The sequence below is a fragment of the Mesorhizobium sp. SEMIA396 genome (assembly GCF_024518615.1).
GTDB lineage: Bacteria > Pseudomonadota > Alphaproteobacteria > Rhizobiales > Rhizobiaceae > Mesorhizobium.
In genome coordinates, this window is the sequence record NZ_JANIFC010000005.1 from 281,607 (window position 1) to 395,205 (window position 113,599).

Consider the following 113,599-nt stretch of genomic DNA (forward strand, 5'->3'; position numbering starts at 1 on the left):
CTCGGCTAGCTGTTGTCGGGTTAAGCAGATGGCGCCGATGCCGGCTAGCCGACGTGCCTCGGCCTCGTCGCGCAGTTCCGGCGGACCAAGCATCGTGCCGGCCAGATAGAGTGACGGCATGCGGCTTAGGCCACAGTTGATGCCGAGTTCGGCAATGCGTCCGGCGAGATTGGAAACGGCGAGCCGCGAGCGTCGCCAGGCCTGCTGGGCCGAAGCTCTGCCGACCATCTTCGAGAGCGTGGAGAGTGGCTGGTCTATTTCGAATGCCACCAGTGCGGTGGTTGCGGCCGTCGAGCCCTTCAGCGGGCCGCGCCGGTCGATGCAGATCACCCGATGGCCATCGGCCGTCAGCGCCTCGGCCATCATGGCGCCGCTGATCCCCATGCCGACGACCAGCACATCCGTGTTGACGTCCCGGATCAGGCCGTCCGTCGGCACCGCAGGCGCGCGATAGGCCGACCAGACGGGCTGGCCAGTTCTGAGGTCGAGTTTGCGGGGCATCGCATTCTCCGGAGGCGCGCCTTAACGCCCCGGAGCTTGTGTTGTTCCGGGTTAGACCCAGCCGGACAGTTCGCGCCGCACCATCGCCTCGATCACCGCCATCCCTTCCGCGCTATCGTTGAGGCAAGGTATATGGGCGAAATTCTTGCCGCCGGCATGGTGGAAGGTTTCAGCCGCCTCGCGGCCGATCTCGTCCAGCGTCTCGATGCAGTCGACGGAAAAGCCGGGATTGACGATGGCGATCGACTTGACGCCGTCCCGCGCGAGTTTTTCCACCGTCTTGTCAGTATAGGGCTGCAGCCATTCCTGCGCGCCGAACCGCGACTGGAAGGTAATGATCAGTTTCCCGTCGTCCCAGCCGAGCCGTTCGCGCAACAGCCGCGTCGTCTTCTGGCAATGGCAATGATAGGGGTCGCCCTTCTCGAAATACGGTTTTGGAATGCCGTGATAGGAGGTGATGACCACCTCCGGCTCGAAGTCCAGTGTCGCCAGATGCCGTTCGATCGAGCGCGCTAGCGCCTCGATATAGACCGGCTCGTCATAGTAGGGCGGCACGCTGCGGACCGCCGGTGCGCGGCGCATCTTCATCAGCGCGCGAAACAGCTGATCATTAGCGGTTGCCGTGGTCGTCGCCGAATATTGCGGATAGAGCGGGAAGGTAAGGATGCGGTCGCAGCCCTGGTCGACCAGACTCTGGGCAATGCTGGCGGTTGAAGGGTTGCCATAGCGCATTGCCCAGTCGACGACGACATCAGGCAGGTCGCTCAGCGCTTCGGCCAGCTTTTCGGCCTGGGCGCGGGTATAGGTGCGCAGCGGCGACTCGTTCTTTTCCCGGTTCCAGATCCGGGCGTAGTTGGCGCCCGATTTCTTGGGCCGCGTGGTGAGCACAAGGCCATAGAGGATCGGATACCAGATCGCCTTGTTGAGCTCGATGACGCGCGGGTCGGACAGGAATTCACGGAGATAGCGCCACATCGGCTTGAAATCGGTGCCGTCGGGCGTACCCAGATTGACCAGCATGACGCCGATCTTGCCCGCCTTGACCGGCGGATGCCCAGCGGGCAACGGGCCGGGCGCCTTTGCGGCCTTGGGTTCGGCAGGGGTGGGAAGCGACATAAGGGTTCTCCGGAAGACGCGAACCTAACCATCTTGCGCGCGCATTCAATGCAGCGTCTGGCCGCACCTTAAAGCGGATTGTCTGAATGGATTCAGACGACCCGCTTTAAGCCTTTGTTTTTATGCGCGTCGTTCTCCCAAAACCGACGTCACTTTGGGGGCGACATGAATTAGCCGAAAACAGGACGCCCGTCCGGTTTTCGGACGGGCGGTGTCATTCAGGCATATAGCGGGGCTATTGCGGCGGGATGGTCAGCGTTGCGCCAACAGGAAGCCGGCGCGGCTCATAACCCTTGTTGGCGCCCGAAATGACCTTCCATTTGGCACCGTCGCCATAGGTCTTCTTGGCCAGATCCCAATAAGTGTCGCCGGCAACGATGACATGGCTGGCTTCGGCCGGCACGGCCTCCGCTGGCTTTGCCGGCTCGACGGCGGGAGCCGGTGCCGCCGGGGCGGGGGCTGCTTCAGCCGGTTTTGCCGCCTCTGCCGGTGGCGCCGGCGGGGGTGGCGCTCCCTCTGTCGATATGGCCGGGGGCGTGTTGGCGATGTCGCCCGAGTTGGCCGGCAATTCGGGCATTGCCTGTGCCGCATCGGCAGGCTTGGCGGCTTCAGCCGGTGCGGGCGCCGGCGTGGCCGGCGCTGCTTCGGCTGGCTTGGCCGGATCGGTTGCCGGGGCCGCAGGCGCCGCGGCGACGGTCGCGGCTATTTCGGTGATGCGGCCGTCGAGCTTCGGCGTGTAGGGCCGGTGGGCGCCGAGGTAGTCGGCAACCACCTGTTCGAGGCCGGGGCCGTAATCATAGGCGTTCTTGGCCTTGTCGGCGAAGACCTTGTAGCCGTCGCCGCCCTGGCGGACATAGTTGTTGGTTGCGACCAGATAGTCCTTGTCAGGCTTGATCGGCGTCCAGGCGCCGCCCTCCATGACCTCCACCGATTTGACGCGGCCGGCATTGGGCGCGACGGATTTGTCGAAGGAATACTTCAGGCCGGCGACCTGCGGGAAGCGCCCGGCGCCGTCCTCGACCTGGCTGAGGCCGCCCTCGAGGCCGGCCACCAGATCCTTGCCCGAAATCTGGAACGTCGCCAGCGTGTTCTGGAACGGCAGCACGGTCAGCACCTCGCCCATGGTGACGGTGCCCTTGTCGATCGAGGCGCGCAGGCCGCCGCCATTGGAGATGACGATCTCGACGCCCTGTCCCTTGACGCGGTCGAGGATGGCGTCGGAGACGAGATTGCCCATCGCGCATTCGCGGGTGCGGCAGCTCTCGCGACTGCCGTCGATGACGTCGGTGGTTTCCGCCACTTCCTTGTTCTTCAACGCCTCGATCGGCGCCCCAAGCTCCTTGATGCGGGCGAGCACGGCCGGGTCGGGGGTGATCGACTTGTCGAGATAGATCGGGTCGCCGCTGGCCGATTTGACGACGCCATTGTCGTCGAACACCACCTTGAACTCGCCGAGATATTTCGAGTAGGACGCCGCCTGCACCACCGGCACCTTGTAGCCGTCCGGATTGTCGACCATCGTCGGGTAGGGGCCTTCCGCCTTCGGATCGGTGTTCGACAGCAGCGAATGGCTGTGACCGCCGACGACGACATCGATGCCCGGGATCTTGGCAATGACGTCGCGCTCGCGCCTGTAGCCGATATGGGTCACGGCGATGATCTTGTTGACGCCTTCGCCCTTGAGCTTCTCGACTTCGGCGGTGATCGACTTGACGTCATCCTCTATTGCGACGTTGGGTCCGGGGGAAGCGAGGTCCGGCGTGTCGTTGGTGATCGCGCCGATGATGCCGATCTTCTGGCCGCCGACCTCGACGACAACAGATGGCTTGACTCGGTCGCCGAGCTTGGATTGCGCGTTGGCCTTCACATTGGCGCCGAGCACCGGGAACTTGATCATGTCGAGGAACGGCGCCAGGGCCGCCTCGCCGTCGTCGAATTCATGGTTGCCAAGGGCCATGGCATCGAACTTCATGTCGTTGAGGAATTCGCCTTCGACCTTGCCCTTGTAGGTCGTGTAGAACAGCGAGCCCTGGAAATTGTCGCCTGCGCTGAGCAGCAGCACGTTCTGGCCTTGCAGCTTCTTGCGCTCCTGGGCGATCGCGGTGATCAGCCGGCCCGCGCCACCGATGCACTCGCCCTTGGTTTCCTCGTCCGCCGAGCAGGTCGATTCATATTTGTTGTTGCCTTCGATGCGGCTGTGCCAGTCGTTGATATGCAGGATGTTCAGCGTGTAGTCGGCAAAGGACGCGCCGGCCGACAGACCGAGTGCTGAGGCTGACAGGGCTGCAATGGCGGCAAGTTTCTTCATCTTCGTCTCCCGGAAAGCCGATCAGAGGCCACTAGCGCTCTTGCTTGACTGGAACATAACAGCCGGCGCTTCGGCCATGTTCCCATCGCGTTCCGGATGACGCAAGCGGAATCCGGGACCCCTTTGCCGGCATAAAAAAGGACGGCGGCCAACCGGCCGCCGTCCTTGGAAACGAATGGTCGCGGGCTCAGACGCGCCTTGTCAGCACGAAATTCTGACCGCTGGAACTCGTGCAGTTGAGCTGGCTTGTCGACACCATCAGGCAGTTGAAGCTGACCGCGGTCTGGCGGATCAGCGAGGTGCCGTTGATCTGCACCGATGTGGCGCCGGTCATCGTGTAGCTGCCGTCGGCAAGCTTCTGGCCGGTGTCGGTGGCCACGGTCGTGAAGGTACCGCCGGCGAAGGTCGACAGGCCGGTGCCCTTGGCGTCGATCCAGGAGCCCTCGACGCCTTTCGGCGCCGCTGCCATCGGCGGTTCATCAGGGCCGCTGGTCGCACAGGCGGCGAGCATCGTCGCAATGGCACCCGCCACGCTCATCGAAAGAATTTTGCGCGCAATGATCATATGAAAATCCTCTCCTCTCGCATCGGCCCGAAAACCGGAATCGATTTTCGACAAGCACGAGGCGTGCATCCAAGTTTCCAGAGCGACATGCGTCCAGATGAATGCGTGTCGTTGTGGTCCGCATCCCTTCAATCGCCCGATTTCCGGGCGATTGCAAGGCGGTGAGGCAGGTAGGCGGTGCTGCTATCGCACAAGGATGTTGCGGAACTGCCACGGGTCGTTCCGGTCGAGGTCTTCCGGGAACAGGCCGGGGCGGTTATCGAGCGGCGTCCAGTCGGTGTAATAGCCCTTGACCGGTCCGAGATACTGGGACTGCACTTCCAGGCACCGCCTGTAGTCCATCTCGTCGGCTTCGACGATGCCGGCCTCGGGGTTTTCGAGCGCCCAGACCATGCCCGAGAGCACCGCCGAGGTGACCTGCATGCCGGTGGCGTTCTGGTAGGGCGCCAGCTTGCGCGCCTCGGCGAGCGACAGCTGCGAGCCGTACCAGTAGGCATTCTTGTCGTGGCCGTAGAGCAGCACGCCGAGTTCGTCGACGCCGTCGATCAACTCGTTCTCGTCGAGCACATGATGCACCGGCTGAGGCTTGCCGGCGGCGCCGAACATCTCGTCGAGCGACAGCATAGCGTCGTTGCAGGGATGGTAGGCATAGTGGCAGGTCGGGCGGTATTGCACCTTGCCCTTCTTGGAACGCACGGTGAAGAAATCGGCGATCGAGATCGCCTCATTATGCGTCACCAGCAGGCCGTATTGCGCGCCGGGCGTCGGGCACCACGAGCGCACGCGCGTGTTGGCGCCCGGCTGCTCCAGATAGATGGCTGCCTTCGAGCCGTGCTTGTGCTTCTTGGCGTTCTTCGGCATCCATGTCTCGTGTGTGCCCCAGCCAAGTTCCGCGGGCTGCAGGCCCTCGGAGATGAAGCCTTCGACCGACCAGGTGTTCCAGAACACATCCATCGGTTTCGGCTTCTTGGCGCGCTGGGTGTCGCGTTCGGCGATGTGGATGCCCTTGACGCCGGCCTTCTTCATCAGCTTGGCCCAGCCCTCGCGGTCGTCCTGCGCGGGCTCCGAGAACTCCAGGCCAAGATCGGTGGCGAGATTGACCAACGCCTGCTTGACGAACCACGAGACCATGCCTGGATTGGCGCCGCAGGTGGAGACCGCCGTGGCGCCGCCGGGCTTGTCGTGCTTTTCCTTGAGCAGCGACTCGCGCAGCGCGTAATTGGTGCGGCTGGCGTTGTCCGCCTTGGCGTCGAAATAGAAGCCGAGCCATGGTTCGACGACGGTGTCGATGTAGAGAACACCGAGCTTGCGGCAGAGCCGCATCAGATCCACCGAGCCGGTATCGACCGACAGGTTGATGCAAAAGCCCTGGCCGCCGCCATTGGTCAGAAGCGGGGTCAAGAGCTTCTTGTAGTTCTTCTCGGTCACCGCTTCCTGGACGAAGGCGATGCCGCGCTCGTCGAGCAGCTTGCGGTCGGTGTCGCGCGGGTCGATGACCGTCATGCGCGACTTGTCGAACTGGAAATGGCGTTCAATCAGCGGCAGCGTTCCCCGGCCGATCGAGCCGAAGCCGATCATCACGACAGGGCCGCTGATCTCACCGTAAACGGGCCAGTTTTCATTCGCCATTTTATCGAGCACTCCTTCAAAACCCAGGAAACTGGGAAAACATGCGCAAGCCGGGGATTTTTGCCCGGCGGCCATGCGCTACATCACAGATCATTGTCACAAACCAGCGAAAAGCGCCAACCAGCGGCTAGCTGCGTTGGCTACGTGGTTAAGGCTGAAACCGTGGATGAATGGCTCTACCCGAACCAAAGTTAGCTCATTTGCCAAGCGCAAGCGACGTGCCCCGTCCGTTCAACGGATTTTTGCCCTCGGCGCAGCTGTGGACGCCCGAACCACCAACTCCACGGGCAGAACGACTTGGCGGGGCGGTTGGTTGTCAAGAACCATGCGGGCGGCGAGCCTGCCTTTTCCGATCACGTCTTGCGCGACAGTCGTCAGCGGAGGTGTGGTGCGCGCGGATTCAGCAGTGCCATCGAAGCCAATGACCGACACGTGGCCCGGCACCTCTATGCCGCGACAAACCGCCTCGTCGAGTATTGTGATCGCCTGCCAATCCGACATGGTCAGGATCGCGGTTGCTTCAGGCACATTGTCGAACACCACCGCTCCAGCAGATGGATCGCCGGGCGTCGTCTCGATAATCGGGACATCGTCGATCGACAAGTTCGCCTCCGCCAAGCCCTGTTTGAAACCGTCAAGCCTTTCGTCATCGAGTGAGAAGCCGGCAAGAAGCGGGCGCTTTGCCTGTCCGGGCATGTGCACAATGGGAGGGCCTGAAGTTCTCCGTATGGACAGGATGGCAAAATGTCGGTGTCCCAGCCCGGTCAGATGCCGGACGGCAGCGACCGCGCCCCTCCTGCCGTCGATCTTTATCGAATTGATGTCGGGACCTGCGTCGCTTTCGAGAATGACGAAGGGCAGGCGTCGCCGTTGTGCCGATGTTATGAGGCCGATATCCGCGCTGTGACCAAGGATGAAGCCGTCGACCAGGGCCTCGCGGATATTGGCGATGCGGGTATTATCGGTGCCGTTTACAAGGCTGAGCGTCGTTCCGGCCTCGTCGCAGGCGAGCGAAACGCCCAGCACCAACTCGCGGAGATAGGGACTTCTGAGCACGTCGGCGATGGCGTAGGCGCCAGGCGGCATGAACCCGATGGCATTGAACTTGCCATCCCGCAGCAATCGTCCCTTTGGATCGGGGCCGCCAAACCCGAGCGCTCGCGCGGCCGCTTCGACACGTTGGCGCAACTCAGGCCTGACCAGTTCCGGCCGGTTGAAGACGTTGGAAACAGTGCCCCGGGAGACACCGGCAGCCTTGCCCACGTCGGCTAGCGTTGGCATTGCGATTCACCCCGTTTCCCTTCAGTTAGACCATTTTTTGGAGCGCTCCAAGAATTTTGTTGACTCGAAAGTGGAAAGGGCGGATCGTATCACTTGGAGCGCTCCAAGTAGGCGTATCTGGCATTTTCGCGACTGAAACATCGAAGATCGTCAAATGGCTTGGTCCCAACGGCCACGCCCAGGGAGGGTGTTATGGCAGAAACCAATGTTTTTCCCGCCTCGCTTGTCGGTAAGACTTTCGACTGCGTTTTCGGCCCGTTCGTACCCCGGCTGACGTTTTTCTCGCCGGAGGAATTACATGTGCAGGCGTCGATCGGAGCCACCAAAATTGACGAGGTGGTCAAGATCGACATGACCAGCGTACGCCCGAACCTCGTGCTCATGAGCTGGACGGAGCAGAGCGGCAACTTCATCGTGCAGTTGCAGGATCATGAGAAAGGGATCGTCCACAACTATGCGCGGCTGGCCGACGGGCAGCTCTTCTGTGCCCAAGGCGCCATTCAAGCCGTTTCGCCTGCGTGACGCTCCCGCGTCGGGGCCGGCAAAGTGCGGCATCGACCGGCATACTGCTGTTTCCTAGTTGAAGTACTTCGGATTACGATCTGCTGAATTGCCGTCATCGATTTCCCTATTGAAGGAGGAAAGTGCGATGGAACTCGCTTACGACAGTCATCTGCTTGCCCGAATTCTGCTGAGCGTCGCGACCGTGGGCTACGGTGTGGTGACGATCAAAGCCGACCTCAACGCCACCCACGCCACCAATCCGCTGTGGACTCCGCACGCCCGGTTTCACGTCGTTTGGCAGGTGCTGAGCTACACCGGAGTCGCGCTGATTGCGCTGGGGCTTATCTGGATTGGAGGCCCACTCCAAGCCGAGCGGCTCTATCTCGCCGGGGGATTGGGCGTCGCCATGTATGGAGCGTTCTTCGTGGCCATGCTCTCACGACCGATCTATGGCGGCGTGCTCTACGACGAGAACGGCTACCTGCCATTCCGACCGCCGTTCGGACCGGCGGGTTGGCGGTGGGATGTCAACGTCACCGTCTTTACCGCGATGTCCGCGATCCTGCTGCTGGGCTTGGCCGCGATTTAGGACAGCGCCAGCACCCCGAGCCGGTCGACCAGCCGATCGCGGTCTGATGTCAGGCCCTTATAGTCGAGTTGGGCGAGATCGAGCGCTTCGAGCTGGGCGGCGAAAGACGCCGCGAGCTTCGCCCGATCCGGGTGCCTGGCCAGCACGGCGAGCGGGTCGAGATGGATGCGGATGGTGAACAGGATATCGCGTGAAACAGGCAGTTTGCGCAGGGTCTGCCGCTCGACGCGGATGAACGCATGAGCGTCGATATCGCCATCGGGAAAGCGCGACGGCCGGTTGGTGGCGCGGTCGATGCGCTGCAGGTCGGAGAGCGGATGATAGAGCGCGTTGTCGGACTGGATCGACCAGTTGTAGCGCTCGACCGCCTGCCCCTGGAGGCCATCGAACATCCGGTTGATGAGTTCCGCCGGACGCGTGCCCGGGCCGAAACCCGGCACCGGCGCGTGGATGTCCTGCAGCGGCTTGCCGAATTTTTCCAGGAGCGACCAGGACGAGGGAAAGCAGAGCGAGCCGGCGACTAGCCGCCAGCCGCTGTCACCGCGGCGCATCAGGATCAGGTCTTCCTGGACGAGCTGTGAGGCTTTAGCCAGCGGCGCCTCGGCGAGGGAAGCAGGCAGACGGCCCGCCGCGCCCGCCACCTCGACGCCTGATCCGCCGAGCCGATGGGTTTCGGGGAACCTCTCCAGGAGATGCGCAGCGAGCAAGTCGAGCACTTCCTGCTGGGCATCGCGCGTGCCGTCCTCCTCGACGAAAACGCGCTCTGGGATTTCGGCATAGAGCCGGTGCTTTTCGGCGAGATACGGCAGCAGATGGCCGTCGATCTCGATCCAGTCCGCCGGATCGAGCGGCTTCAGCCCGATACTGAACAGTTTCGACGAGCCGTCATAGGGCGTGTGGGTGGGGAGCGTATGCTCTGGGGGCGTGTGAGTGGGCACAGTCGTCCTGTTTCAGGTCAGTCTTGCGGGGATCAGTCCGCGCAGCGAATTGCCGACGAACAGGGACTTGGCGGATTTCAGATCGTCCAAGCTGTAGATCGCTTCGCGGGCGCGGCCTTCATCCAGAAGCTGCGCGCGCAATACACCAGGCAGCAGGCCGCAGTCGAGCCGGGGCGTGGCCAGCACGCCGTCGCCGAGATCGGCAAAGACATTGGTGATCGTGCCTTCACAGATCTCGCCGCGCTCGTTGGCCATAAGCACCTCGTCGGCCTGGGTGATGAGGTGTTCGGCGCGGGCACGCGTGTAGAGCTGCCGCCGGCTGGTCTTGTGGCGCAGCAGCGTGTCGTGCGAATCGAGCCTCGTCCGCGCCAGCCGCAGCATCCAGACCTTGTCGGCGGCGAGCGGTTCATAAGGCTGCGCCGAGGCCGCCACCTCACCATCGTGCGACAGGACGAGCCGCGTGCGCATGGCAACGCCGGAACCGCCGACCGCGCTGCTCAGTGCCTCGCCGACCTTGCCTGGAGCACAGCGGAAGCCGAGCTCCGCCGCCGAGCCATAGAGGCGCGCAAGATGGCGATCGAAGCGCAGGAAGCCCGGGCCGGGTTCCCAGCGCATGGTCTCGATCAACTGAAAGTCGGCGGTGTTCCCGTCGCGAAGCGCGCTTTCAGCAGACACTCCTGATACTCCTCCTGCGCCGTCGAATCGAAGACGACGCCGCCTCCGACATTGTAGACGGCCTCGCCGCCCGAAAAGAGCGAGATGGTGCGGATCGCCACGGAAAAGCGCATCGGGCCGCCGGGCGCGATCCAGCCTATGGCGCCGCAATAGGCATCGCGGGGCGTGCCTTCCAGGTCGCGCAGGATCTCCATGGCACGGATCTTAGGCGCGCCGGTGATCGAACCGCAAGGAAACAGCGCCGCGAAGATCTGGCGGATAGAGAGACCCGGCAGCAGTTTGGCCCTGACGTCGCTTACCATCTGATGCACGGTCGGGTAGGTCTCGATGCGGAACAGCGCCGGCACGTCCAGCGTGCCCACCTCGCTGATCAGCGAGATATCGTTGCGCAGGAGATCGACGATCATCCGGTTTTCGGCCTGGTTCTTCTCGTCATTGCGCAGGAAGATCTTCTGCCGCTCGTCTTCGGCCTTGGTGGCGCCGCGCGGCGCCGTGCCCTTCATCGGATGCGTCTCGATCATGCCCTCGGCGTCGATCTCGAAGAACAGTTCAGGCGAGCGCGACAGCACGATGGGTTCACCGAGCGCGATCAGCGCGCCATATTTCACCGGCTGACGTTCCGTCAATGCATCGAAGGCGGCCAGCGGCTCGCCTGACCATTGCGCATGCACGGGAAAGGTCAGATTGCCCTGGTAGCAATCACCTTGCCGGATGTGCTGGTGCAGCCGCGAAAAGCGTTTTTCATAATCCTCCGGCGACCACGTCGCACGGGCGTCGAAGATCGGGCCGTTGGTCGCCGTGGTGTCGCGCGGCGGCACCGCCTCTTCGACCGGGGCATCGAAAACCCCAAGGCACACGAGTGGGGCCCGGCGTTCATTCGGCAGCAGGGGAACGAGCTTGGGTTCGAGCAGGTAGCCCGCCTCATACGAGAAATAGCCGGCAAGCCATTTGCCTGCATCATGCGCGGCTTGTGCTGCTTCCAGAGCCGGTTCGAAATCCCCTGCTTCGTGCGCCACGATGATATCGGCCGGCCGGTCGAAAACGAGCTGGCGCGCGCTTTTGTCATTGCGAAAAATTGCGGCGGGCAGGGACATGGGACTCGTGCTGCGGTCTATGAAGCCATCAACCGCTCTATATGGGGTGCCGCTCGCGCGCAATCGAGGGAACGGCACGCTGCCTCTCAAAGCCGACCTCAGGGCCAACCCAGGGCCCAAGAGCAAACGGCGGCGCCGATATGGCGCCGCCGTTTGTAGTCTCGGTTCTTGCCGGCGATCAGCTGTTGCTGAGGGTTCCGGCTGTTGGAAACTGCTTGGCGAATTCCTTCTCGTTGCCGGCGGCGAGCAGCTTGGCTTGCTCGATCCAGCGTTCGCGCGCGATGCGGCCGTCGAAATTCATGACGTCCTCGATCCGTTTGACATCGGCGGCGGTCCAGGACGCGATCTGGGCGAAGCTGGTGACGCCTTGCGCCTTGAGCAGCTTCTCGTTGACCGGACCGATACCGATCAGCCGGCGCAGATTGTCGGGCTTTCCGGATGCTGGGCCGGCTGCTGGCTTGGCTGTTGCAGACTTGGTTGTTGCAGGTTTGCTCGTTGCGGATTTGGCTGTTGCAGGTTTGCTCGTTGCGGATTTGGCTGGAGCCGAGGTTTTGGTGGCGGCGGGTTTCGCTGCCGGCTTGGCAGGGACCGCCTTGCCAGGGACCGCTTTCGCAGCGGCCGGTTTGGCCGGCGCTGGCTTTGTGGCGGCGGATTTGGCTGTCGCGGGGGTCGACATCAGGGCCGCCGGCGCCTGGCTTGCCGGCTTTGCCGCGCTGCTTCCGGCGGCAGGTGCGGCCGACGCTTCACGCAGCCGGCGCTCGAGGTCGGCGCGGGTCTTGCCGCATGCATCGAGTTCGCCGGTCAGGCGGTCGCCGTCGGTGCGCAGCCTGTCGCGTTCGCTGCGTGTACGGTCGAGGTCGCCGCGCAAGCTGTCGAGTTCACCGCGCAGGCGCCCCCAAAGGAACCAGCCGACCAACACGCCTATCAGGAACGCCAGGACCACGTAGAAAAAAGTGCCCATTGTCTCTCTCCAGTCAGATCCGTCTGCCGTGGGTCATGACCTTCGGCGAAGGACTACTCTTGGTGGTTCCGCGGTAAGCAGAACAGCCGGCTTCGGTTCGAGCTGCGGCGATCGGCTTTGCTTGCCCATGGCCAACGGCCGTTGTCGCGTTCGCCTGAGCGACACGGCCGGCTGAGATTTCTCCTCGCCGATCCGCATGCGCTCCGGCTGAGCTTGGAGCGAAGGCTATCATAGAGCTTGTGGAAAGCTATCGGAAAACTTCGGTGGAGAGTACTTCAAGAACAGATATTTAGGGTGATAGTAGATCTGTCCCAACATGCATTCCGGCTAAACTGTTAGAGCGATGCCTGAGGGACGCGTTTCAAGCGTCGAGCGCTTCCAGCTCGTCGATCAGGCCGCTGATGACGCCAAGTCCGATCTGCCAGAAGGCGGGATCGGTGGCGTCGAGCCCGAAGGGCGCCAGAAGCTCGGAATGATGTTTGGTGCCGCCGGCGCGCAGCATTTCGAAATACTTGTCCTGAAAGCCGCGCTCGGCGTTCTGGTAGACCGCGTAGAGCGAGTTCACCAGGCAGTCGCCGAAAGCATAGGCATAGACATAGAAGGGTGAATGGATGAAGTGCGGGATGTAGGTCCAGAACACCTCGTAGCCTTCGCGCAGCTTGATAGCGGGACCCAGACTTTCGGCCTGCACTTCGAGCCAGAACTGACCGAGCCTGTCGGAGGTCAGTTCGCCGTTCTTGCGTTCGGCATGCACCTTGCGCTCGAATTCATAGAAGGCAATCTGGCGCACGACCGTGTTGATCATGTCCTCGACCTTCTGGGCGAGCATGGCCTTGCGCTCGCGCCGGTCGGTGGTCTGGTCGAGCAGCGAGCGGAAGGTCAGCATCTCGCCGAAGACCGATGCCGTCTCGGCCAGCGTCAGCGGCGTCGAGGCCATCAGTGCGCCCTGGCCGCCGGCCAGCACCTGATGCACCCCATGGCCAAGCTCGTGCGCCAGCGTCATCACATCGCGCGGCTTGCCCATGTAGTTGAGCAGGACATAGGGATGCGCCGACGGCACGGTCGGATGCGCGAAGGCGCCAGGCGACTTGCCGGGCCGGGCCGGCGCGTCGATCCAGTTGCGGTCGAAGAAGGTTCGCGCGATCTCGGCCATGTCGGGCGAAAAGCGCTGATAGGCGGACAGCACGGTGTTCCTGGCCTCCTCCCAGCCGATGATCGCCTGGGGCGTATCCGGCAACGGCGCGTTGCGGTCCCAGTGGTTCATCACCTCCATGCCGAGCCAGCGTGCCTTCATCGCGTAATAGCGGTGCGACAGGCGCGGATAGGCATCGCGAACGGCGGAAGCCAGGGCGTCCACCACGCTGCGCTCGACGCGGTTGGCGAGATGGCGTGAATCGGCGATGTCCTCGAAGCCGCGCCAGCGGTCGGATATCTCCTTGTCCTTGGCCAGCGTGTTGGTGATCAGCGTGAAGGTGCGCAAATTTTTGCGGAAGGTCGTGGCCAGCGCCTCGGACGCCCGGCGGCGCACCTCGCCGTCGGCGTCCTGCAAACGGTTCAGCGCCGGCTCCAGCGTCAGTTCCTCGCCGTCGATGTCGAAGCGAAGGTCGGTCATCGTCTCGTCGAACAGGCGGTTCCAGGCGCCGCGCCCGGTGATCGACTTTTCGTGGAAGAGTTGCTCGACGCGGTCCTCAAGCTGGTAGGGCTTGTCCTTGCGCAGATCGAGCACCCACGGCCGGTAGTGACCGAAGGCGGGATCGCCGGCGAGCGCGCCTTCGATCGACGCATCGTCGATCAGGTTGAGTTCGAGCGCGAAGAACAGAAGGTGCGCGCTGGCGTCGGTCATCTTCTCCTGGACGTCACCATAGAGCTTGGCGCGCTGGGGATCAGCGGTGTTTCCGGCATAAACCAGACCCGCATAGGAGACGATGCGGCCGATCAGTTCCTCCAGCGCTTCGTAGGCGACGAGCGCCTCGCCCAGCCTGCCGGCGCTGCCGCGCTCGGCCTCGGCGGCCAGCGTGCCCTTCCAGCGGCTTTCGAAGCTGACCGCGTCAGTGGCGGCCTTGGCGATGTCGCGCTTCAGTTCTGGCGCGTCCATGCCGGCATAGAGGTCGGCAAGGTTCCATTCCGGCAGGTCGCCCAGCTCGGCCGCGCCCTGACCGGACGCCGGCGCCGCCAGCCGCCGTGCGGAACCCATGTGCCCAGAATCCTTATGCATTGCCGACACCTTCCGTGGCCAAGGTTCAAGGAGAAACGAGAAGCCGGTCAAATCCTAAGGAATTCATTCACCGGGTTTTTTGAAACCTTATTTAGAACCCTGTGCCAAGATGGTCCACAGGGCAGGATTCCTCGGGCGGGCATAGTCGTATTAGTCATGACAGGTTCCATACTCATAGTCGATGACGATCCGGTGCAACGCCGGCTGCTCGAAGCGGCGGTGACGCGGTTCGGCTACAGCGCAATCGTCGTCGACGGCGGCGCGGCCGCCTTCGATATCCTCGATGGACCCGGCGCCCGCGAGGTGTCGGTGGTCATCCTCGATCTGGTCATGCCCGGTCTCGATGGTATCGGCGTGCTGAAGGCGATGCGCGAGCGCGACATCAACGTGCCGGCCATCGTGCAGACCGCGCAGGGCGGCATCGAGACCGTGGTTTCGGCGATGCGTCATGGCGCCTTCGATTTCGTCGTCAAGCCGGCGTCTCCCGACAGGCTGCAGGCGTCGATCGGCAATGCGCTCAAGGTCGAGGCCGTCGAGGGCGAGGTCAAGCGCACGTCGCGCCGGCGCGGCGGCCTCCTGACCTTCAAGGACATGATTACGCACAGCCCGGCCATGGACAGGGTGATCCGTCTTGGCCAGAAAGCGGCGGCATCCAACATCCCGATCCTGATCGAGGGCGAGTCCGGCGTCGGCAAGGAACTGGTGGCGCGCGCCATCCAGGGCAGTGGCGACCGCCGCTCGAAACCCTTCGTCACCGTCAATTGCGGCGCCATCCCCGACAATCTGGTCGAATCGATCCTGTTCGGCCATGAGAAGGGCTCGTTCACCGGCGCCACCGACAAGCACACGGGCAAGTTCGTCGAAGCGCATTCGGGCACACTGTTCCTCGACGAGATCGGCGACCTGCCGCTCGACGTGCAAGTCAAGCTGTTACGCGCGGTCCAGGACGGCGAGGTCGATCCGGTGGGTGGGCGCTCGACCGTCAGGGTCGACATCAGGCTGATTTCGGCGACGCACCGCAACCTCCTGCAGCAGGTCAAGGACGGCAAGTTCCGCGAGGATCTGTTCTATCGGCTGAACGTCTACCCGATCTTCGTGCCGCCGCTGCGCGACCGCCGCGACGACATCCCCTATCTGGTCACCCATTTCATGGAGAAGGTGGCGCCGGCCGACCCGCACCGTCGCCTGCAGGGTATTTCGGCGGCAGCGCTCGCCGTGCTGCAGGCCTATGACTGGCCTGGAAACATCCGGCAGCTCGAAAATGCCGTCTTCCGGGCCTCGGTGCTTTGCGAAGGCGATGTGCTTTCCGCCGAGGACTTCCCGCAGATACGGGCGCAAGTGGAAGGCACCGTCAACCTGGATATGGACGGCGATGCGCCGGCGCCCTCCCAGTCTTTGCAGGAGCGCGATGACGAAGCCTTGCCCGGCGAGGGCGGCCCAGCAATCGCGTTCGATCCGCCGGCAAGGCTGCAGCCTCGCTTCGGCACGTTGCGGGCGCTCGACGAGCGCGGCAATGTGCGGGCACTGGCCGATGTCGAACTCGAGATGATCAAGCTTGCCATCGATCACTACAACGGACAGATGAGCGAAGTCGCCCGCCGACTCGGGATCGGTCGCTCGACGCTCTATCGCAAGCTCAAGGAACACGGCATCGATCCGGAGACGGGCCGCGTAGACCGGCTCGCCTCCTAAGGGCGATGCCGGGCTGAGCTTCGGAATCCGGCTTGCCACAAGGCCGACGCCAGCTTGCAATGCCACAGCAGGCCTTGTATCGCCGTTTCGGCGGCATTGTGGCTGTGTCATGGACAGCTCTGTTCACGCATTAAAGCTAACGGTAACAGATCGTGTTCGGGCCGAAGGCGGAAATCTGATCTAAACCAGCGGTTTACCAAGAAACCTTGTGAACAATTTTTGACGGGATATCGCCACGGTGTTACCGCATTTCGGCTTCAATAAGCGATGATTAACCATTAGGATCGATATTCGGGTGTGCTAATGCCACATCCGTTTGGACAAATCCGGGGACAAACGGCAGCCTGCAAGGCCTTTTGATTTGAACAGAATCGAACGACACACAAACAGGCGGCACCATCATTTGAGCATCTGGCCGAAGTGGCTGGCAGTGTTGGTTGTCGCTTTTGGTTTTGTTGCCGCGGCTGCGAGCGGAGCCAGCGCCGAAACACGGTCGCTGAAGCTTTATCATCTCCACACCCACGAGAAGGCCGAGATCGTCTACAAGCGCAACGGCCGCTACGTTCCCGAGGGTCTCAGGAAGATCAACATCATTTTGCGCGACTGGCGTCGCAACGAGCCGACCAAGATGGATCCGCGCCTGCTGGATCTGGTCTGGGAAGCGTATCGGGAAGCCGGCGCCACGGACTACATCCAGGTCATCTGCGGCTATCGCTCGCCGTCGACGAACTCGATGCTGCGCGGCCGCAGCAGGGGCGTCGCCGAGAAGAGCCAGCACATGCTCGGCAAGGCGATGGATTTCTATATTCCCGGCGTGCCGCTTAAGAAGCTGCGCAACATCGGTCTCAAGATGCAGGGCGGCGGCGTCGGCTACTATCCGTCATCCGGTTCGCCGTTCGTCCACATGGATATCGGCAATGTGCGCCATTGGCCCGGTATCAGCCGGCAGGAACTGGTCAGCCTGTTCCCCAATGGCAAGACGCTGCATGTGCCGAGCGACGGCAGGCCGCTGCCCGGCTTTGAGCAGGCGCTCGCCTCCTACAAGGCGCGCAAGGGTTCAGGCTCGCCGGCCATCGAGATGGCCAGCGCCGGCGGCAGCGGCAAGAAGTCAGGTGGCTTCCTGTCGGCATTCTTCGGCGGCGGCGACGACGAGGCCGAAGACAGCGCCGATGTCCAGACCGCTTCGGCGGCCCCCCCGCCCAAGGCGAGAAACCTGAAGCCGGCAGCAGCAGCCAAGACCAGCAACCTCCCGGGCATTGCCATCGTGGCGCCGGAGAATGCGCGGCGCGCCGAGATTCCGCAGGTGGCCGAGCAGCAGGCTCCGGAGCCGGAAGAGGACACGCCGGAGACGATCATCGCCGCATTGCCGGCCCGAAGCGTTCCGCTGCCGGATTTCGCACCGCGGCCAAAAGCCGATCTCGGCGCTCAGCAGCCTGAGAATGTTCCTTTTGCGATGGCGGAGGCGACAGCCACCACCGAGCAGGCCGTGGCGACCGCGCATGCGCCGGCGAGCGTTCCTTTCGGCGTGGCCGATGCAACGGCTTCGGCTAATCCGGCCCAGGTCGCGGTCAACAACATACCGTTGCCGACATGGCGTCCCGACAATTCGCTGCCGGCCGCTTTGGCTGCGGCGCCCAGCAAGGATGTGCTGATGGCGCTGGCCGAGACGGCTGATCAAAGCAAGACGGCGACCGATGCGTTCTCGGTGCTGCCGACGGCGCGGCCCGAGATGGCCAGGCCGGATGCGGTCAAGGCCGTGCTCGACGAGGCCAATGCCCAGGTCGGTGCGGCCGATTACCAGCTTGCTTCCTTGTCCGGATCCGAGCCGCGTTCGGCGTTCAACGATCCAGGCACCAACGCCGCATCGCCGCGCGATGCCGTCGTTGCCCGCCCAGTCGGTTCCGATCCGGCCGCCGCGATCGGCGCCGGCGTCAAGACGACCCGCAAGGAATCGAGAGCCACCGCCCGCGACCTGAAGCCGGGCCCCAAGGCCATGGTGGTTGCAGCCGCACCGCAGGCCGCCCGCTGGGCATTGACCAGCGGCGACCATGTCGCCACCGTTTCAAGCGCGACGACGGCGCCGGGCTACGCCTACAGCATCGTGCACACGGCGCCGAGCGAGGTCTACACGGCCGGCTTCCAGCCGAGCAGCCAGGTGGCCGATGCCAACCGCTTCACCGGCAACGCCGTCAAGTTCATGTCGGTAGCCCGCTTCCAGACCAAATGACGGCAGATCAATCGGCAAAGCCGCGCCGGGCAACCAGCGCGGCTTTTTGCTGTTCAGCGAACCGGGCCAGCCTGCACGGTCACGCTCGGCTGAACTTCTCGTGAAGCCGGAACGGTCGGCCTATTCCCTGGGTTAACATAGGTTCGTTCAAACCCGGGGAGATCCATGAAGAACATCCTATTGGCATCGGTCATCGCATTGGCAACCGCTTCGGCGGCTATCGCCCCTACGCAGGCCGAGACCATTGTCGTCAAAACTCATGACCATATGCACATGAAGAAGCACTGCCGGACCAAGGTGGTCACAAGCTGGAAGCATCACCACAGGGTGGTTGAAAAGGTCCGGGTCTGCAGCTGATCAGCTTCGGAGCCGATTTGGCAAACCCGGTCGACGCGAGTCGGCCGGGTTTCTTCATCCCGTGGCCGAGGCCTTATTTCGCAAGCTTGCTCGCGGCGCGCGCCAGGGCTTCGATCTCGTCCCACTTGCCGGCTTTGACGAGGTCGTCGGGCGCCACCCAGGAGCCGCCGACGCAGACCACGTTGGGCAGGCTGAGATAGTCGGCCGCGTTCTTGGCCGAGATGCCGCCGGTCGGGCAGAATTTCACATCGGCGAGCGGCGAGGCAAAGGCTTTCAGCGAAGCGATGCCGCCCGACTGCTCGGCCGGGAAGAATTTCAGGAAGCGCAAGCCGGCTTCCCGTGCAGCCATGATCTCGCCGGGCGTGATGGCGCCGGGCAGCAACGGAACATCGCTGCCGGCGGCTGCCGACAGAAGCTCGCGGGTGATGCCGGGGCTGACGATGAAGCGCGAGCCCGCGGCAGCCGCCTCTTCGAACTGCCTGGCATCGAGAATGGTGCCGGCGCCGACGATGGCGTCCTCGACTTCCCCAGCGACCCGCCGGATCGCTTCCAGCGCATCGGCGGTCCTCAGCGTGATCTCGATTGCCGGCAGGCCGCCGCGCGCCAGCGCGCGCGCCAGCGGCACGGCATTGGCGATATCAGAGATCTTCAGCACCGGGATGACCGGCTGGCCGTTGAGGAGCGACAAGAGTTTTTCGGTATTGCTGGGCATGTGTCTCTCCGTGGCGTGGACAATTCAACCGATTAGCAGAAGGCCGTTTTCCTGTCCACGAAGCCGGCCGTGTCGCGATGTCACGTGTCGCCCATGCTCGCCAAGCTTAGCGCGGCTGCCAGCTCGGCGGTGCCGGCAGCTTTGTCAGGATAGGAATTTTTTCTTGACTCCCTGATCTCAGCTATGGTACAAATTCGCCTATGGTGCAGATTTGCGCCCGGGACCTCCGAACAGGATGCCTGCTTTGCCTTGAATAGGCTTTCGTGAGCGTCTAGTGGCTTCGGCAATGACATCACTTCCACCCTTCCGCGTCGCAGCGCTCTACCGGTTTGCCCGGCTCGACGCTTTCGAAGAACTGCGCGCGCCGCTCGCCGCCTTCTGCTGCGGGCGCGGCATCAAGGGCACGCTGCTGCTGGCGCATGAAGGCATCAACGGCACCGTCGCCGGCAGCGAGGCGGCAATTGCCGAACTGATCTTGTATCTCGAAGCCATCGAAGGGCTGGCGGGCCTCGAGGTCAAGTACAGCGCAGCCGCGGACATGCCGTTCCACCGCATGAAGGTGCGGCTGAAGCGCGAGATCGTTACCATGGGTGTCGATGACATCGATCCTTCGAAAAGTGCCGGCACCTATGTCGCGCCGGCCGACTGGAACGCGCTGATTTCGCAGCCCGGCACTGTCGTCATCGACACGCGCAATGCCTACGAGGTGTCGATCGGCACATTCAGGGGTGCGATCGACCCGGCCACCGCAAGCTTCCGCGAGTTCCCGGCCTGGGTGGAGGCGCACCGGGGGGAACTCGAAGGCCGCAAGGTGGCGATGTTCTGCACCGGCGGCATTCGCTGCGAAAAGGCAACCGCCTATGTCAAATCGCTCGGCTTCGAGGATGTCTTCCATCTCAAGGGCGGCATTCTCAAGTATCTCGAAGAGGTTCCGGCCGAACAGAGCCTCTGGCAAGGCGAGTGCTTCGTCTTCGACGAGCGCGTTTCGGTGTCGCACGGCCTCGCCGAGGGCGAAGCGGAACTGTGCCGCGCCTGCCGCCACCCGCTGACACCGGGCGACCTGACGTCGCCCAAATTCGCCGCCGGTATTTCCTGCCCGCATTGTTTCGATGCGCGTTCGAACGAGGACCGCCAGCGTTATGCCGAGCGCCAGCGCCAGGTCGAGCTTGCGCAGGCGCGGGGCAGAGAGCCGCATATCGGCTCCTGATCCGGGCATCAAGCTGCTGCAAAGCGGCCGCCTGTCATTGCAATGTCAAGTTTCGGGACCTACGTCTTCGACGTTCGAAACCTGCCCGTTCGGCCGGGCAAATCCTGGAGGCACTGAATGTTCGATCCCAAGAAGCTTCTCGACGATCTGCTCGGCTCGCAAATCCCCGGCACCAGCGGCACCGTCCGCGACAAGGCGGGGCAGGCCGTGCAGATGGCCAAGGACAATCCGCTGGCCGCCGGCGCACTGGCCGCCGTGCTGCTTGGAACTGGTGCCGGTCGTAACGTGACGGGCGCCGCGGTGAAGCTTGGCGGACTGGCCGCCATCGGCGGCCTCGCCTACAAGGCCTACCATAACTACAAGGCCGGCAACGCACCCGCCGAAGCACCGGCGGCCGGCGAACCGGAATTGCTGCCGCCGCCCAAGGACACCGCCTTCCACCCGTCGCAGGCGCCGCAAGGCGAGGACGAATTCACGCTGACCCTGATACGGGCGATGATCTCGGCGGCGAAGGCCGATGGCCATATCGACGATGAAGAGCGCCAGAAGATCGCCGGCAAGCTCAGCCTGGCCGGCATAGACTCCGATGCCGAAAAGTTCCTGATGGCGGAGCTGGCAAGCCCGCTCGACCTCGACACGCTGGTCGCCGGCGCCAAGACCGACGCGCAGAAGCTCGAACTCTACACGGCGTCGCGCCTGACCATCGATCCCGACACCCGCGCCGAGCGTGGCTACCTCGACCTGCTTGCAGGCCGGCTCGGCCTGCCGGACGCGCTGGTCGACCATGTCGAGGCAACGGTTTCGGCGGCCAAGGTGCCGGCCAAGGCAGGGACGTCACCCAATCCGCGCTGGTAGGCCAAAACGGCACAGGAGGCGCTTTCCGGGTTAACCTCTCGTTAACCCAGCAAGCGCATCATTCAACACAGTCGGATCGGCTTTTCCTCCTCCCAAGCCCGGTTCAGATCAGGGGCGGTCGCCAATGGCCGCCCTTTTTGTCGGCCCGATCGGATGGACACGCTTGCCATCGCCGCCGTCATTTGCGATGCCTTCCTTTTTCGAGCCAAACCCCGAAAATCAGTCGAGCAAGCGCAGCGCTGCCGGAGGACAACAGCCATGACCGAGCAAAGAACCGCCATCGTCACCGGGGCCGGCACGGGCATCGGCAAGAGCGTCGCCACGGCGCTGCTCAAGGCGGGCTGGAACACAGTGTTCTGCGGACGCCGCAAATCCGTGCTGGATGCAGCCGTGGCCGAGGCCGGGTCCACCGACGCCAAGGCCCTGGCGGTTGCCTGCGATATCAGCAAGGCAGGCGAGGTCGACGATCTGTTCGAGACCGTGGCGGCGGCCTTCGGCCGTGTCGACCTGCTCTTCAACAATGCCGGCATGGGCTACAAATCGACGCCGATCGACGAGATACCGGTCGAAGTGTGGAACGATATCGTCGGCGTCAACCTCACCGGTTCGTTCCTGTGTGCCCGTGCCGCCTTTGGCGCCATGCGCAAGCAGAAGCCGATGGGTGGCCGCATCATCAACAACGGTTCGGTGTCGGCCTATGCGCCGCGCCCGGGCTCGGTGCCCTACACGGCGACCAAGCATGCCATATCAGGGCTGACCAAGACGCTGGCGCTCGACGGCCGGCCTTATGACATCGCCTGCGGCCAGATCGACATCGGCAATGCGCTGACCGATATGGCGCAGCCGATGACGGTCGGCGTGCCGCAGGCCAACGGCTCCATATCAGCCGAAGCGGTGATGGATGTTCAGCGCGTCGCCGACGCCGTCGTCCACATGGCCAGCCTGCCGCTCGACGCCAACGTGCTGTTCATGACCGTGATGGCGACCAAGATGCCGTTTGTCGGGCGTGGCTAGTCATTCTCCCGGTAGCTCTGTGCCGGGCAGATAGAGCGCGATAGGACGGATCTCGTAGACGGCGGTCGGATTGACGCGACGAAAGTCGCGCGCGATAGCGATGGCATCGTCCCGCGTCGGGCAGTCGACGACATAGAGGCCGAGAAGCTGTTCCTTGGTTTCGGCGAAGGGGCCGTCGACGATCATGCCGTCGCGCAAGGTGCAGGCCGATTGTGTCGCGCCAAGCCGCGCCGACGGGCCAAGGCTGCCGTCGGCATAGAGCCCTTCATGGATCTTGAGCAAGTCAGCCATCAGCGCCGTATCTTCCTGCGGCGTCAGCGCCTTGATTGCGTCTTCCACATGATAGGCAAGGATTGCATAGAACATCCGATGTCACCCCACTTCGATCCTGATCCGAGGACCGTAGCCGTTCTCGACATGCACGCCCAGTCTTGGCCGCGCGCCTCCGGACGGCTCATGACACGGTCATGCCACAGCCGCAAATTGTCCGGAAGAGGACAGCGGGCCGCTTTCAAGCTTACTTCGCCAGGAAGGCCCCGATCCGTTCCAGCGCCCGCAAGATGTTCTCCTCGGAATTGGCGTAGGAGAGCCTGATATAGCCTTCGCCGAGAATGCCGAAATCGGGACCGCCGATCAGCGCCACGCCGGCCTCGTCGAGCAGCGCCGAGGCGAGCTTCTTGGCCTTCCAGCCGGTCTTCGAGACGTTGGGGAAAGCGTAGAACGCGCCCTTGGGCGTGATGCAGGACATGTTGGGCAGCGCGTTCAATCCCTCGACGACGATCTTCCGGCGGCGGTCGAAGGCGCGCATCATATTGGCGACATCGTCCTGCGGGCCGTCGATTGCCGCGATGCCGGCGAACTGGCTCGGCGCGTTGACGCAGGACCAGCAGTTGACAGCCAGCTTGCGCACCTTGTCGTAGAGATGGGCGCCCTTGTCGCCATTCGGCCAGATCGACCAGCCCATGCGCCAGCCGGTCATCGCCCAGGTTTTCGACCAGCCGTTGAGCACGATCAGCCGGTCACGGATCTCGGGAAAGCCGAGCAGCGAGCAATGCGTCTCGCCATCATAGGTCATGACGTCGTAGATCTCGTCGGAGAGGATGGCGACCTGCGGATGCGCCTCCAGCCCCTTGACCAGTTTCTCGATCTCGGCACGCGGCGTGACGCCGCCTGTCGGATTGGCGGGCGAGTTGAGGATCAGCAGCCTGGTCTTCGAGGTGATCAGCGCCAATGTCTCCTCGGCCGAGAAGGCAAAGCCGTTCTCCTCGCGCATCGGCACGGGAATAGGGGCTGCACCGGTGAACTCGATCATCGAGCGATAGATGGGAAAGCCCGGATCGGGATAGAGGATTTCGGCGCCAGGTTCGCCGAACATCAGGATCGCGGCGAACATGGTTGGCTTGCCGCCGGGCAGGATCATCACCGTTTCGGGCGATACTTCGACACCAGTGGTGGTCAGCGTGCGCCGCACCACCGCTTCGCGGGTCGCCAGCAGGCCATTGGCCGGCGTGTAGCCGTGATGGCCGTCGCGCAGCGCCTTGATCGCCGCCTCGACGATGTGCTGCGGCGTCTTGAAGTCCGGCTGGCCGATGCCGAGATTGACGATGTCGCGGCCTTGTTGGGCAAGTGCTGTGGCCCTCGCGAGCACGGCAAAGGCGTTTTCCTCGCCAAGGCGGTCGAAGGCCGAAATCGTGTGGAGCATTTTTCCCGTCCGTGTGGTTCTTGCTGTTGGGTCGCGTTTTTGTGAGCTTCGGCTGGCAAAAGTCAAACGGATTGGAGCTTTCGGTGTCGGAAAATCTCAGGGATTGGCAACCGCGCCCGCGGCCCGAACGCAAGACCATCGACGGAAGCACTGTCCGGCTCGAACCGCTGAGTGCCGCAAAACATGGCGATGGCCTCTATGAAGCGTCCTCCGTGTCCGACATCGACGGCCGCTTCGCCTGGTTGCCCGATTATCCGCCGGAGACCCGCGCCGCCTTCCAGCCATGGCTGGACAAGGTCGAGGCCAGCGAGGATCCGCTGTTCTTCACCGTCATCGACAAGCCCAGCGGCAAGGTCGCCGGACGCCAGACGCTGATGCGCATCGATCCGGCGTACGGCGTCATCGAGATCGGCAACATCTATTGGGGACCGCTCATCTCGCGCAAGCCGGGGGCGACCGAAGCGCAGTTCCTGTTCATGAAATACATCTTCGACGAACTCGGCTACCGCCGCTACGAATGGAAGTGCAACAACCGCAACGAGCCATCGAAGCGGGCCGCCGAACGGTTCGGCTTCAAGTTCGAAGGCATTTTCCGCCAGCATCTGATCGTCAAGGGTGAAAACCGCGACACTGCGTGGTATTCGATCATCGACAAGGAGTGGCCGGCGCTGCGCCGTGCCTACGAGGCATGGCTCGATCCGGCCAATTTCGATGGCGACGGCCAGCAGAAGCGACGGCTCGAGGATTGTCGCGCGGAATTCGGCGCCTAGGAGTTCGCCATTGGCACATACCCACGATCACAGCGGGCACGATCACATTGGGCACGATCATGGGCCCGGCCATGTCCATGGCTCGACCGACAAGAAACGCGTTCTGATCGCAGCCTGCCTGACCGGCGGCTTCATGGTCGCCGAAGCGCTTGGCGGCATCCTCACCGGCTCGCTGGCGCTGCTGGCCGATGCCGGCCACATGCTCGCTGACTCGATCGCGCTCGGCCTTGCCTGGTATGCCTTCCATCTGGCTGGCCGCCCGGCGACTGTTCGCCTCACCTATGGCTTCGGCCGGGTCAAGACGCTGGTGGCCTATACCAACGGCATTGCCATCTTCGTCATCGCGCTGTGGATCGTCTATGAGGCGTGGGGGCGCCTGCAGGCGCCGGCACCGGTGCTTGGCGGGCCGATGCTGGCGGTGGCGATCCTCGGCCTGCTGGTGAACATCGGCTCGTTCTTCGTGCTGCATGGCGGCGACCGCGAGAGCCTGAACATGCGCGGCGCCATCCTGCATGTGCTTGGCGACCTGCTCGGCTCGGCCGCGGCCATCGCGGCGGCGCTGGTCATACTGGCGACCGGCTGGACGCCGATCGACCCGATCCTGTCGGTCCTGGTCTCGCTGCTGATCCTCTACACGGCGTGGTCGCTGATGCGGGAAGCCGCCCATGTCCTGCTCGAGGGCGTGCCGCCAAGCCTCGACCGAGATCTGATCGCCCGGGATATCGAGGCGACGGTCCAGGGCGTGCGCGAAGTGCACCACATGCATGTCTGGTCGCTCGACGGGACCAGTAATATGGCGACGCTGCATGCCTGTCTCGACGAGGGCGTCGATGCGCATCAGGCGGTGAGTGCCGTCAAGAAGCGGCTTGCCAGCGAGCACGGCATCAGCCATGCCACCGTGGAACCGGAATTCGGCCAGTGCGCCGACGATGGCGAGCACGACCATGGGCACGAGCACGAAGCGGCTGCATATCACGACCACCATCACTAGGACCGATCGATTGATGTCGATTGGTCCTGCCTCGGGAGTTGCAAAACCTTGAAAACCAGCTTGATGAACACCCGCTGCCGTGGTGCGGCGTGATGGATCGTGACACCAGGAATGCTCTTATCGCTGCCGTGTGGATCATGCTTCTGTTTGGTATCGGCGCCTACTATCTGCCGACCGTAATGCTGGCACTCGGCAGCCTTTCGACGGTGCTGGCCGGCGCCTTTGGCATCGTCTTCGTGCTGGCGTTCTTCTCGGTGTTCTGGTTGCGGGCTCGCAGCCAGCGCAAAAATCAGGGTAAATAGGCAAGGGATTTTCGATATGCGCATTCTGATCACTGGCGCCGCGGGTATGGTCGGCCGCAAGCTCATCGCCCGGCTGGCCAAGGACGGCACGCTGCGCGGCCGCAAGATCACGGCGCTTGATTTACACGATATCGTGCCGCCACAGGCCCCGAGCCTGGATGGCGTCAGCGTCACGCTGCACACTGGCGATCTCGCCGAAGCAGGGGCCGCTGAGCGCCTGGTCGCATCGCGCCCCGGCGTCGTGTTCCATCTTGCCGGCATCGTGTCGGGCGAGGCGGAAGCGAATTTCGATCTCGGCTACCGCGTCAATCTCGATGGCACGCGGGCCCTGTTCGATGCCATCCGGCTGGCGGGCTTTGCGCCGCGCGTCGTCTTCACCTCGTCGATCGCGGTGTTCGGCGCGCCGTTCCCGGATGTCATTCCCGATGATTTCCATCCGACGCCGCTGACCTCCTACGGCACCCAGAAGCAGATGAGCGAAGCGCTGCTGGCCGACTATACCAGGCGCGGCTTCTTCGACGGTATCGGCATCCGGCTGCCGACGATCTGCGTGCGGCCGGGCAAGCCGAACAAGGCGGCGTCCGGCTTCTTCTCCGGCATCATCCGCGAGCCGTTGAGCGGCCACGAAGCGATCCTGCCGGTGCCGCGCTCGGTCGTGCACACGCATGCCAGCCCGCGCTCGGCGGTGAACTTCCTGATCCATGCGGCAGGGATCGACGGCAGCGCAGTCGGGCCGCGCCGCAACCTGACGATGCCCGGCGTTGCCGTCACCGTCGGCGAGCAGATCGAGGCGCTGGAACGCATCGCCGGGCCGAAGGCGGTAAGCCTGATCCGCGAGGTTCCGGATGAGACGATCTGGGCGATCGTCAAGGGCTGGCCGACGCGCTTCGAGGCAAAGCGGTCACGGGAGCTCGGCTTCAGCGCCGAAAAGAGTTTTGACGAGATCATCCGCGCTCACATCGAGGATGAGCTCGGCGGCAAGATCGCGGGTTAAACTCCGAACCTCGTGGCGCCGGCCTATCCGCCGCTCGCCAAACTCGCCGACAGCAGCAGCAGTCCGAACAGGAACACAAACGCCGCGCCGCCGATCTCGACGATCGAGTGGATGCGGTTGCCCATGCGGCCGTCGCCGGCGAAATACACCGCCCAGTTCTTGGCGGTCACCGCCAGTGTCGCCAGTGCCGATACGGTGATGGCGGTGCCCAGCGACATCGCCAGCACCGACAGCAAACCGCCGAGCCAGAGGCCGTTGAGCAAGGCGAAGCTCAGCACGATCAGGGCGCCGGAGCAGGGGCGGATGCCGACCGCCGCCACCGCCGTCCACGCCGTGCGCCAGTCGAAGCGGTCGCCCGACAGCAGCGCCGGATCGGGTGCGTGCGAATGGCCGCAGGTATCGCAGACTTCGCCGGCCGCGTGATCGTGATGAGCGTGATCGTGTTCGGCATGATCGTGATGATCGTGCGAAGGGCCGTGCACATGGTCATGCGCGTGTGGCGCGTGCGAATGAGCATGCGCCGAATGGCTGGGAGCTGCATGGGAGTGACCGGCATGCGAATGCGCGCCGTGCGAATGGCCCCCATGAGAATGACCCCCATGAGAATGACCGGCGTGAGAATGGCCGGCATGAGCCGCCGACAGGCTGTAGGCCGGGCCCTTGCCGAACAGACGCAGGACGGCGGGGCCGAGTTTGCGCCACAGCAGCCAGGCGCCGAACAGGGTGACGAAGACAAAGCTCATGATCTCCATGAACCAGGCCGCGTCCGTCATCGAGACGGAGGTGCCGCGCAGGACGAAATAGGCGACCCCCATCACCGCGATCGCGGTCAGGCCCTGCAGCAGCGCCGAGACGAAGGACAAGAGGATGCCGCGCCGCAACGCCACTTCATTGGCCACCATGTAGGACGAGATCACGGCCTTGCCGTGGCCGGGGCCGGCGGCATGGAAAATACCGTAGGCGAAGGACAGGCCGACGAGTATCCAGATCTTGCTGCCGTCCTGGCGCATCGCCTTCATCGCCGTTGCCAGCGCGCGGTAGAATTCCTGCTGCCTGAGATTGATCCACATCAGGATATGGGCGAACGGGCCGGTGGTCGGCGCCATGCCGTCATTGACGCCGATGCCGAGCGAACTCTGGGCATGAGCGGCGTCGGCGAAATGCATCATGGCGACAGTGAGGGCCAACAGGCCGAATGCCAAACGCAGGGACGGTTTCGTCACCGGCTTCATCCTTCTGGCTGACAGGTCAGTTCGAGCTTGGTGGCGAAGATCTTGCTCATATCGGTGCCGGTCGGATCGTTGAAAAAGGCATCGGTGAGGGTCTTCTGGTTTTCCTTGATGGCCTCGTCCGGGTCCGGACGGACCACCTTGCTGGTGCAGTTCGAGGGCAGGCCTTCAACCGTGATGTTGGAGTCCTCGGTGAAGTCGATCGCCGTGTAGAATGTCGGATCGTAGACGCCGATATCGATCTTGCCGTGGAGCTTGATCGGCACCTTCGGTTCGGACTCGAACAGGATGATCAGCTGATCGTTGTCGAAATTGGCCATCAGATGCGGCGGCGGCGTCATCGCCACGTCCTTGCCGTCAACGGTGACGAGCTGGAAGTAATTGAACTCGGCCAGCGAGGCATGAACGGTGTCGGCGACTTCCTTCAGCTCCTTGTCATCGAGCTTCAGGTCGGAGTTCTTGTCGAACTCCATCATCACGGTCGAGGAAAACAGATCGTCGAAGCGCCAGAGATGACGGAGAGCCTTCACGCTTTGGTGATCCGGGGAGAGAATCACATCGAGGCGGGCCTCGGCGAAGACATGCGGATGCACGTAAGCCGGTCCAGTGGCGGCAAAAGTAGCCGCCAAGGCCGAAGCCAGCATGATTGCGTGCCGTTTCAGATTCATTCTCGGTCCATAGGCCTCGGAAGAGTTGCCGAGAGTTACCAGAAAGGGGGCGAAATTGGGACCATGAGACTATCGATGCCGGTCAGCCAGCCTCGCGCGTCCTGAACCACTGCACCAGGAAGTCGACGAAGACGCGGACTTTCGCCGGCAGATAGCGGCGGTGCGGGTAGACGGCGAAGATGCCGCCGCCCGACAGGATACGGTCATCCATCACCGCCACCAGCCGGCCGCTCGCGAGGTCGGGCGCGGCGATGAAATCCGGCAGGACGGTAAATCCGAGGCCCGCCACGGCCGCGGCTCTCGCCGTCATCGGGCTGTTGACCTCGACCGGACCGGACACCGAAACGCTCACCGGATCGCCATTGTCGCCCTTGAACGGCCAGTTGTTCAGTCCGCGGCCATTGGTGTCGACGATGCAAGGCATGCGGCTGAGATCCTGCGGCCTTGTCGGCATGCCATGCCTGGCGATCAGTTCGGGGGAGGCGCAGAGCTTTATCGAAAACGGCGCCAGCCGCCTGGCGATCAGCGACGAGTTCTCCAGCCGCGAGATGCGCACCGCAAGATCGAAGCCCTCCTCGACCAGATCGACGAAGCGGTCGTCGAGCTGGATGTCGAGCACGATGTCGGGATGCTGCTTGGCGAAGTCGATCAGCGACTGGCCGATCGGCGCGTCGGCGAAGGTGCGCGGCGCCGACAGCTTGATCCGGCCGCGCACGTCGCCGGAGGATTCACGCACCGCGTCGGCCAGGCTGTCGACCTCGCGCACGATCTCCGAGGCGCGCCGGTAATAGGTATGGCCGGCCTCGGTCATCGAGAACTGGCGCGTGGTGCGGTTGAGCAGCAAAGCGCCGAGTTCGTCCTCCAGCTCGCGCACATATTTCGACAGCAAGGCCTTGGAACGACCGATCTTGCGCGCCGCCGCCGAAAAGCCCTCGGCCTCGACCACGTCGATGAAGGCACGCATGCGCGTCAGTGTGTCCATGGTCAGGCCTTTCGTGCCGCGTCGAGAAGTTTCCGGCCGAGCCGTATCAGGGCAATGTCGCTGCCGGAAGGGCCAAGCAGCGACAGGCCGAACGGGGCGCCGGCGACCGAGCCGACGGGCAGCGTGATCTGTGGAAAACCAGACAGGCCGGCCAGGCACAGAAGTTGGAGCGCCCGTTCGCGATAGGCCTGGAACTGCTCCGGCGTGCTGTCCACGTAAGGCGCCGGACCAGGCACGGTCGGCAGGACAAGGAAGCCGTTCCTGCCGAGCAGGGCGTTCAGTTCGCCGCGAAAGGTCAGACGTCGCACCTTCTCGGCCTGGGCTGTCCTGTCATCGACGGCACGGCCAAAGCCGAAACGCTCCTCGACACCGGGGCCGAGGCCGCGCTCGCCGCTGGTGATCCATTCGCCATGCACCGCCCAGGCCTCCCTGGCCTGCAGCCGGCGAAAGCACCAATAGAGTTCATCGGGAGATGAGGAGAAGCGGATTGCCGGCGTCGCCGGCACGCCGAAGACCGCGCCCGCCAGCCCCTTCATTTCACCATATTCGGCCAGCGCCGGGCGGGCGACCAATCCATCCAGCCAATCCAGCGCCAGCGGCCGGTCCAACACGTGCTGGTGCGGATCGCGGCCGAGCAGCAGCTTGCCGACGGTCTCGTAGGTCTCGATGTCGTCGGCGAACCAGCCGAACGTGTCGAGGCTCGGCGCCAGCTTCATCGTGCCGTCGAGCGGAATGCGGCCATGCGTGGTGCGCAGCCCGATCAGTCCGCAAAAGCTCGCCGGGGCGCGGATCGAGCCGCCGGTGTCTGAGCCGGTGGCGATATCGGCCAGCCTGCCCGCCACCGCCGCCGCCGACCCCGATGAGGAGCCGCCGGTGACGCGGTCGGGTGCCGCCGGGTTCACCGGAAACGAGAAATGCGCATTCTGGCCGAACAACGCGAAGGCAAGCTCGTCGGTCTGCGTCTTGCCGACGAAGCGTGCGCCAGCATCGAGGATCATCTGCACGGCGGGTGCGGTGCGCGAGGCTGCGTGGCTTTCGGCGAATTTTTGCAAATTGCCGCAACCGGTGCGGTAGCCGGCGACGTCGTAGATGTCCTTGACGGCCAGCCGCAGGCCGGCCAGCGGGCCTAGCTGGGCATGTGCCACTGGCATCTGGCGAAGATCGAGAAAGGCGTTGAGAGGGCCGTGCGTGCCTGTCATCGTTCGATATCCGGATACGGTTGCCGCAACATTGTTCGACACCAGAAATTTTACAACCTGCGATACGATTTTTATTGATTGTGAAAGTCTTCGCCCTTATATCGCGCTTGCCCAAAGTCGCACGTGCCTGTGGGTGTCCGCCGATCCTCGAATGGTGAGGGAAATCGGTAAGGTAACTGGAGCCAACCCCTCCAGTCGGTCTAGCGGCCAACCGCCAGCCCGAGGACACCTTGAAGCAACGACGGTGCGGGCCTTTCTGGTGTTCTGCCGGTTGTCCAAAAACCGGGGTTACTGAAGAGGCACACCTTCATTGCCGGCAGTGCGGACGGGTCTCCCATCCAAGCCAAGGCAGACAAAGCGAACCGAGGCCGGGCAAGGCCAAGGTTCACCGCCGCGAGACGGCGCTTCATGGTTCCGGGGTCTCCACCGGCTGGTTCCATGGATATCCGTCCCGCCTTTGTCCACCGCGTGTTCGCGAGGCTGACAGCCCGCGTCCCGCAGCCTTATTGCGCGCCGAAAGGCGCTGATGGAGAGACCCCGATGGCCACCCAGCGCATCCTTGACTTCCTCGCCACCCGACGTCCGACCGGTCCCTGCCTCGTCGTCGACCTCGATGTCGTGCGCGACAATTTCCGCGCCTTCGAGAAGGCGCTGCCCGATTCAAAAATCTACTATGCGGTGAAAGCAAACCCGGCGCCGGAAATCCTGCGCCTGCTTGCTGCGATGGGCTCGTCCTTCGACACCGCTTCCGTTGCCGAAGTCGAGATGGCGATGGACGCCGGTGCGCCGGCGGACCGCATCTCCTTCGGCAACACCATCAAGAAGGAGCGTGACATCGCACGCGCCTACCAGCTCGGCATCCGCCTGTTCGCCGTCGATTGCGTCGAAGAGGTCGAGAAGATCGCTCGCGTCGCTCCAGGCGCGCGCGTGTTCTGCCGCGTGCTGACCGATGGCGAGGGCGCGGAATGGCCGCTGTCGCGCAAGTTCGGCTGCGTGCCAGCGATGGCCGTCGACGTGCTGCGCCATGCCAAGGGGCTCGGCCTCGACGCCTATGGCGTGTCGTTCCATGTCGGCTCGCAGCAGACCGACCTGACCGCCTGGGACCGTGCGCTGGCCGACGCCAAGGTGGTGTTCGCGACGCTCGCCGAAGAAGGCATCGTGTTGAAGATGGTCAATATGGGCGGTGGTTTCCCGACGCGCTATCTGCGTGACGTGCCAGCCGCCCAGGCCTATGGCCAGGCGATCTTCTCGGCGCTGCGCAAGCATTTCGGCAATGCGCTTCCCGAGACCATCATCGAGCCGGGCCGTGGCATGGTCGGCAATGCCGGCGTCATCAAGTCGGAAGTCGTGCTGATCTCGAAGAAAGCGGCCAATGACAATGTGCGCTGGGTGTTCCTCGACATCGGCAAGTTCGGCGGTCTTGCCGAGACGATGGACGAGGCGATCCGCTACCCGATCGTCACGCCGCATGACGGCACGGAGACCGCACCTTGCGTGCTCGCCGGCCCGACCTGCGATTCGGCCGACGTGATGTACGAGAAGACGCCCTATCCGCTGCCTTTGTCGCTGACCATCGGCGACGAGGTGCTGATCGAAGGCACCGGCGCCTACACGACCACCTACTCGGCGGTCGCCTTCAACGGCTTCGAGCCTCTCCGATCCTATGTGATCTGACGGCGCTTCCTCAGCGCATTTTCGGACGGCGAACCGGACACAACTTCGCCTGAAAATGCGCTGAGAGAGCCGATCAGATCATCCCCGGTGGGCGCGTGTCGTCCACCCGGGCTCGCCTGTGGAACAGATCTCCGCTCGCCAGGGATTGCGGAAATGGAAATGTCAGTTGAAATGGAAATGCCAGTTGAAATTGGGGGCCACGCACCGGCCTCTGTGATGGTCGCCGAAACCGCCGCCGATGTTGCGGCGCGCGAGGCGTTGCTCGATCGGGCCATGGGGCCGAAGCGCAGGAAAAAGTCGTCGGAGAAGCTGCGGCGTGGCCGGCGGCCCTCGGAAGGCCTGGCCTTCGTCGCCCGCGATGCTTCGGGCGGCGTGGCCGGCACCGTGCGGCTGTGGGATGTCAGGCTGGGCGAGGGCGGTGCGGCCGTGCTGCTGCTTGGCCCACTTGCCGTCGACCCGTCGCTCAAGAATGCCGGCATCGGCTCGGCGCTGATGCGCCATGCCATCGCCGAAGCGGCGCGTCTCGGCCATGCCGCTATCCTTTTGGTCGGCGATGCGCCCTATTACGCGCGCTTCGGCTTCTCGGCCGAGAAGACCGGTTCACTTGCCATGCCGGGACCCTATGAGCGGCACCGCCTGCTGGCGCTGGAACTGGTGGAAGGCGCGCTTGACGGCGTGCACGGCACGCTGAAGGCGGCCGGCCGCAAGCTGAAGGCGCAGGAACTGATATCGGCGGCCTGACACGAAGCCGGCAGCATTTCATGCAAAAACGCCGCCCGAAAAGGCGGCGTTTTTGCGCTTGGTGGGTGCCGCTTGGGCGGCTGGATGCCTTCAGCCGATCAGCTGGCTGAGCGCCATGGCGACGGTCATGTCGCCTTCGACCTTTATCTTGCCGGTCATGAACGCCATTGTCGGGTTCAGGTCGCCAGCGATCAGCGAATCCAGATCGTCGAGCGAGAGCTTGATGGTGCAGTCGGTGGGTGCATCGGTGTTCGAGACGGTTGCGCCGTCGATGACGATGACGCCGTCGCTGCCGGTGTCGAATTTCACGGAACGATCGAACCCGCTGCTGGCCACGCGCGACTTGATCTTCTCGGCAATCTCCTGAACGCTCACGCTGTTCTCCTTGTCTGGTTGCATCTGTCTCGCAACGGCGCTTCGATCCAGCCGAAGCCCATGCCGCAGTTTCGCGATCACGGTCGCTGCCGCATATAGCTTTGGGTTGACGTTTACGTCAACGCGAATTCGGGCGGTTGGTTCCTGCCGTCGCGGCAGGTGAGCCCCGATGAGGCCGGGACTCCGAGCCGGGGCAACTCAGTGTTCCTTGAACGCCTTGGTCATTTCGCTCGCCGTCTCGCTTTTCTTGCGGCGCAGCCAGTTGTCGCGGATTTCGTCCTTCGACAGGAAATTGACCTGGTCGATCAGAACCTCATGCACCAAGGGCGCGCCGACACGCGCGTTGACGGTATCGCGGATTGCGGCGCGGAAGGCATCGAGATCGATCGTCGCCTTGTTGGTGAAGTCGATCTGCGGATTGGAATAGAGGTAGGAATAGACCTGGTCGGTGATCAGCGCTTCGGCCGGAATGGACAGCTTCTTTATCTGCTCGGGTTCGACGGTGTAGACGAGCTTGGTCAGGAAATAGCCGCCGATCTCAGAATCGCGGATCAGCGGCACCGAAATGATGTCGGTCTTGACGTAGTCGAGACCGCCCAGCATCGGCTTCGGCGTTTCGCCGACACCGCGCTCGCCGGCCGCCTGAAACGAATAGAACACGGCGCCGAGGGTTGCGGCGCAGATCCAGACGGCGATGGCGATGACCTTGATCATCGGCTCTTGTCAGTCCCTTGATCAGTCCCTTGCGAAGGCGACGCGGCACTGCGCCGTTGCTTCGGCAGTATCTCCGAAGTGTCGCTTGTGTTCGGCATCATGCCTTCATCCAGCCGAACTCGCCGGCGGAATAGGTGCCGTCGGTCTCGGCGCGCTGGATGGCGTGCCGCAGCAGGCTGGCGACTTCGTTGACCGCGCTGAGATGCGCCAGGATCGCCGCTTCGTTCTTCGCCAGCTTCTGGCGCAGCCGGGTCAGGCCCTCGCGGTGCTGTTCGAGGAATTCGGCTTCGCTGCCGCCCTTCATGGCGCGCGTCAACTCGTAGAGGTAGCGGCTCTTGCGGGCGTTCGACGCCTTGAGATCATAGTTGGTCGCGTTGCGGATACCGGCCGTCTCTTCCTCGACCACTTCCTCGATGCGACCGATGATGGCGGCGAGGTTGCCGGGCCGCGCGAACGGGATCGGCGCTTCCGACGCGGTCGTGCGTGCTGGCAGATTGGGGGTGGATTCTGAAAAGTCGGCCATGGCGTTTCCCAGTTTAGATCTTGATGTTTGTTTTTATGGTCGTCTCGTCACCGGTCATCGACCCCGCAGCCTTGCGCTGCAATTGGTGGACCAGCGAGGTCGACAGGCTGTTTTGCTGGTCGATCTCGGTCTTTTCCAACCCGCCCGAGACCGGACCGACCGGAACCACGCGCTTGCCTTCGAGATAGTGGTCGGCAAGCATCGACTTGGCGATGCCGATGCCGCCGCGTTCGGCCATCACGTCGGCCACCCGCTCGGCAAGCTGCGATTTCCACATGTCGCCAGCCAGGCCCTTGCCGTAGACGCCCTCGGTGTCCTTTGGCAGCATGTTCTGGATGAAGGTCTGCAGCACCATCGCCTCGAACTTCTTGAATTTGTTGGCCGGGTCGGTTGCAGCGGCGGCCTTGTCGGCGGTGGCGCGCGACAGGATCGAGCCGGCATCGACCGAAGCGGCGGTGTCGAGTGAAAACGTGCCCGCAGCGCCGCCGGCCCGCTTTGCCAGCGCGGCGCGGGCGGTCTCGATATCCGCCGGGTCGGCGGCTCGGGCCACATCCATAACGATGTCGCTGGGTGGAGAAATCGCCAAGAAAGTCCGCCTTTTACCGGTTTTCCTTAGCCAGACCATGCCTCAACAAGCTTGTGGCAGGCTTGCGGGAAGGAGAGGGAGCGGAGTGCGCGGATCGGATCGAAGCTGCCGGCTTCGCGCCATCGGGCAGATTTTTCCATCGTCGCCTTTGGCCGGAAGCTGACGATCAGCTTGGCACCCACGAGCTTGCTTCGATGGTCCGCCGAGGGTGGGATTTCCGCCTCAGCTTCACTCCTTGACCGCCCCCGTCATCGAGGAGACGTAGTGCTCGACAAAGAATGAATAGAGCACCACCACCGGCAGGGAGCCGATCAGCGCGCCTGCCATCAGGGCTCCCCATTCATAGACGTCCGAACGTACGAGCTCGGTAAGCACGCCGACCGGCACGGTCTTGTTTTCGGACGATTGGATGAAGGTCAAGGCGTAGATGAATTCGTTCCATGACAGGGTGAAAGCGAAGATGCCGGCGGAAATCAGGCCGGGCACCGACAGCGGCAGAACTATCTTGGTCAGGATTTGCCAGCGGCTCGCGCCGTCGATCAGCGCGCATTCTTCCAGTTCGAAGGGTATCGAGCGGAAGTAGCCCATCAAGAGCCACGTGCAGAATGGAATGAGGAAGGTCGGATAGGTGAGGATCAGCGCGAACGGCGTATCGTAAAGCCCGAGGTTGAACACCATTACCGACAGGGGAATGAACAGTATCGAGGGCGGCACGAGATAGGCCAGGAAGATTGCCAAGCCGACCTGCCGCGCCCCGGAAAACCTCAAGCGCTCGATCGCATAGGCAGCGAACACCGCCGCCAGCAGCGACAGGAAAGTTGAGGCGGTCGAGATGATGATCGTGTTGAGAAGCCAGCCCGGATAGGATGTGTCGAAGAGCAGATACCGAATATGCTCGAGTGTCGGATTGACGACCCAGAACGGATTGAAATTGGCATAATCCGTCATCTCGAGATTGGGTTTCACCGCCGTGATCGTCATCCAGTAGAACGGGAACAGCAGCACGATGACGAAGATCAGGAGCGGCAGATAAACGGTGACCACGCGCCGGGGCAGGCTCTGGAGATAGCCCATGCCGCCTTCATCCGTGTTCGGACGATTGTTCGTTTCGATCGCGGCCATGTCAGTCTCCACCGCCCTGCTGCCATTTACGACGTTGCAGCCCGAAATAGCTGAAAAGGATCGCCGCTAGCAGGAACGGGATCATCGCCACCGCGATCGCGGCTCCCTCGCCAAGCTGGCCGCCGGAAATGCCGCGCTGGAACGAGAGCGTCGCCATCAGATGGGTGGCATTCACCGGTCCGCCGCGAGTCAGCACATAGATCAACTGGAAATCGGTGAAGGTGAACAGGACCGAAAAGGTCATGGTGATGGCGATGATCGGCGTCAGCAGCGGCAGCGTCACATAGCGGAACAACTGCCAACGGCTGGCGCCGTCGAGCGTCGCGGCCTCGTAAAGCGATTGGGGAATCGTCTGCAGGCCGGCCAGCAGCGTGATGGCCACGAAAGGAATGCCGCGCCAGACATTGGCAGCGATCACCGAGGCGCGCGCGTTCTCCGGATCGCCAAGGAAATTGATGCGGTGATCGATCAGTCCCATTTCCATGAGCGCCCACGACAGGATGGAGAACTGCGAATCGTAGATCCACCAGAAGGCGATGGCCGAGAGCACCGTCGGCACCACCCACGGCAGCAGGACGATCGCGCGGAAGAACGATTTGAAGGGCAGGTTCTGGTTGAGGATGAGCGCCAGCCAGAGGCCGAGCGCGAATTTCAGGATCGAGGCGCTGATCGTGTAGAGCAAGGTGTTGAAGACGGAGAGCCAGAAGACGGCGTCGCTCCACAGGTATTCATAGTTTTCGACGCCGATGAAGATGCCGGGGCGGCCGATGCGGGCATCGGTGAAGCCGAGCCAGACGCCGAGCCCCAGCGGATAGGTCAGGAAGACAAGCAGCAGTGCAGCCGCCGGAAGCATGAAGCCGAAGCCAAGTGCGTTCCGGCTTTCGCTCCAGCGCGACAGAATCCGTGAGAAGATCGAAGGTCGCGGCTGGATAGCAGCTGACGGCACGGCCATGGGTCGGCTCCTGCTGAGGTCTCATTGATCGGCCGGATCGGCCGCGACGCAATCCGAAGCCAGCCGGGCAGCGGCGCTGCCCGGCTGAGCCGGCTCAAACGCGATAATAGCGATTTGCCCGCTTCTCGGCCTCTTCCATTGCCTCTTGCGGCGTGGCCTGGCCGGTCACCGCTTTGGCGAACATGTCGACCAGCACGTAGTCGGCCATGGTTGCCGCCGAGGCATAGCCGAGCGGCCCGGCATAGCCGTTAGGCCGCAGAGTAGCCGAAGCCTTGGCGTAAGCGGCGTTGTTGGGATCGGCAGTCCACACGGGGTTGTTGTCGAATGCCTTCAGTGTCTGGCAGCAATATCCGGCCGAGGAGGTGATCCAGTCCTTCATTTGCGGTTCCTCGAACATGAACTGCAAATACGCCTTGGCCGCGTTGGGGTAGGGCGTGTAATTGAAGATGACAGCCGTGGTCACCTGGAACAATTCGACGGATTTGCCGACAGGACCGATGGGCAGGTTGGTCGTGCGTATGTCCTTGGCGATTTCAGCCAGCTTTGGATCTTTGTCCTTGTTGATCTTGGCCGTGTTGTAGGCGGAAATTCCATTGGCGATCACCCCCAGTTCGCCGGCCAGGAAGGCGCGGTTGTTGTTGACGTCGAGCCAGCTTTCGGTGCCTGGAATGAAGGTCTTGTAAAGCTCCTGCGCATATTCGATCGCCTTGAGGGTCTCGGGGCTGTTGATCGTTACCTTGCCACTCTCGTCGACCATCTGGCCGCCATGGCTCCACAGCAGCCAATGAGCATAGTTGTTGCCGTCGCCGACGCCATGACCATGCGTGAAGCCGGCCGGATGTCCCTTCGCTTGCAAGGCCTTGCAAAGTTCCAGGAAGCCTTTCGTGTCCTTGGGAAACTCCGAAAAGCCGGCCTCTTTCACCCAGCTTTCCCGATAGACGATGGCATTGCCGATCGTGGCCAGGGGCAGGCCGACGAACTTCCCGTCGCGTGTCGCATATTGCTTAGGTCCCTCGTGCCAGCCGCCATATTTCGAGCCGAGATACTCGCCCAGTTCGCTCACGTCGTGCAGCTTGTCGGGATATTGGTGCGGGTCATCGAACCAGACGAACATCAGGTCGGGGCCGGACCCGACATTTGCTGCGACCGCCGCCTTGGGACGAATGTCCTCCCAGCTTTCCTTGTCGACGCGAACCTCGACACCTGTCGCCTCGGTGAAGCGTTTGGTGTTGGCCAGCCATTGGTCTTCATCGCCCTGGACGAAGGGCGACCAGCGCAGCAGTCTAAGCTTGGCGCCATCCTCGGGTTTGTATTTCAGTCCGTCCTGGGCAAGGGCCGGAGAGCTGATGAACCGACTTCCCAAGGCACCCGCCGCCGCGCCGGCGGTGGTGCGGATCACGTCGCGTCTGGTGAACTTCATGCTCGTTTCCTCCTGTTGTTGTCCTTGCCTGTGGTCCTACTGATCGATACGTGTCTGGAATCTCTGTCCGGTTTCTGCGTGAAAGAGATGGATAAGGCTGGGCTCGGCCGTAAGCCGGATGGTTTCGCCCGGCGTAAAGGAATGTCGTTCCCGGAAATTCGCGACGATCTCTTCGCCGCCGGCTGTCCGGCCGATGAGCTGCACTTCGGACCCGGTTGGTTCAACCACCGCGACGGTGACCGGAATGCCCTGGTCGTCGGACAGCCGCAAATGCTCGGGCCTTATTCCCAGCACCACAGGCTCGCCATTGCGGATGGAAAGTGCCGAGGCCAACGGGACCGAAATCCCCCCGGCGCCGCGGAACGAGGGTGAGCCGTCGGTAGCGATCTCGCCCCTCAGCAAATTCATGGCCGGCGAGCCGATAAAGCTGGCGACAAAAAGATTGTTCGGCCGGTCATAGAGTTCCAGCGGCGGCCCTATCTGCTCGACGATGCCGTCATGCATGACCACGATCTTGTCAGCCATGGTCATGGCTTCGATTTGATCGTGAGTGACGTAGACTGTCGTGGTCTTGAGGCGCTGGTGCAGTTCCTTGATCTCGGCGCGCATCTGCACCCTGAGTTTGGCGTCGAGATTGGACAGCGGTTCGTCGAAGAGAAAGACCGCCGGATCACGCACGATCGCGCGGCCCATTGCGACGCGCTGGCGCTGGCCGCCGGAAAGCTGCCGAGGATAGCGCGCCAGCAACGGCACCAGCCCAAGGATTTCGGCCGCGCGGCGCACGCCTGCATCGCTCTCCGGCTTGGAAACTCCTTTGAGCATCAGCGAGAACGCCATGTTCTCGGCGACGGTCATGTGTGGGTAGAGCGCATAGTTCTGGAAGACCATGGCGACGTCGCGCTCCTTGGGCGCAACGTTGTTGACGACACGTTCGCCAATCGCGATCTGGCCGCGTGAAATCTTTTCTAGGCCGGCGATCATTCTGAGGAGGGTTGATTTTCCGCAGCCCGACGGTCCGACCAGAGTGACGAACTCGCCGTCCTCGATGTTCACGCTGACCCCGTGCAGGATCTCGACAGCGCCGAATGATTTATAGACTTCGCCAATTGCGACAGACGCCATCGATCCTCCCAACAAATTCCCGCGACGTCGTCGAAGGAACAACGCTTCCGCTAGCGACAGCCCTGGCTCCTCCCAGGCTCACGCTAGGCTGAAACGGTAGCGCTACCAAACCGGGCTGTAAAGCGTTTACGGGAAAGCCGAACCTTGGAGGGTCCGCTTCGCGCCACACAATGCTCCCAACTACTCCTGCGTCCGCTTCTGCGTGATCAGGTCCAGCCGCTCGCGGTCGGAGCGTTCGCGTTCGTCGCGGTTGCGTACGTCCTTGTAGGCGCGCTCGACCATGTTGGTGCGGGCGGTCGCCGCGGCGATGAGGCTGGCTTCCTGCCTGGCGCTCGCCAGGTTCGCTTCCTGGCGCACCACCGCCTGGGCAATGCGGCGATGGTAGAGATCGGGAAACAGGGCGGAGAGCGAATCGGCCTGGTCGAAATGGCCGACCAGTTCCTTGGCCTCGGCCTCGGCGGCACTGGCCGCCGCAAGGAAGGTGGCGTGGCGGGTTTCGTGCAGCGCCTTCAGCTGTTCCTGAACCTTGACCAGCTTCTTGAGGCGGTCCTTGCGCGTGCTCATTTCTATCTCGCCAATGTCAGATCGACGAAGCCGTCGACGAACAGCGACAGCATGGTGCCGACGGCGAAATAGAAGATGATCATGCCGCCGGCGATGATGAAGGGCTGGGAGATGAAATAGATCGGGATCTGCGGCGTCAGCTTGTTGACGAAGCCGATCGTCAGATTGACGAGAATAGCATAGGCGACGAACGGGCTGCCGAGGCGGATGACCAGGAAGAACGTGTCCGACACCGTGTCGGTGACATCGACGAGGGCGGCCTGCGGGTTGAAGAAGACGTTGACCGGCGCGACCGTGTAGGAGGAAACCAGCGCGCGTATTATCTCGTGGTCGAAATCGAAGACGAACAGCATCAACAGCGCCGAGAACGAGATGATTGCGGCAAGGGCTGCCTGGGGTTCGGGCTCCTCGATCGCCGGTCCGCCGGTGCCGCCATAACCGACCAGCATGGCGATGGCCGAGCCCATGAAGCGCAGGGCTTCCATGTAGAGCCTGGTCATGGCGCCGATCAGGCCGCCGACCAGAAGTTCCGAGATGATCATCGGCACAAGGATCTGCGGGCGCGGGTCGACGAAAGGAAAGATCTTGTCCCACAGAAAGGCGAGCAGGCCGCCGGTGGCGGCGACCGCCACGAACAACCTGACCTGGACCGGGACGCGGGCGCTGGAGAGGCCCGGCATCAGCATGAAACAGGCGCCGATGCGGCAGAAGGCGAGGAACGCCGCGATGACGACGCCTTGCGACAGCACGCTCACGATATGGTTCCGAGCACCTTGATCTCGACGCCCTTGGCGATTTCGACATGGCTGAGCACCGGCAGCGTGGTGAACAGGCGCTCGATGATCATGCGCACATAGGGGCGGGCGTCGGGCGCGGTGACGAGGACGAAACGCTCGCCGGCTTCCAGATATTTCTTGATCGCCTTGGTGGCGTCCTGGCCGAACTCCTCGAGCTGACGCGGGTCGATGTCGAATTCGCGCACCTCGCCCTTGGCGTCGCGCTTGAGGCTCTGGTGGAAGGCGAGATCCCAGCGGTTGCCGAGGCGCAGCACTTTCAGCACGCCGCCCTCGGACAGGTCGCCGCATATCTGCTGGGCCATGCGGATGCGGACATGCTCGACGATCTGCTCGGTGCGGCGCACATGCGGCGCGATCTCGGCGATCGCCTCGATGATCAGGTGCAGATTGCGGATCGAGACGCGCTCGGCGAGCAGCAGCTTCAACACCGCCTGCAGGCCGGGATAGGAGATGTGCGTGGTGCAGATCTCGTCGGCGAGCTTGCGGTATTCCTGGTCCTGGCGTTCGAGCAGCGCCTTCATGTCCTTGTAGGACAGAAGCTGCGGCAGGTTGTTGCGGATGACCTCGGAGAGATGGGTGAGCAGCACCGACATGTTGTCGGCGAAGGTGTAGTTCTCGCGCTTCAAATCCTCGGCGAAGGCTTCGACCACGGAATAGGCGCGCATGCCGAAGGCCGGCTCGCGGATTTCCTCGCCCGGTATCTCGGGTATGTCGCGGTTGCCGAGCAGCACCATGATCTCGCCGACGCGCATCTGGTACTCGGCCACCACGGTGCCGTGCACCTTGATCTGGTAGCTCTTCGGCGGGATGGCGAAATCGTCGGCGACGCGCACTTCCGGCACGACGAAGCCGTACTGGGTGGCGAATTTCTTGCGCATCTTGCCCATGCGGAAAACCAGTTCCTGATGCGACGTCAGCAGCCTTGTCGACAGCTGCTTGCCGATCAAAAGCTCGATCTCGGCGGTGGCGAGCGAAGCCTTGACCGAGTTCTTCTCCTCTTCGACCTTGGTCGCCTTTTCCTGATCCTTGATCGCCTCGGCTTCGGCGACGGCGCGGTTGGCGCGCATCGGGATGACGTAGCCGAGACCGGCCATGCCGGCGGCGAGCGCAAAGAACGGGAACAGCGGCAGGCCGGGCATCAGGCCGAGCAGCACCAGCAGCGATGCCGCGACATAGAGGGCGCGCGGGTGGGCACCGAGCTGGCCGAACACCGCCTGGTTGGTCGAGCCGCGGGTGCCGCCCTTGGAGACGAGCAGGCCGGCGGCGAGCGACACGATCAGTGCCGGGATCTGGGTGACGAGGCCGTCGCCGACCGACAGCTTGATGAACACGTCGGCGGCTTCGCCCATGCCCATACCGTGCCTGATGTAGCCGATGGCGATGCCGCCGACGATGTTGATGGCGGTGATGATGAGGCCGGCGATGGCGTCGCCGCGCACGAACTTCGAGGCGCCGTCCATCGAGCCGAAGAAAGAAGATTCTTCTTCCAGCTCGCGGCGGCGCAGCTGCGCGGTCTTGTCGTCGATCATACCGGCCGACAGGTCGGCGTCGATCGACATCTGCTTGCCTGGGATGGCGTCGAGGGTGAAGCGCGCGCCGACTTCGGCGATACGGGTGGCGCCCTTGGTGATGACGATGAAGTTCACCACGATCAGGATCATGAAGACAATCAGGCCGATGACGAAGTCGCTGGCCATCACCAGCTTGGAGAAGCCGGCGATGACATAGCCGGCGGCATGCGTGCCCTCATTGCCGTGCGACAGGATCATGCGCGTGGTGGCGATGTTGAGCGACAGCCTGAGCATGGTGGCGATGAGCAGCACGGTCGGGAAGGACGAGAAATCGAGCGGCCGCTGGATCCACAGCGCCACCATCAGGATCAGCACCGAAAGCGCGATCGAGAAGGCGAGGCCGACGTCGATGAGAAAGGCCGGAATCGGCAGAAACAGCACGGCCAGGATGATGACGATGCCGATGGCGAAGAAGACGTCGCGGCCGTTCTTGGCCACCGCGCCGGGCTGAATGCTTTCGCTGATCGCCATATCGTCCTCAAACCCCATAGACTGCCGAGCGCGCGACAGCCCTGTAAAGGTAGCCCGCCAAGCTTGCGCGAGGGTGGGAGACTGGCTAGTTCGAACGACCATGCGCAGGTCGCCGTGTCGGCCGGCCTCGCTAGGAAGGGAAACCCATGCTTCTGATCATCGGCACCATCCGCCTGCCGCCAAACAAATTGGAGGAAGCTAAGCCCGCTATGGAACGCATGGTTTCCGGCAGCCGCGCCGAGCCCGGCTGTCTCGAATATTCCTATGCGCAGGATGTTTTCGATGCCGGGCTCATCCGGGTCACGGAAGTCTGGAGTGACAGGGCAGCGCTCGACGCGCATTTCGCCTCGCCGCACATTGCGGACTGGCGTGCGAGCTGGCCGGCGCTAGGCATAGGCGAGCGCAACCTCGTGCTCTATGAAGCCGGCGAGCCCATGCCGACCTGAACGGTCCGTCAGCCGATCGATATCGCGCCAGCTGTCGCCAATATGGTGTCTGCCGGCATAGTGGTTGCCATGCCGTGCCGCCGGGCGTATCAGGCTGGCTTTCCACTGCCTTTCGATATCGGCGAGCCGCCCCGGTGCTTTCCAGAAACCACAGCGAAGTCTACGCCCGCCGGCTGCGCGCGGTGCTGATCAGGTCGTTGCCTCTGCTCGAGGCACGCGGCATCGTGGTGGTCGTTCTCGCCGGTGTCGTAGGCGTGATGGCGGGCATATTGGTCACGGCGATGAGCCAGATCGTGCAGGACCTGCACGGGCTGCTGTTCGGCGTTCAGCCAGGCGGCCGGCTTTCCGGCATGTTCTCGCTCGCCAATCCGATGCAGGCGCTGATACCGGCGATCGGCGGCATGCTGCTGGGGCTGACGGTGGTCTGGCTCAGGATACGGAAATTCCGCACGCCGATCGACCCGATCGAAGCCAATGCGCTCTATGGCGGGCGCATGTCGCTGACCGACACCTTCATCATCGCCGGCCAGACGATGATCTCCAGCGGTTTTGGCGCCTCGGTCGGGCTGGAAGCCGGCTATACGCAGGTTGGCTCCGGGCTGGCATCGCGGCTGGCGGGCATCTTCAGGCTGCGCCGCAACGATGTCCGCATCCTGGTCGGCTGTGGTGCGGCCGGCGCCATCGCCGCCGCCTTCGATGCACCGCTGACCGGCGCCTTCTACGGCTTCGAACTGGTCATCGGCATCTACTCGGTTGCCAATGTCGCGCCAGTCTTGACAGCCGCGATCTGCGCCTCGCTGACGGCAGAGATGTTCGGCGGCGTGCCGTTTCCGCTCGAGCTTTCGGGTCTGCCGGCGCTCACCGCCAGCCAGTATGTGCCGTTCCTGCTGCTCGGCCTGCTCGGCGGTGCCGCCTCGATCGCCATCATGCATCTGGTGACACTGATCGAGCGCGGTTTCGCCAGGCTGTCGATCGATGCGGCGCTGCGCCCCGTCATCGGCGGAGTCATCGTTGGCTTGTTGGGGCTGATCACGCCGCAGGTCCTGTCCAGCGGCCATGGCGCGCTGCATCGCGAATTCTCGATGAATTACGGGCTGGCCGTGGTGGCCAGCGTCTTCGTGCTCAAGCTGGCGGCGTCGGCGGTCTCGCTGGGGTCGGGTTTTCGCGGCGGATTGTTCTTCGCCTCGCTGTTCCTCGGCGCGCTGCTCGGCAAGGCGTTCGCGGATGTGATGATTGTCGTCTCGCCGGCAACCGGCATCGACCCTGCCGTCGCCGCCGTCGTCGGCATGACGTCGCTCGCAGTCGGTGTCGTCGGCGGTCCGCTGACGATGACCTTCCTGGCGCTGGAATCGACCCGCGACCTGACGCTGACCGGCGTTGTGCTGGCCGCCTCGATCATGTCGGCGATCCTGGTGCGCGAGACCTTCGGCTACTCGTTCTCGACATGGCGCTTCCATTTGCGCGGCGAGACCATCCGCAGCGCGCACGATGTCGGCTGGATGCGCAGCCTCACAGTCGGCTCGATGATGCGCAAGGACATCAAGACCATCTATGCCTCGACGACGCTGGCAGCCTTCCGCAAGCAAGTGCCGCTCGGCTCTGCCCAGCGGGTCATCGCCGTCGACGCGGGCGACCACTATGTCGGCGTGCTGATCGTGGCCGAACTGCACAGCGATCCTTCCGATGGCGAGGTGCCGGTGCGCGATCTTGCCAAATACAAGGACGCGGTGCTGGTGCCGAGCATGAACGTGCAGGCCGCCGCGGAAACATTCCAGCGCGCCGGCGCCGAAGAACTCGCAGTCGTCGAGGATTTCACCGACCACATCGTCTTGGGGCTTTTGACCGAAGGCCATCTGATGCGGCGCTATGCCGAGGAACTCGACAAGGCGCGCCGGGACCTATCGGGCGAGGGGTGACGGACGGCCAAGCGGGGGCCTGCGACAGTGGTTGCGGAGCCCTAATGCTCGATCGGTCCCTTGGCCATCACAAGCGCTGTGCCCGCGGTCGTCGGGCGTTCGATCATGCGCCGCACGCGGGGCGGTTCGTCGCCGCTGTGCAGGGCCCGCACGCGTTCGCCGATGACGGCGTCGGCATGGGTGATGCGTCCATTGTGCCTGATATATTCGATCCAGGTCGGCGTGTGATAATGCTCGATCCATACGGTGGGATTCTCGAGATCGCGCGCCAGCGTCCAGTTGCGGGCGCCGTCACGACGGCGGATGCGGCCGCGTTCGGCCATGATGGCGAGGAACTCCGGTTCGTCCTCGTGCCGGATCACATACTCGATCATGATGGCGATGGGACCACTGCGCGGCTTCAGGTCAAGCGCAAGGTGCGGTTCCTTAAAGCGATTGAGCGGGTCGAGGTTGAGCACCTGCTGTTGCGGCAGCGGGAGCAAAAGACCGATGGCGCCGCCGGCCAGCATGGCGACGCTGGCTGCGATCAGCGCGGTTTCGGCGCCGTGCGCATCGGCGACGACACCCCAGATCCAGCTGCCGAGCGCGATGCCGCCGAAAGTCGCGGTCTGGTAGACCGACAGCACCCGGCCGACCACCCAGCGCGGCGTCGCCATCTGCACCGTGACGTTGAAATGCGAAAGCGCGATCACCCAGCAGGCGCCGCCGACAAGCAGGCCGAGCGACGTCTGCCAGGCATGCTGGCTGACGGCGGCATTGAATGCGCAGACAGCGAAGCCGGCAAAAGCACAGCGCACCATCGTCTCGCTGGACAGCAACTGCCGCAGCCTGACGCTGATCAAGGCGCCGCCGACCGCGCCGATGCCGAAGGCGCCGAGCATGATGCCATAGGTCAGCGCATCGCCCTTGACGACATCGCGCGCCACCAGAGGCAGCAACGCAAGCACAGCGCCTGCACTGAAGCCGAACGCAGCACCCCTGACCAGCACCTTGCCGATGTTGGGCGACATGGCGACATAGCGCAGGCCGGCGCCCATGGCAGCCCCCAGCGACTCGCGCGGCAAGGTCGATACCGGCACGTCCGGCTTCCAGCGCGCCAGCACGACGATCAGGCCGATATAGCTCACCGCGTTCGCCGCGAAGGCGGCCGCGGCACCGGCCGCGGCGACGATGATGCCGCCGATCGCCGGACCGACGCTGCGTGTCAGGTTAAAGCCCATCGAATTGAGGGCGACGGCCGCCGGCACCTTGTTGCGGGGGACGATGTCGCCGACGGAGGCTTGCCATGACGGGCTGTTGAGCGCGGTGCCGCTGTCGATCAGGAAGGTGAAGGCGAGCAGCGTCCACGGCGTGATCAGGCCTGAATAGGTGAACAGGGTCAGAAGCACCGACACCACCAGCATGAAGGTCTGGGCGACAAGCATCACCTTGCGCCGGTCGAAACTGTCGGCGATGGCGCCGGCTACGAGTGCAAACAGCATGATCGGCAAGGTGGTCGAAGCCTGGACCAGGGCCACCTGATAGGGCGAGGTGGCGATCGTGGTCATCATCCAGGCGGCGCCGACACCCTGGATCAAGCCACCGAAATTCGAGACGAGACTTGCGCCCCACACGGCGCGGAAAATGCCGTGCCGGAAGGGCGCCAGCGCCGAGACGCTCTCGCTGTCCGGCTTTTCGTCAATCATTTGGGGTTCCTGCCATGTCGTGCCTGCTCGTCAGACAATCCGTTTGCGCAGACCGTTTGCCGAAAGTAGGGCATGGCGCCGCAAAGGGCAAAAAAGCGCATGGTCCAACAATGGGATAGAGGCGGTCCAGGCCTTGTCCGCCGTGGGTCCGGAGGTGCCGCGGGGATCGGCGGCGTCTGTCCTCGCACAATTGCGAACGGCATGCCGCGGCACACCATCCTGGAACAGGCTCAGAAGCCGTTCTGGATGCGCTCGAAGATGACGTTGGTGAAGGCCGATATCTGGCTGCCGATGAAGGGGCCGGTCAACGCCACCACCAGCATGATCGCGACGATCTTCGGCACGAAGGTCAAGGTGATCTCCTGTACCTGCGTCAGCGCCTGGATGAGGGCGATGCCGATGCCGACCGCCATGGCGACCAGCACCACCGGAGCGGACGCGACGAGCACCGTCCACACCGCGTACTGGACGATGTCGAGAGCGTCGGCCTCATTCATGGGACTGGCTCTCTGTCGAAAGCGTCAGCTTGCTGCCTTGACCGAGACTCCCGGACCGACGGCGACTTCGGTGCCGTTCTGCAGCACGGCGATGAGACCGTTGCTGGCGAGGCGCACCGAAGCCACGGTGCCCGTGGTCAGGCCGTCGGCGGAGGTGATCGAGCGCCCGATCAGTGCGTCGGCCTGCGACAGCGCCGAGGACTGCATGATCTGATTGAGCTTGGTGTTGGTCTGCACCGACTGCTCGACCTGAGAGAAGGTGGCGAGCTGGGCGACATATTGCGTCGAATCCATCGGCTTGGTCGGATCCTGGTTCTTCATCTCGGCGATCAGAAGCTTCAGGAAGGACTGGTAGTCGACCGCTGTCTTCGAGGTCGACGCCGTGGCCTGATTGGCGCCTGTCGGAATCGTCGTCGTCATGTCCACGTTCATCAGTATCGTGCTCCCACGGCCAGCGGGCGCTCGGCACCCAAAACATCGTCATTACCACCCAGCGCGCGGCGTTCGAGCGGATAAAGCGCGCGGATCGCCTTCAGCGCCTCGTAGATATGATCCTCGCCGACCATGCGGTCGATCTGTTTCAGCGCGCTGCAGATCTGGGTGTCCTCGAAGCTTGCCAGAAGCAGCGGCAGCGAACGGCGGAACATGTCGCGCGCCGCGGCGGCGCCGGCCGGGTTCATCAGCATGACCTGCAGGATGAAATAAAGCTGCTTGAGCGGCGTCGAGGCATCGTCGGCCTGGATCACGTGGCTTTCGAGCAGGAACTGGACGTCGTTCATCAATTCGACGGTGACCTTGCGGTCGACCCGGATGACGGCGCCGTTGATGTAGATCTTTTCGTTCGGCTTCAGCGATATCTTCAGCGTGTTGGTCATTGAATGCCGTCCCTGATGATCTGGGACACCTCGATCAACCCTTCGAAATTGTTGGTGCGGCCCTGACGGATGTCCTCCGCCTCGCGCAGCAGCCACAGGCCGATGGAAATGAGATTGGCGCGCAGTTCCTTGGGCAGGGCGTTGTCGCTGGAGCCAAGATCCTCGACGAAGGCGGTCCAGACGCGGTTGGTGAAGTGAAGCGCCTCGATCGCTTCCATGGAATCGTGGCCGGCCGCTGCTGCCGCCGCCAGCATGTCGATCGAGCGGGTCAGAAGCTCCCGCTCGCGGTCCTTCGCGTCGGCAACGGAGTTGCTCTGGATGTCGGCGTAGGAGAATTGGTACATCGTTGGGGCTCTACCGTTCCGTTAAGCGTTGTCAGGTCAGGTAATTCAACAGGCTGAGCTGCTGCAGGCGTGCGGTCAACGCGAAAGACGTTTCGATGTGCTGTGTCAGGTCCGCGACCCGTGTCGCGGCTGCCGCCGGATCGACGGCTTCCAGATCGAGAATGTGCCGTTCGAAAAGGTCGACCTGCGTTTTCATCCGATCGTTGGCATCGGAAACCCGCTTCTGGACGATGCCGGTCTCGGATTGAAGCTGGCCAATGCCGCTCAGCGCTTCGCCAACCAATGTGGTGGAGCGGCTGACAACCGTATTCTTCGCCGCCTGGCTGATGTTGCTGGACATCAGGCTGCTGACCATGGCTGCGGCCATGGCGAGTTTCTGAATGCCATCGCTGTTGGCGCTGGTCGAAGTCGGTGTGGTTTCGTTGAGTGCGATGCGGCTGACGATCTGCTGGTCGGTGGCGTTCGACCAGTCGCCCTGCCAACCCGCGCCCGTGAACAGCGGCGCGACATCGTTGGTGATGAAATCGTCCATCTGGGCGGCCGTGATGTTGGCCGCTGCCGGGTCGTCCTGGGTGAAACCGAAATTGGTGAGGAAAGCGGTATCGAATGCAGCCTTGGCGGGAGAGCCGGCAGCCGTGAAATCGTTGATCGGCTTGACGTCGGTGTTGGTGCCGGCAAACAGATATTCACCATTGACGCTGGTGTTGAGGATCGAGGTCAGCTGCTGGATGGTCGCCTTGCCGGAGTCCCGGGTGAGGCTGTTGGACGAGTCGCTTGAGGAAGCGGTGGTCAGGGCGGACAGGAAGGTCTGAGCGGCGCCGGAGAGCTGGCCAAGCGAGGTCTGTGTCGAGGAAAGCCTCGCGCCGACCAGGCCGTTGGAATCGATAATGACGTTGAGCCGGTCGAGATCGCGCGAGAAGGTGACGGACTGGGCGGTGCGCCCTCCGAGAGCCAGCCCGACATCGGCGACCCTGCCGGTCGACGCTTCCTTCGTGGCTTTGACGAGTTCGGCCTGCATGCGCATCTGCTGGGAGCGCATGGCATTGGAGATTGCGGCCGAGGAGACTGAAGTCATGGAATTATCCCACCGCGTTGAGCAAGGCCGTCAGCATGTCGTCGACGGTTTTCATCATCCGGGCCGATGCCTGGTAGGTGTGTTCGAGGTCGAGCAGCAACGACATTTCCTGGTCGACATTGACCCCGGTCGCGTTGGACAGCGCTTCGGCGCTGCGCGATGCCAGTGCTTCCTTGGCATCGGAGGCGGTCGAAGCCTGCTGGCGCACGCCCTCGAACCAGCCGATCGAACTGGCGGCGTAGTCGGATACGCTGGAGGTTGCCGAAACGCCGGCGGCGGGGTCGAAAGTCATCGGCTGGTCGAGCCGGTCGCCATAGGCGACCAGAAGGGTGGAATAGGACGCGCCGCCGCCCGTGTTGGCGACATAGGCCGCACCATTGGCGCCGCCGTCGCGCAGCAGCGTCGGGTTGCCGCCGGTGCTCGGGTCCATCGCTGCATTGACGCTGATGGACGCGGCAAGGCCGGTGACCAGCGTGCCGGCGGCCGGCACGGCCGGCGCTCCCGACCAGGTGAACAGGCCGGCGGCATTGGCCATCGAGGGTGCGGTCTCGGCAAAAGCGGTGATCAGGCCACGCGCGGTCTCGTCGAGCTGGCTCTGCATGGTCGAGGCGACGCCGTCGCGCAATTGCAGCAGGCCGGCAAGCGTGCCGCTGGCGCTGGTGTTGCCGCCGGCTCCCGCCGAGATCGGCACGTTGTCGATGTAAACGGCATTGCCGGCGGCACCCGCGGTATAGCCTGCCGACGCCGCGAAGGTGACCGTGCGCGGTATCGTCTCGAACAAAGTCGTGCCGTCGCCGGTGGTGATGACCATGTCATTGTCGCCTCGCGTGAAGGTCGACACCGGGACATAGTTCGAAATCTTCTTCAAAAGCGCGTCGCGCTGGTCGAGCGCATCGGAAACGTCGGTGCCGGAACGGGTTCCGGACATGACCGCCGTGTTGGCATCCTGGAACTGGCTGAGCAGCGAGTTCAGGTCATCGACGGCGGTGGCGATCTGGCCGTCGGTCTGGGTGCGGAAATCCTGGACTGCCTTGGAGCCCTCGTTGAGCGAGCGCACGACCTGTTTGGCGGCGTCGATGACCGAGGCGCCGAGGTTCTGGTTCGACGGCGAGGTGGCGTAGAGCTGCAGCGCCTGCTGCAGGTTGGCGATCGCGGTCGAGGGCGAGGACGCATTGTCGACGCCATTGACCGCGACGCCCAGCTGATCCATGCCGCTGTAGAGCGCGTTCTGCCCGCTCCAGGCCGATAGCGCGCCGAGATTCTGGCGAAACAAAAGCTCGTTGGCTGCGCGCTGGATATCGACCGAACGCGCGCCCGGCGCCGTGCTGGTGACGACGGCCTGGCGCCGCGAATAGTCCGGATTGGAGGCGTCGGCGACGTTGCGCGAGACAACGCTTGTCTGTCGCGCGGTGTTCATAAGCGCCGACTGGGCGATACTCAATGCGGTAGACAGTGACATGCGGGTCTTTCGCGGGCGACGCCCGTCTTATCTCTTCAGGTTGACAAGGACGTCCATCAGATCGGAACCGGTCTGGAAGACTTTCGAATTGGCGGTGTAGCTGCGCTGCGCCGCGATCATGTTGGTCAGTTCTTCGGCGATGTCGACGTTGGAATTCTCGAGCGCGCCGGAGATGATGGAGCCGAGTTTGCCTTCATTGGCAAAGCCGACACGAACCGCGCCGGACTCGGTGCCCTGCGAATAGACGTTGCCGGGCAGCGCGGTGAGCTGGTCCGGGCTCTGCACGTCGGCCAGCGGAATCTTGTAGAGCGGCTTGGTCGAACCGTCCTTGTACTGTGCGTAGATGGTGCCGTCCTTGCTGATCTGGACCTTGTCGATGGTGCTCGGCGCGTTGCCGTTGACCTGGGCATCGGAAACCGTGAAGCCGGCGCCAAGCTGGGTCAGCGCAGACAGATCGATATTGAGGGTGGCGCCGTTCGGCACGGTAAATGAAACGCCGGTGGGCGTGCCGGTGAGCTTGCCGGTGGTGGTGTCGAAGGTCAGGTTGGCCGAGCCCAGCAAGCCGCCAGCGGTGTAGGGGAACGATGTTCCAGCGGTGGCCTTCGACTGATCGAAGACCGCCACCTGCCAGGTGCCGGCGCCGGTGTTGGTGAAATAGACGTCGAGCAGCTTCTTGTTGCCGAGATTGTCGTAGGCGACCATCGAGGATTTCGACGTGTATTGCGCGGTCGCAGCGTTGGCGGCGGGCAGGTTGGCGGTCGCGACCGGTGTCGCGCCGGCCGGCAGGTTGCCGGCATAGCTGCCCTCGGTGCTCGGCGTTGCGGTCATTCCCTGGTCGGAGATGACAACCGGGACCAACCCCTCGAAGCCATTGACCGTCGCTGCCGGTACGCCGTTGTCGTAGCTGTACGCCATCAGCTGGAAGCCGGCCGAGTTGACAAGTCTGCCTTGACCGTCGGGAACGAAAGCGCCGGCCCGGGTCAGGTAGGGGGTGCCGCTCGGATCCTGGACGACAAAGAAGCCATCGCCGCTGACGGCAAGGTCGGAAACCGAGGTCGTGTACTGAAGCACACCCGGATCGCTGACCGCCTGGCGGATCGTCGTGGTGACGCCGCCGGAATTGTAGGCACCGCCGGTCGACGGCATGACCAGCGTCGAGAATTCGGCGGAGGAGCGCTTGTAGCCGGTGGTGTCGGAATTGGCGATGTTGTCGGCGACCGTCGATAGGCGGTTTGCCTGGGCGTTCATGCCGGAAACGCCGGTCCGCATCATTCCGTAGAGGCTCATCGAAACGTCTCCGCTGTGTCCATGCTGCTGGCTACGAGGCTACGCATGTTTTCTTGCGCGAGGCTGGCGCGGCGCTGCATCAGAAGACGAGCCGGTAGCCGAGGAAACGCTTGGAATCGATCGGGTCGGTGCCCAGCTTCTCGCGCAGCTTCTTGCGCAGTTTGCTGATGTGGCTTTCCACCACGTTCTCCTCGACCTCTTCGTCGAAGATGCCGTAGATGGCGTTGAAAACCTGGGTCTTGGTGACACGGCGCCCGCGATTGCTCGCCAGATATTCGAGGATGCGGCGTTCACGGCGCGGCAGGGGGAGGGGCTGACCGTCGATCTCGGGGTCGCGGCCATCCATGAAGATGCGCATGGCGCCGATCTCGGTGTAGGCGACGTCTTCCTGGGCGCGGCGGCGGATGGCGGTGATGCGGGCCAGGATCTCGCGGATATGGACGGGCTTGCGAATGACGTCGTCGACGCCGCTCTCGAACAACCGGAGCGTGTTCTCCAGCGAATGCTGTTCGCTGAGCGCAATCACCGGGGCGCCGGTGCGGTCGCGGATCTGGCGCGGAGAGATGGAACCCTCGCGGCAGTCGCCGATGAGGAAGGCCCTGACCGAGCGCAGATCGGTGTCTGCGGCAGAGTTCACCCACTCACCGAATTCGCCGGACGCAAAGCCTGCACAGGCGATGCCCTCACGATCGAAAAGTGAATTGTATCCCTCTGTTACGAGCTCGCGCTCGTCAACGATCACAATCATCGGCCCCGCCTTCCGAATCAAATCATTTGCCCCGTGAAGAGAGGCGTATCCGCTGGCGGGAATCCTGAACAACCGTCATTTCTTGTAGCTAGTTTCTTGGGAGTCTGGAATCGTTTCGGTTGCATTAGCGGGCGGCCAGATGTGCTTTCGGCGGCAAGTTCTGACCAAGTCAAACCAACAATTCGGGTTGTACGGTTTGTCTATTAGTAACGGGAAATGCGCTTACGGGTTGCAGAATCCGCGGGCGTTCGCGGTCCATTTTCCAAAGCCGGTGGCGACCATGTTGGCAATGACGCGGCAGACATAGATCTTCTGCGCCGGGTCGTTGTCGGGACCGGCATGATAGCGGGCCACGGCCATAGACCAGGTCTCGTGACGGGCATGAAGGCTGGCCAGGAAGCGCGCCGCATAGTCGACGTTCTGGCGTGGGTCGAGCATGTCCTCGACGCTGCGAAAATGCGATGCGTGGTAGTGGTGATTGATCTGCATGCAGCCCAGATCGATCAGGGTCTTGCCCTCGCGCCGGGCATTGGCGAAGGCGGCAAGGGCCTCGGTCCGGCTCCTCGGAAAGACTGCTTTTCCTTCTATATTCAAGGCATTGGGTTGAAGGCTGCCCTTGTTTCCGGTCTCCGTCAGGCCAACGGCATAGAGGATGCCGGCGGGTACGCCATAACGATCCGCGGCGCGCAGGATCTCCGGCTCGCAGGGGTTGGCCGCGGCTGCGGCGGCGTTTGCCGCGCTAGATAAAGATATCGCTGCCAGCGCGCTCGCGAGCAGGCGAAGTGCCGCGGCCGTAGTCCTGCGCGTCATCGTTGCGTTTCCCTGAGGATTGCTGGCCCGGTTGCTGGCCGCCGGCTCCACCATTGCCGCTGCCCGAATTCCCCGGTTGAAAGGATGCTGGATCGCGGCCTGTCGCCGCCGCCATAGGAGCGGTTGCATCCGCCCGGGTTGTAGCGGGAACTGCTACCGAAGGTTGCAGTATCGTGACCTTGTCAACCTCGAAGCCGAGCCCCCGCAGCGACTTGACGATGGCCTCGCTGTCGGCCGACAGCCGACGATAAGCGTCGTGCGTTTCCGGCTTCAGCTCAATCGAGAGTTGTTCCCCGGAGAGGCGAAGATTGGCCGTCACCATGCCGAGTTCGGCGGGGTGGAGTTCGATCTTCAACACATGTGTCGGAACGGCAACAGAGCTGGCCAGATGGGTGGGCGTGGGTGAGGCTGAAAGCGCCTTTTGCGGCCCGGCGTCGGTGGCTATGGCGTTGATCACATTGAGGGCTGCCTGGCTGATGGGACTCTGCGGCGGTGCGGGGAAGCTCCGTTCCGACACCACGTCGATGCGCGCAGTGGGCAGGGACTGTTTTCCCGCTTCGGGACGCATCGAGGACTGGACATCCTCGATGCTCTTCATCGCATTCGCGGCGTGCTTCGACCGCACGCCGGGCACATCGGCAGCCGGCGCGTCCGGCAGCTTCTGGGCCGCCGCCGCGGCGTCGCGTTTTGTCGCGCTGGAGGCAGCGCTCGGTGACTGACCGTCAAGCGCCGTCAAAGGTCCGTCGACGATCGACGCCTGCTCCGGCTTCGACATGGTTTCGAGTGCTTCGCGTCCGCCCGCGGCTTTTGGCCGGTAGGTCTTTGGCAGTGAAGCCTGCCCATCGAGCGCCGGGTCCGACGGATTCTCGCCGGTGGTCGTATTGCCCCCGGCTGCCTTGGCCGTTGTCGAGAAATGCCACAGGTCATGAAACGCGATCAGCAGCGGCAGGTCGTCCTGAAGCGGCTCGGCGTCCGGCGCCGTCTCTTCAGCGTCGGCCTTCGCGTTTGCTTCCAAATCGTCCTTGCCGGTTTTCACGTTTGCCACTTTGGCCGAGATGGTCCTTGCGGGCTCGGCCGATGCTGGTTCGGCCTTGGCGTCATGCCCGGCAAGGCCGGCCGCGAGCTTGCTCCAGCACTGGTCGCGCGATCCCGCCTCTGTCGACGGCTGCCGTTCCGGGCGGGCAGCACCGGCATCGTCGCGCAGCATCTTGCCGAAGCCGGCGTCATCGTTCCTGCCGTTCGCGGCCGGCTGCTCCGACGTCGCGCGCGTGGAGGCAAATCCTGGCAAGGCCGAGCCGAGGCTGGTGGTCATTTGGGGGCGGCTCCAAGCATCTGGTCGATCAGGTCGAGCTGTCGACGTGTTCTGGTCATGGCGGCGTCGGTCGGATCGGCGGGCTCTGGGCCGGCTGCGGGTGACGGTGCCGACGCCGGCATGACAGTCGCAGGGTCGGGGGATGCCGCTGCTGCCGTGTCCGGCGCATTGGCGGCTGGTCCGCTGGAGGCCGCGGTGACGGCGGGTTGCTCCGAGATGGCGCCTTCGACCGGTGGCAGGCCACTGTCATCGGCGCCTTGCGCCGTGGCGATCTCGGGCACCGGCTGCGCGGCGGCGGCAGGAACTGGGGCAGGCTTTTCCGCCGGAAGGGCGGTGGGCGGCGCGACGACCTCGCCGGCAATGGCCTGCGCGGCGTCGAGCAAAGCGCGGTCGCCCTCCGACAGCCGGCTGCGGTCGATCTTGCCGAGCTTGGCACGAACGTCCTCGATTGTCCCCGAGGTGACGGTGGAAAGGCTGGCATAGAGCAGGGCGCGTGGATCGTCCTGATTGGTGTTGCCGTCGCGGCCCTGTTCCGCCCGCGCCGAAGCGAAGGCCGACAAGTCGTTCAGGCCGTCTATCGCGGCCCGGCGGGCGATGCGCAGATAGATCACCTTCTCGCGCTCGGGATCCATCATCGAGGTGATGTCGCCCAGCTTGTCCTGGCTGATCGACATGTGCAGCGCGATGACGCCGGAGACGAAGGAGTCGGCGAACTGGCTGGCATAGGGCGAATAGAGGTAGCGCTCGACATATTGGGTGGAAGCAAGGGCGAAGCGTGCCGCGTCGCCTTGCGCGACTGCAAGGCCGACCGAACGGCGAAGTGCCGCTTCCTCGACCAGCGTGCCGGGGCTGAGCAATCTTGCCTCGTCGAGCAGACGGAGTGCGGTCGCCGGCTGATCACCGGCAAGCAGTGAGCCTTTGACCAAAGCGAGGAAGGCGCCGAGATCCGGAGGCAGCGCCATGGGATCGATCGGCCTCAAGGCTTCGATAGCCTCGCCGGGCCGGCCGTTGAGGTAATCAATCACGCCTTTGGCGATGGCAAGGCTTTGCGGATCCGTCGTAGCGCGCGACGTGGCCGCTTCGACGGTCACCGGGTTGCCGCCGCTCATGCCGTAGACAAGCAGGGCTCGAAAGTTCTTGGGATCCTTGTAGTCCTCGGCATTCGCCGCCCGCAGGCGCGCATCCGCCATCTCCAGCAGCTTGGCTTGCATCGGCAAGGCGGCATGATCGCCGGCGGCTATGCGGTCCTGGATGAGTTGCAGCGAGCGCACCAGCTGATACGGCTGCAGCGCGTCCTGGGCGAAACCGGCCGACGGGTGTCCGCCGGCCAGCAGCAACAAACCAATCAACCGGCGGGTGACGGCCGCTCGCTTCATCCGCCGGTCGCCATCAGGATCTCGATGCGACGGTTCGCGGCCGCCAATGGATCGGCTGCTATTTTCGGCTGGCGGTCGGCGAAGCCGGCGACCTCGGTGATGCGGCGTTCGTCGACGCCGCCGCGCACGAGCATGTAGTAGGCGGAATGCGCGCGCGCCGTCGACAGCCGCCAATTGTCGTAGCTGTCGCCGCGGAACGGCCGGGCATCGGTGTGGCCGTTGATGCTGATGGTGCCCTTCTGGCTGTTGACGATGCGGCCGATCTTCTCCATCGCCAGCACCAGTTCGCGTCTCGGCAATGCCGAGCCGACCTCGAACATGCCGAAGTCGAGCTGATCGGTGATCGAGATGACGATCCCCTTGTCGGTGGCTTCGACCGAGACGCCGTCGTGCAGCTTGTCGCCGGGCTTGAAGGCATCGGCCAGCTGCCGCTTGACGTCGGCAGCTGCCTTGACGGCAGCCGCGGTTGGCGCCTTTTCGCCGATGTCGGGCTTGGCGGCCTTTTGCGCCTCAGGCTCTGCCTTGGCTGCGTCGGCGACCGTGGTGCCGTCCGGTTTGGTCTCGCCGGCCATTGCCGTGGCAGGGTTCGCGGCCTGCTTGCCGGTCGCGTCCTTGGCCAGCGGCTCAAGCGGTGCGGCCGCGACAGGCGGCACGGCTTTGACTTTGAGCACTTTCGTTTCGGCGGTCTTGTCGCCGGGCTTGGCCGGATCGCCCTCGATCTTCGTGCGCTCGGCGCTGGCTTCGGCGCCGGGCGCCGCTACCTGCTGCGACCAGAAATCCGGCTCGAAGGGATCGCGGTAGGAGGCGCCACCGGAGGCGCCGGTAGCCGGGCCGGCAGCCTGCACGCCGCCGTCGCCTTTCTGGCTGACATTCTGCATGACGCCGGTATCCGCGGCGATTTCCGAAAGCACCGCGTAGGGGTCGGCGAAGAGATGATCGTCGGAGCGTTCCGCCTGCTGCGGCTCCTGCTTGTCCTGCTTGCGGTCCGACGCGCCCGCGCCGGCATTGCCGTTCTGTCCGGCTTTGCTGGTCGCCTCTTGCGGATCGTCTGCCGTCAGCCCCATGGCGCGCGGTCCGTCGCCGAGATCCTCCAGGCCCTTGCGGCTCGAATTGCGGTCGACCAGCTTGACCGGGTTGAAGTAGCTGGCGACGGCTGCCTTGGTCTGCTCGTTGGCGGCGTTGATCAGCCACATGACCAGGAAGAAGCACATCATGGCCGTCATGAAGTCGGCGAAGGCGATCTTCCAGACGCCGCCATGGTGGGCCTCGTCATGGTCGTCATGGCTGCGCCGCACGATGATGATCTCGTGGCGGCCGTGGTCGGCGTCTGCGACGCTCATGCCAGGACCTCCGAGAGGACCGTCGACCATTCGGCCATGCGCGTCTCGAACACCGCCTCGTCGATGGCGACGGTCAGGTCGAAGCCTGGCGCCTCGACAAAATCGAGATTGGCGGCGCGGGGTCCGAGCGACGCCTTCAGTGTTTCGAACATCGAGAGCGGGCCGCGCACGACGATGCGCACCGCTTCGGCATCGCCGACCGCTTCGCGGATGGCGCCGGCCAATGCCTCGATCGAACGTTTCTGCAGATCGTCGCTGACGATGCCGCCGATGATGCGGGCGACCGTGGCGGCGACAAGTCCGGTGACGCGCGCCTCCATGGCATCGATGCGCAACGAGACCGCCTTGCCGACATCGTCGCCGAGGCTTTCGAGAAATATCCTTGCTTCCTCGGCATTGGCCTGGCGTTCGGCTTCGAGCGCGGCGTCATGCGCAGCCGACAGGCGGACCTCCAGCGCTGCCTCCGCCTGGGCAACCGCCTCGGCGATCAGCGTGCCGATATCGGCCTGCGGCGCCGGCGTCTCGGGCTTGTGTTCGGGATCGATTGCTGCCCGCGACTGGCCGGCACGTTGCGCGCGCGTCCCGAAATCAGGCAGAAGGTCGAAGAGGGCTACGGAGGGCATGGTTTACACCGCCACTTCCTGGGCGGCCCATTTGCGCAGGATCTGCGCGGTGCGCTCCTCGTTGAGGTCGACCATCCTGGCAAGCCTGTCCTGCGGCGCCGGCCGGATCTTCTGGCGAAGATCGTCGAGCGGCGTGGGGCCTGGGCGTGTGCCTGGCAAGGTCCCAATCGCGGCACTGTCGGTAGCCGCCATTGCCTCCGGCGTCGGCAGCGAGCGCTGGACGTCGTCGAAGCTGGGACCTGCCAGGGCCGGAGTAGCCTTTGCCGTCAGCGCCGCGGCCATCGGCCTCAGGCCGAAGAAGGCGACCAGGAACACCACGACGATGAAGGCACCGGCATTGATCATCGTGCCGGCATGCTGGCCGATCGAATCGAGCATTCCCGCCTGCGGGATCGCCTCGCCATCCAGGCCGTCGATGAACTCGACCGCCGAGACGTCGATGATGTCGCCGCGCTTTTCGTCAAGGCCGGTAGCGGACGTGACCATCTTCTGGATCTCGGCGACGCGCTTGGCGATCTGCTCCGGCGTGGCGTCCTTGCCGAGGATGGCCGTCAGCCGTTGCTGATTGACGACCACGGCAATCGACATCTTGGTGACGGTGTAGCCGTTTGAGACCGTGGCGATCTTCTTGGAATTGATCTCGTAGTTGGTGATCTCTTCCCTGCGGTCGTTCTGCGAGGAGGATTGCGGACCATCGGTGGCGGTTGCCTGGGTCTCGGGCAGGTTCTGCTCGACGCTGGCCGGAGTGGAAGCCTGCTTCTGGTTGTTGTTCTCGTTGGCCCGCACCGACTGCACCGAGCGTTCGACGCGGGAATTCGGATCGAAGATGGTCTCTTCCGTCTGGCGGGTGTCGGTGTTGACCTCGGCCTTGACGCTTGCGCGGAAATTGTCGGGGCCGAGATAGGCCGTCAGCGCACGGCGGATGTTGTCTCCGATCTGCGCCTCGACGGTCTGCTCGACGCCGAGCGTGCGGGCGGCGCTGGTGTTGGAAGGATCGTCGCCCGCGGCCAGCAGATTGCCGCTGGAATCGAGAACAGTCACCTTGTCTGCCGACAGGCCGGGAACGGCGGCGGCGACGAGATGGCGGATCGACATGGCGCTCTTCTCGGCGTCGATGCCGGCGTAGCGGATGACCACGGAGGCCGAGGGCTGCTGCTCGTCGCGGCGGAAATTGGCCCGTTCGGACATGACGATGTGGACCCGCGCAGCCTTGATGCCCGATATGGACTGGATGGTGCGGGCGATCTCGCCTTCCAGCGCCCGCACGCGGGTGATCTGCTGCATGAAGGAGGTGAGGCCGAGCGAGCCGACATTGTCGAACAATTCGTAGCCGGCATTGGCGCTGGTCGGCAGGCCCTTTTCGGCAAGCAGCATGCGGGCCTGAGCGGTGGTGCCGGCCGGCACCAGAACCGAGGTTCCATCGGCGCCGACATCGAAGCCGATGCCGGCTTCGCCCAGCACCAGGCCGATCTGGTTCACGTCGGCGCGGTCTAGTCCCACATAGAGCGTGTCATAGGCGGGGCGGTTGAGATAGACCGAGGCGATGCCGATGACGCCCATCACCAGAACGGCGATGCCCGCCAGCATGGCGAGGCGCTTCACGCCAAACCCGCGGAGATTCGAGATGATGCTCTGGATCTGTTCCGGCACGGTTCAACGACTCCCAGCATGATTGTCCGCCGGAACTCTAGTCTTCGAAGCTTGTGCGAAAATGAAATCGGGCCGCGCTGGCGGCGCGGCCCGATTATCTGATGGAAAGGACGGCGCCGGTGGCGCCCGTGATCAGCTCTTGAACAGAGACAGGATCGACTGCGAGGCGCTGTTGGCGATCGACAGCGCTTGAACGCCGAGCTGCTGCTGAACCTGCAGTGCCTGGAGCCGGGTCGATTCCTTGTTCATGTCGGCATCGACAAGCTGGCCGACGCCGCGGTCGATGGAGTCCATCAAACTCTGGGTGAAGGTCTTCTGCAGGTCAATGCTGCTCTTGGCGGAACCGAGGATGGTGGCGGAGTCGGTCAGCTGGGCCATGACGTTATCGATCCTGTTCACCATCTGCGTGATGATGTCGTCGGTAATGCCTGGTGCCGTGATATCGAGGTTGTAGGCGGAGATATTGTCGACCTTGGCGACCGCTCCCGCCGCCGTCTGGCCGGCGGTGTTCGCGGCGATGTCCGTTCCTCCGCCCGCGATCACGCCCGCATAGGCGTTGTCGTACAGGGTCTGGGCGGCGCCCGTGGAATAGATGGACGTCTGGCGATCGAGGGTTCCGTAATTCTTGACCTCGGCGGCGAGGCCGTAGTCGAAAAGCTTGGTGCTCTCGACATCGATATCGATCGTCCCGATCGAGATGGCGCCGGATGAGGAACGATTGAATGAGGACACGATCTGGGAGTCGGGCTGGACGCCGTCATTGGCGGCCGCAACCTGCTTTGAGGTCACCGCTAGGAAGTTCGAGCCTGAAAAGGTGGCCGCATCGGCGAACGACTTCATCTGCGCCTGAAGCGCTTTGATCTCGGTCTGCGTCTTTGCCTTGGCTGCGTCCGTCTGGCCGACGGTCGAAAGCAGCTTGGTCTTGATCTGGCCGATCGTTGTCAGCACATTGTTCATGCCGGTGTAGGCGGTGTCGACTTTCGAGGCGCCGAGGCCGAGTGCATCCTGCACCGTCGACAGGGCCTGGTTGTCGGAGCGCATCGTGGTGGCGATCGACCAGTAGGCCGCGTTGTCCGAAGCTTGCGAGACACGGTAGCCCGTCGATATGCGGGCCTGTGTCTGCTCGAGTGACTTGTTGGTGGCGCTGAGGCTTTGAAGCGCGGTTAACGCCGCGGCGTTGGTCATGATACTCGCCAAGAAAGTCGCTCCTTCTCAAAGGCCGGCATGCTCAGACATGCCGGATAGCCTGCTTCAACCGTGGTATCGTGCCAGTAGGGCCGATTCGCCAACCGTTGTAAGCTATTGGTTAACCATAATTAGCGGGACATGGTTAACAGCCTGTTAAACGCGGCCTTTCGAGAGTTAACGACAGAGCGTTGCGCGCGGTCCGAGCAAACGAAATCGGGCCGCGCTTTTGGCGCGGCCCGATTTTAGTGCAAGTTGGCGGATGCGATTAGCCGCGGAAGAGCGACAGGATCGACTGCGACGAACCGTTGGCGATCGACAGCGCCTGGATGCCGAGCTGCTGCTGGACCTGCAGGGCCTGGAGGCGGGTCGATTCCTTGTTCATGTCGGCATCGACGAGCTGGCCGACACCGCGATCGATGGAGTCCATCAGGTTCGAGGTGAAGGTCTTCTGCAGGTCGATACTGCTCTTGGCGGCGCCGAGCGTGGTGGCGGCGTTGGTCATGGCCTTGAGCGCGGCATCGACGACGTTCATCTGCTGCGCGATCTGGCTATCGCTGGCGGCCGTGCCACCCGAGAAGATAGTCAGCGAGGCAACCGAATAGGTGTCGGTAACCGCTGCGGCAGCGCCCAACGTCGGTGCCGAGGCCGTGGCAACAGCAGCGCCCGTGGTGCCGAGGCGGGCCGTGTCGAGAATACCCTTGGCGGTTGGTGCCGCGCCGGCATCGTACAGCTTGATGCTTTCCACATTGACATCGATCGTCGAGATCGAAGCCGCGCCGGTCGCGTCGCGGTTGAAGGCCGAAACAATCTTCACGTCGGCCGCGGTGCCTGTCGCAGTGGACACCGAAAGCATGTTGGTGCCGGAGAAGGTGGCGCCATCGGCGTAGGCCTTCAACTGGTTCTGAAGGGCGGCGATTTCGACCTGGGTCTTTTCTTTGGAGGCGTCCGTCTGGCCGTAGGACGCGACCAGCTTGGTCTTGATCTGGTTGATCGTATCGATCGCGCTACTCATGCCGGTATAGGCTGTGTCGACCTTAGAGGCGCCGAGGCCGAGAGCGTCCGAAACGGTGGACATTGCCTGGTTGTCGGAGCGCATCGTGGTGGCGATCGACCAGTAAGCGGCGTTGTCCGAAGCCTGCGAGACCTTGTAGCCGGTCGAGATGCGGGCCTGGGTGTCGGTGAGGGATTTGCTGGTGGCGTTGAGGCTCTGCAGGGCCGTCAATGCGGCGCTGTTCGTCATGATGCTGGACATGGTACTCGGACCTTGATTTTACAGGTATTTTTTACATACCGGCTCTACCGGTATGACGGTGCGGCATCATGCCCATGATCTCTCAAAATCGATCACCCGCCATCTGCGAGCGAATATGCGGGCAAGTCCCTACCAAAGGGCTAAACCGGACGGTTAATCGAAAATATATTGCTGGGATTTCGAGCCGGCGCCGCAGGGTCAGTTGAAGGAGCGCACCAAGCTGCCGACAAGCAGGTTCCAGCCGTCGATCAGGACGAAGAACAGGATCTTGAACGGCAGCGACACCACTGTCGGCGGCAGCATCATCATGCCCATCGCCATGGTGATGGTGGCGACGATCAGGTCGATGACGAGGAATGGCAGCACGATCAGGAAGCCGATCTCGAAACCGCGCCGGATCTCCGAGATCATGAAGGCCGGCACCAGGATGCGCAGGTCGACGGTGTCACGCGAAACGGTCTGTCCGCGCTCGCGGGCAAGGTCGGCGAAGAGGTCGAAATCCTTGTCACGCACATTGTGCAGCATGAAGGTGCGGAACGGGTCCGAAATCTTGTCGAAGGCTTCGGTCTGGGTAATCTGGTTGTCCATCAGCGGCTTGACGCCGGTGTTCCAGGCCTGATCGAAGGTCGGCGCCATGACATAGAAAGTCATGAACAGCGACAGCGAAATCAGGATGAGGTTTGCCGGTGTCGACTGCAAGCCGATGCCGGCGCGCAGGATCGAGAAGGCGATGACGAAACGGGTGAAGCTGGTCACCATGATCAGCAGGCCTGGCGCCACCGACAGAACGGTCAGCAGGCCGAACATCTGGATGATGTAGCCTACGGTGGTGCCGTCGGCCTTGCCGATACCGCCGAGATCGAGTTGCTGCGCCGTCGCGACGGACGTTGCGGCCGCGATCATCGCCGTGGCGAGAAGGAACTTTCTCATTCGAGCAGCAATGTCCTGATAAGAATCTGCTTGGCGTGACCCTGGCTGCGGATCGAGGCGCGTTCCTCAAGATCGGCCTTCAGGTGCTGGTAGCCGCTGGCGCCCTCGATCTGATGCATCTTCAAGGTGCGCACCAGGGCCAGAAGATCCTGGTGGATGTCATCCGACATTGCCTGTGGCTGCGGCCCGTCATAGACGACGGACACCTCCATCCTGATCCATGTGCCGGCAGGCGAGGCGATGTTGGTGGTGATCGGCGCCAGCACGACAAGCATCGGGCCCAGGCCTGGCTGCTCGGCCGCGGTGGGCTGCATGATCTTGCCTTCGTTCTCAGGCGCGACCGGTACCGACGCCGGTGCGCCGACGCCTTTGAGATAACCGCCGGACATCCAGCCCATGCCAATGGCGGCCGCCGTCACAAGCAGCAGCAGGCCGGCCTGGATGGCAGGGGAGGGACCCTTGCGTGGCTGAACCTGTTCGATATTTGCCACGGCGCCCTGCTCCGATCCTAGAACGGAAGAACCTGGTCGAGAATCTGCTGGCCGTAGGCAGGCTGCTGGACCTCGGTGATGCGACCGCGTCCGCCGTAGGAGATGCGGGCCTCGGCGATACGTTCGTAGGGGATGGTGTTTTCGGCGCCGATATCGGCCGGCCGCACGATGCCGGCGAGCGTCAGCACCCTGAGCTCGGCGTTGACGCGCACTTCCTGCGATCCGGTGATCATCAGATTGCCGTTGGGCAGCACATCGGTGACGATCGCCGCGACATTGAGCTCAAGTGTCTCCGAGCGCTTGATCTCGCCGTCGGCAGTCGTGTCCGTGGTGGAGCTGAGAGCCCCAGCGCCCTTGCCGGCTGTGCTCCACTGGTCCCACTGCGCGCTGAGGTCGTAACCGAGCTTGCGATTGGCGGTGCGGCTCCTGTCGTTCTGGTTCTTGAAGTTGGCCCGATCGTTGATCTTGATCTTGACCGTCAGGATGTCGCCCTGGGACAGCGCCCGCGGGTCGGTGAACAGCCGGCTCTGGCGGTCGTCCCACAACGAGAATTTCTTGACTGGCGCGGGCGGCGTTTGCGGATAGCGATAGAGGGAGCCGGTACTGCCGCCATCGATGCCGGAGCCGACCGGGGACAGGGCCGGCTCCCTGCCGACCTCCTTGAGGTTGGTTCCGCAACCCGACAGCATGGTGACCGCGCACAGGACAAGCATTTTCCGGATCATGACGGATCTACCCTTCGGGCTGCGCTGGCCATAATGCCGGTGAGCGTCGCCGCTGCCTTCTGGTCCATTTCGTTGAGGATGACGCTCGCCTTGCGTGTATCGAGCTTCATCAATATGGCCGCAGCCAGATCGGCGTTGACGATGGCCAGCCGCTCGGCGGCGGCGTCGGGCTTCATGCCGGCGTAGATCTGGACCACGCCGTCCTCTGCCCGGGCCAGGAAAACCTCGCGTCGCTTCAGCCAGGTCTCGTATTCAGCTTTCTTTGCATCGAGAGCTTTCATGCGCTCGTCAATGCCGGCCTGGAGCTGCTTCAGTTCCTCCGCCTGCAGGACATAGCGGCGGTCGCGGGCGGCGTCGGCGATGTTTGAGCAGAAGCGCTCGATCTCGCTTTGGTCCGGCGCCTTTTCCCGCGTCAATTGCTGCGGCGTCGCTGCCACCGGTGCTCCCGGCAGGACCTGGCGGACCGTCTCCTCGCCGCGCGCAGTGTCGCCGGCAAAGGGCAGCGTCGCGAGAATGGCGGACGCGAGCAGGATCGCAGCGGTGCGGTGTCTTTCGTGGTGTGAGAAGAAGCGCGTCATCGGCATCGCCTATTGCAGAACCAGGTCGGCCTGCAGGGCCCCGGTCGACTTGATGCCCTGCAGGATGGCGATGATGCCATCCGGCTTGACGCCGAGGCGGTTGAGGCCGGAAACGAGGGTCTGGAGATCGGGTCCGTCCAGCACGGCAACGCGGGCGTCGGGCCGGCTGGCGTCGATGGCTGTGAACGGTTCGATGGCGGTCTCGCCCTTGGAGAAGGGCTCGGGCTGGACGACGCGCGGCGCTTCGGTGATGCGCACGGTGAGCGTGCCGTGGCTGATGGCGACACGTGAGATCTTGACGTCATTGCCGATGACGATGGTGCCGGTGCGCTCGTCGATCACGACACGGGCCGGCGTGTCGGATTCGACCACCAAATTCTCGATCTCGGCATAGAAGCGGGCCGCCGAGACACCTTTCGGCCTTCTGATCTGAACGGTGCGCGAATCGCGCTCCGCCGCCACCCGCATGCCGAAGCGCTGGCCGGTGTAGTCGTTGATGGCGTCGGCGATGCGGATAGCGGTCGAGAAATCGGGATTGCGCAGTTGCAGCGTCAGGATCGCCTGATCGTCGAACTCGGCCTGGACAGCACGCTCGACGATGGCGCCGTTCGGCACGCGGCCGGAGGTCGGCACGCCTTGCGTCAGCTGCTCGGCCTGTCCCTGGGCGGTAAAGCCGGACACGATGACCGAGCCCTGGCCGACGGCATAGATCTCGCCGTCCGCCGCCTTCAGCGGCGTCATGATCAGCGTGCCGCCGGAAAGCGAGGTCGCGTCGCCCATCGAGGAGACGTCGATGTCGATGCGGGCGCCCGATTGCACGTAGGGCGGCATGTTGGCGGTGACGATGACGGCGGCGACATTCTTGGCGCGCGCACTGCCGCCTTCGGTGGCGATGCCGAGATTTTCGAGCATCGCGCGGATCGACTGTTCGGTGAATGGCGAGTTGCGCAGGCTGTCGCCCGATCCGGCAAGGCCGATGACCAGGCCGTAGCCGACGAGCTGATTGTCGCGCGAACTCTGCAGCTGGGCGATGTCCTTGATGCGCGCGGCGACCTGGCCCGGCGGCAGCGAACTTGGCCCGGTCGACACCCGGAACATGCGGCTGGTGGTGGCCGGATCATATTCGGGATCGCTGTAGACGCCGCCATTCTTGGCGGCGAGCTCGCGCTTGGCCTTCGACGTCAGGCCATCGGCCAGCGCCGGCTGCAGGCCAAGCACGGCTGCCAGCATCAGGGTAAGCCCGCGCATCATGAAGCGCTGACCTGGATGGTTCCGTCCGCCATCACCGTGCCGGACAGGATTTTGCCGCTGTCGATGTTGCGAACCTTGACGAGGTCGCCCGCAACTCCCGGCTGCAGCGTCACGGCGGTGGCCGAGATCGTCAGCCCGCCGGCGATGAAGAAGATCTGCACGGAAGCACCCTGTTCGACCAGCCAGGCCTCGCGGATGGCGGTGGAAGGAATGTAGCGGCCGGGCAGCAGCGTGCGCTTGGCGACCTTGCCATCCAGTTCTTCGGCTCGCGTGGCGACCGCCTCCGGCTTGCGCTTGCCGACGATAAGGGTGACCTGTTTCAGGGCAGCCAGGTTGATGGTCTCGCCGGGATAGATTACCCGGCTCGGAATAAGCACCACCTCGCCGCCAGCTTGATTGCTGGCGATCCGGGTGGCCGATTGGTTGGTCGACTCCTGGGCAAAAGCCGGCATCGTGCCGGTCACCAGCGCAAGGACGAGCGCGGTGCGGCGGAATGCGGACAGGAGGCCGGGCGTCGACATCATGCGTTACCTGATGTTCTTGGAGACCACGGAGGCCATGTCGTCGGCGGCCTGAATGACCTTGGAGTTCATCTCATAAGCGCGCTGCGCCGAGATCAGTTCGGTGATTTCCTTGACCGGGTCGACGTTGGAGGCTTCGAGATAGCCCTGCTGGATGGTGGCAAAGCCGGGATCGCCCGGCACGCCGACATTCGCCGGCCCCGAAGCCGTGGTTTCCTGGAACAGATTGTCGCCGAGCGGCGCCAGGCCGGCCTCGTTGGCGAAGTTGGCGATCTGAAGCTGCCCGAGGTTCTGCAGGTCGGTCTGGCCATCGATGCGGGCGAAGACCTGGCCGGTCTTGTTGACGATGACCTCGACGGCATCCACGGGAACATTGATTGCCGGAATGACGGCAGCGCCGTCGACCGTCACGAGTTGGCCGGTGGCGTTGGTGTTGAGAGCTCCGGCGCGGCTGTAGAGCGTGCCGCCGTCGGCACCCTCGATCTGAAACCAGCCCCTGCCGGTCAGCGCCAGGTCGAAACTGTTGCCGGTGCTGGTCAGTTCGCCCTGGGTGTGCACGTTGCGCACGGCCGTCGTCTTGACGCCGAGGCCGATCGAGACGCCCTCCGGCACCAGCGAGGCGTTGGAGCGGTTGGGCACGCCTTGTGTACGGTCGACCTGATAGAGCAGGTCGGAGAATTCGGCACGGGCGCGCTTGTAGCCGGTGGTGTTGATGTTGGCGATGTTGTTGGCGATGACTTCCAGATTTGTCTGCTGGGCATTCATGCCGGTGGCGGCGATGGCGAGTGCTTTCATGGCGGAATTCCTCAGATGCCCATTCGACTGACTTCGAGATAGGCGGAAACCACCTTGTCGCGGATGGCGACGGCGGTCTGAAGCGCCTGCTGCGCGCTCATCACGGCGTCGACCACCTGACGGGTGTCGGCGTCGCCCTTGAGCGCCTGCAACGATACCTGCTCGGCATTCTGCAGCGTGTTCACGGTCTTGGAGGCTGCCTGGCTCAGCGCCTCGGCGAAGGAGGTGCCGATGGTGCCGCCGGCCGAAGGTGTCGCACCGCCCTGGAGCAGGCTTGTGGCCGTGTCGTCGCCGCCGATCGACGGCTTGAACTGAAGCGCTCCGATACCGCTGATCATTACTGGTTCCTCATCAGGTCGATGGTCATGGAAATCAGGTCGCGGGCCTGCTTGACGACCTGAAGGTTGGCCTCGTAGGAGCGGTTGGCCTCGGTCATGTCGGCCATTTCGATCAGCACGTTGACGTTGGGCATCTTGACGTAGCCCTTCTCGTCGGCTGCCTCGTTGCCGGGCTGGAACTCGACTGGAAAGTCGCTGGGGTCTCGATCGATCGAATTCACTGCAACGGTTGAGCTGCCGGAGGCCCTGTCAAGCTCGGAGACGAAGCTGATGGTCTTGCGGCGATAAGGATCGGAGCCGGGCGCGGTGCCGGTCGACTGGGCGTTGGCGAGATTTTCGGAAACCACGCGCAGGCGCTCCGACTGGGCGCCGAGGCCGGATGCTGCGACTTTGAGGGCTGCGGTCAGTGCGTCCATGGTCAGCTCTTCACCGCCATCATCATCATCGTATGAAACGCCTTGACGATCGCCGTGTTGAGTTCGAAGGAGCGGCGCACCTCGCCGGCTTTCAGCAACTGGTCTTCCAGAACGACCGAGTTCTTGGACGGCATGACGACGCCGTCATTCTCCTGCGGCTTGATGGTGAAGCCGGCATTGGTCGCCGCATTGCCGAGATGGCCGGCCTGGGTCGCCTGCAGCGATACGGCAGCGCGGTCGAGCACCTTTTCGAATGGCTCGACATCGTTTGCCGTATAGCCTGGCGTGTTGGCATTGGCGATGTTGCCGGCGACTGCCGACTGGCGCACGGCCAGCCATTGCGCTTGCTTGGCGGCGAGGTCGAAAAGGGAAACGGGCTCCATGGGAATCTCCGAGCAGGTACCCAGAGACTAGGCCGCCAGTCTTGCGCGGGCCTTGCGGATGGCGGGAGCCGGAGATCGTTTATCTGGAGAGTTCGATCACCCGGTCGGCACTGGTGACCATGACCCATTTGCCGTTGCGCTGCTCGATGGAGGACACCTGACTGGAGTCAGGCAGTATCGAGCCGCGCTGGACGATCCAGAGGCCAGCGTCGTCCTGGATCATGGCACGGCCGTTAGCGACATGAACCATGCGGAATTTCGCCGCGTCGGCCGGAAACGGTTGCTCGTCGGGTGCGGCTGCGGGATTGGCGTCGTCCCGCACCGTCCCCGTGGCAAGAAGATCGAGATTGGCCGCGGGAATATCCTTTGCCGTCAGCGGCGCGCTGCGTTGCGCGACCACGCCGCCGCCCGCTCGCCCGGAATTGGAGCCGGTGCCGCCGAACTTCATCGCCTGGACGCCAAACTGGTCCTGGTTGAAGAAGATGTACCAGGGAAACAGGGCGCAGATCAGGCCGAGCGTGATGCCGAGCGCGGCTATGACGAAATCGCTGCGTCGGTCGGACTTCTTCTTCAGTCGGGGAAACGGTGCCTTTGGCGGCTGCGGCCATTCGGTGCGCGGGAACAGCCCGTCGATCAGCGAGTCGCGGCTGGCCTGCGTCATCTCGGCAGCCACCGCCTGGGGAGCCCGGGGCAGAGCGGGTTCGACGGGCCTGGCCAGATCAGGATCGGCTTTGCCAGCTCGTGGCAGGATTGGCTTGACGGCTCTGGCCAGAACGGCCTCGGCTTTGGCTGCGATGTCACGGGCGGCCTTTGCCTTGGCGGTTCTCGCTTCGTCAGCCTCGGCTTGCTCCACGGCGTTGGCCTCGGCGATCATGTCGCGCAGGATGCGCTCGGTATATTCGCGTTCAGTCTCCGGCATCGGCCTTCAGCTTGCTCTTGAGGTGGCGGGCGAGATCGGAGAACGGGTCGGTCGACGGGCGATCCTTCGGCGCTTGCGTCAGCGCCTCATAGATCAGCGGCACCTGGCGCACGGCGATGTCCAGTTCGGCATCGGCGCCCCCCTGATAGGCCCCAAGCAACCGGATATCGCGCGTGTCCTCGAAGCGCGAGATCATCGACTTCAGCCTTGTCACCAGCGCGCGCTGTTCTACGCTCCAGGCCTTTCCGGCCAACCGCGATATGGACGACAGCGGGTTGACGGGGGGATAGCGACCCTGTTCGGCGATCGCACGGTCGAGCACGACATGGCCGTCGAGGATGCCGCGCACGGAATCGGCGACCGGATCGTTGTGATCGTCGCCGTCGACCAGCACGGAAATGATGGCGGTGATGGATCCTTTGCCTTCCCCGCCCGGCCCGGCGCGTTCGAGCAGCTTGGGCAGTTCGGTGAACACCGAGGCCGGATAACCGCGCGCGACCGGCGGCTCGCCGGTCCCCGTCGCCACCTCACGCAGGGCGTGGGCGAAGCGGGTGATCGAATCCAGCACCAGCAAAACGCGATGCCCCTGGTCGCGGAAATGCTCGGCGACGCGCATGGCGGTGTCCGGCGCACGCCGGCGCATCATGGCGCTTTCGTCGCTGGTGGCGACGACGGCGACGGTCTTGGCCATGCTCTCGCCGATAGTATCCTCGAGGAATTCACGCACTTCTCGGCCGCGTTCGCCGATGAGCGCCACCACGACGGTATCGAATGCGTCGGCGCCGGCGAGCATGGCGAGCAGCGTCGACTTGCCGACGCCGGAGCCGGCAAAGATGCCAAGGCGCTGGCCGAAACAGAGCGGCGTGAAGATGTCGATGACCTTGACGCCGGTCATGAAGGCAGTGCCGACGCGTTGCCGCGCCATGGCTCCCGGCGTCGTCTGGGCGCCGCGCGATGTGTCGTCTCCCCGGGCGAGCGGCGGGCCGCCATCGATCGTCCTGGTGAGTGCGTCGATGGTGCGGCCGCGCCACGAGGCATGCGGCGCCACCACGAGCGGACCTCGGCGGAAAACGGCATCACCGATGCCGGAATCGGCGCTGCGTTCGAAGGGTGCCACGACGGCCTCGTCGCGGCCGATCTTGACGATCTCGCCGCGCCGCGCACCGGCATCGCCGCGCTGCTCGACGATGTCGCCCAGCCTGGCGAAGCCGGAAAGGCCGTGCACCTTGTAGTGCGTGGGCGTGACTTCGATGACGCGGCCGCCGCGCTTGAGCAGCGCCTCGGCGTCGGCGAAACGCCGCCAGACCCGTTCCAGCGCGGCAAGCCGGTCTTCCGGCGCCGGCTGGAGTTGTCTTTCGGGTGCGCGCAGGGATGGTTGGTCGAGCGACATGGATTATTTCGAGCCGAGCGTCTTGATCGCCTCGTCTGTGGACGAGTCGGTCTGCCGCATCAGGGCGGCGGTGTTCTCGAAGGCGCGCTGGACCATGATCAGCCGGGTGATCTCCAGCACCGGATTGACATTGGACTCTTCGAGAAAACCCTGGGCGACGCCGACATCGGAGCGGTCGGTGACAGGCTCCGGGGTGCGTGCCGGAACGATGCCGGAATTGCCGTAGCGGACGAAGTTCGGGCCTGGGTCGAAATTGTAGAGACCGATCGAGCCGACAAGCTGATCGTTCTGGCGCAACGAACCATCGGCCCCGGCCTTGGGTGGGCCGTTGCGGGGATCAAGCTGGATCGGCGAGCCGCCGGCATCGAGCACCGGGTGGCCCTCGATCGACATCAGCTCGCCGTTCTCGTTCATCGAAAAGCGGCCGTCGCGGGTCATGACGGTGCCGACCGGCGTCTCTATGGCAAACCAGGCATCGCCCTGGATGGCGAAATCGAAGGGATTTCCGGTCTCGCTCAAGGCGCCGTGGGCGCCGGAAAGGTAGGTCTTGCCCGGGGAGGCGAAGGATACCGATTTCTGCCCGGTGCCGGAGACGACGTCCTCGAACTTCACGCCGGTAGCGCGAAAGCCGATCGTCGAGGCGTTGGCGACGTTGTCGGCGATGGTGTCGAGGCGCCGCTCGAGCGCGATCTGCGACGAAAGGGCGACGTACAGGCTGTCCCGCATGATGGCCTCAGAACCTCAATTTCTGCATGGCCATCATCAGGTCGGTGGAGATGCCGACGGTGAGTGGCTGGGCAAATAGCACGCTGACCGAGGTGACGGCCGATGAAGTCGGGTGGTTGATCTCGTACATGCTGGTGAAGCGGGTCAGGAACTTGCCGAGTTTCTCGGGGTCGGAGAAATCCGAGATGTCGAGTTTTTGCTCGAACAGCTGCGCCTGCTTGTCGACGTCGGCGGTGGCGAAGGAATCGGGCAGGCCGAGCACGGTGCGCACGACACTGGCAAGCGCGGTGTCGGCCAGCACGTCATACCAGCTGGTGATGGTTGGGGCCTTGCGATCGAAGTAAAGCGCCAGCCGCACGCCCTGGTTGGCCTGACCGGCATCCTCTTCGAGGGTCTGGCGCATGTATTTGTCGACGGTCGGCTGCTGCGCCGGATTGATGGTGGTGGTGTTTTCGCCATAGGCTTCGAAGTTGAAGGCGGAGGCAAGCGCGGCATAGGTCTTGTCCGTCATCTTGTTGGCGACACTGTGGGGGTCGCGGACGCCGCCTTGCAGAACCCGCTTGATGAGATCCTTGTCCTCCGTCGCCGAGTCGAGACCGAATGACGCCAGCGCGTATGTGTAGAGCCGGCTGTTCGACATCAGATCGTCGATCGACTTCACCTTGGTGATGTTGGCAAGATAGTATGTCGTCTCGCCCTTCACATAGGCCGAATTGGGATCGAGGCCGGCGATCTGGGCCTGGATGGCATAGTTCTTGGTCACCAATTGCTGTGTCTTGTTGTAGATGGTCGCATCGGCGCCGTTGGCGGCGAAGTTGAAGGCGCTGACGAATTCGGCGTAACGCTTGTCGGTCAGCTTGTTGGCGAAGCTGTCGGGATCGGAGACGCCTTCCTTGAGTGCCTTGACCATGAAGGCCTTGGCGTAGTCCATGTCCTCCAGCCCGTAGGCCTTCATGGCATACTTGAACAAACGGTCGTTTTTGACGAAATCGTCGATCGATTTCACCTTGGTGATATTCGCGAGATAATATTTGGTGTCGCGATCAACCACGGGCTGCTGCTCGATCCTGTCGATCGATTTTGAAATGTCCTTGGTGATGAGCTGGTAGCTCGTAAAGGTATTGAGCAAAGACGTGCCTCCGGCCGAAGCTATGCCGGCACAATACCCCTACTTCCTTGCGCGAAACTGAATCGCTTCCAAGCCCTCGATTCAAGCCTCACACAAGGCACGGGGACTATCCCTAGCTCCTGATGTGAAATGCGGAAGGACCTGTCGTGGGCATTCTGATTGGACTGGTGGTAACGCTCGGCTGCGTCCTTGGCGGCTTCATGGCCATGGGCGGCCATCTTCACGTGCTGATCCAGCCATGGGAGGTCGTGATCATCTGTGGTGCGGCTTTTGGCACCTTCCTCGTTGCCAATCCGATGAAGACGGTCAAGGACACCGGCAAGGCCATTCTCGAAGCCTTCAAGCAGGCGGTGCCGAAGGAACAGGACTATCTCGAGACGCTCGGCGTGCTGCACTCGCTGATGCGCGAGCTGCGGTCGAAATCCCGCAGCGAGGTCGAGGCGCATATCGACAATCCAGAAGAGTCGGCGATTTTCCAGGCGTTCCCAACCGTGCTGCACAATCATGACCTGACGCATTTCATCTGCGACTACTGCCGTATCATCATCATCGGCAATGCCCGCTCGCACGAGATCGAGGCGCTGATGGACGAAGAGATCCAGACCATCAGGTCCGACAAGATGAAGGCCTATCACGCGATGGTGGCGGTGGGCGATGGCCTGCCGGCGCTCGGCATCGTCGCCGCCGTGCTCGGCGTGGTCAAGGCGATGGGCGCGCTCGACCAGTCGCCGGAAATCCTCGGCGGTCTGATCGGTGCCGCACTTGTCGGAACGTTCCTCGGCATCTTCCTGTCCTATTCGGTGGTCGGACCGGTCGCGACCAAGATCAAGACGGTGCGCGAAAAGAAGAACCGCCTCTATATCATCGTCAAGCAGACACTGCTGGCCTACATGAACGGTGCGCTGCCGCAGGTAGCGATCGAGTTCGGCCGCAAGACCATCTCGTCCTATGAACGGCCGACGATCGATGCCGTCGAACAGAGCACGATGAATACCGGTGCCGTCGAAAAGAAGGCCGCCTGAACGATGCGCGATAGATCGGTCCCAGCACTGTCATGACCAGTCCGGGCAGCCCAGCGGAAGCGCGTTCGCTGATCATCGAGCGTCTGGTCGGCGACAGCGGCGAGGCCGCGCAGGTCATCGACGCAGGCCGCGCCATGGCCGAACGCGCCGTACCGCTGTTGCAGAAAAGCCTGACCAGCGAGCTTGGCGTTCCGGTCGTCGTCGACCTCAAAGCGATCGAGGTCAGCCGCGTTCCCGAGGCGCGTTCGCGTGCCGGCGACACGTTCGCCATGACCGTGATCGGCTCGTCGGCGTCCTCTGATGCGATGACCCTGGTGATCGATGCTCCGGCGATCGCGATCATGGTCTGCACGCTGTTCGGCGGCGACCCGGATCTGCCGGCATCGCCGATCGAACGCGATCTGTCGCAGATCGAAATCGATGTTTCGACCATGGTGTTCCAGCAGGTCGCGCAGGCCCTCAACGGATCGGGAAAGCGCTCGCTCGACCTGCGCCTGCCCGCGCCGCGAGCGATGTCCGGCACCGAGGCGAAGCGGTATGTGCTGCGCGATGGCGCGGCAATCCGCATCGTGCTTGGCATCTCGACGCCGGCCGATAGTGGCACCGTCACGGTGACGATGCCGCAGCGCGTCGTGCTGGCCAGCCGCGACGGAGCCGTGCCTGTCAGCGACGACGATCACGGCCCCAGCTGGCGCGCCCGCTTTTCGGAAGAGGTGATGCGCTCCACCGTGGCGCTCGAGGCCACGATGCCGCTGGCGCGGCTGACGCTCGGCGATCTCGCCGGTTTCGAAATCGGCGACGTCATCGAATTCGAGGAAACGGCCCAGTCCCAGGCGCGTCTCAGCGCACGGGGCAAGACGCTGTTCGTATGCGAGTTCGGCAAACTGGGACAGAATTACACCGTCCGGATCAGGCATCCTTACGACGCCGGGCAGGACTTTATCGACGGGCTGATGCCGGCTGCCGCCGGACGCGCCTGAGCATTTGGAGACGATCATGGCCAAAACCAAGGCGGAAGCCGACCTCGACCAGCCGGACGAGCAACTCGATCGCGCCATCGAAGAGTTGCGCGGTGTCCTGCATGAAGAGGAGCAACGCCCCGATGCGGCCTTCAGGGCGGCCTCATCAGCCAATTCGAGCGTGATCATGAACATCCCCGTCGATGTCCAGATCATCCTCGGCAGCACCGAGATGCCGGTCTCCGATCTGATGGCGCTGCAAAAAGGGTCGACCGTGGCGCTCAATCGCCGCATCGGCGAACCTGTCGACGTCGTGGTCAACGGCCGCAAGATCGCGCGCGGCGAGATCACCGTGCTGGAAAGCGATCCGTCGCGGTTCGGCATCAGGCTGACCGAAATCATCGCCGGCACGAAGGGCGCCTAGACATGGTTTGCGGGGCTTGCCGGTGGCAGCGGAGGCGAGTGGCATGACGACGCCGGTGACCTTGACCCGCGCGCAGAAGGCGGCCGCCATACTTGTGGCGATGGGCAAGCCGTCGGCCAGCCGCCTGCTGAAATTCTTCAAGCAGGAAGAACTGAAGGCCCTGATCGAGGGCGCCCGCCTGCTGCGGACGATTCCGCAAAGCGATCTTGAGCGCATCGTCGCCGAGTTCGAGGCCGAGTTCACGGAAGGGGCGGGATTGCTCGATTCCGCCGACAGGATGGACACCATCCTCAACGAATCGCTCTCGCCCGAAGAGATGAGCGCGATCATGGGCGACAAGAAATTCGAGGTCGCACCGGAAGGCCCGCCGCCGATCTGGCCCGAACTCGAAAAGCTCGAACCGGCGCGGCTTGGTGCCTTCCTGGCCGGCGAGCATCCGCAGACGGCGGCCATGGTGTTGTCGAAGCTGGCGCCGCAGGTGGCGGCCAACGTGCTGCTGACACTGACCAAGCCGATGCGTGGAGAAATCATCAAGCGCATGGTGACGATGGCCAATGTTCCCGACGCTGCCGCCAGGATCGTCGAAAACCGGCTGCGCGCCAGCGTGCTGGCGGAAACCTCGACCAAGGACACCTCGGCCGGGCAGGCGCGTGTCGCCAGCGTTCTCAACGAACTCGACAAGCCGCTGCTCGAGGAGGTCATGCAGGATCTGGAAGCAGCCGGCACGCCTGATCTCGACGGTGTGAGGGCTCGCCTGTTTGCTTTCGACGACTTGCCGTTGCTCACCCAGAAAGCCCGGGTGCTGCTGTTCGACGGGCTCTCGACCGAACTGGTCACGCTGGCCCTGCGCGGCACTTCGGCCGCACTCGCAGAATCGGTGCTGTCGGCCATCGGCGCCCGCTCGCGGCGCATGATCGAAGCCGAACTCGGACAGGGCTCGGACGGGGTCCCTCTCGCCGACATCACGGCGGCCCGCAAGACGATCGTTACGACGACGATCCGGCTGTCGCGCGAAGGCGCCTTCGAACTGCCCTCGACCCAAGACGCCGCCTAAGGCCGCGCCATGGCTGACGCGGTCGACAAGGATTCGAAAACCGAAGAGGCGACGGAAAAGAAGATCCGCGACACCATCGAACAGGGCAAACTGCCCCATTCGCGGGAGACAGCGCTCCTTGCCTCGTTCGTTGCCATCCTGGTGTTCACCGTCTTCTACGCCAAGGATGCGATCATCGATCTCGGCATGTTCCTGTCGATGTTCCTGGAGAAGCCGGAAGCCTGGCCGATGGACACCGAGACCGACGTCATCGCGCTCTACAAGATCGTCCTCCTCGAGGTTGGCCGCGCCATCCTGAGCCTGATGGTGCTGCTGACCGTCGCCGGCATCGGCGCCTCGGTGTTCCAGAACATGCCGCAATTCGTAGGCGAGCGGATCCGGCCGCAACTCTCGCGCATTTCGATCGCCAAGGGATGGAACAGGCTGTTCGGCATCCAGGGTTGGGTCGAGTTCCTGAAGTCACTCGGCAAGGTCGGGTTTGCCATCGTCGTGCTGAGCTTCACGCTGTCGGAAGACCACCGAAAGCTGCTCGCCGGGATGATCACCAATCCGGTCGCATTCGGTCTCGTCATCCGCGGCATCGCCGTCGACATCCTGGTGGCGATCGTCTTCGTCATGGGGCTGATCGCGGCAATCGACATCGTCTGGTCGCGCTTCCACTGGAAGCAGGATCTGCGCATGAGCAAGCAGGAGGTCAAGGACGAGTTCAAACAGTCCGAGGGCGACCCGATCGTCAAGTCGCGGCTGCGCTCGCTGGCGCGCGACCGGGCGCGCAAGCGGATGATGACGGCGGTGCCGCGCGCGACGCTGATCATCGCCAACCCAACGCACTTCTCGATCGCGCTGAAATATGTGCGCGACGAGGACTCGGCACCCATGGTGCTGGCCAAGGGGCAGGATCTGGTGGCGCTGAAAATCCGCGAGATCGCGCGGGAACACAACATCCCGGTCTTCGAGGACGTGGCGCTCGCCCGCTCCATGTACAAGCAAGTTTCGGTCGATAGTGTGATCCCGTCACAATTCTACCAGGCCGTCGCCGAACTGGTGCGGATCGTCTACTCGAAAAAGGCTGAGCGCAGACAGATTTCATGAACCGGCAACCACACGCAAAATCTCGCGAGATCATAGTCGCCAGCGCCATCGAGCAGGTGGTGGGGGAACTCAGGCTGATCGATGTCGCCGACTACATCGCCTTTATCCGGCTGGAGCATTTCGCGTGCCTGTCGGACCTGGTCGATTCAGCGGTCGAGTTGTTCTTCATGCCGGGCACTCTGCGGCTTGGCCATGGTGGTGAGGCGCATGTCGACTGGAGCGGCAGCCCGCGCATCGTGCTCGATCTGGAACTGAGGCCGCCCGGCGTCACCGTCTATTTCCAGCTGACGCTGAGCGAGCTCGGCGCTTCGGTGGCGGTCAACTACGTGTCGTTCGAGAAGCCGGGCGAAGACCCGGAGCACAATACGGCGCTGCTCGAGGCGGTGATCGAACAGGCGCGTATCCGCAAGGTCGAGCCGCTCGCCTATCGCTGACGTCGGTCGCTATCGAGCTGCCTGTCGAAAACCCCTATTCGATCAAGCCCAGCCGCAGCGCCTTGGCCACGGCCTGGTTGCGATTGACGGCGTTGAGCTTCTGGGTCGATTGGGTCAGATACTGGTTAGCGGTGTGCACCGATAGTTTCAGGAGCCGCGCGATCTCTTCGCTGGTGTTGCCGTTGGCGGTCAGCTTAAGGCATTCGAGCTCGCGCTTGGAGATTGCCCGCATGCGGCCGGTATCGCCCGGACGGATGCGGGCGACGGCGGCGAACAGCGAAAAGCAGCGGGCGTGTATTTCGTAGAGCGCATCCTGCTGCAAGGTCATCTCCGAGCCCAGGAATACGACAAGACCGCATTGGCCGCGGTCGGCGTGCACGGGAAAAGCGATGCCGCTGGTTCCGGGCACCAGCGCCGCCATCTGCTCGGTCCAGGCGAGAGTGGTAAACAGCTCCACCATGGCAAGGACGCCGTCATCCGTCCACCAGCGCGGTTCGGTCGAGAGGCGGGTGTGGCGCACGATCTCCTCGCCGTTGGCGCCTGAGATGAACTTGGTCGCCACGGCAATGCCCGGATAGTCGGAATCAAAGCATGGCACGAGCCGCGCCCGCTCGGGCGAGGGGCTTACGAAGAAGAGGCCGAAAGCCGAGGCATTCATGTCAACGGCGATCCAGCGGCAGCGGCGCACGGCATCGGGAATGGTGACCGCGTGATGGGTTTCGGAGCCAAGGGTGAAGGCTCCGAACGGGTTGCGCTGCTCGTTGAAAAGGGCTTCGGCCGTTTCCTTGATATCGGCGTGTTTCAAATGATGCCGCTCCTGATCGCCGTGGCGATGGCCATCGCGCGGTTGCTGGCCGCGAATTTCTGGATGGCGTGGGTGATGTAGCTGTTGACGGTGTTGGAGGAGACGCCAAGGATGACGGCGACCTCGTCGGTGGTCTTGCCTTCGGAAACCCAGAACAGGCATTCGCGCTCCCGATCCGACAACGGATCCTGCATGGCGGCAGCGGCAATCAGTTGCGGGATGTGCGAGAGCGCGTAGCAGCATTTCAGTTGCGCCCGCATCAACGCCGGCTGGTCGATGCTGCCGGCGGTCGCCGCAGAGAACAGGGCGAACAGGCGCTGGCGACCGACATTAAGGCGCAGCGAATAGATTTCGGCATGGCCGAGCACGTCGAGAAGGCGGGCTTCCTCTCCGGTGATCAATCCGTCTGTTTCTGGTGCCCGGGATGCCACGAGCGGATGTGGACGGATACCTGGCGCGACGGTGAGCGCGCCTTGCGCGAGCCCGGCGATCAGCCGCTTGCCGATCAGCTCGATGGCATCGAAAATCCAGTTGGAGGAGACGATGCGCGCATCGTTGCGGTCCTGGTCGTGGACAATGGCGACCAACATGTAGCTGTCGGCGCCGATCTCGGCGGTCAGTTGCATGAAAAAGCTGGTGAGATCGCCGCGCGACGTCAGGCGCGAGCCCAATGTGTCGGATTGAAGAAGTGCGGCGGGACTGCTCATTCTTGTTGCTTTTGGCCGGAATCGTTTCTGCTGTCCGGATGCTGGAAGCCAGCCGCCAAACCCGAATACGCATTACTTTGACGAAGACACACGCGTGGCGCAGGGCTGCGCCGAACCAAATCCCGAATCCATTCAGGGAACGCGAAGCCGTCCGCGTCTGGTGCCGGAAAAGCTCCGGAACAAGAGACTTTGGGTGTTCGCCGCGCCCCCCAAGGACCGGCTGATTCGGGTCTAATCTACCCGCAGTTGAATCTGACATCAAACGCGATTTGACAAAATCGAATCCGATGGACACACGTGCGACTCAGAGGTCGGTTTTCGCGCCTCGGAACAGAAGACCGGGACGCGAAAACCTTCGCCGGCCATTTCGGCGGCCGGTCGATTTCGCCAGGCTCGGGAGCATTGAACAGATGGGCGCGCCGGTTGCCGTGCCGAAGGCTGGTGCCTTGGCCCGATAGTGGGAACCGGGCGATGTTGCCGCCCGGTCCCGGCCGTCCCTTGCTTATGCCTGTCGTTGTCCCAAAACCGCTAGATGCTCCGGGACGACAGGCATTTACCGATCCTCGAACCCGGTCAGCACGCCGACCGCGTTGATGCCGATCTCCTCGACGGCATAGCCGCCTTCCATGACGAACAGCGTCGGCAGGCCGAGCCCGCCGATGCGGCGGCCGATCTTTGGATAATCAGATGTCTTCAGCTTGAACTGGCTGATCGGGTCCTTCTCGAACGTATCGACACCCAGCGAGACGATGACGACATCCGGTGCATAAGCGGTGAGCCTGGCGCAGGCATCCTCGAGCGAGGCGTTCCATGCATCCCAGTCGGTGCCGAAGGGCATCGGATAGTTGATGTTGAAGCCTTCGCCGGCACCCGCGCCGCGTTCGTCGGCATGGCCGAGGAAGAACGGGTACTCGACCATCGGATCGCCATGCAGATTGAGCACCTGGACGTCGGCACGGTCGTAGAAGATCTCCTGCGTGCCGTTGCCGTGGTGATAGTCGACATCGAGGATCGAGATGCGTTTGGCGCCCTGGTCGCGGAACCATTGCGCGGCGACGGCGGCGTTGTTGATGTAGCAATAGCCGCCCATGAAGCCAGCCCCGGCATGGTGGCCGGGCGGACGGCAGAGCGCGAAGGCGGAAGCCTCGCCATCCTTGACCAGGCCGGCGGCGGTCAGCGCCACATCGTAAGAAGACTTGATCGCAGCCCATGTGCCTTCGACGAAGGTGGCGCCGGCATCGAAGGAATAATAGCCGAGCAGTGCGTCGACGCGCTTTGGCGGCACGTCGCCGCGCAGGCCGCGCGTCGGCCAGGTGAAGGGCATCGCCGTGCCCGTGAGGCCTGCTTGCAGCCATTGCGGCCAGACCGTCGGAAGAAAGTCGATATAGTCCGATTTGTGGATGCGCTTGGCGGCGGCGAGGTCATGTTCGTGCGGCGCGATGATGGGACCCAGTTTCTCGCTTTCGACCCGTGCCTTGATGAATTCGGCCCTCGATGGCTTTTCGAAACCCGGCACGATGGCTGATGTGACCAGTTCCATTTGGCCGGCATGGCCGGCGTGAAGGGGGGAGAAAACAGTCTTCATAAATTCCTCTCGAAGTGCGAAATCAGTCAAGATTCAAGATTGAGATAAGGGCTCACCAGAGCGAGCCACATTCTTTCCACATCATCCTCGATGAGGTCGTATGTCTTGCGGTCGCTTTTCAACCCGACAAGCCGGCAGGCGTGCCCGACGTCCATCATCAGCACGCCGAGCCGGCTGGCGATCTTGTCTTCAAGCGCCGGGTTCACATGCTGCAGCCATGCGGCGTAGAGCGCGATGATCTGCTCGTCATATTCGTTCTGGATCGGCCTGAGGTCGGCATTGCCTGAAATGGCCTCGATCACCGGCATCAGGCTGGCGTTTTCGAGGTAGAGTCTGGACGTGTCGATGAAGAGCTTGCGCACTTCGCGCCGAAACTCTTCACGGTTGGTGGGCGGGGCGACCTTGATACGCTTGGCGATCACCTCGGGAAAGGATGACAGCCAGCGCCGGGCGAGGTCCAGAAGAATGGCTTCCTTGTTGGGAAAGTATTGGTAGATCGAACCAACCGACAAGCCTGCGCGCTGCGCAATGGCGAGCGTCGTGGGCGTCTTGGTTCCTTGCTCCCGCGTCAAGACCAGCGCTGCGTCGAGAATCCGGTCGACCACCTTGCTGGAGCGTTGTTGCCGCGGCTGTTTGCGCGGTTCGAGCGCTATCCTGGTTTTGCGATCGAGACTGCGCTTCACTGTCCGATGTCCTCGTTCCCCGCCCGGTCTCAACATGGTGGGAGCTTGCTGTCCACAATACATTCCAGATTCGGCATGTTGACAAACGCGAATAATCAGTCGCATTCTTTATCCACGCTGCCTCTCGGGATGACAAGGGGAATTTCCAAGACAGCGCACTGGCATTCTTTTTCGTCCATGGCGTCGCTCCGGTGGGGTGGCAGGTTGTTGGACAAGAGGGTTTATCGGTCCCAGTCAGTCGTCAAAAGCGCGGAGTCGCGATGTCTGTCACAGGTGCGGGTCACAATGCGGATCTGATCGTCATCAACGGTCTCGTGCAGACCATGGACGACGACAATCCCACCGCCGAGGCTGTCGCCGTCAAGGATGGCGCAATCGTCGCCATCGGCAGCCGCGCCTCCATCGAAGAGTTCAAGGGACCGGCCACCAGGGTCATCGACGCCAAGGGCGGTTCGGTGGTCCCGGGGTTCATCGAAGCCCATATGCATCTGTTTTCGGGCGGGGCTGAACTTGCCCACCTTCAACTCACCGGTATTCATGGCTTCGAGGCGCTGCAGAAGGCGATCCGCGACTATGCGCCGACCCGGCCCGACGCGAAGATGCTGGTCGGCCAGGGCGTCGACTACACCGTGCTCGGCAGCGAGCGCGTGACGCGCCATCACCTCGACGCCATCTTGCCCGATCGCCCGTTCTGCATGGCGGCGCCCGACCATCACACCATGTGGGCCAACACCAAGGCGCTGGAAATGGCCGGCATCCTGCAGGGGCGCACGCTTGGTCCGGGCAATGAGATCGTCATGGGTGACGATGGTCTGGCCGCCGGTGAATTGCGCGAAGGCGAGGCCTTTGGCCCGGTGCTCGATCTTGCCGGCGAAGGCCGGGTGCGGCTGGGGCTGTCGACCGGCGGCGAGCCGGACCCGATGCCGACGACGGCGGAGCGGGACGCCGACCGCGACATCATGCGGCGCGGGCTCGCCTGGTGCGCCCGCCACGGCATCACCTCGATCCAGAACATGGACGGCAATCTCTATCAGCTTGAGCTGCTGGCCGAGATCGACGCCGAGGAAGGCTTGCCCTGCCGCGTCAAGATCCCGTTCCACTACAAGAATTTCATGACGCTCGACATGCTCGACAAGGCGTCTGATATGGCCGAACGCTACAACAGCGAATGGCTGTCGTCGGGCATGGTCAAGGTGTTCTACGACGGCGTTCTCGATTCCTGGACAGCTGTCATGGTCGAGCCTTATGCCGACCGGCTCGACTGGGTGGGCGAGCCGCTGTTCACGCCGCAACAGTTCATCGATCTGGCCGTCGCGGTCGACAGACGCGGGCTGCAGATCGCCGTGCATTCGATCGGCGACGGCGCGGTGCGCGCGGTGCTCGACGGTTATGAGGCGGCGCAGAAGGCGAACGGCAAGCGCGACAGCCGTCACCGCGTCGAGCACATCGAGGTCACCACCACCGCTGATGTGCCGCGTTTCGCCGAACTCGGCGTCATTGCCTCCATGCAACCGCCGCATCCGCCGGGCGCAATGGATTTTCCACTGGAGCCGACGGTATCGCGCATCGGGCCGGCGCGCTGGCCGCTGAGCTATGCGTGGCGGACCTTGAAGGATGCCGGCGCGCATGTCGTCTTCGCATCGGATTGGCCGGTGTCGCCGATCGATCCGATCCTGGGCATTCAGGCGGCAGTGTTGCGCAAACCGTGGGCAGAAAGAGACCCGGACCAGAGTTTCTCACTGCATGAAGCGATCGCCGGTTACACGATCGAGGGCGCCTACGCCGAATTCGCCGAGCACCGCAAGGGCACGCTGAAATCAGGCTACATGGCCGATCTGGTGGTTTTGTCGATGGATATCGAGAACACCGCCCCGGCCGACCTGCACAAGGTGCGGCCGGTGACGACGATTTGCGGCGGCAAGGTCACCTATCAGGCCTGACTATGGCATGGGGCTTGCAGGCCTCAATGACTGATTGAACTGTGACCCAATGCCGGGCTTGCCAACCCACCGGCCATGTGGTCACATCGAACAGGGGAAGAGCTCCGCCAGCAAGAGCGGGGTCAACAGTGAGGCGTAATCGTGCCGGACAAACCGGATCGGAATGCGATTGAAGTAGTAAACGTCAGAAAAATTTTCGGATCAGGTGAGGGGCAGGTAGCTGCCCTCGACACGGTCTCGGTATCTATCCGCGAGAACGAATTCTTCACGTTGCTGGGGCCATCCGGCTGCGGCAAGACGACGTTGCTCAGGCTGATCGCCGGCTTCGACTTTCCAACCGCCGGTGAGATCCTGCTCTACGGCCAGGACATCGCGCCGCTGCCGCCCTTCAAGCGGCCGGTCAACACCGTGTTCCAGTCCTACGCGCTGTTCCCGCATATGACGGTGGCCGACAATATCGGCTTTGGCCTGGAAATGCTGGGCAAGCCGAAGGCCGAGATCAAGGCGCGCGTCGCCGAGATGCTGAAGCTGGTCAAGATGGAAGCTCTCGCCGGCCGCCGCACCGGCCAGATTTCCGGCGGCCAGCAGCAGCGCGTGGCTCTGGCGCGGGCGCTGGCGCCGCAGCCGAAGGTGCTGTTGCTCGACGAACCGCTGTCGGCGCTCGACTTCAAGCTGCGCAAGGACATGCAGATCGAATTGAAACGACTGCAGCATGAGACCGGCATCACCTTCATCTTCGTCACCCATGACCAGGAAGAAGCGCTGACGATGTCGGATCGCATTGCGGTGATGTCGGCGGGCAAGATCCTGCAGGTCGGCTCGCCGTGGGACATCTACGACAAGCCGGCGGAGCGCTTCGTCGCCGACTTCATCGGTGAAACCAACTTTCTCACCGCCGCGGTCTCGAACATCGGCAATGGCAAGGCGCGCGCCACACTCAAATCCGGCGCGACCATCGAGGCGACCGTTGCCGAGGGCTTCCAGCCGAAGGACAACGCCACCGTGGTGGTGAGGCCCGAGCATGCCAAGCTGACCAAGGACAAGGGCGAATTGTCCGGCACTGTCGACAACATCGTCTATTTCGGCACCGACACTCATATACATGTGCGGCTCGACAGCGGCGAGGTCTTCACCGTGCGCCAGCAGAACACGCGCAGCGCCGGTTGCGGCTTCGAGCGCGGCGACAAGGTCGGCATCGTGATCGGCAATGACGCCGCGCAAGTGGTGAGGGACTGATGGCGAGCGCGGAAGAAGTCGCCAAGGAAGCCGAACGCAGAGATATCCGCGATCGGTGGGTGCTGTCGGCGCCGGCACTGATCATCATCTTCCTGGCGGCGTCCGGCCCGCTGCTGATCGTCGTGATCTATTCCTTCCTGACGCCGGGGCCCTATGGCGGCGTGGTGTGGAAATTCTCCACCGATGGCTGGCTGTCGGTGCTGTTGCAGCGCGACATCTTCGACGACACTCTGGCCTTCGCCGATGCGCATTTGTCGATCTTCTGGCGTTCGATAAGCCTGTCGTTCTACACCACCGTGCTGACGTTGTTCTTCGGCTTCCCCACAGCCTATTTCATCGCCACGCGACCGCCGAAGACGCGCGAGGTCTGGGTTTTCCTCGTCACCATTCCGTTCTGGACGAATCTCCTGATCCGCACCTTCGCCATGCAGCAGGTGATCCGCAACGAAGGGCTGGTCAACACCGCGCTGATGGCGCTCGGCATCATCAAGCAACCGCTGCAGATCATGAATACCGACGCGGCCATCTTGCTCGGCATGATCTATGTCTACCTACCTCTGATGGTGCTGCCGATCTACGCCTCGATGGAGAAGCTCGACTTCCGGCTGGTCGAGGCCGGATATGACCTCTACGCCGGTCGCTGGCAGGTTCTGCGCCGCATCGTCTTCCCGTTGATCAAGCCCGGCGTCATAGCCGGCTCGATACTGGTCTTCATTCCCTCGCTTGGCGCCTATGTCATTCCGCGGGTGCTGGGCGGCGGCAAGAACATGATGCTCGGCAACCTGATCGAACTGCAGTTCGGCGCAGGCCGTAACTGGCCGCTTGGCGCGGCCATCTCAATTACGCTCATGGTGCTGGTGATGATCGCGCTCCTGTTCTACGTGCGCAACGCATCCCGGTCGGAGGGAGCCCATGGCTAAGCGTCCGTTCGACATCCAGGCGCAACCCGGCTTCGGGTTCATGGCGCTTCTGACCTTCTTCGCGCTCTATCTGCCGATCGCGGCGCTCGTCACCTATTCGTTCAACACGGCGGATTCGCTTTCGCGCTGGGATGGCGTCTCACTGCGCTGGTTTATTTCGGCCTGGCACAATTCGGCTGTGCAGGACGCCTCCGTCCGCTCGCTCGTGCTGGCAGTCTCGGCCGCCGCGCTATCGACGATCGCCGCCACCATGGCTGCTCTGGCCACGACCCGCACGCGGCCCTATCCCGGCCTTACCTTCAAATACGCCTTCATCAACCAGCCGCTGATGGTGCCGGAGATAGTCACCGGCGTCGCGCTCCTGATCGTGTTCTCGCGCATCAAGGTCTGGACCGGTTACTCAGGACTCGGTTACCTGATCGCCGCCCACACCGCCTTCTGCATCCCGTTCGCTTACCTGCCGATCCGGGCGCGGCTGGACAGCATGGACCTGACGCTGGAGCGCGCAGCCGCCGACCTATACGCCACGCCCTGGAAAGCCTTCCGTTTCGTGACGCTGCCGCTCTTGAGGCCGGCCATCATCGCGGGCTTCATGCTCGCCTTCGTCATTTCGCTCGACGATGTGGTCATCACCGAATTCGTCAAGTCCGGCGGCCAGGATACGCTGCCCACCTACATGCTCGGCCAGTTGCGGCGCGAAACGAGCCCGGAAATCAATGCGATCGCCACGGTATTTCTTGCGCTGTCGGTGGTGCTCGTAACCGTGTTCTACTTCGTCAATAGGCGCAAGCCATAACCAACGATTGCCAAACGGGAGAATAGCAATGAAATGGAAGACCACGGCTGCCACGGCGGTATTCGCAATGTTTGCCTTTGCGGGCAGCGCGTATGCGGAAGGCGAACTCAGCATCTTTAATTGGGGCGACTACACTAGCCCCGAGATGATCAAGAAGTTCGAGGATACCTATAAGGTCAAGGTGACGACCACCGACTACGACTCCAACGACACCGCGCTAGCAAAGGTACGCGCCGGTGGTCATGGCTTCGACATTGTGGTGCCGTCGGCCAACTACGTGCCGATCTGGGTGAAGGAAGGGCTTCTGCTTGAGGCCCGGCCCGACCAGATGGAGAACTTCAAGAATGTCGACGAGCGCTGGGTGAACGTTCCCTGGGATCCGGGCCGTCATTATACGGTTCCGTGGCAGTGGGGCGTGACCGGCATCGGCGTCAACACAAAGGTCTATGACGGCGACATCAACACCTCGGCCATCTTCCTCGATCCGCCGAAGGAACTGGTTGGCAAGATCAATGTCGCGCCGGAAATGAACGACGTGCTGTTCGCCACCATCAAGTATCTGGGCGGCAACTGGTGCACGGACGACAAGGAATTGCTCAAGAAAGTGCGCGACAAGCTGGTGGAGGCCAAGCCGAAATGGCTGGCCATGGATTATAGCGTGACCGATAAGCTACCGGCCGGCGACTATTCGGCCGTCTACTACTGGAACGGCGCCATCATGCGCTCGCGCATCAAGAACCCCGACATCAAGTTCGGCTACCCGAAGGAGGGCTTCCCCTTTTTCATGGACAGTGTTGCCATCCTCAAGGATGCCAAGAATGTCGACAACGCCAAGCTGTTCATGAACTTCATCATGGATCCCGAGAACGCCGCCATGATCTCCGCCTTCGCCAAATATGCCAATGGCATCAAGGGCTCGCAGGCATTCTTGCCAGCCGACATGAAGGATGCGCCCGAACTGGTGGTACCGCCAGAACTGGAGAAAGCGGGCGAGTTCCTCACCCCTTGCTCGCCTGAGGTGCAGCAACTCTACACGCGCATCTGGACGGACGTTCAGAAATAGCGGCACTCCGCCTTCTTCCGCGCGAGTTGGAAGACGGCGGGTCAAGGGCCGTATGAGGGGTAGCGCTGAATTCGCAGCGTTCGCGCCGCCCCTCACCTGGCCTGCCGGCATTGCTCTTCGCCATGGCGTCGGGCGTTCGTCACTCGAAAGGCCCAATCGGGGGCTTTTTCGTCCGCTGTGCAGACCGCCCTCATTCAAGTGAACTGAAGAGCGGCATGCGGCGGCAGGGGATTCTCATGCAGTCATACCGCAACAGCGACGCGCGGCCGCCGATCATGCAGGGCTCGCCGCCCGCCATGGTACCGCCGAAGCTCGACTGGGACCGGCCGCCGTGGAACCGCTGGGCGTTCCAGCACATCCGTGAAATTCTGCCGACCGCCGAAGTCTGGCGCGGCAATGGCCATCGCCACCGCTTCGAACGCGCCGAGGTTGATCTCGACGGGCTGGCGGTCGAGGACAGCGAGGGCATGCCGACGACGCTCGCCGGGTTGCTCGACGAGACCTATACGGACGGCTTTCTGGTGCTCAAGGACGGCAAGGTCGCCTATGAGCGCTATTTCAACGGCATGGATGAGCGCACGCTGCACTTGTCGCAGTCGATGGCGAAGTCCGTTACCGGTTCGGTGTTCGGCATACTGGTCGGGCGCGGCCTGATCGATCCGGCCAGACTGGTAACAGATTACCTGCCGGAACTCGGCGTTACCGGCTGGACCGGCGCCAGCGTCCAGCATGTGCTGGACATGACCAGCGGCGTCCGTTTCTCAGAGGAATATACCGACCGCTATTCCGACATCGGCCAGGTCGATGTCGCCACCGGCTGGAAGCCGGTGCCGCTGGACAGCGATCCGGCCTTTCGTTGGCCCTCGCACATGTTCGAGCTGATCCTCGGCTTGAAGGACACGATCCGCCCGCACGGGGCTCAATTCGAATACCGCTCGATCGAGACCGACGTGCTTGCCTTCATCATGGAGCGGGTGACAGGCAAACGGCTGCCGCAGGTGGTTTCGGAAGAACTCTGGCAAAAGCTCGGCGCTGATGAAAGCGCCTGCTTCACGGTCGATAGCGCCGGCTATGCGGTGGCCGACGGTGGCTTCAACGCGACGCTGCGCGACTATGGCCGCTTCGGCCAGCTGATCCTCGACAATGGTGGCGGCGTCGTGCCGGCCGGCTGGGTCGAGGCGACGCGCAACGGCAGGCATGGGCCGGACTTCAGCCCCAGCCTGCCGGAGGGCAGCTATCGCAACCAGTTCTGGATCGAGGATCCGCGCTCGCGCGCACTGATGTGCCGCGGCGTGTTCGGTCAGATGATCCATATCGACTGGAACACCGGAATGGTCGTGGTGAAGCTTTCGACCTGGCCGGATTTCGCCAATGGTGCCTATTCCATAGCGACGCTGAAGGCCGTGCACGCTATCGCCACGGCACTTCGCTGAGCCCCCACAAAGAAAAAACGACCCGGAAGGAAACGCCATGACCGGCAAGACCGTGTTCGAGACCCGCTATGGCTTCCGGCGCAACCAGGTGGTGCTCGCCAACTGGCGCGAGAACCCCTTCAACCGGTGGTCGTTCCAGAACCTCGGCGAACTGGTGCCGACCGCCCGCGTGGCGGCGACGTCGGGCGTTGTCGAAACCCCCGTGCGCGATATGGGCGGCCTGCTCGGCGAAAAGGTCGCGATCGCCGGCACATCGGAGACAGTGGCTGAATTTCTCGCGCGTTCGAGCACCGACGCACTGACGGTGATGAAAGACGGCAAGATCGTCGGCGACTGGTTCGCCCCGCATATGGATTTCGGCGCCCGCCACATCATCTTTTCGATCAGCAAGTCGCTGACCGCCATCATTGCCGGCATTCTGGAAGGCGAGGGCGTATTCGACCCGGAAGCGCCGGTGACGGCCTACATCCCTGAAGCCGCCGGCTCGGCCTATGGCGATGCGAGCGTGCGGCATGTGCTCGACATGAGCGTCAGCCTCGATTTCGAGGAAGCCTATCTCGATCCGGAGAGCGCTTTCGCCCGCTATCGTCGCGCCACGCTGTGGAATCCGGGCGGCGGCACGGAGAGCCTGCGCGAATTCATTTTGACCTTGCAACGCCTTGCAGAGCCGCATGGCCAGACCTTCCGCTACCGCTCGCCGAATTCCGACCTGCTCGGACTGCTGCTCGAGCGCGCGTCGGGCCAGCGGTTCACCGACCTGATGCGCGAGAAGCTGTGGCTGCCGCTCGGCGCTGTCGGCGAAGCCTCGATCGGCGTCGACATGGAAGGCACGGCGCGCACGGCCGGCGGTATTTCGGTGACGCCGCGCGACCTGGCGCGTGTTGGCGAGATGATGCGGCAAGGCGGGGTGGCCAATGGCCGCCGCATCGTGCCGGAAGCCTGGGTGCGCGATACGGTTGCTAGCGGCGGCAGTTCCGACGCTTGGCAGCGCGGCGCGATGCAGCCGCTGTTCCCGAAGGGCCGCTATCGCAACAAATGGTACCAGACGGGCTTGCCGAACGGCGCCTATTGCGGCATCGGCATTCATGGCCAGTGGCTGTATGTCGATCCCAGGACCAAAGTGGTGATCGCCAAGATGTCGTCGCAGCCCGAGCCGGTCGACGATCCGCTCGATGTCGAGATCGTCGCCTTCTTCGAGGCGCTGAGCCGGATGGTCTGATCCTCGCTTGGCCGCCACATTAGCGCGCGCTTTCCTGTGGACCCGCCGGGCTCATGGAAACGCGGCGGTTGGCGGACCGGACGTCTGCGCCTATGGTCGCCGCTCTTTGGACGAGAGCAGGTACGACATGGCATCCGACATCAAGCGCATTGCAGCCATCATCGCGGCCGAGATCAGCGCGCGGCCCGAACAGGCGGCCGCGGCGATTGAACTGCTCGATGAGGGCGCGACAGTGCCGTTCGTGGCGCGCTACCGCAAGGAAGTCACCGGCGGGCTCGACGACACGCAATTGCGCGATCTTGCCGAACGCCTTGCCTATCTGCGTGAGCTCGATGCGCGCCGCGACAGCATCCTTGGCTCGATCCGCGAACAGGGCAAGCTGACCGAGGAGCTTGAAGGCAAGATCGTCGCCGCCAGCACCAAGGCGGAACTTGAGGACATCTACCTGCCCTACAAGCCCAAGCGCCGGACCAAGGCCGAGATCGCCAGGGAGCGCGGGCTGGGGCCGCTGGCCGAAGCCATCTTGGCGAACCGCTCATTGGTGCCTGCCGAACTGGCACTGGCCTATGTCAGCGAAGAGGTGGCCGATACCAAGGCAGCGCTCGAAGGGGCGCGCGACATCCTGTCGGAACAATTCGCCGAGAATGCCGATCTGGTCGGAAAATTGCGCAGCTACATGAAGGAGCGCGCCTTCATGCGCGCCAGGGTGGTCGACGGCAAGCAGGAAGCCGGTGCGAAATTCTCCGACTATTTCGACCATGTCGAGCGCTGGGCAAATGTGCCGAGCCATCGCGCGCTGGCGATGCTGCGTGGCCGCAACGAGGAGGTGCTTTCGCTCGACATCGAGGTCGATGCCGATGATACGTCGCCGGTGAAGCCGGTCGAGCGGATGATCGCCAATGCCTATGCCATCGGAGGCAGCCTGCCGGGTGACCGCTGGCTGATGGAGGTGGCGGGCTGGACCTGGCGGATAAAACTGTCGCTGCACCTGACTCTCGATTTGATGCGCGACCTGCGCGAGCGGGCCGAGGAAGAGGCGATCCATGTGTTCGCCCGTAACCTCAAGGATTTGCTGCTGGCGGCGCCCGCCGGTTCGCGCGCCACTATGGGGCTCGACCCCGGCATCCGCACCGGCGTCAAGGTGGCGGTGGTCGACGGCACTGGCAAGGTGCTGACCACGACGACCGTCTACCCGTTCCCGCCCAGGAATGATGTGCGCGGCACGCAGGCGGAGCTCGCCAAGCTCATCCGGCTGCACAAGGTCGAGCTGATTTCGATCGGCAACGGCACCGGCAGCCGCGAGACGGAAAAGCTGGTCGCCGACATGCTGTCCGACATGCCGGCGGATGGTGGTCCGAAGCCCCTGAAGGTGATCGTCAGCGAGGCCGGCGCCTCGGTCTATTCGGCATCGGCGACGGCGGCGGCGGAATTCCCCGGCCTCGACGTGTCGTTGCGCGGTGCCGTCTCGATTGCCCGGCGGCTGCAGGATCCGCTGGCAGAACTGGTCAAGATCGAGCCCAAATCGATCGGCGTCGGCCAGTACCAGCACGATGTCGACCAGTACCGTCTCGGCCGCTCGTTGGAGGCGGTGGTGGAAGACGCGGTCAACGCCGTCGGCGTCGATCTCAACACCGCCTCGGCGCCACTGCTGGCGCGCGTTTCAGGTCTCGGCGCGTCTCTGGCCGACGCGATCGTCGCCCATCGCGATGCGACCGGGCCCTTCGCCAGCCGGAAAGATCTGCTCAAGGTGCCGCGGCTCGGACCTCGGGCCTTCGAACAATCCGCCGGTTTCCTGCGCATCGCCAATGGCAGCGAACCGCTCGATGCCTCCTCTGTGCATCCGGAAGCTTACGGCGTGGCGAAGAAGATCGTCGCCGCCTGCGGGCGCGATGTGCGGTCGTTGATGGGCGATAGTGCCGCGCTGAAGGCACTCGACCCGCGCGTCTTCGTCGACGAGCGTTTCGGCCTGCCGACGGTGCGCGACATCCTGGCGGAGCTGGAAAAACCGGGCCGCGACCCGCGCCCGGGCTTCAAGACGGCGACCTTCGCCGACGGCATCGACGACATCAAGGATCTGAAGCCCGGCATGCTGCTCGAAGGCACGGTCACCAATGTGGCCGCCTTCGGCGCCTTTGTCGATATCGGAGTGCATCAGGACGGGCTGGTGCATGTCTCGCAACTGGCCGACCGGTTCATCAAGGACGCGCATGAGGTGGTCAAGGCCGGCGATGTGGTCAAGGTGCGGGTCGTCGACGTCGACATCAAGCGCAAGCGCATCGCGCTTTCCATGCGCAAGGATGGCGGCGAGGGTGGCGCACCGCGTGGCGGGCCACGCGACAATGGTGGCGGCAGGCCGGCACCACGTTCGCCGGCACCGCAGCAACGCCAGCCGGAGCGGCCGGCACAGCAAGGCGCATTCGGTGCTGCCTTGGCGGATGCGCTGAAGCGGAAGTAGCTACCACGCCAGAACGGCCGGCTCCTTCTCGACCTGGCCCAGCAGCCAGTCGCGAAAACTGGCGACTGGCGGATGGCCTCGCTTGTCGTGTGGGACGACGAGATAGTAGGCGCTGCGGCTTTGCATGGGCCGGCCTGGCGCCGGCACCAGCTGGCCGCGCTGCAATTCACCTGCAATGAGGATCAGCGGCAGCAGCGCCACGCCGAGCCCCGCCATGCAGGCCTGGGCGGCGGTGCCGAACTGCTCGAACTGCATGCCGGGCCCGGTCGGCGCGCTCAGGCCCTGATGCTCGAACCATTCGGTCCAGGCGCCAGGACGCGTCGCCATGTGCAGCAGCGGCAGGCGGCCGATATCGGCCGGTGAGGCGATGGCGCGGCCGGCGAGGAATTCGGGCGACACGACCGGCGCCACGGTTTCGCGCACCAACAGTGTCGAGTCGGCCTCAGGCCAGTCCGGCAGGCCATAGTGGATGGCGGCATCCAGCCTCTCCCTGGCAAAGTCGAAGCGGCCGACGCGAGTGACGAAATTGATGGTGATATCGGGATTGCTTTCGACGAAATCGGGGATCATCGGCATCAGCCAGCGCGTGCCGAAGGTCGGCAGAATGGCAAGGTTCAGGATGCCGCTATGCCGATTGCTCATCAATCCAAGGGCTGCGTCACGCAACTGGCCAAGTGCCGAACGCACCGCCTCGGCGTAGATTTCGCCCGATGTCGACAGCCTGACATTGCGGCTGTCGCGTTCGAACAGCCGGCGGCCGAATTGGTCTTCAAGCGATCTGATCTGCCGGCTGACTGCGCCCTGGGTCAAATCGAGCTCCTGGGCGGCAGCGGTGAAACTGCCCAGCCGGGCCACAGCCTCGAAGGCGGCAAGGGCGCTTATGTTGGGCAAAAGGCGGCGTTGGACACTCATGACCCATTCCTAGAGCTCATTGATCGGTGAATCAATTTCGTTTGATTTTTTCGAGGCGCAGGCCGATAGAACGGGCCAACATTTTGCTTCATGCATGTCATCGTTTTGAGCGACATGCATTGGTTTGGGAGAAACGCGATGGCCGCCGACAAGAACGCATTCGTCTGGGAAGATCCGTTCCTGATCGAGGGCCAGCTTTCGGAAGACGAGCGCATGGTGCGCGACGGCGCGGCCGCCTTCGCCGCCGACAGACTGGCGCCGCGGATCGAGGACGCCTACCTCAACGAAACTTTCGATGCCGCGATCTTCCGCGAAATGGGCGAGGCCGGCCTGCTCGGCATCAACATCCCCGAGGAATTCGGCGGGCTTGGCGCGAACTACGTCACCTATGGGCTGGTCGCGCGGGAAGTCGAACGTGTCGACTCGGGTTATCGCTCGATGATGTCAGTGCAGTCGTCGCTGGTGATGTACCCGATCTACGCCTATGGCTCGGACGAACAGCGCAGGAAGTACCTGCCCAAGCTTGCCAGCGGCGAGTGGATCGGCTGTTTTGGCCTGACCGAGCCGGATGCCGGCTCCGACCCGGGCGGCATGAAGACACGCGCCGAGAGGACAGCCAACGGCTACAAGCTGTCCGGTTCGAAGATGTGGATTTCCAACGCGCCGGTCGCCGACGTGTTCGTCGTCTGGGCGAAGCTGAAGGGCGAGAACGGCAAGGACGAGATCCGTGGCTTCGTGCTGGAAAAGGGCATGAAGGGGCTTTCGGCGCCGAAGATCGGCGGCAAGCTGTCGCTGAGGGCGTCGATCACCGGCGAGGTGGTGATGGAAGGCGTCGAGGTCGGCGAAGACGCGCTGCTGCCCAACGCAAAAGGCCTTGGCGGACCGTTCGGCTGCCTCAACCGGGCTCGCTTCGGCATTTCCTGGGGCTCGATGGGCGCCGCCGAGGATTGCTGGCACCGCGCCCGCCAATACGGTCTCGATCGCAAGCAGTTCGGCAAGCCGCTGGCCGGCACGCAGCTCTACCAGAAGAAGCTGGCGGATATGCAGACCGAGATCGCGCTTGGGCTGCAGGCATCCTTGCGCGTCGGGCGACTGCTGGATGAAGGCAAGATGGCGCCGGAAATGATCTCGATCGTCAAGCGCAACAATTGCGGCAAGGCGCTCGACATCGCCCGCCAGGCCCGCGACATGCATGGCGGCAACGGTATCCAGATCGGCTACCACGTCATGCGCCACGCGCAGAATCTGGAGACGGTCAACACCTATGAAGGCACGCATGACGTGCATGCGCTGATCCTGGGACGGGCGCAGACGGGGATACAGGCGTTTTTCTGAGCCGGCAACCGTTGCTTAAATTAGGTGCACCGCAACATCTCTGCTTGGAGAATGGTCGCCAGATGTGTCAGGGTTCAGCGAAATCGTTTGAAACGCTGAATTCCGGGGCTCCATGGCAATTCTGGCAGCTGTCTACCACCTGACCCACTACAAGTACGACCGGCCGGTGGTTCTCGGGCCCCAGATCATCAGGCTGCAGCCGGCGCCGCATTCCCGCACCAAGGTGCTGAGCCATTCGCTCAAGGTCGAGCCGGCCAACCACTTCGTCAATCTGCAGCAGGACCCCTACGGCAACTTCCTAGCCCGCTTCGTGTTTCCGGAGCCGGTGACGGAGTTGAAGATCGAGGTCGACCTCGTCGCCGACATGACGGTCTACAATCCGTTCGATTTCTTCGTCGAGCCGTCGGCCGAGGCGTTTCCATTCGAGTATCCGGAAGAAATCCGCGACGATCTCGCCATCTATCGCACGCCGGAACCGGCGGGACCGCTGCTGTCGGCGCTGCTGAACACCATTGATCGCAGCGCTCCCAATACCGTCAATTTCCTCGTCGACCTCAATGCTCGGCTGCAGCGCGAGATCGCCTATATCGTGCGGATGGAAACCGGCGTGTTCTCGCCGGAAGAGACCTTGGCCGCGAAAAAAGGGTCGTGCCGGGATTCGAGCTGGCTGCTGGTGCAGATCCTACGCAACCTCGGCATCGCCGCGCGCTTCGTTTCCGGCTACCTGGTCCAGCTGAAGCCCGATCTGGTAGCACTCGACGGTCCGCCGGGAACGGCGATAGACTTCACCGATCTGCATGCCTGGTGCGAGGTGTATCTTCCCGGCGCCGGCTGGATCGGCTTCGATCCGACCTCTGGCCTGCTCACCGGCGAAAGCCATGTGCCGCTGGCGGCGACGCCGCATTTCCGCAACGCGGCTCCCATTTCCGGCTTGGCAAGCTTCGCCAATGTCGAATTCGGCTTCGAGATGCGGGTCGACCGCATCGCCGAACATCCGCGCATCACCAAGCCGTTCTCGGACGAAAGCTGGCAGGCTCTCGATGCGTTGGGCAACAAGGTCGATGCCGCTCTCGCGGCCGGGGACGTGCGGCTCACCATGGGCGGCGAGCCGACCTTCGTGTCGATCGACGATTTCGAGTCGGCCGAGTGGAACACCGCCGCCGTCGGTCCCACCAAGCGCGAAAAGGCGGACGAACTGATCCGTAAACTGCGCGAGCGCTTCGCGCCCGGCGGCTTTCTCCACTACGGCCAGGGCAAATGGTATCCGGGCGAAAGCCTGCCGCGCTGGACCTTTTCGCTCTACTGGCGTGCCGACGGCCAGCCAGTGTGGAGCGATCCGTCCCTGATCGCACGCGAAAAGAGCGAGGCCGATATCGGCCCGAAGCAGGCCGAAAGCCTGCTCACCGCGATTGCCGGCGAACTCGGCATCGACAAGACCATGGTCAGCGAAGCCTATGAGGATCCGGCCGAATGGCTGCTCAAGGAAGGCAAGCTGCCCGACAATGTCGATCCGTCCAACTCCAGGCTGGAGGACCCGGAAGAACGCAGCCGCATGGCGAAAGTGTTCGAACGCGGGCTGACCAAGCCGTCCGGCTATGTGCTGCCGGTGCAGCGCTGGAATAGCCAGGCATCGGATCCGCGCTGGCGCTCGGAAAAATGGAAGACGCGGCGCGGCCGGCTGTTCCTGGTACCCGGCGACTCACCCGTCGGCTACCGCCTGCCACTCGGCACGTTGCCCTATGTGCCGCCGGAGCAATTCCCCTACATCGTGCCGGTCGATCCGTCGCTGCCACGCGGACCGCTGCCCACGCGTGAAGCCATCCTGTCCTCGGCGGCTCCGGCTGAACTGGAAGGCGCCGACGAGATGGCGCGCCGCCAGCAAGCGGCATCGTTCACCGCTGCGACCGGCCAGCAGGACCGGGTCGAACAAGAGATCACCGAGATCGGCGGCGCGGTGCGCACCGCGCTTTCGGTCGAGCCGCGCGATGGGCGGCTTTGCGTGTTCATGCCGCCGGTCGAGGCGCTGGAAGACTATCTCGAACTGGTCGCTGCGGCCGAGAACGCGGCGAAGGCGATCGGCCTTCCCGTGCATATCGAGGGCTACGGCCCGCCTCACGATCCGCGCCTCAACGTCATCCGCGTCGCGCCTGATCCCGGCGTCATCGAGGTCAACATCCATCCTGCTTCCAACTGGCAGGATTGCGTGGCGACGACGACGGCGATCTATGAGGAAGCGCGGCAGACACGGCTTGGCGCCGACAAGTTCATGATTGACGGCCGCCACACCGGCACCGGCGGCGGCAACCATGTCGTGGTCGGCGGTGCGACACCCAATGACAGCCCCTTCCTGCGAAGGCCGGACCTGCTGAAGAGCCTGGTGCTGCAATGGCAGCGCCATCCGTCGCTGTCCTATCTGTTCTCCGGCCTGTTCATCGGGCCGACCAGCCAGGCGCCACGCTTCGACGAGGCGCGTCACGACTCGCTCTACGAGCTTGAGATCGCGATGGCGCAGGTACCGCATCCGGACCGGGGCAACGCACCCTTGCCATGGCTGGTCGACCGGCTGTTCCGCAATTTGTTGACCGACGTCACCGGCAATACGCATCGTTCGGAAATCTGCATCGACAAACTGTTTTCGCCGGACGGACCGACCGGTCGGCTGGGACTGGTCGAATTCCGCGGCTTCGAGATGCCGCCCAATGCACGCATGAGCCTCGCGCAGCAACTGCTTGTCAGGGCGATCATTGCCCGTGCCTGGAAGAGCCCGCTCGATGGCCGCTTCGTGCGCTGGGGCACCTCACTGCACGATCGTTTCATGCTGCCGCATTATGTCTGGGCCGATTTCCTCGACGTGCTCGACGACCTCAAGCTCAACGGCTTCGAATTCAGGCCCGAATGGTTCGACGCCCAGCTCGAATTCCGCTTCCCCTTCTGCGGTCAGGTTCAGCATGCCGGCATCAAGCTGGAACTGCGGCAGGCGCTCGAACCCTGGCATGTCATGGGCGAGCAAGGCGCGATCGGCGGCACCGTGCGTTTCGTCGATTCCTCGGTCGAACGGCTGCAGGTCAAGACCGAAGGGTTGAATCCGGAGCGCCACGCGATCGTCTGCAACGGCCGTATCGTGCCGATGAAGGTGACGGACAACAGAGAGGTCGCGGTGGCGGGCGTCCGCTTCAAGGCCTGGCAGCCGGCATCGGGCCTGCATCCGGCGCTGCCGGTCAACACGCCGCTGGTCTTCGACATCTATGACCGCTGGTCGGGACGTGCGGTCGGCGGCTGCGTCTACCATGTCGCCCATCCCGGCGGGCGCAATTACGACACCTTTCCGGTCAATGGCAACGAGGCGGAAGCTCGGCGGCTCGCCCGCTTCGAACCGCGCGGTCATACGCCATCCGCCTATGTGATCCGTGAAGAACAACCGGCGGAAGATTTCCCGATGACCCTTGACCTTCGGCGGCCGGCAAGACTCTGATCAGCGATGGCAAAGGGGAATCACAAGAGGGGACGCGGCAAGCCGCAGACCCACAGCCTGCTGGAGCACTACCAGCCGATCGACGGCGTCGTCGACGAGATGGTCGATGCGTCAGGCAATCCTCGCCCGGCCTGGAAGCATTTTGTCGAGGCGCTCGAGGAACTTGGCGCTGAAAAGCTCGGCCAGCGCTTTGCCCGCGCCGACCAGTATCTGCGCGATGCCGGCGTCTATTACCGCGTCTATGACAAGGCCGGTGCCAATGAGCGCGAATGGCCGCTGGCGCATGTCCCGGTTCTCATCGAGGAGAGCGAGTGGGCGGCGATCAGCGCCGGCCTCGTGCAGCGCGCCGACCTGTTCGAGGAAACCATCGCCGATATCTACGGGCCGAACCGGCTGGTCGAGAAAGGCATCCTGCCGGCGGGATTGATCGCCGCCAGCCCGGAATATTTGCGGCCTGTCGTCGGCACCAGGCCGGCCGGCGGCCACTTCCTGCATTTCTGCGCCTTCGAACTCGGCCGCGGGCCTGATGGCCGATGGTGGGTGCTGGGTGATCGCACGCAGGCGCCGTCCGGCGCCGGTTTCGCACTGGAAAACCGCGTCGCCACCACGCGCGCGCTGTCCGACATCTATGGCGAGATGCATGTGCACCGCCTTGCCGGCTTTTTCCGCCGTTTTCGCGACGCGCTGATCGGCATGGCCAAGGAAACCGACGGCCGCGTCGCCATCCTGACGCCGGGGCCGCTCAACGAAACTTATTACGAGCACGCCTACATCGCCCGCTACCTCGGCATCATGCTGCTCGAAGGCGAGGATTTGACCGTCTCCGGCAGCCGGCTGATGGTGCGCACAGTTTCCGGCCTGATGCCGATCAGCGTGTTGTGGCGGCGGCTCGACGCCGCCTTCGCCGATCCGCTTGAACTGCGCGCGGATTCGCAGATCGGCACGCCGGGCCTGGTCGAGGCGATCCGCCAGGGCGCGGTTGCTACCGTCAACGCGCTGGGCTCCGGCCTGATGGAGACGCGCGCGCTGCTTGCCTTCCTGCCCAAGATTTCACGGGCCTTGCGGGGCGAGGAATTGCTGCTGCCAAGCGTCGCGACATGGTGGTGCGGGCAAGCAACCGAACGCGCGCATGTGCTGGCCAACATCGATCGCATGGTGATCGGGCCGGCGCTGTCGACGAGGCTTGCCTTCGAGGACGACGATTCAACGAAGCTAGGCTCGGCTCTGTCGGCCGGGGAGCGGGCGGAACTGGTGGCGCGCATTGAACGTGATGGCGGCGATTTCGTCGGCCAGGAAGCGGTGACGCTTTCGACGACGCCCGTCTATGTCGGCGGCTGGCTGGAGCCGCGGCCAGCCAGCCTGCGCGTCTACCTGGCGCGAACGCCGGAGGGCTGGACGGTGATGCCGGGCGGTTTTGCCCGAATCGGCCTGTCGCTCGACCCGACGGCGATCGCCATGCAGCGTGGCGGCCAGGCGGCGGATGTCTGGGTTGTCAGCGACAAACCGGTGGAGCGCGAGACGCTGCTGCCGCAAGAAGGCGACAGTTTCAGCCGCACCAGGCCCGGCAGCCTGCCCAGTCGCGCGGCGGAGAACCTGACCTGGCTCGGCCGCTATATCGAGCGCTCGGAAGACACGGTGCGCATCCTGCGCGCCTACCATGTGCGGCTCGCCGAAACCTCCGACCCGGATATGCCGCTGCTCGCCGACATCAGGGATTATCTCGAACCTTTCGGCATCGATGTGGAGACGGCGATCCCGTCAGGGCTGATCGGCACGCTGGATAGTGCGGTCTACAGCGCCGGGCAGATCCGCGACCGCTTCTCGCCCGATGGCTGGCTGGCGCTGAAGGACCTGTCGAAAACCATCCATCAGTTCGCAACGACGGTCGCGCCCGGCGACGACGCGACCCGGGCGATGACGGTCATCCTGCGCAAGCTCGCCGGCTTTTCCGGCCTGCTGCACGAGAACATGTACCGCTTCGCCGGTTGGCGCTTCCTCGAGATCGGCCGCCGGCTGGAGCGCGGTATCCAGATCTCCCGCACGCTGTCGCGGCTGACCAGCGCCAAGGCGCCGGACGGCGCGCTGGACATGATGCTGGAAATCGGCGACAGCGTGATGACCCATCGCCGCCAATATCCGGTGCAGGCCGGTCGGCGCACGGTGATCGACCTGCTGGCGCTCGATCCGCTCAATCCGCGCTCCATCCTGTTCCAGCTCGAAAGGCTGAAGGCCGAAATCGGCCTGTTGCCGTCGCTCGGCGGGGAGGGACAAATGTCGCCGGCGGCGAAGGAAATCCTGCAGCTCAACACCCAGATCGCCATCAAGGAGCCTTCGGATATGACGGCAAAGGCGCTGGACGACCTCGCCTATGAAATCGGCGGCCTCTACAACAGCCTCGCCAAAGCCTATTTCGGCTAAGCAGGTTCCGCAAAAGTGTCGCACGGGTTTTGCGACAAGAACCTGCGCAAAGGCAGAAAAATAGAACATGCTCTACGACATCAGGCTTCATCTGCATTACGATTACGCTGCGGCGGCCGGCGGCGGTCGTCATCAGGTGCGCGTACTGCCGTCGACGATATCAGGCGTGCAGCGTGTCATCGCCGCATCCCTGTCCTTTGCGCCGGCACCCAACGAACGTTCCGACTTTTCCGATTTCTTCGGCAACAACGTCACCTCGATCGCCTTTCGCGACGCGCATGACGCGCTCGACATCAGGATGAGCGCCCGCGTGTCGGTGTCTCGGCCCGAGCCCGGGCTCGACGTGTCGCCCGATATCGCCCGGCTGAGGCAAGAACTCGCCGCGATGCGGTCTCTGGCACCTGATGCACCGCACCACTTCCTGACGGCCAGCACCCATGCCGGCATCGACGATGCGATCACCGCTTACGCACGCGACAGCATCGCCGGCTCCGCCGCCGGCACGGCCGTGAGCCTGTGCAATCGCATCCATCGCGATTTCACCTATGACGGCGAAGCGACAACGGTGCGGACCCGGGCCAGTGATGCCTTCAAGTTGAAGCGCGGCGTTTGCCAGGACTTTTCACACATCATGATCGCCGGCCTGCGCGGGCTCGGTATTCCGGCCGGCTATGTCAGCGGCTTCTTGCGCACCATCCCGCCGAAGGGCAAGCCCCGGCTGGAAGGCGCCGATGCCATGCATGCCTGGGTCAAGGTCTGGTGCGGGCGCGATGCGGGCTGGCAGGAATTCGATCCGACCAACGGCATGCGGGCCAGCAACGACCATATCACCGTCGGCCACGGCCGCGACTATTCGGACGTGGCGCCGATCGTCGGCGTGCTCAAGACCACGGGGGGACAGGTTGGCGAGCAAGCTGTCGACGTCATTCCGGTCGTGCTCGAAAGAGCCTGAAGCAGGTCGTACACGCAGCGGTATTTGCGCCGCAATTCGGGATGGACAAGACTGCTTCTCAAATACCGATGCGGCCGCTAGTCTGTATTCGTTTCGGGGTGACGGTAGTTGTATCCTCAAGCGCATGGCGCGAGGTTTTGTAATTGAGAGCAATCAGCGTCGTCATTCCTGCCTGTAACGCGGCGGCGACCATTGCTGCAACGCTGGCATCGCTACGCAGCGAGGCCGAGATCATCGGCGAGATATTGCTGGTCGACGATGCGTCGACCGATGGCACGGCAACCATCGCGCGGGAGGCCGCGGCACAACTCTCGTTGCCGCTGCGCGTGCTGTCGGCCAAATGCCGCGATGCAGGCGGTGCCCGCAATGTGGCGCTGGCCGAAGCGGTCTATTCCTGGGTCTACCTGATCGATGCCGACGACCTGCATCTGCGGGGCGGGTTGCGCGCACTGCTCCGCAAGGCTCAGGAGCGGCCGGAGGCCGACATGATCGTGGGTGCCTACCGGCGACGGGTGAACGGCCAGGACCGGCAGATCAAGATGCCGAACGGCTATCAGGCTGCGTGCCTGGCAAATGCCTCGGCCTATGTGAAAGGCGATATACGTTCGGTCGCCGTGGGCAGCGTTCTGGCATCGCGGACCCTGATCGGCGAGACGCGGTTCCCCATCGGAATGGCCTATGACGAGGACACGCTGTTCTGGGCACGGCTGATGAGCAAGGCATCGCTCGCCATGGTCTCGCAACCTGTCATGGTCTATGAGGTTTCGCCGGTACGTTCCGATGACCGCTTTGCCCTCAACCCGGTGCGGCGCTTTCTGGACTGGCGCCGGGAACTGCGCACACTCACCGACTGCAACATCCCGTTGTCGGCGCTCAAGGCCAGGGAAGGGCTTGTCGCCCTCAAGATCGCCCGGGTCCACTATGCGCGCGGCGACCTGGGCACCGCGGCGCGCTTCCTGGCGGTAGCCGCGGCCGCGCCGAAGCGGCGCTCAGAAGCTTGGCGCTGCCTGCGCTACAGGTTCAAGCTCGCGGCGCGGCGGCGTTTGTCCGCGCCGCCGATCAAGCTGCAAGGCGCTCTGTAGGCGCCAGCCACCGCGATATCGGCGCGAGGCGCTTTTCGGACGGCGGGTGGAACCAGCGGTCGGCCAGTGGCTTATCTACGGAATTCGCGTGGAGCCGACATGTTGCAAAAATCCGGATTGTCGCCCAGCCGACCGGCTGGCGAGGACGCTGTATCGCCAGATGGTGCGCCCAAAAACGGGGCACAAAGCTCGGCCGACCATGCGTCGCTTAGCTATGTCAGCGATGCCGAGCCCGGTATCCGACGGCTAAAGACGGGCAAGGGGTTTTCCTACCAGGGGCCGGACGGAGGGACAGTTTCGGACACTACCAGGGCCCGCATCGAGGCGATCGTCATTCCGCCGGCCTGGACGGATGTGTGGATTTCGCCGGACGCGGACGGCCATATCCAGGCAACCGGCAGGGACCAGCGCGGACGCAAGCAATATCGCTATCATCCGCAATGGGCCGAAGAGCGCGATGGTGCCAAATATTCGAGCCTGGTTGCTTTCGCCGAGAGCCTGCCGGACCTGCGGCACAGGATCGACAGCGATCTGCGCCGTCGTGGCCTGCCGTTCGAGCGTGTCGTCGCCGCGGTCGTCTGGCTGCTCGATAACACGATGATCCGGGTCGGCAATGCCGCCTACGCCCGCGACAACAAGAGTTTCGGGCTGACCACGTTGCGCGACCGGCATGTGGATATTGTCGGTTCAAGCCTGCGCTTTGCCTTCAAGGGCAAGTCGGGCAAGGAGTGGAAGCTGAAGCTGGTCGACCGCCGCATCGCCAGGATTGTGCGCGGCGCACAGGACCTGCCAGGCCAGAAGCTGTTCCAGTATCTCGATGAGGACGGCAACAGGCGGCCGGTCCGCTCCGAGGACGTCAACCGCTATATCCGTGAGGCGGTCGGTGACGCCTTCAGTTCGAAGCATTTCCGCACCTGGGGCGGCACCATTCACGCCGCGTCGCTGTTTGCCCAAACGGAACTGCCGCAAAGCCAGGCACAGCGAAACAGGGCGATGAACAGCGTCATCGACAAGGTTGCCGAGCGGCTGGGCAATACGCGCGCCGTCTGCCGCAAATGCTATATCCATCCGCGGGTCTTCGAAGCGTGGTCCGAGGGGCGGTTGCTGAATGAAATGGCACAAGCCAACAAACGCAAACGCTCCATCGATGGTCTCGATGACGAGGAAGCTCTCGTGCTGCGATGGCTGAAACTGGGAGAAAGCTGACCGGCGCGGCTGGCCGTGGCCAAATCCGTCTACATCTGGATTTTTTTATCGACGTCGTGTCGGGATCGGTCTTACTGTTTCGTCCTTTGACAGAGAAAAGGACCCGCCATGCTCTACGCAATCCTCTGCTATGCCTCCGAAGATGTCGTCTGCTCCTGGAGCAAGGCACAGGACGACGAGGTCATGGCCAATCTCCTCGACGTTCAGGACAAGTACGCCAAGGCTGGTCGGCTCGGCCCGGTGGCACGGCTTCTGCCGACGACCGCCGCGACGACCCTGAGAAAGGTCAAGGGCGAATCGGTCGTCATCGACGGGCCGTTCGCCGAGACCAAGGAACAGTTCCTCGGCTTCTACACGCTCGAATGCGCCGATCTCGACGAGGCGGTGGAGTTCGCCCGCGAGCTTTCCGAAGTCAACCCGAGCGGCGGCTCCTATGAGATCCGGCCGGTCTCGATCTTCAATCCCGCCAAGGTTTCCGCATGACCGAAATGGCCTGGATCAGCTCCGCGATCAGCGCCGCCCGCCCGCAGGCGATGGGTGCGCTGCTGCGTTATTTCCGCGATCTCGATACGGCGGAGGAAGCTTTCCAGGACGCGTGCCTCAGGGCGCTGAAGAACTGGCCGCAGAACGGGCCGCCGCGCGACCCGGCGGCGTGGCTGATCTTCGTCGGCCGCAACAGCGGCATCGATGCGGTGCGCAAGCGCGCCAAGCAGGCGCCGATGCCGGAGGAAGACCAGGTTTCGGATCTGGAGGACGCCGAGAGCGATATCGCCGAGCGGCTGGACGGGGCGCACTACCGCGACGACATATTGCGGCTGCTGTTCATCTGCTGCCATCCTGATCTGCCGGCAACGCAGCAGATCGCGGTGGCGCTGCGCATCGTCTCCGGTCTTACGGTCAAGCAGATCGCGCGCGCCTTCCTGGTTGGCGAAAGCGCCATGGAGCAGCGCATCACTCGCGCCAAGGCGCGCATTGCGGACGCCGGCGTGCCGTTCGAGACGCCGGGCGCGGTCGAGCGGTCGGAACGCCTCGCCGCCGTCGCCGCCATGGTCTACTTGGTCTTCAACGAGGGCTATTCGACCAACAGCGGCGAGGCGCCGGCCCGCGCACCGCTGTGCGAGGAGGCGATCCGGCTGGCACGGCTCCTGCTGCGGTTGTTCCAGACCGAGCCGGAGATCATGGGGCTGACGGCGCTGTTGCTTCTGCAGCATGCGCGCGCACCGGCCCGTTTCGACGAGAGCGGCGAGATCGTGCTGCTCGAAGACCAGGATCGCAGCCTGTGGAGCCGCAAGATGATCGATGAGGGGCTGGCGCTGGTCGACAAGGCGCTACGCCATCGCAAGCCCGGCCCCTACCAGGTGCAAGCGGCGATTGCCGCACTGCACGCGCGGGCCGAAAAGGCGGAGGATACCGACTGGAACGAGATCGACCTGCTCTATCGCTTGCTGGAGCAGATGCAGCCGTCGCCGGTGGTCACGCTCAACCGGGCTGTCGCGGTCTCGAAGGTGCGTGGACCGGCAGAGGCGCTGGCCATGATCGAGCCGCTGGAAGAACGGCTTTCCGGCTATTTCCATTTTTTCGGCCTCAAGGGGGGCCTCTTGATGCAACTCGACCGGGGGGACGAGGCGCGCGTCGCCTTCGACCGCGCCATAGCGCTTGCTAACACGGCGGCGGAAGCGGCACATATCCGCATGCATATCGACCGGCTGATCAGGGACGGTGCGGTACGCCCACCGGCCAAGAAGGCAAACTGAGCGCCATCTGCCCCATCTGGCTCAATCGTGCAGTTTGGGCTTAGACCATGCCGGGGTGGTGATTTTCCCTTGAAACGAGTAATGCCACGCGATGATCGTGCCTGAGGTGCCTTTGTGCACGCGGGCAGCATGACGCCAGGCTTTGACCGGCATGCCTTTTGTGCATGTCGTTGTCCCAAAACCGCGGGGCACTTTTGGGCGACATGCATTATGAGCGACTGGATCTGAAAGGGACAAGAATGACGATAGGCAAGGAAACGACCGAACTGCTGGCGAAACTGGGTGTGGCCAAGGAGACGCTTGTCGGCGGCGACCTGATCGTGCGCAGCCCGGTGACGGGCGAGCAGATCGCGGCGCTGAGGACGATCTCGCCGGCCGAAGCGGCTAAGATCATTGATGCCGCGCACAAGGCCTTCCAAGCCTGGCGCATGGTGCCAGGCCCGCGGCGTGGCGAACTGGTGCGGCTGCTGGGCGAGGAGCTGCGTACGCACAAGGCCGAGCTTGGCCGGCTGGTCTCGATCGAGGTCGGCAAGATCCCGTCCGAGGGCCTCGGCGAAGTGCAGGAGATGATCGACATCTGCGATTTCGCCGTAGGCCTCTCCCGGCAATTGTACGGCCTGACCATCGCCACCGAGCGCCCGGGCCATCGGATGATGGAAACCTGGCATCCGCTCGGCGTCGTCGGCGTCATTTCCGCCTTCAACTTCCCGGTGGCTGTGTGGTCGTGGAATGCCGCCCTGGCACTGGTCTGCGGCGACGCAGTGGTGTGGAAGCCGTCGGAAAAGACGCCGCTGACCGCACTTGCCTGCGAGGCTATCTTCAAGCGTGCGGTCGAGCGCTTCGGCGCGGACGCACCTGATGGCCTGGCGCCGGTGCTGATCGGCGACCGCGCCGTCGGCGAGATCCTGGTCGATCACCCCAAAGTGCCGCTGGTTTCGGCAACCGGCTCGACCCGCATGGGCCGCGACGTCGGCCCGCGGCTGGCCAAGCGCTTTGCGCGCGCGGTGCTGGAACTCGGCGGCAACAATGCCGGCATCGTCTGCCCGACCGCCGATCTCGACATGGCGCTGCGTGCGATTGCGTTTGGAGCGATGGGCACGGCCGGCCAGCGCTGCACGACGCTGCGGCGCCTGTTCGTGCATGACAGCGTCTACGACGCCTTGGTTCCGCGCCTCAAGAAGGCCTACGAGAGTGTGTCTGTCGGCAATCCGCTGGAGACGTCCTCGCTGGTCGGGCCGCTGATCGACAAGGCGGCCTTCGACGCCATGCAGAAGGCGCTGAAGGAAGCCGCTGCCCATGGCGGCAAGGTGACCGGCGGCACGCGGGTCGAGAACGGCCATCCGGATGCGTACTACGTGCACCCGGCGCTGGTCGAAATGCCAAGCCAGGTGTCACCGGTGACGGAAGAGACCTTCGCGCCGATCCTCTACGTGATGAAATATTCGGACTTCGACGCGGTGCTCGACGAGCACAATGCCGTGGGGGCAGGCCTGTCCTCGTCGATCTTCACCCGAGACCTGCAGGAATCCGAGCGTTTCCTGGGTGTCGACGGATCGGATTGCGGCATTGCCAATGTCAACATCGGTACCTCGGGCGCCGAGATCGGCGGTGCCTTTGGCGGCGAAAAGGAAACCGGGGGCGGCCGCGAGAGCGGCTCCGACGCATGGAAGGCCTATATGCGGCGCGCCACCAACACGGTGAACTATTCCAAGGCGCTGCCGCTCGCCCAGGGCGTGTCATTCGATATCGACTGAAAGGCTCGCCGGCTTGGGCATCCCCGCACCGGGGATGCCGCACCGGTCAGCTGCCTGCCGGCGAGTCGAAGGCCTTGACGAACGCGGCATCGATGATAGCCAGCTTGACGGCCTGGGCGGTCATGTATTCCCGGTAGAAATCGCCCGACACCCACATCACCGAATTGCCGCGCTGGCCAAGCCAGCCAACGCTGCCGAGGTCTTCAGCATCCCGCAGTTTGCGTGCCAGGTGGGTTCGCGACAGCTTGAGCCATTTGGCGAAATCGCCGATCGAGACGACGCCGGTCGGTATTTCAGCGAGGCCGGCATGGTCGGGATCGACGCCCGATATCAGCCAGTCCATGACGACGCCGCCATTGTTGAGCCAGGTGAACAGCGAAAAGGTCTGCCTGGGCTCGCGCACGGGGCTGGAGGAGATCAGGCCGTCGGCCACCAGCGGCTGCACCCTGGCGAGAGCATCGGGCCGCTCCAGAAACGTCGCCAGACGGTTCGCACCGTTGAGACTGTCCAGCGTGTGCAGGTGCGCCATCATCCAGCCGGCAACCGTCTCCAGCGTGTTCACCGTTGGCTGAATGGGGCGGATGCGGCCGTCCTGTGTTGCCGGCAGGTGCTCGATGAAATTGTAATGCAGCATCTCCTTGAGGAAGGCGTCGGCGGTGTTGCGGCTGGCGACGGAATTCTCCCGGATGACGTCGATGAAACGCGCCGCCGTCAACTGCTTGCGGTAATCATCGGGCTCCCGTCTGAAATGCAGGGCAAGGCCGATATGCGCCATCAACCAGCGCTGCTGGGTGGCAAATATCGAGGCGAGCCTCGGGTTCATCCCATAGGCCTGGATCATCGCCTGCGCCTGGGCACGGACACAGCGATGCAATGCCGGGTGACCGGCAATATGGTCAAAGGTCTGCGTCATTCCCCCCATGCTCCGATCCAGCCTTACGGCCACGAAGACGCAGATCACATTCTCAGCCTTCACGGCCCGTGTCCAGACGCGCCCTGTCTATAACAGGTTATGATCGCCAGGAGACAATGTTCTCGGTCCGGGCAGATGTCGATCGCGCCGACCCTCAGCGGTCTTCCGGGACTGGAAAACAGGCGGCGAATGCCGCATCGACAATGGCCAGCTTGGCGGCCTGGACGGTCATGTACTCCTGGTAGAAGGTGTTCGACACCCACATCACCGAATGGCCGCGCTGGCCGAGCCAGCCGATGCTGCCGAGTTCCTCGGCAGCGCGCAGCTTGCGGGCGAGGTGGGTCCGCGACAGCTTGAGCCATCTGGCGAAATCTCCGATCGAAACCACGCTGGTCGGAATCCGGTCCAGGCCGGCATGATCGGGGTCGATGCCCGACATCAGCCAGTCCATGACAATGCCGCCATTGTTGAGCCAGATGAACAGCGAAAAGGTCTGGTTGGGCTCACGCACCGGCTTGGAGGCAAGCAGGCCGTCCGCGACCAGAGGCTGCAGCCTGGCAACCATGTCGGGCCGCTCAAGGAACCTGGCCAGCCGGTCGGCACCATCGAGATGATCCAGCGTCTGCAGATGAGCAAGGACCCAGCCGGTGAAAGTCTGCACGGTTGCCGCCGTTGGCTGCAAGGGGTGCGTGCGCCCGTCGCCACCCGAAACATACTCGGCGACATGATAGTGCAGCATCTCCTTGATGAAAGCGTCCGCCGTGTTGCGGCTGGCCACCGCGTGCTGGTGTACGAACTCGATGAAACGCGATACCGTCAGCTCCTTGCGGCGGTCGTGCGGATCGCGCCTGAAATGCATGGCAAGGCCGACATGACCCATCAGCCAACGCTGCTGCGTGGCGAAAATGGAAGCCAGTCGCGGGCTCGTTTCATAGATGTCGATCAGCGCCAACGACTGTGCCTGGACACAGCGATGCAGGGCCGGATGGCCGGCAATGTCTTCCAGATTCAGCGCCATCCTCCTCATGTTCCGAGTTAACTCCAACAGCGGAGTCGCGTCCACATTTTCCAGCCTTCGACAGCTGTGTCCAGAGGCACCGAATGCGAAGAGCAAGCCCAACCCGAACATGGGGCAGGCCACGACCGGTTCATGGTGGGGTCCGCTAACCGGTTGCTACGCTTTGGAAAACCCCTCCCAATAATAGTCAGCCGGACGGCCGCCCGTTGAATTGACGTTCACCAGAGCGCGGCATAGTTTCCGCGACATCCGAGCGGCGGGGGCACGCCTTCCCGGAAATGAGTTCGAAAGCAGAAGCCAATTAACGAGCGATGAAATCTCGCGCGGTGGCGAAGCTTTGCCGAACTCTACCTCGAAGGACGAGTGATTGAGTGAAGTATACAAGCAAGATCGCGGTTGGCAGGGATAACGACTGTCACCCAGTTTTCGGTGAGCTGGCAGCCCGTGGGGGATGGTTGATCCTGCTTGTTGCCTCGGCGTGCCTGTGGCTTCAAGCCGGCGCATTCGCGCAGACAGCCAGCCAGATCACGCCGCCCAGCTTTCGGCCGCCGCCGGCAGCCAACACGGCAGGTGTTTCCATTCCCGAAGGTGTGGGCCTCGAAGCGCCGGCGGGTGCCGGGAAGCTCAAGGTCAAGCTCGGGGATGTCAGCGTCGAAGGCGGCTTGCCCGACATGGCTGACGCAACACGCAAGATCGTTGCCGGCCTTGCGCACCGCACGGTGACGGCGGCGGAAATCTTTGCCGCGGCGCGAAAACTCGAAACCGAATATGGATGGGCCGGCTATGCGCTGGTGCGGGTGGTGCTGCCGGCGCAGAAGCTCAACGACGGCGCAAGACTCCGGCTGGTCGTCGTCGATGGCTTTCTCGAACGGATCGACACCAGCAATCTGCCCGAGCGCATACGCGGGCGGGTCGAGGCAACGCTGGCGCCGCTCGTTGGACAGAAAAGCATCAAGCTGTCGGCGATCGAACGCAAGCTGCTGCTGGCTGGCGATACGCCCGGCGCCCGGCTGCGCTCGACCTTGCAGGCAGGCTCGGCCAAAGGCGCAAGCGTGCTGGTCATCGACGGCAAATATCGCCCGATCGGCGGCCAAATGACCGGGGACAACTCGCTATCGCCATCGTTGCAGCGCTGGTCTACGGGCATCGGCGTCGATTTCAACTCATTGCTCGGCCTCGGCGAACTCGTCTATGTCAGGGCCGGCGGCTACCCCGATGGCGGCGAGAGCGGCCTGTTCACGGATGGCCCACGCAATCGCAACTATGCCGCCGGCATCGTCGTGCCGATCGGCTATGACGGGCTGACGCTCAACCTGGAAGCCAGCCGCACGCAGGCCAATCCGACAGCCGAGCCCGGCACGCTCGGCTTCGGCAGCGCTTTCGAGCGTTATTCGGCGCGGCTTCGCTATCCCTGGATACGCAGCCGCGCGCTTACGATCAGCACCGAACTGTCATTCGACGTGCAAAACGACACGCTCGACGCGGTGACGCCGATTTCGCTGCCGATCGCCGAGGACCGATTGCGCATTGCCCGGCTCGGTCTCGATGGCACCTGGTTCACACCGCTTGGCGGCGTCTTCATCGGCAACGTCGTTGCCTCTTTTGGTATCGATGGGCTCGGCGCGCGCTCGGCCGCCGATGCGACGCCGCTGCTGCCGCTGTCGCGCCAGGGCGCCGACGCCGCTTTCCAGAAGCTGGAGATCTCGGCCAGCTACAGCCAGCCGCTTTCCGCCCATCTCGGCCTCGATCTCTACGCCCGCGCGCAGACCTCGTTTGGCAAGCCGCTGCTGCAGTCCGAACAGATCGGGCTGGTCGGCGCGAACGGCCTGTCGAGCTTCGACGCCGGCGCGCTGCAGGGCGATTCCGGCTATGTGCTGCGCGGCGAGCTGTCCTCACCCTGGTACGTCCCGTTCACCGGCGGCATCGTTTCGTTGTCTCCCTACGTGTTCGGCGCTGTCGGCCAGGTGCATCTCGAAATGCCGACCGCGCTCGAGACGGCCAACATCGTCGGCGCGTCATACGGGCTTGGCCTTAAGGTCGGCACCGCGCTGGCGGGTGACGCGACCAACGCCAGCCTGACGCTGGAATGGGGCCGCCAGCATCGCGACGATCACCTGCCGACAAGCGATCGCTTTTCGCTCAGCGGCGCCGTCCAGTTCTAGAGAGATCACCATGAAGCGCAAAGCCCACCTCTCACGGCGGCACCTTAACCGCACCGGCGCGCCGTTGATGGCGCTGCTTTTGACGTCGACGGCACTTGTCGGCTTCACGTCGGCGCGAGCACAGGAACTGCCAACAGGCGGCAGCGTGGCGTCCGGCGGTGTCACCATCGCCAATCCATCGTCGTCGCAACTGACCATCAAGCAGTCGACCAGTTCGGCGATCGTCAACTGGCAGAGTTTTTCCATCGGCGCCGGCGCAACAGTCACTATCGACCAGCCATCGTCCTCGGCAACGATGCTGAACCGCGTCACCGGTGGCACTAAATCGACCATATCGGGCCAGCTCAACGCCAATGGCCAGGTGTTCCTGGTCAATCCCAACGGCATTGCCATCTCCAAGACCGGCAAGG

109 protein-coding genes (1 of these 109 running past the window's edge) are annotated in these 113,599 nt (G+C 63.6%); 41 read left to right on the forward strand and 68 right to left on the reverse strand.

Features of this window, described 5'->3' with window-relative positions:
- The 6 genes from NP503_RS15185 to NP503_RS15210 form a co-directional block, all read right to left on the reverse strand.
- Nucleotides 1-501: the 5' portion of an FAD-binding oxidoreductase gene (locus tag NP503_RS15185; protein WP_127269752.1), read on the reverse strand. 711 nt of this gene lie to the left of the window's left edge; 501 of the gene's 1,212 nt are visible here — the first part of the coding sequence; it begins with the start codon at nt 499-501; its stop codon lies off the left edge, out of view.
- Nucleotides 502-552: 51 nt separating this feature from the next.
- Nucleotides 553-1,617, reverse strand: coding sequence for a ferrochelatase (gene hemH / locus NP503_RS15190; protein WP_127269750.1), 1,065 nt, complete (start codon nt 1,615-1,617; stop codon nt 553-555).
- Nucleotides 1,618-1,852: 235 nt separating this feature from the next.
- Nucleotides 1,853-3,925: a bifunctional UDP-sugar hydrolase/5'-nucleotidase gene (locus NP503_RS15195; RefSeq protein ID WP_127372125.1), complete on the reverse strand. Its 2,073-nt coding sequence runs from the start codon at nt 3,923-3,925 to the stop codon at nt 1,853-1,855.
- 187 nt (nt 3,926-4,112) lie between these two features.
- On the reverse strand, nt 4,113-4,490 hold the full coding sequence (locus tag NP503_RS15200) for a hypothetical protein (protein ID WP_127259982.1): 378 nt from the start codon (nt 4,488-4,490) through the stop codon (nt 4,113-4,115).
- A gap of 183 nt (nt 4,491-4,673) precedes the next feature.
- On the reverse strand, nt 4,674-6,119 hold the full coding sequence (locus NP503_RS15205) for a homospermidine synthase (protein ID WP_127272620.1): 1,446 nt from the start codon (nt 6,117-6,119) through the stop codon (nt 4,674-4,676).
- A gap of 231 nt (nt 6,120-6,350) precedes the next feature.
- The gene (locus NP503_RS15210) at nt 6,351-7,382 is read right to left on the reverse strand and encodes a substrate-binding domain-containing protein (RefSeq protein WP_164749020.1); all 1,032 of its coding nucleotides are present in this window, start codon (nt 7,380-7,382) and stop codon (nt 6,351-6,353) included.
- A gap of 210 nt (nt 7,383-7,592) precedes the next feature.
- On the opposite strand from NP503_RS15210, the gene NP503_RS15215 reads away from it, so the two are divergent.
- Complete coding sequence (locus tag NP503_RS15215; protein WP_127268296.1) at nt 7,593-7,922, forward strand: hypothetical protein; 330 nt, start codon at nt 7,593-7,595, stop codon at nt 7,920-7,922.
- A 127-nt stretch (nt 7,923-8,049) separates the two neighbouring features.
- Complete coding sequence (locus tag NP503_RS15220; protein WP_127268297.1) at nt 8,050-8,493, forward strand: hypothetical protein; 444 nt, start codon at nt 8,050-8,052, stop codon at nt 8,491-8,493.
- Here the strand turns inward: NP503_RS15220 and NP503_RS15225 are convergent.
- The 5 genes from NP503_RS15225 to NP503_RS15245 all read right to left on the reverse strand — a co-directional run bounded on the left by NP503_RS15225 (nt 8,490) and on the right by NP503_RS15245 (nt 14,355).
- Nucleotides 8,490-9,431, reverse strand: a complete 942-nt coding sequence (locus tag NP503_RS15225) for a DUF3445 domain-containing protein (protein ID WP_127268298.1) — start codon at nt 9,429-9,431, stop codon at nt 8,490-8,492. The two genes, NP503_RS15220 and NP503_RS15225, sit on opposite strands and share 4 nt — an antisense overlap.
- Nucleotides 9,432-9,443: 12 nt before the next feature.
- Nucleotides 9,444-10,106: an aminotransferase class IV family protein gene (locus NP503_RS15230; protein WP_127268299.1), complete on the reverse strand. Its 663-nt coding sequence runs from the start codon at nt 10,104-10,106 to the stop codon at nt 9,444-9,446.
- Nucleotides 10,055-11,200, reverse strand: coding sequence for an aminodeoxychorismate synthase component I (locus NP503_RS15235; RefSeq protein ID WP_127268300.1), 1,146 nt, complete (start codon nt 11,198-11,200; stop codon nt 10,055-10,057). Before NP503_RS15235 ends, NP503_RS15230 begins: the two co-directional genes overlap by 52 nt.
- Nucleotides 11,201-11,378: 178 nt before the next feature.
- A complete protein-coding gene (locus NP503_RS15240) occupies nt 11,379-12,161 on the reverse strand; it encodes a proton-conducting membrane transporter (RefSeq protein WP_127273187.1) in 783 nt (260 codons plus the stop codon).
- 361 nt (nt 12,162-12,522) lie between these two features.
- Nucleotides 12,523-14,355, reverse strand: a complete 1,833-nt coding sequence (locus NP503_RS15245; RefSeq protein WP_127272612.1) for a M3 family oligoendopeptidase — start codon at nt 14,353-14,355, stop codon at nt 12,523-12,525.
- A 177-nt stretch (nt 14,356-14,532) separates the two neighbouring features.
- On the opposite strand from NP503_RS15245, the gene NP503_RS15250 reads away from it, so the two are divergent.
- From NP503_RS15250 to NP503_RS15260, 3 genes are all read left to right on the forward strand, one after another.
- Nucleotides 14,533-16,068 (forward strand): sigma-54 dependent transcriptional regulator, encoded by a 1,536-nt coding sequence (locus NP503_RS15250; RefSeq protein WP_127270839.1) that lies wholly within the window; start codon nt 14,533-14,535, stop codon nt 16,066-16,068.
- Between the two features lie 403 nt (nt 16,069-16,471).
- Entirely contained in the window at nt 16,472-18,295 is a 1,824-nt protein-coding gene (locus NP503_RS15255) for a DUF882 domain-containing protein (RefSeq protein WP_127272613.1), read from the forward strand.
- A gap of 165 nt (nt 18,296-18,460) precedes the next feature.
- Nucleotides 18,461-18,652, forward strand: a complete 192-nt coding sequence (locus NP503_RS15260) for a hypothetical protein (protein ID WP_127272097.1) — start codon at nt 18,461-18,463, stop codon at nt 18,650-18,652.
- Between the two features lie 73 nt (nt 18,653-18,725).
- Here NP503_RS15260 and NP503_RS15265 read toward each other — a convergent pair whose 3' ends face one another.
- Nucleotides 18,726-19,364 (reverse strand): 2-dehydro-3-deoxy-phosphogluconate aldolase, encoded by a 639-nt coding sequence (locus tag NP503_RS15265; RefSeq protein WP_127272614.1) that lies wholly within the window; start codon nt 19,362-19,364, stop codon nt 18,726-18,728.
- Nucleotides 19,365-19,650: 286 nt separating this feature from the next.
- On the opposite strand from NP503_RS15265, the gene NP503_RS15270 reads away from it, so the two are divergent.
- The 3 genes from NP503_RS15270 (at nt 19,651) to NP503_RS15280 (ending at nt 22,440) form a co-directional block, all read left to right on the forward strand.
- Nucleotides 19,651-20,571 carry a rhodanese-related sulfurtransferase gene (locus NP503_RS15270; RefSeq protein WP_127268076.1) on the forward strand — a complete coding sequence of 307 codons (921 nt, stop codon included), beginning with the start codon at nt 19,651-19,653 and terminating at the stop codon, nt 20,569-20,571.
- A gap of 117 nt (nt 20,572-20,688) precedes the next feature.
- Entirely contained in the window at nt 20,689-21,426 is a 738-nt protein-coding gene (locus NP503_RS15275; RefSeq protein ID WP_127268077.1) for a tellurite resistance TerB family protein, read from the forward strand.
- A gap of 258 nt (nt 21,427-21,684) precedes the next feature.
- Complete coding sequence (locus NP503_RS15280; protein ID WP_127268078.1) at nt 21,685-22,440, forward strand: SDR family oxidoreductase; 756 nt, start codon at nt 21,685-21,687, stop codon at nt 22,438-22,440.
- Here NP503_RS15280 and NP503_RS15285 read toward each other — a convergent pair whose 3' ends face one another.
- Together NP503_RS15285 and NP503_RS15290 are read right to left on the reverse strand one after the other, a co-directional pair.
- Nucleotides 22,441-22,806, reverse strand: a complete 366-nt coding sequence (locus NP503_RS15285) for a YciI family protein (RefSeq protein ID WP_127268079.1) — start codon at nt 22,804-22,806, stop codon at nt 22,441-22,443.
- Between the two features lie 151 nt (nt 22,807-22,957).
- Entirely contained in the window at nt 22,958-24,142 is a 1,185-nt protein-coding gene (locus NP503_RS15290) for a pyridoxal phosphate-dependent aminotransferase (RefSeq protein ID WP_127268080.1), read from the reverse strand.
- A gap of 83 nt (nt 24,143-24,225) precedes the next feature.
- On the opposite strand from NP503_RS15290, the gene NP503_RS15295 reads away from it, so the two are divergent.
- The 4 genes from NP503_RS15295 to denD all read left to right on the forward strand — a co-directional run bounded on the left by NP503_RS15295 (nt 24,226) and on the right by denD (nt 27,199).
- On the forward strand, nt 24,226-24,912 hold the full coding sequence (locus NP503_RS15295; protein WP_127268081.1) for a GNAT family N-acetyltransferase: 687 nt from the start codon (nt 24,226-24,228) through the stop codon (nt 24,910-24,912).
- A gap of 10 nt (nt 24,913-24,922) precedes the next feature.
- A complete protein-coding gene (locus tag NP503_RS15300; RefSeq protein ID WP_127268082.1) occupies nt 24,923-25,903 on the forward strand; it encodes a cation diffusion facilitator family transporter in 981 nt (326 codons plus the stop codon).
- An 89-nt stretch (nt 25,904-25,992) separates the two neighbouring features.
- On the forward strand, nt 25,993-26,205 hold the full coding sequence (locus tag NP503_RS15305) for a hypothetical protein (RefSeq protein WP_127268084.1): 213 nt from the start codon (nt 25,993-25,995) through the stop codon (nt 26,203-26,205).
- 16 nt (nt 26,206-26,221) lie between these two features.
- Nucleotides 26,222-27,199, forward strand: coding sequence for a D-erythronate dehydrogenase (gene denD, locus NP503_RS15310; protein ID WP_127268083.1), 978 nt, complete (start codon nt 26,222-26,224; stop codon nt 27,197-27,199).
- A gap of 23 nt (nt 27,200-27,222) precedes the next feature.
- Here denD and NP503_RS15315 read toward each other — a convergent pair whose 3' ends face one another.
- The 4 genes from NP503_RS15315 to NP503_RS15330 form a co-directional block, all read right to left on the reverse strand.
- Nucleotides 27,223-28,431 carry a nickel/cobalt transporter gene (locus NP503_RS15315; protein WP_127272433.1) on the reverse strand — a complete coding sequence of 403 codons (1,209 nt, stop codon included), beginning with the start codon at nt 28,429-28,431 and terminating at the stop codon, nt 27,223-27,225.
- Nucleotides 28,428-29,096 carry a DUF1007 family protein gene (locus NP503_RS15320; protein WP_023810039.1) on the reverse strand — a complete coding sequence of 223 codons (669 nt, stop codon included), beginning with the start codon at nt 29,094-29,096 and terminating at the stop codon, nt 28,428-28,430. Before NP503_RS15320 ends, NP503_RS15315 begins: the two co-directional genes overlap by 4 nt.
- An 82-nt stretch (nt 29,097-29,178) precedes the next feature.
- Entirely contained in the window at nt 29,179-30,078 is a 900-nt protein-coding gene (locus tag NP503_RS15325; protein ID WP_127272432.1) for a LysR family transcriptional regulator, read from the reverse strand.
- Between the two features lie 2 nt (nt 30,079-30,080).
- Nucleotides 30,081-31,277 carry an amidase gene (locus NP503_RS15330; protein WP_127270878.1) on the reverse strand — a complete coding sequence of 399 codons (1,197 nt, stop codon included), beginning with the start codon at nt 31,275-31,277 and terminating at the stop codon, nt 30,081-30,083.
- Nucleotides 31,278-31,817: 540 nt separating this feature from the next.
- Between NP503_RS15330 and odc2 the strand changes: the two genes are divergently transcribed.
- Complete coding sequence (gene odc2, locus NP503_RS15335; protein ID WP_127272801.1) at nt 31,818-32,951, forward strand: ornithine/lysine decarboxylase; 1,134 nt, start codon at nt 31,818-31,820, stop codon at nt 32,949-32,951.
- Between the two features lie 171 nt (nt 32,952-33,122).
- Nucleotides 33,123-33,692: a GNAT family N-acetyltransferase gene (locus tag NP503_RS15340; protein WP_127270036.1), complete on the forward strand. Its 570-nt coding sequence runs from the start codon at nt 33,123-33,125 to the stop codon at nt 33,690-33,692.
- Between the two features lie 90 nt (nt 33,693-33,782).
- Here the strand turns inward: NP503_RS15340 and NP503_RS15345 are convergent, their stop codons facing one another.
- From NP503_RS15345 to flhA, 12 genes are all read right to left on the reverse strand, one after another.
- Complete coding sequence (locus NP503_RS15345) at nt 33,783-34,067, reverse strand: SCP2 sterol-binding domain-containing protein (RefSeq protein ID WP_013529756.1); 285 nt, start codon at nt 34,065-34,067, stop codon at nt 33,783-33,785.
- Nucleotides 34,068-34,265: 198 nt separating this feature from the next.
- Nucleotides 34,266-34,781: a hypothetical protein gene (locus tag NP503_RS15350; RefSeq protein ID WP_127270032.1), complete on the reverse strand. Its 516-nt coding sequence runs from the start codon at nt 34,779-34,781 to the stop codon at nt 34,266-34,268.
- A 97-nt stretch (nt 34,782-34,878) separates the two neighbouring features.
- On the reverse strand, nt 34,879-35,304 hold the full coding sequence (locus tag NP503_RS15355) for a hypothetical protein (protein WP_127270030.1): 426 nt from the start codon (nt 35,302-35,304) through the stop codon (nt 34,879-34,881).
- A gap of 13 nt (nt 35,305-35,317) precedes the next feature.
- Entirely contained in the window at nt 35,318-35,929 is a 612-nt protein-coding gene (locus tag NP503_RS15360) for a rod-binding protein (RefSeq protein ID WP_164748967.1), read from the reverse strand.
- The gene (locus tag NP503_RS15365) at nt 35,917-36,072 is read right to left on the reverse strand and encodes a hypothetical protein (RefSeq protein ID WP_164748966.1); all 156 of its coding nucleotides are present in this window, start codon (nt 36,070-36,072) and stop codon (nt 35,917-35,919) included. Before NP503_RS15365 ends, NP503_RS15360 begins: the two co-directional genes overlap by 13 nt.
- Before the next feature lie 46 nt (nt 36,073-36,118).
- The gene (locus NP503_RS15370) at nt 36,119-37,012 is read right to left on the reverse strand and encodes a carbohydrate ABC transporter permease (RefSeq protein WP_127271704.1); all 894 of its coding nucleotides are present in this window, start codon (nt 37,010-37,012) and stop codon (nt 36,119-36,121) included.
- A 1-nt stretch (nt 37,013) separates the two neighbouring features.
- Complete coding sequence (locus NP503_RS15375) at nt 37,014-37,865, reverse strand: carbohydrate ABC transporter permease (protein WP_372958885.1); 852 nt, start codon at nt 37,863-37,865, stop codon at nt 37,014-37,016.
- Between the two features lie 193 nt (nt 37,866-38,058).
- Complete coding sequence (locus NP503_RS15380; RefSeq protein ID WP_027038230.1) at nt 38,059-39,384, reverse strand: ABC transporter substrate-binding protein; 1,326 nt, start codon at nt 39,382-39,384, stop codon at nt 38,059-38,061.
- 36 nt (nt 39,385-39,420) lie between these two features.
- Nucleotides 39,421-40,506 carry an ABC transporter ATP-binding protein gene (locus tag NP503_RS15385; RefSeq protein WP_127271287.1) on the reverse strand — a complete coding sequence of 362 codons (1,086 nt, stop codon included), beginning with the start codon at nt 40,504-40,506 and terminating at the stop codon, nt 39,421-39,423.
- 180 nt (nt 40,507-40,686) lie between these two features.
- Nucleotides 40,687-41,070: a hypothetical protein gene (locus tag NP503_RS15390; RefSeq protein WP_127271285.1), complete on the reverse strand. Its 384-nt coding sequence runs from the start codon at nt 41,068-41,070 to the stop codon at nt 40,687-40,689.
- Between the two features lie 2 nt (nt 41,071-41,072).
- On the reverse strand, nt 41,073-41,825 hold the full coding sequence (fliR, locus tag NP503_RS15395) for a flagellar biosynthetic protein FliR (RefSeq protein ID WP_023810025.1): 753 nt from the start codon (nt 41,823-41,825) through the stop codon (nt 41,073-41,075).
- Nucleotides 41,822-43,909, reverse strand: coding sequence for a flagellar biosynthesis protein FlhA (gene flhA / locus NP503_RS15400; RefSeq protein WP_127269778.1), 2,088 nt, complete (start codon nt 43,907-43,909; stop codon nt 41,822-41,824). Before flhA ends, fliR begins: the two co-directional genes overlap by 4 nt.
- Before the next feature lie 146 nt (nt 43,910-44,055).
- Here flhA and NP503_RS15405 point away from each other — a divergent pair, with 146 nt between their 5' ends.
- Together NP503_RS15405 and NP503_RS15410 are read left to right on the forward strand one after the other, a co-directional pair.
- Nucleotides 44,056-44,355, forward strand: a complete 300-nt coding sequence (locus NP503_RS15405; protein WP_127269780.1) for a putative quinol monooxygenase — start codon at nt 44,056-44,058, stop codon at nt 44,353-44,355.
- 134 nt (nt 44,356-44,489) lie between these two features.
- Nucleotides 44,490-46,271, forward strand: coding sequence for a chloride channel protein (locus NP503_RS15410; protein ID WP_127271699.1), 1,782 nt, complete (start codon nt 44,490-44,492; stop codon nt 46,269-46,271).
- 41 nt (nt 46,272-46,312) lie between these two features.
- Here the strand turns inward: NP503_RS15410 and NP503_RS15415 are convergent, their stop codons facing one another.
- The 31 genes from NP503_RS15415 to NP503_RS15565 form a co-directional block, all read right to left on the reverse strand.
- The gene (locus NP503_RS15415) at nt 46,313-47,956 is read right to left on the reverse strand and encodes an MFS transporter (protein WP_127276143.1); all 1,644 of its coding nucleotides are present in this window, start codon (nt 47,954-47,956) and stop codon (nt 46,313-46,315) included.
- A gap of 230 nt (nt 47,957-48,186) precedes the next feature.
- Nucleotides 48,187-48,453: a flagellar biosynthesis protein FliQ gene (fliQ, locus tag NP503_RS15420; RefSeq protein ID WP_023810020.1), complete on the reverse strand. Its 267-nt coding sequence runs from the start codon at nt 48,451-48,453 to the stop codon at nt 48,187-48,189.
- A 24-nt stretch (nt 48,454-48,477) separates the two neighbouring features.
- Nucleotides 48,478-48,885: a flagellar hook assembly protein FlgD gene (flgD, locus tag NP503_RS15425; RefSeq protein WP_013529774.1), complete on the reverse strand. Its 408-nt coding sequence runs from the start codon at nt 48,883-48,885 to the stop codon at nt 48,478-48,480.
- Entirely contained in the window at nt 48,885-49,328 is a 444-nt protein-coding gene (flbT, locus tag NP503_RS15430; protein WP_027038236.1) for a flagellar biosynthesis repressor FlbT, read from the reverse strand. The genes flgD and flbT overlap by 1 nt, the downstream gene beginning before the upstream one ends.
- Complete coding sequence (gene flaF, locus NP503_RS15435) at nt 49,325-49,672, reverse strand: flagellar biosynthesis regulator FlaF (protein WP_023810018.1); 348 nt, start codon at nt 49,670-49,672, stop codon at nt 49,325-49,327. Before flaF ends, flbT begins: the two co-directional genes overlap by 4 nt.
- A 31-nt stretch (nt 49,673-49,703) precedes the next feature.
- Nucleotides 49,704-50,747 (reverse strand): flagellar hook-associated family protein, encoded by a 1,044-nt coding sequence (locus NP503_RS15440; protein WP_127269451.1) that lies wholly within the window; start codon nt 50,745-50,747, stop codon nt 49,704-49,706.
- Nucleotides 50,748-50,751: 4 nt separating this feature from the next.
- On the reverse strand, nt 50,752-52,206 hold the full coding sequence (gene flgK / locus NP503_RS15445; protein WP_127271695.1) for a flagellar hook-associated protein FlgK: 1,455 nt from the start codon (nt 52,204-52,206) through the stop codon (nt 50,752-50,754).
- Between the two features lie 27 nt (nt 52,207-52,233).
- Complete coding sequence (locus tag NP503_RS15450; RefSeq protein WP_127271693.1) at nt 52,234-53,493, reverse strand: flagellar hook protein FlgE; 1,260 nt, start codon at nt 53,491-53,493, stop codon at nt 52,234-52,236.
- 79 nt (nt 53,494-53,572) lie between these two features.
- A complete protein-coding gene (locus tag NP503_RS15455) occupies nt 53,573-54,241 on the reverse strand; it encodes a response regulator transcription factor (protein WP_013529780.1) in 669 nt (222 codons plus the stop codon).
- A 222-nt stretch (nt 54,242-54,463) separates the two neighbouring features.
- Nucleotides 54,464-55,051: a transglycosylase SLT domain-containing protein gene (locus tag NP503_RS15460; protein WP_050592657.1), complete on the reverse strand. Its 588-nt coding sequence runs from the start codon at nt 55,049-55,051 to the stop codon at nt 54,464-54,466.
- A complete protein-coding gene (locus NP503_RS15465) occupies nt 54,981-56,363 on the reverse strand; it encodes a flagellar hook-length control protein FliK (protein WP_127271691.1) in 1,383 nt (460 codons plus the stop codon). The genes NP503_RS15460 and NP503_RS15465 overlap by 71 nt, the downstream gene beginning before the upstream one ends.
- Nucleotides 56,360-57,739, reverse strand: a complete 1,380-nt coding sequence (locus tag NP503_RS15470) for a chemotaxis protein MotC (RefSeq protein ID WP_127273553.1) — start codon at nt 57,737-57,739, stop codon at nt 56,360-56,362. Before NP503_RS15470 ends, NP503_RS15465 begins: the two co-directional genes overlap by 4 nt.
- Nucleotides 57,736-59,079, reverse strand: coding sequence for a MotB family protein (locus tag NP503_RS15475; RefSeq protein ID WP_127301887.1), 1,344 nt, complete (start codon nt 59,077-59,079; stop codon nt 57,736-57,738). Before NP503_RS15475 ends, NP503_RS15470 begins: the two co-directional genes overlap by 4 nt.
- On the reverse strand, nt 59,076-59,702 hold the full coding sequence (locus NP503_RS15480; protein ID WP_127270048.1) for a hypothetical protein: 627 nt from the start codon (nt 59,700-59,702) through the stop codon (nt 59,076-59,078). Before NP503_RS15480 ends, NP503_RS15475 begins: the two co-directional genes overlap by 4 nt.
- Nucleotides 59,703-59,705: 3 nt before the next feature.
- On the reverse strand, nt 59,706-61,352 hold the full coding sequence (fliF, locus tag NP503_RS15485) for a flagellar basal-body MS-ring/collar protein FliF (protein ID WP_023810010.1): 1,647 nt from the start codon (nt 61,350-61,352) through the stop codon (nt 59,706-59,708).
- Nucleotides 61,353-61,484: 132 nt separating this feature from the next.
- Nucleotides 61,485-62,549: a flagellin gene (locus tag NP503_RS15490; RefSeq protein ID WP_127270046.1), complete on the reverse strand. Its 1,065-nt coding sequence runs from the start codon at nt 62,547-62,549 to the stop codon at nt 61,485-61,487.
- A gap of 256 nt (nt 62,550-62,805) precedes the next feature.
- Nucleotides 62,806-63,792: a flagellin gene (locus NP503_RS15495; protein ID WP_127271439.1), complete on the reverse strand. Its 987-nt coding sequence runs from the start codon at nt 63,790-63,792 to the stop codon at nt 62,806-62,808.
- Nucleotides 63,793-63,990: 198 nt separating this feature from the next.
- Entirely contained in the window at nt 63,991-64,722 is a 732-nt protein-coding gene (gene fliP / locus NP503_RS15500; protein WP_127271437.1) for a flagellar type III secretion system pore protein FliP, read from the reverse strand.
- Entirely contained in the window at nt 64,719-65,213 is a 495-nt protein-coding gene (locus NP503_RS15505) for a flagellar basal body-associated FliL family protein (RefSeq protein WP_127268384.1), read from the reverse strand. The genes fliP and NP503_RS15505 overlap by 4 nt, the downstream gene beginning before the upstream one ends.
- Nucleotides 65,214-65,230: 17 nt before the next feature.
- Nucleotides 65,231-65,938 carry a flagellar basal body L-ring protein FlgH gene (flgH, locus tag NP503_RS15510; protein ID WP_127268383.1) on the reverse strand — a complete coding sequence of 236 codons (708 nt, stop codon included), beginning with the start codon at nt 65,936-65,938 and terminating at the stop codon, nt 65,231-65,233.
- Complete coding sequence (locus tag NP503_RS15515) at nt 65,935-66,516, reverse strand: MotE family protein (protein WP_127268382.1); 582 nt, start codon at nt 66,514-66,516, stop codon at nt 65,935-65,937. The genes flgH and NP503_RS15515 overlap by 4 nt, the downstream gene beginning before the upstream one ends.
- Before the next feature lie 9 nt (nt 66,517-66,525).
- Nucleotides 66,526-67,767, reverse strand: a complete 1,242-nt coding sequence (locus tag NP503_RS15520) for a flagellar basal body P-ring protein FlgI (protein ID WP_127268381.1) — start codon at nt 67,765-67,767, stop codon at nt 66,526-66,528.
- Entirely contained in the window at nt 67,764-68,291 is a 528-nt protein-coding gene (gene flgA / locus NP503_RS15525) for a flagellar basal body P-ring formation chaperone FlgA (RefSeq protein ID WP_127268380.1), read from the reverse strand. The genes NP503_RS15520 and flgA overlap by 4 nt, the downstream gene beginning before the upstream one ends.
- Nucleotides 68,292-68,294: 3 nt before the next feature.
- On the reverse strand, nt 68,295-69,083 hold the full coding sequence (gene flgG / locus NP503_RS15530) for a flagellar basal-body rod protein FlgG (RefSeq protein ID WP_013529795.1): 789 nt from the start codon (nt 69,081-69,083) through the stop codon (nt 68,295-68,297).
- A gap of 11 nt (nt 69,084-69,094) precedes the next feature.
- Nucleotides 69,095-69,421: a flagellar hook-basal body complex protein FliE gene (locus tag NP503_RS15535; protein ID WP_127268379.1), complete on the reverse strand. Its 327-nt coding sequence runs from the start codon at nt 69,419-69,421 to the stop codon at nt 69,095-69,097.
- Nucleotides 69,421-69,837 (reverse strand): flagellar basal body rod protein FlgC, encoded by a 417-nt coding sequence (gene flgC / locus NP503_RS15540; RefSeq protein WP_013529797.1) that lies wholly within the window; start codon nt 69,835-69,837, stop codon nt 69,421-69,423. Before flgC ends, NP503_RS15535 begins: the two co-directional genes overlap by 1 nt.
- 2 nt (nt 69,838-69,839) lie before the next feature.
- Nucleotides 69,840-70,220 carry a flagellar basal body rod protein FlgB gene (gene flgB, locus NP503_RS15545; protein ID WP_027038255.1) on the reverse strand — a complete coding sequence of 127 codons (381 nt, stop codon included), beginning with the start codon at nt 70,218-70,220 and terminating at the stop codon, nt 69,840-69,842.
- Nucleotides 70,221-70,299: 79 nt separating this feature from the next.
- On the reverse strand, nt 70,300-71,139 hold the full coding sequence (locus NP503_RS15550; RefSeq protein WP_127268378.1) for a hypothetical protein: 840 nt from the start codon (nt 71,137-71,139) through the stop codon (nt 70,300-70,302).
- Nucleotides 71,126-72,529, reverse strand: a complete 1,404-nt coding sequence (gene fliI, locus NP503_RS15555) for a flagellar protein export ATPase FliI (RefSeq protein WP_127271435.1) — start codon at nt 72,527-72,529, stop codon at nt 71,126-71,128. The genes NP503_RS15550 and fliI overlap by 14 nt, the downstream gene beginning before the upstream one ends.
- Nucleotides 72,530-72,532: 3 nt before the next feature.
- Nucleotides 72,533-73,255: a flagellar basal-body rod protein FlgF gene (gene flgF / locus NP503_RS15560; protein WP_127269591.1), complete on the reverse strand. Its 723-nt coding sequence runs from the start codon at nt 73,253-73,255 to the stop codon at nt 72,533-72,535.
- 7 nt (nt 73,256-73,262) lie between these two features.
- Nucleotides 73,263-74,384: a DUF1217 domain-containing protein gene (locus NP503_RS15565; RefSeq protein WP_127269590.1), complete on the reverse strand. Its 1,122-nt coding sequence runs from the start codon at nt 74,382-74,384 to the stop codon at nt 73,263-73,265.
- Between the two features lie 146 nt (nt 74,385-74,530).
- Here NP503_RS15565 and motA point away from each other — a divergent pair, with 146 nt between their 5' ends.
- Genes motA through NP503_RS15595 form a run of 6 tightly spaced genes read left to right on the forward strand, consistent with a single transcriptional unit; the run spans nt 74,531 to nt 79,369 of the window.
- Nucleotides 74,531-75,406, forward strand: coding sequence for a flagellar motor stator protein MotA (gene motA, locus NP503_RS15570; protein ID WP_127271433.1), 876 nt, complete (start codon nt 74,531-74,533; stop codon nt 75,404-75,406).
- 32 nt (nt 75,407-75,438) lie between these two features.
- Nucleotides 75,439-76,386 carry a FliM/FliN family flagellar motor switch protein gene (locus tag NP503_RS15575; RefSeq protein WP_127269588.1) on the forward strand — a complete coding sequence of 316 codons (948 nt, stop codon included), beginning with the start codon at nt 75,439-75,441 and terminating at the stop codon, nt 76,384-76,386.
- A gap of 16 nt (nt 76,387-76,402) precedes the next feature.
- On the forward strand, nt 76,403-76,789 hold the full coding sequence (gene fliN, locus NP503_RS15580) for a flagellar motor switch protein FliN (protein WP_023809994.1): 387 nt from the start codon (nt 76,403-76,405) through the stop codon (nt 76,787-76,789).
- A gap of 43 nt (nt 76,790-76,832) precedes the next feature.
- Nucleotides 76,833-77,843 carry a flagellar motor switch protein FliG gene (locus tag NP503_RS15585; RefSeq protein WP_127271430.1) on the forward strand — a complete coding sequence of 337 codons (1,011 nt, stop codon included), beginning with the start codon at nt 76,833-76,835 and terminating at the stop codon, nt 77,841-77,843.
- A gap of 9 nt (nt 77,844-77,852) precedes the next feature.
- Nucleotides 77,853-78,935, forward strand: a complete 1,083-nt coding sequence (flhB, locus tag NP503_RS15590) for a flagellar biosynthesis protein FlhB (RefSeq protein ID WP_127268990.1) — start codon at nt 77,853-77,855, stop codon at nt 78,933-78,935.
- Nucleotides 78,932-79,369, forward strand: coding sequence for a hypothetical protein (locus NP503_RS15595; RefSeq protein WP_127268991.1), 438 nt, complete (start codon nt 78,932-78,934; stop codon nt 79,367-79,369). The genes flhB and NP503_RS15595 overlap by 4 nt, the downstream gene beginning before the upstream one ends.
- Before the next feature lie 34 nt (nt 79,370-79,403).
- On the opposite strand, the gene NP503_RS15600 is transcribed toward NP503_RS15595, so the two are convergent.
- The 4 genes from NP503_RS15600 to NP503_RS15615 form a co-directional block, all read right to left on the reverse strand.
- Nucleotides 79,404-80,174 carry a response regulator transcription factor gene (locus NP503_RS15600; protein WP_127271428.1) on the reverse strand — a complete coding sequence of 257 codons (771 nt, stop codon included), beginning with the start codon at nt 80,172-80,174 and terminating at the stop codon, nt 79,404-79,406.
- Nucleotides 80,171-80,881 (reverse strand): helix-turn-helix transcriptional regulator, encoded by a 711-nt coding sequence (locus tag NP503_RS15605; RefSeq protein ID WP_127268993.1) that lies wholly within the window; start codon nt 80,879-80,881, stop codon nt 80,171-80,173. The genes NP503_RS15600 and NP503_RS15605 overlap by 4 nt, the downstream gene beginning before the upstream one ends.
- Nucleotides 80,882-81,434: 553 nt before the next feature.
- Nucleotides 81,435-82,466 (reverse strand): histone deacetylase family protein, encoded by a 1,032-nt coding sequence (locus tag NP503_RS15610; protein ID WP_127268994.1) that lies wholly within the window; start codon nt 82,464-82,466, stop codon nt 81,435-81,437.
- Nucleotides 82,467-82,492: 26 nt separating this feature from the next.
- Nucleotides 82,493-83,149 carry a TetR/AcrR family transcriptional regulator gene (locus NP503_RS15615; protein ID WP_127268995.1) on the reverse strand — a complete coding sequence of 219 codons (657 nt, stop codon included), beginning with the start codon at nt 83,147-83,149 and terminating at the stop codon, nt 82,493-82,495.
- Nucleotides 83,150-83,409: 260 nt separating this feature from the next.
- On the opposite strand from NP503_RS15615, the gene NP503_RS15620 reads away from it, so the two are divergent.
- The 8 genes from NP503_RS15620 (at nt 83,410) to NP503_RS15655 (ending at nt 94,211) form a co-directional block, all read left to right on the forward strand.
- The gene (locus NP503_RS15620) at nt 83,410-85,089 is read left to right on the forward strand and encodes an amidohydrolase (protein ID WP_127271425.1); all 1,680 of its coding nucleotides are present in this window, start codon (nt 83,410-83,412) and stop codon (nt 85,087-85,089) included.
- Nucleotides 85,090-85,230: 141 nt separating this feature from the next.
- The gene (locus NP503_RS15625) at nt 85,231-86,325 is read left to right on the forward strand and encodes an ABC transporter ATP-binding protein (protein ID WP_127268192.1); all 1,095 of its coding nucleotides are present in this window, start codon (nt 85,231-85,233) and stop codon (nt 86,323-86,325) included.
- Complete coding sequence (locus NP503_RS15630; RefSeq protein ID WP_127268193.1) at nt 86,325-87,245, forward strand: ABC transporter permease; 921 nt, start codon at nt 86,325-86,327, stop codon at nt 87,243-87,245. The genes NP503_RS15625 and NP503_RS15630 overlap by 1 nt, the downstream gene beginning before the upstream one ends.
- A complete protein-coding gene (locus NP503_RS15635) occupies nt 87,238-88,041 on the forward strand; it encodes an ABC transporter permease (protein WP_127268194.1) in 804 nt (267 codons plus the stop codon). Before NP503_RS15630 ends, NP503_RS15635 begins: the two co-directional genes overlap by 8 nt.
- A 28-nt stretch (nt 88,042-88,069) precedes the next feature.
- Nucleotides 88,070-89,104: an extracellular solute-binding protein gene (locus NP503_RS15640; RefSeq protein WP_127268195.1), complete on the forward strand. Its 1,035-nt coding sequence runs from the start codon at nt 88,070-88,072 to the stop codon at nt 89,102-89,104.
- Nucleotides 89,105-89,340: 236 nt separating this feature from the next.
- The gene (locus NP503_RS15645; protein WP_127268196.1) at nt 89,341-90,537 is read left to right on the forward strand and encodes a serine hydrolase; all 1,197 of its coding nucleotides are present in this window, start codon (nt 89,341-89,343) and stop codon (nt 90,535-90,537) included.
- A gap of 37 nt (nt 90,538-90,574) precedes the next feature.
- Complete coding sequence (locus tag NP503_RS15650; protein ID WP_127268197.1) at nt 90,575-91,756, forward strand: serine hydrolase; 1,182 nt, start codon at nt 90,575-90,577, stop codon at nt 91,754-91,756.
- A gap of 127 nt (nt 91,757-91,883) precedes the next feature.
- The gene (locus NP503_RS15655) at nt 91,884-94,211 is read left to right on the forward strand and encodes a Tex family protein (protein WP_127271550.1); all 2,328 of its coding nucleotides are present in this window, start codon (nt 91,884-91,886) and stop codon (nt 94,209-94,211) included.
- Here NP503_RS15655 and NP503_RS15660 read toward each other — a convergent pair whose 3' ends face one another.
- A complete protein-coding gene (locus NP503_RS15660; protein WP_127268850.1) occupies nt 94,212-95,123 on the reverse strand; it encodes a LysR family transcriptional regulator in 912 nt (303 codons plus the stop codon).
- A 138-nt stretch (nt 95,124-95,261) separates the two neighbouring features.
- On the opposite strand from NP503_RS15660, the gene NP503_RS15665 reads away from it, so the two are divergent.
- The 9 genes from NP503_RS15665 (at nt 95,262) to NP503_RS15705 (ending at nt 109,096) form a co-directional block, all read left to right on the forward strand.
- Nucleotides 95,262-96,458, forward strand: coding sequence for an acyl-CoA dehydrogenase (locus tag NP503_RS15665; RefSeq protein WP_127268849.1), 1,197 nt, complete (start codon nt 95,262-95,264; stop codon nt 96,456-96,458).
- A 112-nt stretch (nt 96,459-96,570) separates the two neighbouring features.
- Complete coding sequence (locus NP503_RS15670) at nt 96,571-99,930, forward strand: DUF2126 domain-containing protein (RefSeq protein ID WP_127271546.1); 3,360 nt, start codon at nt 96,571-96,573, stop codon at nt 99,928-99,930.
- Nucleotides 99,931-99,936: 6 nt separating this feature from the next.
- A complete protein-coding gene (locus NP503_RS15675) occupies nt 99,937-102,348 on the forward strand; it encodes a circularly permuted type 2 ATP-grasp protein (protein ID WP_127270503.1) in 2,412 nt (803 codons plus the stop codon).
- Nucleotides 102,349-102,415: 67 nt separating this feature from the next.
- Complete coding sequence (locus NP503_RS15680; RefSeq protein WP_127270501.1) at nt 102,416-103,300, forward strand: transglutaminase family protein; 885 nt, start codon at nt 102,416-102,418, stop codon at nt 103,298-103,300.
- Nucleotides 103,301-103,443: 143 nt separating this feature from the next.
- Complete coding sequence (locus NP503_RS15685) at nt 103,444-104,382, forward strand: glycosyltransferase family A protein (RefSeq protein WP_127271543.1); 939 nt, start codon at nt 103,444-103,446, stop codon at nt 104,380-104,382.
- 99 nt (nt 104,383-104,481) lie between these two features.
- Nucleotides 104,482-105,588 (forward strand): DNA topoisomerase IB, encoded by a 1,107-nt coding sequence (locus tag NP503_RS15690; RefSeq protein WP_127271541.1) that lies wholly within the window; start codon nt 104,482-104,484, stop codon nt 105,586-105,588.
- Between the two features lie 108 nt (nt 105,589-105,696).
- A complete protein-coding gene (locus NP503_RS15695; RefSeq protein ID WP_127270092.1) occupies nt 105,697-106,071 on the forward strand; it encodes a YciI family protein in 375 nt (124 codons plus the stop codon).
- Nucleotides 106,068-107,342 (forward strand): RNA polymerase sigma factor, encoded by a 1,275-nt coding sequence (locus NP503_RS15700; protein ID WP_127270094.1) that lies wholly within the window; start codon nt 106,068-106,070, stop codon nt 107,340-107,342. The genes NP503_RS15695 and NP503_RS15700 overlap by 4 nt, the downstream gene beginning before the upstream one ends.
- Nucleotides 107,343-107,581: 239 nt before the next feature.
- Nucleotides 107,582-109,096 (forward strand): aldehyde dehydrogenase family protein, encoded by a 1,515-nt coding sequence (locus NP503_RS15705; RefSeq protein WP_127270095.1) that lies wholly within the window; start codon nt 107,582-107,584, stop codon nt 109,094-109,096.
- A gap of 46 nt (nt 109,097-109,142) precedes the next feature.
- Here the strand turns inward: NP503_RS15705 and NP503_RS15710 are convergent, their stop codons facing one another.
- Nucleotides 109,143-110,009, reverse strand: coding sequence for a hypothetical protein (locus tag NP503_RS15710; protein WP_127271538.1), 867 nt, complete (start codon nt 110,007-110,009; stop codon nt 109,143-109,145).
- Between the two features lie 154 nt (nt 110,010-110,163).
- A complete protein-coding gene (locus NP503_RS15715; RefSeq protein ID WP_164748799.1) occupies nt 110,164-111,027 on the reverse strand; it encodes a hypothetical protein in 864 nt (287 codons plus the stop codon).
- 455 nt (nt 111,028-111,482) lie between these two features.
- On the opposite strand from NP503_RS15715, the gene NP503_RS15720 reads away from it, so the two are divergent.
- Both NP503_RS15720 and NP503_RS15725 read left to right on the forward strand, forming a co-directional pair.
- On the forward strand, nt 111,483-113,189 hold the full coding sequence (locus tag NP503_RS15720; protein WP_127271536.1) for a ShlB/FhaC/HecB family hemolysin secretion/activation protein: 1,707 nt from the start codon (nt 111,483-111,485) through the stop codon (nt 113,187-113,189).
- A gap of 10 nt (nt 113,190-113,199) precedes the next feature.
- A partial coding sequence (locus NP503_RS15725; protein WP_256754977.1) for a filamentous hemagglutinin N-terminal domain-containing protein occupies nt 113,200-113,599 on the forward strand: 400 nt, incomplete at its 3' end.

Bases quoted from the DNA above. Each gene is read 5' to 3' on its own strand.
- hemH (WP_127269750.1), bottom strand. From the start codon at position 1,617: ATGTCGCTTCCCACCCCTGCCGAACCCAAGGCCGCAAAGGCGCCCGGC.
- NP503_RS15195 (WP_127372125.1), bottom strand. From the start codon at position 3,925: ATGAAGAAACTTGCCGCCATTGCAGCCCTGTCAGCCTCAGCACTCGGT.
- NP503_RS15200 (WP_127259982.1), bottom strand. From the start codon at position 4,490: ATGATCATTGCGCGCAAAATTCTTTCGATGAGCGTGGCGGGTGCCATT.
- NP503_RS15205 (WP_127272620.1), bottom strand. From the start codon at position 6,119: ATGGCGAATGAAAACTGGCCCGTTTACGGTGAGATCAGCGGCCCTGTC.
- NP503_RS15215 (WP_127268296.1), top strand. From the start codon at position 7,593: ATGGCAGAAACCAATGTTTTTCCCGCCTCGCTTGTCGGTAAGACTTTC.
- NP503_RS15220 (WP_127268297.1), top strand. From the start codon at position 8,050: ATGGAACTCGCTTACGACAGTCATCTGCTTGCCCGAATTCTGCTGAGC.
- NP503_RS15235 (WP_127268300.1), bottom strand. From the start codon at position 11,200: ATGTCCCTGCCCGCCGCAATTTTTCGCAATGACAAAAGCGCGCGCCAG.
- NP503_RS15240 (WP_127273187.1), bottom strand. From the start codon at position 12,161: ATGGGCACTTTTTTCTACGTGGTCCTGGCGTTCCTGATAGGCGTGTTG.
- NP503_RS15245 (WP_127272612.1), bottom strand. From the start codon at position 14,355: ATGGGTTCCGCACGGCGGCTGGCGGCGCCGGCGTCCGGTCAGGGCGCG.
- NP503_RS15250 (WP_127270839.1), top strand. From the start codon at position 14,533: ATGACAGGTTCCATACTCATAGTCGATGACGATCCGGTGCAACGCCGG.
- NP503_RS15260 (WP_127272097.1), top strand. From the start codon at position 18,461: ATGAAGAACATCCTATTGGCATCGGTCATCGCATTGGCAACCGCTTCG.
- NP503_RS15265 (WP_127272614.1), bottom strand. From the start codon at position 19,364: ATGCCCAGCAATACCGAAAAACTCTTGTCGCTCCTCAACGGCCAGCCG.
- NP503_RS15270 (WP_127268076.1), top strand. From the start codon at position 19,651: ATGACATCACTTCCACCCTTCCGCGTCGCAGCGCTCTACCGGTTTGCC.
- NP503_RS15275 (WP_127268077.1), top strand. From the start codon at position 20,689: ATGTTCGATCCCAAGAAGCTTCTCGACGATCTGCTCGGCTCGCAAATC.
- NP503_RS15280 (WP_127268078.1), top strand. From the start codon at position 21,685: ATGACCGAGCAAAGAACCGCCATCGTCACCGGGGCCGGCACGGGCATC.
- NP503_RS15285 (WP_127268079.1), bottom strand. From the start codon at position 22,806: ATGTTCTATGCAATCCTTGCCTATCATGTGGAAGACGCAATCAAGGCG.
- NP503_RS15290 (WP_127268080.1), bottom strand. From the start codon at position 24,142: ATGCTCCACACGATTTCGGCCTTCGACCGCCTTGGCGAGGAAAACGCC.
- denD (WP_127268083.1), top strand. From the start codon at position 26,222: ATGCGCATTCTGATCACTGGCGCCGCGGGTATGGTCGGCCGCAAGCTC.
- NP503_RS15315 (WP_127272433.1), bottom strand. From the start codon at position 28,431: ATGAAGCCGGTGACGAAACCGTCCCTGCGTTTGGCATTCGGCCTGTTG.
- NP503_RS15320 (WP_023810039.1), bottom strand. From the start codon at position 29,096: ATGAATCTGAAACGGCACGCAATCATGCTGGCTTCGGCCTTGGCGGCT.
- NP503_RS15325 (WP_127272432.1), bottom strand. From the start codon at position 30,078: ATGGACACACTGACGCGCATGCGTGCCTTCATCGACGTGGTCGAGGCC.
- NP503_RS15330 (WP_127270878.1), bottom strand. From the start codon at position 31,277: ATGACAGGCACGCACGGCCCTCTCAACGCCTTTCTCGATCTTCGCCAG.
- odc2 (WP_127272801.1), top strand. From the start codon at position 31,818: ATGGCCACCCAGCGCATCCTTGACTTCCTCGCCACCCGACGTCCGACC.
- NP503_RS15340 (WP_127270036.1), top strand. From the start codon at position 33,123: ATGGAAATGCCAGTTGAAATTGGGGGCCACGCACCGGCCTCTGTGATG.
- NP503_RS15350 (WP_127270032.1), bottom strand. From the start codon at position 34,781: ATGATCAAGGTCATCGCCATCGCCGTCTGGATCTGCGCCGCAACCCTC.
- NP503_RS15355 (WP_127270030.1), bottom strand. From the start codon at position 35,304: ATGGCCGACTTTTCAGAATCCACCCCCAATCTGCCAGCACGCACGACC.
- NP503_RS15360 (WP_164748967.1), bottom strand. From the start codon at position 35,929: ATGGTCTGGCTAAGGAAAACCGGTAAAAGGCGGACTTTCTTGGCGATT.
- NP503_RS15370 (WP_127271704.1), bottom strand. From the start codon at position 37,012: ATGGCCGCGATCGAAACGAACAATCGTCCGAACACGGATGAAGGCGGC.
- NP503_RS15375 (WP_372958885.1), bottom strand. From the start codon at position 37,865: ATGCTTCCGGCGGCTGCACTGCTGCTTGTCTTCCTGACCTATCCGCTG.
- NP503_RS15380 (WP_027038230.1), bottom strand. From the start codon at position 39,384: ATGAAGTTCACCAGACGCGACGTGATCCGCACCACCGCCGGCGCGGCG.
- NP503_RS15385 (WP_127271287.1), bottom strand. From the start codon at position 40,506: ATGGCGTCTGTCGCAATTGGCGAAGTCTATAAATCATTCGGCGCTGTC.
- NP503_RS15390 (WP_127271285.1), bottom strand. From the start codon at position 41,070: ATGAGCACGCGCAAGGACCGCCTCAAGAAGCTGGTCAAGGTTCAGGAA.
- flhA (WP_127269778.1), bottom strand. From the start codon at position 43,909: ATGGCGATCAGCGAAAGCATTCAGCCCGGCGCGGTGGCCAAGAACGGC.
- NP503_RS15405 (WP_127269780.1), top strand. From the start codon at position 44,056: ATGCTTCTGATCATCGGCACCATCCGCCTGCCGCCAAACAAATTGGAG.
- NP503_RS15415 (WP_127276143.1), bottom strand. From the start codon at position 47,956: ATGATTGACGAAAAGCCGGACAGCGAGAGCGTCTCGGCGCTGGCGCCC.
- fliQ (WP_023810020.1), bottom strand. From the start codon at position 48,453: ATGAATGAGGCCGACGCTCTCGACATCGTCCAGTACGCGGTGTGGACG.
- flgD (WP_013529774.1), bottom strand. From the start codon at position 48,885: ATGAACGTGGACATGACGACGACGATTCCGACAGGCGCCAATCAGGCC.
- flbT (WP_027038236.1), bottom strand. From the start codon at position 49,328: ATGACCAACACGCTGAAGATATCGCTGAAGCCGAACGAAAAGATCTAC.
- flaF (WP_023810018.1), bottom strand. From the start codon at position 49,672: ATGTACCAATTCTCCTACGCCGACATCCAGAGCAACTCCGTTGCCGAC.
- NP503_RS15440 (WP_127269451.1), bottom strand. From the start codon at position 50,747: ATGACTTCAGTCTCCTCGGCCGCAATCTCCAATGCCATGCGCTCCCAG.
- flgK (WP_127271695.1), bottom strand. From the start codon at position 52,206: ATGTCACTGTCTACCGCATTGAGTATCGCCCAGTCGGCGCTTATGAAC.
- NP503_RS15450 (WP_127271693.1), bottom strand. From the start codon at position 53,493: ATGAGCCTCTACGGAATGATGCGGACCGGCGTTTCCGGCATGAACGCC.
- NP503_RS15455 (WP_013529780.1), bottom strand. From the start codon at position 54,241: ATGATTGTGATCGTTGACGAGCGCGAGCTCGTAACAGAGGGATACAAT.
- NP503_RS15460 (WP_050592657.1), bottom strand. From the start codon at position 55,051: ATGACGCGCAGGACTACGGCCGCGGCACTTCGCCTGCTCGCGAGCGCG.
- NP503_RS15465 (WP_127271691.1), bottom strand. From the start codon at position 56,363: ATGACCACCAGCCTCGGCTCGGCCTTGCCAGGATTTGCCTCCACGCGC.
- NP503_RS15470 (WP_127273553.1), bottom strand. From the start codon at position 57,739: ATGAAGCGAGCGGCCGTCACCCGCCGGTTGATTGGTTTGTTGCTGCTG.
- NP503_RS15475 (WP_127301887.1), bottom strand. From the start codon at position 59,079: ATGAGCGTCGCAGACGCCGACCACGGCCGCCACGAGATCATCATCGTG.
- NP503_RS15480 (WP_127270048.1), bottom strand. From the start codon at position 59,702: ATGCCCTCCGTAGCCCTCTTCGACCTTCTGCCTGATTTCGGGACGCGC.
- NP503_RS15495 (WP_127271439.1), bottom strand. From the start codon at position 63,792: ATGTCCAGCATCATGACGAACAGCGCCGCATTGACGGCCCTGCAGAGC.
- fliP (WP_127271437.1), bottom strand. From the start codon at position 64,722: ATGAGAAAGTTCCTTCTCGCCACGGCGATGATCGCGGCCGCAACGTCC.
- flgH (WP_127268383.1), bottom strand. From the start codon at position 65,938: ATGATCCGGAAAATGCTTGTCCTGTGCGCGGTCACCATGCTGTCGGGT.
- NP503_RS15515 (WP_127268382.1), bottom strand. From the start codon at position 66,516: ATGACGCGCTTCTTCTCACACCACGAAAGACACCGCACCGCTGCGATC.
- NP503_RS15520 (WP_127268381.1), bottom strand. From the start codon at position 67,767: ATGATGCGCGGGCTTACCCTGATGCTGGCAGCCGTGCTTGGCCTGCAG.
- flgA (WP_127268380.1), bottom strand. From the start codon at position 68,291: ATGATGTCGACGCCCGGCCTCCTGTCCGCATTCCGCCGCACCGCGCTC.
- flgG (WP_013529795.1), bottom strand. From the start codon at position 69,083: ATGAAAGCACTCGCCATCGCCGCCACCGGCATGAATGCCCAGCAGACA.
- NP503_RS15535 (WP_127268379.1), bottom strand. From the start codon at position 69,421: ATGATCAGCGGTATCGGAGCGCTTCAGTTCAAGCCGTCGATCGGCGGC.
- flgC (WP_013529797.1), bottom strand. From the start codon at position 69,837: ATGGACGCACTGACCGCAGCCCTCAAAGTCGCAGCATCCGGCCTCGGC.
- flgB (WP_027038255.1), bottom strand. From the start codon at position 70,220: ATGGAGCCCGTTTCCCTTTTCGACCTCGCCGCCAAGCAAGCGCAATGG.
- NP503_RS15550 (WP_127268378.1), bottom strand. From the start codon at position 71,139: ATGCCGGAGACTGAACGCGAATATACCGAGCGCATCCTGCGCGACATG.
- fliI (WP_127271435.1), bottom strand. From the start codon at position 72,529: ATGTCGCTCGACCAACCATCCCTGCGCGCACCCGAAAGACAACTCCAG.
- flgF (WP_127269591.1), bottom strand. From the start codon at position 73,255: ATGCGGGACAGCCTGTACGTCGCCCTTTCGTCGCAGATCGCGCTCGAG.
- NP503_RS15575 (WP_127269588.1), top strand. From the start codon at position 75,439: ATGACCAGTCCGGGCAGCCCAGCGGAAGCGCGTTCGCTGATCATCGAG.
- fliN (WP_023809994.1), top strand. From the start codon at position 76,403: ATGGCCAAAACCAAGGCGGAAGCCGACCTCGACCAGCCGGACGAGCAA.
- NP503_RS15585 (WP_127271430.1), top strand. From the start codon at position 76,833: ATGACGACGCCGGTGACCTTGACCCGCGCGCAGAAGGCGGCCGCCATA.
- flhB (WP_127268990.1), top strand. From the start codon at position 77,853: ATGGCTGACGCGGTCGACAAGGATTCGAAAACCGAAGAGGCGACGGAA.
- NP503_RS15595 (WP_127268991.1), top strand. From the start codon at position 78,932: ATGAACCGGCAACCACACGCAAAATCTCGCGAGATCATAGTCGCCAGC.
- NP503_RS15605 (WP_127268993.1), bottom strand. From the start codon at position 80,881: ATGAGCAGTCCCGCCGCACTTCTTCAATCCGACACATTGGGCTCGCGC.
- NP503_RS15610 (WP_127268994.1), bottom strand. From the start codon at position 82,466: ATGAAGACTGTTTTCTCCCCCCTTCACGCCGGCCATGCCGGCCAAATG.
- NP503_RS15620 (WP_127271425.1), top strand. From the start codon at position 83,410: ATGTCTGTCACAGGTGCGGGTCACAATGCGGATCTGATCGTCATCAAC.
- NP503_RS15630 (WP_127268193.1), top strand. From the start codon at position 86,325: ATGGCGAGCGCGGAAGAAGTCGCCAAGGAAGCCGAACGCAGAGATATC.
- NP503_RS15635 (WP_127268194.1), top strand. From the start codon at position 87,238: ATGGCTAAGCGTCCGTTCGACATCCAGGCGCAACCCGGCTTCGGGTTC.
- NP503_RS15640 (WP_127268195.1), top strand. From the start codon at position 88,070: ATGAAATGGAAGACCACGGCTGCCACGGCGGTATTCGCAATGTTTGCC.
- NP503_RS15645 (WP_127268196.1), top strand. From the start codon at position 89,341: ATGCAGTCATACCGCAACAGCGACGCGCGGCCGCCGATCATGCAGGGC.
- NP503_RS15650 (WP_127268197.1), top strand. From the start codon at position 90,575: ATGACCGGCAAGACCGTGTTCGAGACCCGCTATGGCTTCCGGCGCAAC.
- NP503_RS15655 (WP_127271550.1), top strand. From the start codon at position 91,884: ATGGCATCCGACATCAAGCGCATTGCAGCCATCATCGCGGCCGAGATC.
- NP503_RS15660 (WP_127268850.1), bottom strand. From the start codon at position 95,123: ATGAGTGTCCAACGCCGCCTTTTGCCCAACATAAGCGCCCTTGCCGCC.
- NP503_RS15665 (WP_127268849.1), top strand. From the start codon at position 95,262: ATGGCCGCCGACAAGAACGCATTCGTCTGGGAAGATCCGTTCCTGATC.
- NP503_RS15670 (WP_127271546.1), top strand. From the start codon at position 96,571: ATGGCAATTCTGGCAGCTGTCTACCACCTGACCCACTACAAGTACGAC.
- NP503_RS15675 (WP_127270503.1), top strand. From the start codon at position 99,937: ATGGCAAAGGGGAATCACAAGAGGGGACGCGGCAAGCCGCAGACCCAC.
- NP503_RS15680 (WP_127270501.1), top strand. From the start codon at position 102,416: ATGCTCTACGACATCAGGCTTCATCTGCATTACGATTACGCTGCGGCG.
- NP503_RS15690 (WP_127271541.1), top strand. From the start codon at position 104,482: ATGTTGCAAAAATCCGGATTGTCGCCCAGCCGACCGGCTGGCGAGGAC.
- NP503_RS15695 (WP_127270092.1), top strand. From the start codon at position 105,697: ATGCTCTACGCAATCCTCTGCTATGCCTCCGAAGATGTCGTCTGCTCC.
- NP503_RS15700 (WP_127270094.1), top strand. From the start codon at position 106,068: ATGACCGAAATGGCCTGGATCAGCTCCGCGATCAGCGCCGCCCGCCCG.
- NP503_RS15705 (WP_127270095.1), top strand. From the start codon at position 107,582: ATGACGATAGGCAAGGAAACGACCGAACTGCTGGCGAAACTGGGTGTG.
- NP503_RS15710 (WP_127271538.1), bottom strand. From the start codon at position 110,009: ATGACGCAGACCTTTGACCATATTGCCGGTCACCCGGCATTGCATCGC.
- NP503_RS15715 (WP_164748799.1), bottom strand. From the start codon at position 111,027: ATGGCGCTGAATCTGGAAGACATTGCCGGCCATCCGGCCCTGCATCGC.